The 115,343-nt window shown below is 41.8% G+C and carries 105 protein-coding genes (1 of these 105 running past the window's edge); 53 read left to right on the plus strand and 52 right to left on the minus strand.

The genetic code is table 11. The features are described 5' to 3' along the window. Positions 1–81 precede the first annotated feature (81 nt). The 4 genes from UYC_RS0115530 to UYC_RS0115545 form a co-directional block, all read right to left on the minus strand. Positions 82–2,505 (minus strand): two-partner secretion domain-containing protein, encoded by a 2,424-nt coding sequence (locus UYC_RS0115530; protein ID WP_016872688.1) that lies wholly within the window; start codon positions 2,503–2,505, stop codon positions 82–84. A 138-nt stretch (positions 2,506–2,643) separates the two neighbouring features. Further along, entirely contained in the window at positions 2,644–2,886 is a 243-nt protein-coding gene (locus tag UYC_RS0115535; protein ID WP_016872687.1) for a hypothetical protein, read from the minus strand. 448 nt (positions 2,887–3,334) lie between these two features. Beyond that, positions 3,335–3,631 (minus strand): hypothetical protein, encoded by a 297-nt coding sequence (locus tag UYC_RS0115540; protein ID WP_016872686.1) that lies wholly within the window; start codon positions 3,629–3,631, stop codon positions 3,335–3,337. A gap of 231 nt (positions 3,632–3,862) precedes the next feature. Further along, positions 3,863–4,861 (minus strand): hypothetical protein, encoded by a 999-nt coding sequence (locus UYC_RS0115545; protein WP_016872685.1) that lies wholly within the window; start codon positions 4,859–4,861, stop codon positions 3,863–3,865. 532 nt (positions 4,862–5,393) lie between these two features. On the opposite strand from UYC_RS0115545, the gene UYC_RS0115550 reads away from it, so the two are divergent. Then, positions 5,394–7,745, plus strand: coding sequence for a tetratricopeptide repeat protein (locus UYC_RS0115550; protein WP_016872684.1), 2,352 nt, complete (start codon positions 5,394–5,396; stop codon positions 7,743–7,745). Positions 7,746–7,750: 5 nt separating this feature from the next. Here UYC_RS0115550 and UYC_RS38595 read toward each other — a convergent pair whose 3' ends face one another. Further along, positions 7,751–7,897 (minus strand): hypothetical protein, encoded by a 147-nt coding sequence (locus UYC_RS38595; protein ID WP_162139006.1) that lies wholly within the window; start codon positions 7,895–7,897, stop codon positions 7,751–7,753. Positions 7,898–7,954: 57 nt separating this feature from the next. Between UYC_RS38595 and UYC_RS0115560 the strand changes: the two genes are divergently transcribed. The 4 genes from UYC_RS0115560 (at position 7,955) to UYC_RS0115575 (ending at position 12,388) form a co-directional block, all read left to right on the plus strand. Then, entirely contained in the window at positions 7,955–8,815 is an 861-nt protein-coding gene (locus UYC_RS0115560; RefSeq protein WP_200862378.1) for a uroporphyrinogen-III synthase, read from the plus strand. A gap of 523 nt (positions 8,816–9,338) precedes the next feature. Next, on the plus strand, positions 9,339–9,623 hold the full coding sequence (locus UYC_RS0115565) for an HU family DNA-binding protein (RefSeq protein WP_009457351.1): 285 nt from the start codon (positions 9,339–9,341) through the stop codon (positions 9,621–9,623). A gap of 43 nt (positions 9,624–9,666) precedes the next feature. Next, positions 9,667–10,851, plus strand: coding sequence for a threonine-phosphate decarboxylase CobD (gene cobD / locus UYC_RS0115570; RefSeq protein WP_016872682.1), 1,185 nt, complete (start codon positions 9,667–9,669; stop codon positions 10,849–10,851). 82 nt (positions 10,852–10,933) lie between these two features. Continuing rightward, positions 10,934–12,388, plus strand: coding sequence for a dihydrolipoyl dehydrogenase family protein (locus UYC_RS0115575; protein ID WP_016872681.1), 1,455 nt, complete (start codon positions 10,934–10,936; stop codon positions 12,386–12,388). 472 nt (positions 12,389–12,860) lie between these two features. Here UYC_RS0115575 and UYC_RS0115580 read toward each other — a convergent pair whose 3' ends face one another. Then, entirely contained in the window at positions 12,861–14,648 is a 1,788-nt protein-coding gene (locus UYC_RS0115580) for a DUF3685 domain-containing protein (protein WP_016872680.1), read from the minus strand. Positions 14,649–14,878: 230 nt separating this feature from the next. Further along, positions 14,879–15,325 carry a Fur family transcriptional regulator gene (locus UYC_RS0115585; RefSeq protein ID WP_016872679.1) on the minus strand — a complete coding sequence of 149 codons (447 nt, stop codon included), beginning with the start codon at positions 15,323–15,325 and terminating at the stop codon, positions 14,879–14,881. A 676-nt stretch (positions 15,326–16,001) separates the two neighbouring features. Here UYC_RS0115585 and UYC_RS0115590 point away from each other — a divergent pair. Continuing rightward, positions 16,002–16,475 (plus strand): CRR6 family NdhI maturation factor, encoded by a 474-nt coding sequence (locus UYC_RS0115590; protein WP_016872678.1) that lies wholly within the window; start codon positions 16,002–16,004, stop codon positions 16,473–16,475. Positions 16,476–16,497: 22 nt separating this feature from the next. Here the strand turns inward: UYC_RS0115590 and UYC_RS0115595 are convergent, their stop codons facing one another. Both UYC_RS0115595 and UYC_RS0115600 read right to left on the minus strand, forming a co-directional pair. Further along, entirely contained in the window at positions 16,498–17,268 is a 771-nt protein-coding gene (locus UYC_RS0115595) for a hypothetical protein (RefSeq protein ID WP_016872677.1), read from the minus strand. 800 nt (positions 17,269–18,068) lie between these two features. Next, the gene (locus UYC_RS0115600) at positions 18,069–19,013 is read right to left on the minus strand and encodes a glycosyltransferase family 9 protein (RefSeq protein WP_016872676.1); all 945 of its coding nucleotides are present in this window, start codon (positions 19,011–19,013) and stop codon (positions 18,069–18,071) included. Between the two features lie 152 nt (positions 19,014–19,165). On the opposite strand from UYC_RS0115600, the gene ispD reads away from it, so the two are divergent. The 3 genes from ispD to UYC_RS0115620 all read left to right on the plus strand — a co-directional run bounded on the left by ispD (position 19,166) and on the right by UYC_RS0115620 (position 21,188). Beyond that, positions 19,166–19,855 (plus strand): 2-C-methyl-D-erythritol 4-phosphate cytidylyltransferase, encoded by a 690-nt coding sequence (gene ispD, locus UYC_RS0115605; protein WP_016872675.1) that lies wholly within the window; start codon positions 19,166–19,168, stop codon positions 19,853–19,855. Between the two features lie 350 nt (positions 19,856–20,205). Further along, a complete protein-coding gene (scpB, locus tag UYC_RS0115615) occupies positions 20,206–20,736 on the plus strand; it encodes an SMC-Scp complex subunit ScpB (RefSeq protein ID WP_016872673.1) in 531 nt (176 codons plus the stop codon). 104 nt (positions 20,737–20,840) lie between these two features. Further along, on the plus strand, positions 20,841–21,188 hold the full coding sequence (locus UYC_RS0115620) for a DUF760 domain-containing protein (RefSeq protein WP_016872672.1): 348 nt from the start codon (positions 20,841–20,843) through the stop codon (positions 21,186–21,188). Between the two features lie 233 nt (positions 21,189–21,421). On the opposite strand, the gene UYC_RS0115625 is transcribed toward UYC_RS0115620, so the two are convergent. Then, entirely contained in the window at positions 21,422–22,642 is a 1,221-nt protein-coding gene (locus UYC_RS0115625) for an HhoA/HhoB/HtrA family serine endopeptidase (RefSeq protein ID WP_016872671.1), read from the minus strand. Between the two features lie 248 nt (positions 22,643–22,890). Between UYC_RS0115625 and UYC_RS0115630 the strand changes: the two genes are divergently transcribed. Both UYC_RS0115630 and ispG read left to right on the plus strand, forming a co-directional pair. Continuing rightward, on the plus strand, positions 22,891–23,769 hold the full coding sequence (locus tag UYC_RS0115630) for a LysM peptidoglycan-binding domain-containing M23 family metallopeptidase (RefSeq protein WP_016872670.1): 879 nt from the start codon (positions 22,891–22,893) through the stop codon (positions 23,767–23,769). Between the two features lie 633 nt (positions 23,770–24,402). Beyond that, positions 24,403–25,629, plus strand: coding sequence for a (E)-4-hydroxy-3-methylbut-2-enyl-diphosphate synthase (ispG, locus tag UYC_RS0115635; RefSeq protein WP_016872669.1), 1,227 nt, complete (start codon positions 24,403–24,405; stop codon positions 25,627–25,629). A gap of 166 nt (positions 25,630–25,795) precedes the next feature. Here ispG and UYC_RS37860 read toward each other — a convergent pair whose 3' ends face one another. Further along, entirely contained in the window at positions 25,796–26,002 is a 207-nt protein-coding gene (locus tag UYC_RS37860; RefSeq protein ID WP_127011286.1) for a hypothetical protein, read from the minus strand. A 29-nt stretch (positions 26,003–26,031) separates the two neighbouring features. On the opposite strand from UYC_RS37860, the gene ctpC reads away from it, so the two are divergent. Beyond that, on the plus strand, positions 26,032–27,327 hold the full coding sequence (gene ctpC / locus UYC_RS0115640; RefSeq protein ID WP_016872668.1) for a carboxyl-terminal processing protease CtpC: 1,296 nt from the start codon (positions 26,032–26,034) through the stop codon (positions 27,325–27,327). A gap of 26 nt (positions 27,328–27,353) precedes the next feature. Here ctpC and UYC_RS35580 read toward each other — a convergent pair whose 3' ends face one another. From UYC_RS35580 to UYC_RS0115655, 3 genes are all read right to left on the minus strand, one after another. Continuing rightward, positions 27,354–27,542: a DDE transposase family protein gene (locus tag UYC_RS35580; protein WP_026087312.1), complete on the minus strand. Its 189-nt coding sequence runs from the start codon at positions 27,540–27,542 to the stop codon at positions 27,354–27,356. Positions 27,543–27,647: 105 nt separating this feature from the next. Continuing rightward, positions 27,648–28,526: a prohibitin family protein gene (locus UYC_RS0115650; protein ID WP_016872666.1), complete on the minus strand. Its 879-nt coding sequence runs from the start codon at positions 28,524–28,526 to the stop codon at positions 27,648–27,650. Between the two features lie 42 nt (positions 28,527–28,568). Continuing rightward, on the minus strand, positions 28,569–29,216 hold the full coding sequence (locus tag UYC_RS0115655; RefSeq protein WP_016872665.1) for a Uma2 family endonuclease: 648 nt from the start codon (positions 29,214–29,216) through the stop codon (positions 28,569–28,571). 116 nt (positions 29,217–29,332) lie between these two features. Here UYC_RS0115655 and UYC_RS0115660 point away from each other — a divergent pair, with 116 nt between their 5' ends. Continuing rightward, positions 29,333–29,614, plus strand: a complete 282-nt coding sequence (locus UYC_RS0115660) for a DUF433 domain-containing protein (RefSeq protein WP_016872664.1) — start codon at positions 29,333–29,335, stop codon at positions 29,612–29,614. Positions 29,615–29,720: 106 nt separating this feature from the next. Here the strand turns inward: UYC_RS0115660 and UYC_RS0115665 are convergent, their stop codons facing one another. Further along, on the minus strand, positions 29,721–31,769 hold the full coding sequence (locus UYC_RS0115665; protein WP_016872663.1) for an elongation factor G: 2,049 nt from the start codon (positions 31,767–31,769) through the stop codon (positions 29,721–29,723). Between the two features lie 540 nt (positions 31,770–32,309). On the opposite strand from UYC_RS0115665, the gene UYC_RS0115670 reads away from it, so the two are divergent. From UYC_RS0115670 to UYC_RS0115685, 4 genes are all read left to right on the plus strand, one after another. Next, positions 32,310–33,317 (plus strand): tetratricopeptide repeat protein, encoded by a 1,008-nt coding sequence (locus UYC_RS0115670; protein WP_016872662.1) that lies wholly within the window; start codon positions 32,310–32,312, stop codon positions 33,315–33,317. Positions 33,318–33,407: 90 nt separating this feature from the next. Then, entirely contained in the window at positions 33,408–33,947 is a 540-nt protein-coding gene (locus UYC_RS0115675; protein ID WP_039750743.1) for a phosphate-starvation-inducible PsiE family protein, read from the plus strand. 176 nt (positions 33,948–34,123) lie between these two features. Then, entirely contained in the window at positions 34,124–34,366 is a 243-nt protein-coding gene (locus UYC_RS0115680; RefSeq protein ID WP_016872660.1) for a hypothetical protein, read from the plus strand. A gap of 557 nt (positions 34,367–34,923) precedes the next feature. Next, the gene (locus UYC_RS0115685; RefSeq protein ID WP_016872659.1) at positions 34,924–35,364 is read left to right on the plus strand and encodes a hypothetical protein; all 441 of its coding nucleotides are present in this window, start codon (positions 34,924–34,926) and stop codon (positions 35,362–35,364) included. 68 nt (positions 35,365–35,432) lie between these two features. Here UYC_RS0115685 and UYC_RS0115690 read toward each other — a convergent pair whose 3' ends face one another. Together UYC_RS0115690 and UYC_RS0115695 are read right to left on the minus strand one after the other, a co-directional pair. Continuing rightward, positions 35,433–35,858 carry a YybH family protein gene (locus UYC_RS0115690; RefSeq protein ID WP_016872658.1) on the minus strand — a complete coding sequence of 142 codons (426 nt, stop codon included), beginning with the start codon at positions 35,856–35,858 and terminating at the stop codon, positions 35,433–35,435. Positions 35,859–36,076: 218 nt separating this feature from the next. Continuing rightward, complete coding sequence (locus UYC_RS0115695) at positions 36,077–36,595, minus strand: orange carotenoid protein N-terminal domain-containing protein (protein WP_016872657.1); 519 nt, start codon at positions 36,593–36,595, stop codon at positions 36,077–36,079. A gap of 204 nt (positions 36,596–36,799) precedes the next feature. On the opposite strand from UYC_RS0115695, the gene queG reads away from it, so the two are divergent. Then, complete coding sequence (gene queG, locus UYC_RS0115700; RefSeq protein WP_016872656.1) at positions 36,800–37,753, plus strand: tRNA epoxyqueuosine(34) reductase QueG; 954 nt, start codon at positions 36,800–36,802, stop codon at positions 37,751–37,753. Next, on the plus strand, positions 37,750–38,385 hold the full coding sequence (locus UYC_RS0115705) for an HAD-IA family hydrolase (RefSeq protein ID WP_016872655.1): 636 nt from the start codon (positions 37,750–37,752) through the stop codon (positions 38,383–38,385). Before queG ends, UYC_RS0115705 begins: the two co-directional genes overlap by 4 nt. Positions 38,386–38,542: 157 nt before the next feature. Here the strand turns inward: UYC_RS0115705 and UYC_RS0115710 are convergent, their stop codons facing one another. Next, a complete protein-coding gene (locus tag UYC_RS0115710) occupies positions 38,543–38,914 on the minus strand; it encodes a hypothetical protein (RefSeq protein ID WP_016872654.1) in 372 nt (123 codons plus the stop codon). A gap of 218 nt (positions 38,915–39,132) precedes the next feature. On the opposite strand from UYC_RS0115710, the gene UYC_RS0115715 reads away from it, so the two are divergent. Beyond that, a complete protein-coding gene (locus tag UYC_RS0115715) occupies positions 39,133–39,663 on the plus strand; it encodes an orange carotenoid protein N-terminal domain-containing protein (RefSeq protein WP_016872653.1) in 531 nt (176 codons plus the stop codon). Positions 39,664–39,725: 62 nt separating this feature from the next. Here the strand turns inward: UYC_RS0115715 and UYC_RS0115720 are convergent, their stop codons facing one another. From UYC_RS0115720 to UYC_RS0115730, 3 genes are all read right to left on the minus strand, one after another. Continuing rightward, entirely contained in the window at positions 39,726–40,484 is a 759-nt protein-coding gene (locus UYC_RS0115720; protein WP_016872652.1) for an ABC transporter ATP-binding protein, read from the minus strand. Positions 40,485–40,674: 190 nt separating this feature from the next. Beyond that, a complete protein-coding gene (locus tag UYC_RS0115725) occupies positions 40,675–41,892 on the minus strand; it encodes an ABC transporter permease (protein WP_016872651.1) in 1,218 nt (405 codons plus the stop codon). Further along, positions 41,889–43,394, minus strand: coding sequence for an efflux RND transporter periplasmic adaptor subunit (locus UYC_RS0115730; protein WP_016872650.1), 1,506 nt, complete (start codon positions 43,392–43,394; stop codon positions 41,889–41,891). Before UYC_RS0115730 ends, UYC_RS0115725 begins: the two co-directional genes overlap by 4 nt. 362 nt (positions 43,395–43,756) lie before the next feature. Here UYC_RS0115730 and UYC_RS0115735 point away from each other — a divergent pair, with 362 nt between their 5' ends. Continuing rightward, positions 43,757–44,647, plus strand: a complete 891-nt coding sequence (locus tag UYC_RS0115735; RefSeq protein WP_016872649.1) for a tetratricopeptide repeat protein — start codon at positions 43,757–43,759, stop codon at positions 44,645–44,647. Between the two features lie 318 nt (positions 44,648–44,965). On the opposite strand, the gene UYC_RS0115740 is transcribed toward UYC_RS0115735, so the two are convergent. Further along, on the minus strand, positions 44,966–45,364 hold the full coding sequence (locus UYC_RS0115740; RefSeq protein ID WP_016872648.1) for a response regulator: 399 nt from the start codon (positions 45,362–45,364) through the stop codon (positions 44,966–44,968). A 232-nt stretch (positions 45,365–45,596) separates the two neighbouring features. Between UYC_RS0115740 and gyrA the strand changes: the two genes are divergently transcribed. Continuing rightward, entirely contained in the window at positions 45,597–48,113 is a 2,517-nt protein-coding gene (gyrA, locus tag UYC_RS0115745) for a DNA gyrase subunit A (RefSeq protein ID WP_016872647.1), read from the plus strand. Positions 48,114–48,286: 173 nt separating this feature from the next. Here gyrA and UYC_RS0115750 read toward each other — a convergent pair whose 3' ends face one another. Then, complete coding sequence (locus tag UYC_RS0115750) at positions 48,287–48,991, minus strand: hypothetical protein (RefSeq protein WP_016872646.1); 705 nt, start codon at positions 48,989–48,991, stop codon at positions 48,287–48,289. 327 nt (positions 48,992–49,318) lie between these two features. Between UYC_RS0115750 and UYC_RS0115755 the strand changes: the two genes are divergently transcribed. Together UYC_RS0115755 and UYC_RS0115760 are read left to right on the plus strand one after the other, a co-directional pair. After that, complete coding sequence (locus UYC_RS0115755; protein ID WP_016872645.1) at positions 49,319–49,591, plus strand: hypothetical protein; 273 nt, start codon at positions 49,319–49,321, stop codon at positions 49,589–49,591. A 133-nt stretch (positions 49,592–49,724) separates the two neighbouring features. After that, a complete protein-coding gene (locus UYC_RS0115760; protein WP_016872644.1) occupies positions 49,725–49,904 on the plus strand; it encodes a chlorophyll a/b-binding protein in 180 nt (59 codons plus the stop codon). A 135-nt stretch (positions 49,905–50,039) separates the two neighbouring features. Here UYC_RS0115760 and rpoD read toward each other — a convergent pair whose 3' ends face one another. Both rpoD and gyrB read right to left on the minus strand, forming a co-directional pair. Continuing rightward, positions 50,040–51,221, minus strand: a complete 1,182-nt coding sequence (gene rpoD, locus UYC_RS0115765; protein ID WP_016872643.1) for an RNA polymerase sigma factor RpoD — start codon at positions 51,219–51,221, stop codon at positions 50,040–50,042. 2,105 nt (positions 51,222–53,326) lie between these two features. Next, a complete protein-coding gene (gene gyrB, locus UYC_RS0115775) occupies positions 53,327–55,267 on the minus strand; it encodes a DNA topoisomerase (ATP-hydrolyzing) subunit B (RefSeq protein WP_016872641.1) in 1,941 nt (646 codons plus the stop codon). A 340-nt stretch (positions 55,268–55,607) separates the two neighbouring features. Here gyrB and miaA point away from each other — a divergent pair, with 340 nt between their 5' ends. Both miaA and UYC_RS0115785 read left to right on the plus strand, forming a co-directional pair. Next, a complete protein-coding gene (gene miaA, locus UYC_RS0115780) occupies positions 55,608–56,567 on the plus strand; it encodes a tRNA (adenosine(37)-N6)-dimethylallyltransferase MiaA (protein WP_016872640.1) in 960 nt (319 codons plus the stop codon). A 152-nt stretch (positions 56,568–56,719) separates the two neighbouring features. Then, entirely contained in the window at positions 56,720–57,481 is a 762-nt protein-coding gene (locus tag UYC_RS0115785; RefSeq protein ID WP_016872639.1) for a GDSL-type esterase/lipase family protein, read from the plus strand. 55 nt (positions 57,482–57,536) lie between these two features. On the opposite strand, the gene UYC_RS0115790 is transcribed toward UYC_RS0115785, so the two are convergent. The 8 genes from UYC_RS0115790 to UYC_RS0115825 form a co-directional block, all read right to left on the minus strand. After that, positions 57,537–58,286 (minus strand): Uma2 family endonuclease, encoded by a 750-nt coding sequence (locus tag UYC_RS0115790; RefSeq protein WP_016872638.1) that lies wholly within the window; start codon positions 58,284–58,286, stop codon positions 57,537–57,539. Positions 58,287–58,321: 35 nt separating this feature from the next. Continuing rightward, positions 58,322–59,032 carry a DevA family ABC transporter ATP-binding protein gene (locus UYC_RS0115795; protein WP_016872637.1) on the minus strand — a complete coding sequence of 237 codons (711 nt, stop codon included), beginning with the start codon at positions 59,030–59,032 and terminating at the stop codon, positions 58,322–58,324. A gap of 176 nt (positions 59,033–59,208) precedes the next feature. Continuing rightward, on the minus strand, positions 59,209–60,372 hold the full coding sequence (gene devC, locus UYC_RS0115800) for an ABC transporter permease DevC (RefSeq protein ID WP_016872636.1): 1,164 nt from the start codon (positions 60,370–60,372) through the stop codon (positions 59,209–59,211). A gap of 74 nt (positions 60,373–60,446) precedes the next feature. Then, positions 60,447–61,070 (minus strand): GNAT family N-acetyltransferase, encoded by a 624-nt coding sequence (locus tag UYC_RS0115805; protein WP_235082854.1) that lies wholly within the window; start codon positions 61,068–61,070, stop codon positions 60,447–60,449. A 4-nt stretch (positions 61,071–61,074) separates the two neighbouring features. Then, positions 61,075–61,281 carry a hypothetical protein gene (locus UYC_RS0115810; RefSeq protein ID WP_016872634.1) on the minus strand — a complete coding sequence of 69 codons (207 nt, stop codon included), beginning with the start codon at positions 61,279–61,281 and terminating at the stop codon, positions 61,075–61,077. A gap of 73 nt (positions 61,282–61,354) precedes the next feature. Beyond that, entirely contained in the window at positions 61,355–61,693 is a 339-nt protein-coding gene (locus UYC_RS0115815) for a DUF2834 domain-containing protein (RefSeq protein WP_016872633.1), read from the minus strand. Between the two features lie 67 nt (positions 61,694–61,760). Continuing rightward, the gene (locus tag UYC_RS0115820) at positions 61,761–63,047 is read right to left on the minus strand and encodes an ABC exporter membrane fusion protein (protein ID WP_016872632.1); all 1,287 of its coding nucleotides are present in this window, start codon (positions 63,045–63,047) and stop codon (positions 61,761–61,763) included. Between the two features lie 30 nt (positions 63,048–63,077). After that, a complete protein-coding gene (locus tag UYC_RS0115825; RefSeq protein ID WP_016872631.1) occupies positions 63,078–63,704 on the minus strand; it encodes a TetR/AcrR family transcriptional regulator in 627 nt (208 codons plus the stop codon). 445 nt (positions 63,705–64,149) lie between these two features. Here UYC_RS0115825 and UYC_RS0115830 point away from each other — a divergent pair, with 445 nt between their 5' ends. The 7 genes from UYC_RS0115830 (at position 64,150) to UYC_RS0115860 (ending at position 72,864) form a co-directional block, all read left to right on the plus strand. Continuing rightward, the gene (locus UYC_RS0115830; RefSeq protein ID WP_026087310.1) at positions 64,150–64,854 is read left to right on the plus strand and encodes a DUF4286 family protein; all 705 of its coding nucleotides are present in this window, start codon (positions 64,150–64,152) and stop codon (positions 64,852–64,854) included. A 9-nt stretch (positions 64,855–64,863) separates the two neighbouring features. Continuing rightward, positions 64,864–65,178 (plus strand): TetR/AcrR family transcriptional regulator C-terminal domain-containing protein, encoded by a 315-nt coding sequence (locus UYC_RS0115835; RefSeq protein WP_016872629.1) that lies wholly within the window; start codon positions 64,864–64,866, stop codon positions 65,176–65,178. Between the two features lie 110 nt (positions 65,179–65,288). Next, a complete protein-coding gene (glcD, locus tag UYC_RS0115840; RefSeq protein WP_016872628.1) occupies positions 65,289–66,776 on the plus strand; it encodes a glycolate oxidase subunit GlcD in 1,488 nt (495 codons plus the stop codon). 600 nt (positions 66,777–67,376) lie between these two features. After that, positions 67,377–69,614: a sensor histidine kinase gene (locus UYC_RS0115845; RefSeq protein ID WP_016872627.1), complete on the plus strand. Its 2,238-nt coding sequence runs from the start codon at positions 67,377–67,379 to the stop codon at positions 69,612–69,614. Positions 69,615–70,039: 425 nt separating this feature from the next. After that, on the plus strand, positions 70,040–71,074 hold the full coding sequence (locus tag UYC_RS0115850; RefSeq protein WP_235082853.1) for a peptidoglycan-binding domain-containing protein: 1,035 nt from the start codon (positions 70,040–70,042) through the stop codon (positions 71,072–71,074). Positions 71,075–71,258: 184 nt separating this feature from the next. Continuing rightward, entirely contained in the window at positions 71,259–71,813 is a 555-nt protein-coding gene (locus UYC_RS0115855) for a DUF1349 domain-containing protein (protein WP_016872625.1), read from the plus strand. A gap of 178 nt (positions 71,814–71,991) precedes the next feature. Continuing rightward, positions 71,992–72,864, plus strand: a complete 873-nt coding sequence (locus UYC_RS0115860) for an S-methyl-5'-thioadenosine phosphorylase (RefSeq protein ID WP_016872624.1) — start codon at positions 71,992–71,994, stop codon at positions 72,862–72,864. 270 nt (positions 72,865–73,134) lie between these two features. On the opposite strand, the gene UYC_RS0115865 is transcribed toward UYC_RS0115860, so the two are convergent. Next, entirely contained in the window at positions 73,135–75,663 is a 2,529-nt protein-coding gene (locus tag UYC_RS0115865; RefSeq protein ID WP_016872623.1) for a mannose-1-phosphate guanyltransferase, read from the minus strand. A 486-nt stretch (positions 75,664–76,149) separates the two neighbouring features. On the opposite strand from UYC_RS0115865, the gene UYC_RS0115870 reads away from it, so the two are divergent. Continuing rightward, a complete protein-coding gene (locus UYC_RS0115870; RefSeq protein WP_016879568.1) occupies positions 76,150–76,377 on the plus strand; it encodes a hypothetical protein in 228 nt (75 codons plus the stop codon). A 38-nt stretch (positions 76,378–76,415) separates the two neighbouring features. Continuing rightward, a complete protein-coding gene (locus UYC_RS0115875) occupies positions 76,416–77,189 on the plus strand; it encodes a cobalt-precorrin-6A reductase (protein WP_016872621.1) in 774 nt (257 codons plus the stop codon). 14 nt (positions 77,190–77,203) lie between these two features. Here UYC_RS0115875 and UYC_RS0115880 read toward each other — a convergent pair whose 3' ends face one another. The 4 genes from UYC_RS0115880 to mnmA all read right to left on the minus strand — a co-directional run bounded on the left by UYC_RS0115880 (position 77,204) and on the right by mnmA (position 81,954). Beyond that, complete coding sequence (locus UYC_RS0115880; protein ID WP_016872620.1) at positions 77,204–77,617, minus strand: hypothetical protein; 414 nt, start codon at positions 77,615–77,617, stop codon at positions 77,204–77,206. Between the two features lie 273 nt (positions 77,618–77,890). Then, a complete protein-coding gene (locus UYC_RS0115885; RefSeq protein WP_026087307.1) occupies positions 77,891–78,160 on the minus strand; it encodes a YciI family protein in 270 nt (89 codons plus the stop codon). Between the two features lie 94 nt (positions 78,161–78,254). Beyond that, the gene (pheT, locus tag UYC_RS0115890) at positions 78,255–80,690 is read right to left on the minus strand and encodes a phenylalanine--tRNA ligase subunit beta (RefSeq protein ID WP_016872618.1); all 2,436 of its coding nucleotides are present in this window, start codon (positions 80,688–80,690) and stop codon (positions 78,255–78,257) included. Between the two features lie 202 nt (positions 80,691–80,892). Beyond that, entirely contained in the window at positions 80,893–81,954 is a 1,062-nt protein-coding gene (gene mnmA / locus UYC_RS0115900; protein ID WP_016872616.1) for a tRNA 2-thiouridine(34) synthase MnmA, read from the minus strand. Positions 81,955–82,183: 229 nt separating this feature from the next. On the opposite strand from mnmA, the gene UYC_RS0115905 reads away from it, so the two are divergent. The 5 genes from UYC_RS0115905 (at position 82,184) to UYC_RS0115925 (ending at position 89,219) form a co-directional block, all read left to right on the plus strand. Then, positions 82,184–83,035, plus strand: a complete 852-nt coding sequence (locus tag UYC_RS0115905) for a hypothetical protein (protein ID WP_016872615.1) — start codon at positions 82,184–82,186, stop codon at positions 83,033–83,035. A 77-nt stretch (positions 83,036–83,112) separates the two neighbouring features. Then, positions 83,113–84,759, plus strand: coding sequence for a bifunctional ADP-dependent NAD(P)H-hydrate dehydratase/NAD(P)H-hydrate epimerase (locus tag UYC_RS0115910; protein WP_016872614.1), 1,647 nt, complete (start codon positions 83,113–83,115; stop codon positions 84,757–84,759). A gap of 565 nt (positions 84,760–85,324) precedes the next feature. Then, positions 85,325–85,753, plus strand: coding sequence for an FKBP-type peptidyl-prolyl cis-trans isomerase (locus tag UYC_RS0115915; RefSeq protein WP_016872613.1), 429 nt, complete (start codon positions 85,325–85,327; stop codon positions 85,751–85,753). A 394-nt stretch (positions 85,754–86,147) separates the two neighbouring features. Beyond that, the gene (locus UYC_RS0115920) at positions 86,148–88,292 is read left to right on the plus strand and encodes a GAF domain-containing sensor histidine kinase (protein ID WP_016872612.1); all 2,145 of its coding nucleotides are present in this window, start codon (positions 86,148–86,150) and stop codon (positions 88,290–88,292) included. Between the two features lie 120 nt (positions 88,293–88,412). Next, on the plus strand, positions 88,413–89,219 hold the full coding sequence (locus UYC_RS0115925; RefSeq protein WP_016872611.1) for a DUF3800 domain-containing protein: 807 nt from the start codon (positions 88,413–88,415) through the stop codon (positions 89,217–89,219). Between the two features lie 285 nt (positions 89,220–89,504). Here UYC_RS0115925 and UYC_RS0115930 read toward each other — a convergent pair whose 3' ends face one another. From UYC_RS0115930 to UYC_RS0115940, 3 genes are all read right to left on the minus strand, one after another. Further along, positions 89,505–90,908, minus strand: coding sequence for an NAD(P)(+) transhydrogenase (Re/Si-specific) subunit beta (locus UYC_RS0115930; protein ID WP_016872610.1), 1,404 nt, complete (start codon positions 90,906–90,908; stop codon positions 89,505–89,507). 75 nt (positions 90,909–90,983) lie between these two features. Further along, complete coding sequence (locus UYC_RS0115935) at positions 90,984–91,274, minus strand: NAD(P) transhydrogenase subunit alpha part 2 (RefSeq protein WP_016872609.1); 291 nt, start codon at positions 91,272–91,274, stop codon at positions 90,984–90,986. A gap of 81 nt (positions 91,275–91,355) precedes the next feature. Continuing rightward, positions 91,356–92,528, minus strand: a complete 1,173-nt coding sequence (locus UYC_RS0115940; protein ID WP_016872608.1) for a Re/Si-specific NAD(P)(+) transhydrogenase subunit alpha — start codon at positions 92,526–92,528, stop codon at positions 91,356–91,358. Between the two features lie 776 nt (positions 92,529–93,304). Here UYC_RS0115940 and UYC_RS0115950 point away from each other — a divergent pair. The 13 genes from UYC_RS0115950 (at position 93,305) to UYC_RS0116010 (ending at position 102,540) form a co-directional block, all read left to right on the plus strand. Continuing rightward, positions 93,305–93,817, plus strand: coding sequence for a DUF2808 domain-containing protein (locus UYC_RS0115950; RefSeq protein WP_016872607.1), 513 nt, complete (start codon positions 93,305–93,307; stop codon positions 93,815–93,817). A gap of 179 nt (positions 93,818–93,996) precedes the next feature. Beyond that, a complete protein-coding gene (gene rpmH / locus UYC_RS36585) occupies positions 93,997–94,131 on the plus strand; it encodes a 50S ribosomal protein L34 (protein WP_071588406.1) in 135 nt (44 codons plus the stop codon). A gap of 25 nt (positions 94,132–94,156) precedes the next feature. Next, positions 94,157–94,525 carry a ribonuclease P protein component gene (rnpA, locus tag UYC_RS0115955; RefSeq protein ID WP_016872606.1) on the plus strand — a complete coding sequence of 123 codons (369 nt, stop codon included), beginning with the start codon at positions 94,157–94,159 and terminating at the stop codon, positions 94,523–94,525. Beyond that, positions 94,512–94,904, plus strand: coding sequence for a PH domain-containing protein (locus tag UYC_RS0115960; RefSeq protein ID WP_016872605.1), 393 nt, complete (start codon positions 94,512–94,514; stop codon positions 94,902–94,904). The genes rnpA and UYC_RS0115960 overlap by 14 nt, the downstream gene beginning before the upstream one ends. A gap of 319 nt (positions 94,905–95,223) precedes the next feature. Beyond that, complete coding sequence (yidC, locus tag UYC_RS0115970; protein ID WP_016872603.1) at positions 95,224–96,366, plus strand: membrane protein insertase YidC; 1,143 nt, start codon at positions 95,224–95,226, stop codon at positions 96,364–96,366. Beyond that, positions 96,366–96,884 carry a Jag family protein gene (locus UYC_RS0115975; RefSeq protein ID WP_016872602.1) on the plus strand — a complete coding sequence of 173 codons (519 nt, stop codon included), beginning with the start codon at positions 96,366–96,368 and terminating at the stop codon, positions 96,882–96,884. The genes yidC and UYC_RS0115975 overlap by 1 nt, the downstream gene beginning before the upstream one ends. A gap of 205 nt (positions 96,885–97,089) precedes the next feature. Continuing rightward, positions 97,090–97,596: a YceD family protein gene (locus UYC_RS0115980; RefSeq protein ID WP_016872601.1), complete on the plus strand. Its 507-nt coding sequence runs from the start codon at positions 97,090–97,092 to the stop codon at positions 97,594–97,596. 311 nt (positions 97,597–97,907) lie between these two features. Next, positions 97,908–98,636: an ABC transporter ATP-binding protein gene (locus UYC_RS0115985; RefSeq protein WP_016872600.1), complete on the plus strand. Its 729-nt coding sequence runs from the start codon at positions 97,908–97,910 to the stop codon at positions 98,634–98,636. 153 nt (positions 98,637–98,789) lie between these two features. Further along, the gene (locus UYC_RS0115990) at positions 98,790–99,359 is read left to right on the plus strand and encodes a Uma2 family endonuclease (protein WP_016872599.1); all 570 of its coding nucleotides are present in this window, start codon (positions 98,790–98,792) and stop codon (positions 99,357–99,359) included. 195 nt (positions 99,360–99,554) lie between these two features. After that, positions 99,555–99,992, plus strand: coding sequence for a GNAT family N-acetyltransferase (locus tag UYC_RS0115995; protein ID WP_016872598.1), 438 nt, complete (start codon positions 99,555–99,557; stop codon positions 99,990–99,992). Between the two features lie 65 nt (positions 99,993–100,057). Next, positions 100,058–100,705 (plus strand): histidine phosphatase family protein, encoded by a 648-nt coding sequence (locus tag UYC_RS0116000; protein WP_016872597.1) that lies wholly within the window; start codon positions 100,058–100,060, stop codon positions 100,703–100,705. A gap of 87 nt (positions 100,706–100,792) precedes the next feature. Beyond that, positions 100,793–101,818 (plus strand): glucokinase, encoded by a 1,026-nt coding sequence (locus tag UYC_RS0116005; protein WP_026087305.1) that lies wholly within the window; start codon positions 100,793–100,795, stop codon positions 101,816–101,818. A 119-nt stretch (positions 101,819–101,937) separates the two neighbouring features. Continuing rightward, on the plus strand, positions 101,938–102,540 hold the full coding sequence (locus tag UYC_RS0116010; protein WP_016872595.1) for a hypothetical protein: 603 nt from the start codon (positions 101,938–101,940) through the stop codon (positions 102,538–102,540). A 243-nt stretch (positions 102,541–102,783) separates the two neighbouring features. On the opposite strand, the gene UYC_RS0116015 is transcribed toward UYC_RS0116010, so the two are convergent. The 11 genes from UYC_RS0116015 to hepA all read right to left on the minus strand — a co-directional run. Then, on the minus strand, positions 102,784–104,229 hold the full coding sequence (locus UYC_RS0116015; RefSeq protein ID WP_016872594.1) for an O-antigen ligase family protein: 1,446 nt from the start codon (positions 104,227–104,229) through the stop codon (positions 102,784–102,786). A gap of 43 nt (positions 104,230–104,272) precedes the next feature. Next, positions 104,273–105,223 carry a glycosyltransferase family 2 protein gene (locus UYC_RS0116020; RefSeq protein ID WP_016872593.1) on the minus strand — a complete coding sequence of 317 codons (951 nt, stop codon included), beginning with the start codon at positions 105,221–105,223 and terminating at the stop codon, positions 104,273–104,275. A 14-nt stretch (positions 105,224–105,237) separates the two neighbouring features. Beyond that, a complete protein-coding gene (locus UYC_RS0116025; RefSeq protein ID WP_016872592.1) occupies positions 105,238–106,395 on the minus strand; it encodes a glycosyltransferase in 1,158 nt (385 codons plus the stop codon). 80 nt (positions 106,396–106,475) lie between these two features. Continuing rightward, positions 106,476–107,537, minus strand: a complete 1,062-nt coding sequence (locus UYC_RS0116030; RefSeq protein ID WP_016872591.1) for an NAD-dependent epimerase/dehydratase family protein — start codon at positions 107,535–107,537, stop codon at positions 106,476–106,478. 67 nt (positions 107,538–107,604) lie between these two features. After that, positions 107,605–108,753 (minus strand): glycosyltransferase family 4 protein, encoded by a 1,149-nt coding sequence (locus UYC_RS0116035; protein WP_016872590.1) that lies wholly within the window; start codon positions 108,751–108,753, stop codon positions 107,605–107,607. Between the two features lie 33 nt (positions 108,754–108,786). Continuing rightward, positions 108,787–109,668 carry a glycosyltransferase family 2 protein gene (locus UYC_RS0116040; protein ID WP_016872589.1) on the minus strand — a complete coding sequence of 294 codons (882 nt, stop codon included), beginning with the start codon at positions 109,666–109,668 and terminating at the stop codon, positions 108,787–108,789. 78 nt (positions 109,669–109,746) lie between these two features. After that, entirely contained in the window at positions 109,747–110,706 is a 960-nt protein-coding gene (locus UYC_RS0116045; RefSeq protein WP_016872588.1) for a glycosyltransferase family 2 protein, read from the minus strand. Between the two features lie 104 nt (positions 110,707–110,810). Next, positions 110,811–111,989 (minus strand): glycosyltransferase family 4 protein, encoded by a 1,179-nt coding sequence (locus UYC_RS0116050; protein ID WP_016872587.1) that lies wholly within the window; start codon positions 111,987–111,989, stop codon positions 110,811–110,813. Positions 111,990–112,133: 144 nt separating this feature from the next. Beyond that, entirely contained in the window at positions 112,134–113,099 is a 966-nt protein-coding gene (locus UYC_RS0116055) for a glycosyltransferase family 2 protein (RefSeq protein WP_016872586.1), read from the minus strand. A gap of 184 nt (positions 113,100–113,283) precedes the next feature. Continuing rightward, complete coding sequence (locus UYC_RS0116060; RefSeq protein ID WP_016872585.1) at positions 113,284–114,276, minus strand: glycosyltransferase family 8 protein; 993 nt, start codon at positions 114,274–114,276, stop codon at positions 113,284–113,286. Positions 114,277–114,388: 112 nt separating this feature from the next. Next, positions 114,389–115,343: the 3' portion of a heterocyst formation ABC transporter subunit HepA gene (gene hepA / locus UYC_RS0116065; RefSeq protein WP_016872584.1), read on the minus strand. It continues 884 nt past the right edge of the window; the window shows 955 of its 1,839 coding nt (coding positions 885–1,839); its start codon lies off the right edge, out of view; its stop codon occupies positions 114,389–114,391.

The following is a 115,343-nucleotide window of genomic DNA, read 5'->3' on the forward strand; positions in this document are numbered from 1 at the left end:
GTGTTCAGTTAAATGTAGATGTCTTGCGAAGCCTGCCTTCGCAGGCTTTGTTCGTTTAGCTTCAGGCTTGAGCCTGTGAGCTTACTTTACAAGGGATACAGTATTACAAGATGCAGGAGAAAGCAAAGGAGTATATGGCGTCACAGTCGATGTATCAGCAACCAGAGCTATTTCACCCTTGGCATCAACAACCCAACCTTGAGCTTCAATAATTTTATGAGTCTGCGAAGATTCTATATTCCTTGGTTCTTCTTGTCTATTACTGTGCACACCTCCAACAGATTTTTCGTCTTCCAAGTTTATCCAATCTGCTAATACCCCATCGCCAAGCAACGGCTCTGTAGGACTAGGAGTGATACCTCCGCGCCCCGTAGCAACAAAGGAACTTCTGCTTTGTTGCCCATTGGGATTACAGCCAGTAGCAATCAACTGTGAAGCATCTACCAAATTCATAGGTAGTTCTATTAATCCCTGACTAGGGTCAATATCTGGTATGTTGACATTTACCTGACCGCTAAGATTTGGATTGGTTTGAGAAATTGCTGTGATGTCGTTAGTTGGTAGCCTTTGCGGATCTAGTTGGCTTGGATCGTTAGTGGCGAGAAGCCTTACCAAGTCTTCGCGGCTACGCTGTTCCATATTAAAAATACCAGAAGACTGAATATGAACTTTGCCACCAGCATCTGTGAAAGCATTAGCAGTGATATCGCTGTTTTCGCTGGGTGTCGCAACAATAAAGCCATTAAGAACATCAATTATGATATTACCCCCATCTCCGGCAGCCTGGGCTTGGCCTGCATTAGTAGATATTTGACTGTTACGGCGCATCAATAATAAGTCTCGTAGTTGCAGCCTGATATTTCCACCATTTCCCAAATCGGTTTCAGATGTGAGTTTTGCTTTATTGTCTAAAAGTATAGAGCGAGCATTTATATTTAGTTCGCCTGCTTCCCCTAGCTTATTTGGATCTCCTAGATAGATATATTCTTTAAGCACTCCACTACCTACAGTTATTGTTGCCCCATCGCGGACAATCAATTGCTCTGTTTTAAGTGTCACATTGCCAGCAGAACCAGAACCTTGAGTTGAAGCAAACAAGCTGCTAGTAGAGCCAGTTGGTGAAGTTCCAGTGAGTTCTACAGATTTGGAGGCATTAATAGTCAAATTACCTCCTTTTCCTGTAGCTGGAATAAATTCGTTAGAAAAAGGTAGGAACAGTCCATTAGATTGTGTTGTTACCGTTGCCCCGCCCTGAACATATAACTTTTGAGTGTTGATTGTTATGCTACCAGCATTTCCAGCAGCGGAAGTTGAACTAAATAATCCACTGCGATTAAAAATGCTCAAACCTTGTAGCGGTAATGAAAACAGGTAGCCACCAATCAGCTCCACAGAGTCTGAGGCATTGACAGTCAATTGTCCGCCCGAACCCGAACCTACACTATTAACTGATACTTGTGCTCCATTCCGGACAACCAATTTCCCAGTGTTAATTATTAAATTTCCTGCGTCACCATCACCGAAACTAAAACTCGTTAAAGGTGTTCCAGGGCCAATTAATTCTACGGACTCTGTGGCATTCACCGTCAAGCTTCCTCCTGATAGCGAACCCAGAGTATTAGCAAAAATTCCTGAACTCCCATTGATCAATAGGTGCTTGCCCTGCACCTGAACATTGCCTCCACCCTCGCCACTGACATCTACGAAAGATGGAAATTGAATTCGCGGAATTAGCTGAATATTCTGGAAATTCTGGACACCTTCATATCCCAAAGCCCAACCTTGGTTTGTTGGGTTCATACTGACAAAACTATTGCTAGCAACACTTCCTAGCTCAATTCTTCCCTCTTGTGCTGTTAAATTTCCACCCTCTAAAGTTACATCTCCACCCACAAGCGCCAAGGTTTTGCCTGACGGCACTTGTAACCCAACAGAAATGCCGAAATTATCAGTCACTTGTGATTGATTAATAATGGGAGCCGCAGTTGCTCCAAATTGTAAACCAATGGGAACATTGACTGTCAGCAGAGGCATAGTTTGAGTATCTACGGCGCTAAATCTAGTACCGTCGGCAAAGTTCAAACTACTGGCAGTACTTGCTAGAAAAGAGCCGCCTATATTTAAAGAAGCATTGGGGCCAAAAATAATACCATTGGGATTTATCAAAAACAGGTTAGCTGTGCCGTTTGCTTTAAGTGTGCCATCAATATTAGAAACAGACTTACCAGTTACCCGATTAATAATATTTTGAATATCCAGAGCATTATTAAAGTAAGCCGTACTCCCAGTGGATACGGAAAATTGCTCAAAACTATGGAACAGGTTGCTTCCTGCTTGAGTTCCACCTTCAATAATTCTGATATTGTCTTGTGTGATGACGCGGGAATGATTAGGTAGAGTAGCATCTTGAATGATTTGGGCAATAGCACAGTTTGCAGAGAAAACTATTGCACTACCTATTGCTACTCCTAAAGCTTGAAACCTACCCCACAAAGTACTACTCATACTGGATATTGCACCCCTCTAAATCAGTAACTGTTGTTTAACAACAGTGATGCTGCACCTATATTAAGTAGACTACATGAGGTTTGTATCTGTGATGCGCTCTTGGTTAGTGAAAAAATCTAACTATGTCTGCCTAACTTAGCATAGCCAGCAGCCTTTAGGATAACCAGGTATTGGACAGGGATAAGCCCATCTGCAAGCTGCTATCTTAAATTCTCGATCTGAATCTGCTGGCAGAAATTCCTTATTTCTCGTTTCTAGAGTACCGTTGCTTCTAATTAGGGCAAAGGAGTAAGTTCCAGAAAAAGTAACTGTTCCAATAATTGCTAAAGCACTTGCTAGCCCTAACTTACAGTAACTACTACTTCGACTTTGAAACATTTTTGTTCATCCTAAAAAACAATAGTTAAGTCAAAGACTTCCTATTATTAATTTAGAATAAAAGATAAAAATAACTCAAGTAATTTTTGCCAAATAACGACTTTTTTATCTTTATTGAAAGGAAAATGAAAAGGAAAGGCCATTGGCTAATTTAGCATTTTGTTGCCGCTAAGAAATAGAATTTGAATGTGGTGAAGACAGCGTAAAAGGCTGCTGACCTTCACCAGCATACAATCTTAGATTACAGTGAAGTTGTAGTTGTCCTTTTAATCAAGCATTATCTACAAAACTGGAAAAGCTACACAGTTGTGAGCAATTTCCAGCTTCAGAATGTTGATTTTAGTACAGCTAAAATACATTGTCTACCGTTAACTCTTAGTACCTAAGGTTATTGTTTCAAAATTCTATGAAACCCTTCCCTAAGAATATGTTCAAGTTTTGCCCTGTACTAATTGCAGTTACAACCAAGAGGATAGCCGGGTACTGGACAAGGGTAACACCATGCTAGCTTCCCAAGTTTGATTTCCGGCTTAGGGATTTCGCTTAACAATCCCATAGGTTGTAGTTCTTTGGCAGTGCTATTAAATCGAATTGGATGTAGGTCAATTGAACATTGAATTTTGATGAATTGGTCTTCTGGAATACTGTATTTTTCACGTAACTTGGCGAGATCTACTTGCTTCAAGCATTCACGAACTTCTTGGTTAATTTCATCTTTTAACTGCTGTATACTTTCTTCGTTCATGATTTTTAATCTCCTTGTATTCTGGGTAATTGTTAACCCATACTGAACTACAAAAAGATATGGCAGTTTTCCAAAATTTTTCTCAAATTTAAAAATATTTTTGTTATTGTTTCTTGATGAAAAAGAAGTGCAGAAGGAAAGAGGGGGACAAGGGTACAGGGAACAGGGGGCAGGGGACAGGTGACAGGGAAAACAACTAATGACAAATGACTAATGACTAATGACAAATGACTAACTAATTAACTCTACAATTTCCTCTGGTATTAGTTGGGAGGGGGTGTTCCAACCAGAACCGCCGACTGTGCGTCGTCCTCCCCAACCTTCAGCATGGGGATTTTTGATGAGTTCTGCTTGGGTGAGGCGTTCAAAAATACCAGAAGTGTAATCAAGCTTGGGGGTTTGGGGATGAGCAGGCAGGCAACCGAGAGTGTATTGAGTACCGCCATTTTTGTGTTCTCGGATGACGAGTGTTTCGGGGCGGAGAGACTGGATATCTGCAATACTTGTAAGACCTTGATAGAAGGCTCTCGGATCGATATAGCGCCCGATTCCTTTGAGATTGCATACACCTACGAAACCGCGAGATGTAAGAATGAGGCGAATTCGCTCTTGTGCTATCAACTGCTGGGCATCGCTTTCTAATCCTTTTAAGTAAGCATCTGCTTCTCCTTGCTCACCAGGCCAAGTACGATCGCCTGCAGCAGCTGCTATCAACCATTCTGTACTTCGTTGGAAAGATATAGACATATAGCGTTCCCAATCTTCTGGCGTCCAAGTTTGCCGATCTGGGGAAAGTTGTAGTTCAGTGGCGATCGCACTGCCGATGGTTTTCATTCCAGCCACTGCTTTGAGAGCAAATTCTGCCAAATGATTCAGTTCCTCAGGCACCATGAGATGATCGCAATCCCAAGCGATCGCTCGCAGTCGATCCACAACTTGCGATCGCACTAGAACCTCGCGAGGCAGTTGTACCCAAGCGCCAGCACAGCAAGCATCTGCATCCACTTGCGGAGTGACAATACAAGTCGGTTGCGTGGTGGCGAAATCCTCAACTAACTTCGTTTTTGGCATGGGCATTTCGTCAATCTGAATGTCAGCACCACCCGAACGATGGTGATCCCAATGCAGATCGTCGGAACGAGGTTGCCAACCAGGAACAGTACCATCGACCATAATAATTTGATGGTCTTTGGGAATGTGGCTGAGATTTGTGGTGACAAGGTAGCGCATGGAAGAACAGATTTTGCTGTGCGAGAGTCTAAACTCAGACTAGCTTTTTCAAGTAGCAGTCAACTCTGCACTTAGGAGGTTCAGGGGGCGACAAGTGAGCTAAAGTGCTTGCTGTATAAGCTTCATAGCTCTTAAATTCCTTTGATACAAGCTCAACAGCCCTAAGCAAAGCGTAGCGAAACTTAGGGTACTTCACTATCTTCACTATATATAGTACTAACTTATTATTACTTTAGTTTAAATCTTTTTACGCCTATGAGTTTCCCACACTGACGCACTACACAATCTATAGATGGGGGCATACTCAAGACTTCGCCGAAAATATCCATCATGGCAGAGCGACGAGAGCAGCCATAGATCCTTGATAAGAATAGGCAGCGAAATTTAAGTTTGCAGAAAACGCCACAGATTAGGTAATGTTTCTTAAGTATATATACAGAGATTTTGTACAAGAATTTACATTACGATAGTTTTGCGCGTGTCTTGTCTTTACCTCCTAAAGTGCGAAAACTAAATGGGAGTAGACAAGTAAATGTTGTTCGGCTTAGACATTCAAACCACTAGAAAGACGATCGAGCAATTCAGTAGAGACAACCAAGGAATAATTAACCTCCTTGTGGGATTAGCAGCATTAGTGACAATCGCCACCCTAGCTTGGGCGATCTGGCAAGGCATCCGGTGGTACAAAACAAAGATCCGGAAGCTTACTATTCCCCCTTCTACTTTCCCTTTTGAGGTCATTAAGCCTCATGGGAATGTGCTGTCATTAGCTTTCGGTGCCCATAACAACGATCCCTTGGCAGATGAGCGCATCCCTTATCAAGGGCGACGGGTTGAGCGAAATATCCGGCGGGAATTAGAGAAAAAGTTAGAACAGCGGAATTGGCTTTTAATTGTTGGACGAACAGGACTGGGGAAGACGCGAGAAGCAGCAGAATTAGCCCAGCTTTACAACCGAGAAGGTTGGACAGTTCTCTGGTTGAAATTAGCCGAATGGGTAGACGAACCAACCCAAGAACAGCTCGACAAGATTGGCACTAATCACAAGTTGCTGTTTTTCCTCGATAACCTCAATCAGAGGATGCACTATCGCCATTACGATGTGTTCCCCAAAATGGAAACATCGGAGTTAGCACCCGCGATCGTTCCGTTGCAAGAGCGACTACGGCGAACTTTAGAGGCTTACGAACGGCTCTACGGTCAGGCAGAAATGCGAGTCATTGCCACAGCTAGGAATGAAAGACAGTCACTCAACCCTGGAGAACCGAGTGAATGGGAAAAGCTGCAATGGGAGAAATACCCGCAGTTGTGGCAGCGCTTTGAGGTTTATGAATTACCAGCACCAGAAGATGAGGCAATTGTTCAGTTGTTGAGGGATATTGTCCCCCAAGCCCAAATCTCAGCTAGGGAAGAGAACTATGGAGCGATCGCAAGGGAAAACGACTCTACTTTCAGGAATGTGGTTGAGAATCTCCGCCACTTGAAAAATAGAAGATTGCCTTTGACTCCTAATAATTACCAAAATACTCTCACAGAGAACTGGATAAATCGCTATCAAAATGCTGTCAGACGATATCCTGCTGCTAAATACATTTACGACGCAGTGGACTTACTGCAACAATTCGGCATTTCACTGGAGCGGTTCACGGTAGAACCAACAGCCCTATTGATGGTACAAGGGAATTTTTGGCAGTGGTTATGGTATCGCTGGTCAATTCTCAGGGCACTGAATAATCTGATTGAAGCCGAACGCATCCTTAGCCCCCGCGATGGGCAGATTGAAGCCAAAGGAAGATGGGTAGAGGTGGGTAAATACGTCCGTCCCTTATCCCACAAAGTTTTGAAATTGACAGATAAATATCCCCAAAAAATGCTGAGTTCGCTCTTTAATTTTGGCCGCCAACTGTCAATCTTAAACCACCCTAAGGAAGCTTTAGCCTGCTTCAACAAGATTATCTCTTTCGTCCCTCAAATCGAAATCTCTGAATTCTGGGGAATACGGGGCGAAGTGCTGTATAAGTTGAGGCGCTATGAGGATGCAATTGAATCCGACAATAAAGCCCTGGAATTACAGCCTAATGACGCCCTAACCTGGTACAATCGGGGCGTAGCGCTGGGGAAGTTGGGGCGCTATGAAGATGCAATTGACTCCTACAATAAAGCTCTGGAATTACGGCCCAATCTTTTCTGGATCAGGAGCAATCGGGGTGTAGCGCTGGATGAGTTAGGGCGCTATGAGGATGCAATTGCCTCCTACGATGAAGCCCTGGAATTACAGCCTAATGATGCCCTAACCTGGTACAATCGGGGCGTAGCGCTGGATAGATTGGAGCGCTATGAGGATGCAGTTGTCTCCTACAATAAAACCCTGGAATTATCGCCCCACGATCGCCTAGCCTGGTACAAACGGGGCGTAGCGCTGGATAAGTTAGGGCGCTACGTGGATGCAATTGCCTCCTACGATAAAGTCCTAGAATTAAAGCTCGATCATTACAAAGCCTGGAGCAACCGGGGCGCAGCGCTGAATGCGTTGGGGCACTACGTGGATGCACTTGCCTCCTACGATGAAGCCCTAAAATTACAGCCCGATGATTACCAAGCCTGGAGCAATCGGGGTGTAGCGCTGAATAAGTTGGGGCGCTACGAGGATGCACTTGCCTCCTACGATGAAGCCCTAAAATTACAGCCCGATGATTACCAAGCCTGGTATAACAAAGCTTGCTGCTATGCTTTGCAGAAAAATGTCAATTTGGCAGTTGAAAACTTGGAACGAGCTATCAGTTTCAACCCTAAATGCCGAGAGGTGGCAAAAACTGACTCGGATTTTGGCAGCATTCGAGAAGATGAGCAATTTCAAAAGTTGATTCAAGGAAGAAGTGATTGATTTCTCTATACTGCAAGTGAAAGCTTAAGCTGGGGAGCTGCTTCTCTGGCTAGGCTTTCATCTATGCGGATGTTTTCAGGAAGCTCAATCATCGTCCTTAGTTGGTTCTTCCGCAACAGCGCGATAGTATGCAGCGAGGCTATGAAGCTCATACAGCAAGCACTTTAGCTCACTTGTCGCTCCCTGAACTTAGGAGGTCAATCAATTTGCTGATTTCATCTGTTCAACTACCCCTACACAGTAAACGAATTCTTGTTACCGCACCTCGAAACTATGCCGCTAGGCTATCGGAACAACTCATCAATCAAGGTGCTCTACCTATATTGATGCCAACTATAGAAACCTGTGTGCTAGAAAATTTTGCACAGTTGGATATTGCACTTCAAAAAATTGACACTTTTGATTGGATTGCTTTTACCAGTAGAAATGGAATTGATGCCTTTTTTCAACGTTTAGAGTCTTTGGGGTTAAATCATCGGGTGCTGAAAAATTGTCGGTTGTCTGCCATTGGTAAGGATGCAGAAAGATTAGCAGCTTTTGGAGTTGAAGTAGATTTAATTCCTCAACAACCCAGCCCGCAAGGAATAATTGCTGAATTAGCTCAAATTCCAAATATCCAAGGGAAAAAAATTTTAGTGCCAGTTCCGGAAGTTGTTGGCGTACCAGAACCGGATGTAGTTCCTAACTTTGTTGCTGGTTTAAAAAACTTGGGCATGAGTGTGACTCGCGTACCAACTTATCTGACGCGGTGTTTAGACAAAAGTTTTTATGAGGTGGAGTTAAACCTGATTCGTCAAGGCAAGGTAGATGTAATAGCCTTTAGCAGCACTGCCGAAGTAGCAAGTTTTTTGCAAATGTTCACTGCAAAAGCAGATTATCAACAGTGTGTTATTGCTTGTTTTGGCCCTTACACAGCAGCTAATGCCAACAAATTGGGTGTAAATGTCTCCATCATTGCCCAAGATTACAGTTCTTTTGCTGGGTTTGCAGAAGCTATAGCCTCATTTTTTGCCACGATTAAAAGGGAACAGGGTACAGGGGACAGGGAACAGGAAGTTCATAATTCATAATTCATAATTCATAATTCAGAGTTGTGAGTCCTCCAAAAACCCTTGAAATTGTCATTTTTAATGTAAAGAATCGTAAATAACAGCTAAATCTTAACTATTGACGTTCACTATTGGGTTCTCAAAAGCTTGAAACCCTTGTAACAAAAGGGAAACAGCGTCAAAATAGGCGATCGGTTCTGAAGTAAATCTTCGTGAATACCCCTCTCTCTACCTTCCTGTTATCCCGATCGCAGGGGATTTTTCTAGGTATTTTTTCCTACTTTAAGCGTGGTTTTTAGTGAAACAACGCTCTTTTTCCGACAAAAAATCCTGAAATCTATATAAATTAATGGTTTCATCTATCCACTTCTGGCTTGGACAATTTAGAATGATTCATTGAAAAGTCGCACTGATGAGAGTTACAGAGATTTTAAGTATAAATACTCTCAAAAACGGCTTTGTAAATCTCCAAACAGTGATTTAGGTAAAGATGCGTCAAGCCGCATCTGGACACAATCTCAAGTAAACCTTCAAGGAGTTTGACATGAATAAAGGTGAATTAGTTGATGCCGTAGCTGAGAAAGCTAGTGTAACCAAAAAACAAGCTGATGCAGTTTTAACTGCTGCTTTGGAAACCATCATCGAAGCTGTTTCCTCTGGTGATAAAGTCACCTTAGTAGGATTTGGTTCTTTTGAATCACGGGAACGCAAAGCCCGCGAAGGGCGCAACCCGAAAACTAACGAAAAGATGGAGATTCCTGCAACTAAGGTTCCTGCCTTCTCAGCAGGCAAACTCTTCAGAGAAAAGGTTGCACCCCCAAAATCTTAGTAAGTTCTTAGTAAGTTCTGTTTTTTCAAGGAACACTGTTTCAATGCGGCAAAGAGCACACGGGGGAAATTTAGCTTGGGCATCAGCATTGGCTGGCTGTCCCCCTAGTGCTATTGTTGATTTTTCTGCCAGTATTAGTCCACTTGGCCCGCCCCGTAGCGTTCTAGCTGCAATCGAGTCCGAATTGGCGAATCTGAGGCACTATCCAGATCCAGATTATCGTGAACTGAGGTTGGCTCTGTGTCACTTTCATCAACTGCCCCTTGAGTGGATTCTGCCGGGTAACGGTTCGGCAGAATTATTAACACTGGCAGGTAGAGAATTAGCTGGATTAGCCGCGACAGTTTTAATCACTCCAGCCTTTGGCGACTACTACCGCTCGTTGTCGGCATACAACGCTAAAGTACTGGAGTTTCCTATTTCTTTAGAAAGACAAGGAAAAATTTCGACGCCAATACACGGGGAAAATTCTCCCCTCTTTCCATTTCCCCTCAACCCCATTACTGAGAAGTTTCCAACTCCAAAGCTAGCTGACATTCCACAGGAAGCCACCGATAGGGGTGGCTCTCCTGCTTCTGTGTATCCCTCCAAAAGGCATGGCTTACTCTTAAATAACCCCCACAACCCAACGGGCAAGTTATTTTCGCGGGAAGCCATTCTGCCTTACCTTGATGAATTTGGCTTGGTGGTGGTGGATGAAGCGTTTATGGATTTTCTGCCTGCGTGCGAGGAACAAAGCTTAATTGGGGTAGTGCAGAAATATCCAAATTTAGTAATTTTACGATCGCTAACTAAGTTTTACAGCCTTCCCGGATTACGATTGGGTTATGCGATCGCTCACCCTGATCGGTTGCAGCGCTGGCAGTCTTGGCGCGATCCTTGGCCTGTTAATACTCTTGCCCAGGCGGCAGCAATTGCAGCAGTTAGCGATCGCGAATTTCAACAGCAAACTTGGGCATGGCTACCACCAGCAAGAAAACAATTGTTTGAAGGTTTAGCTCAGATAACAGGTTTGCAACCTTGCAAGAGTGCTGCTAATTTTTTGTTGGTGAGTTCGCAACAGTCAAGTTGCAAGTTGCAGGAGGAGCTACTCAAGCATCACCAGATTTTGATTCGCGATTGTCTGAGTTTTAGGGAGCTTGGCGATCGCTATTTTCGTGTTGCTGTCCGCTTATCTTCAGAGAACCAACGTTTATTAAATGCGATCGCTTTAGTCAATAATTTATAGCAGTCCTATTTTAGATGTAAAAATTTTATCAAGGTGACTAATGACCAATGACTAATGACCAATGACCAATGACTAATAACTAATGACTGTTGACTACGATGTTGTAATTATTGGTGGTACTCAGGCTGGGCGTTATGCTGCTCAGATAGCAACCCAATTTAGAGCCAAAGTCGCTTTGGTGGAACCAAAATCTAGTTATAAGTTTATTCATCAGTATGTTTTTAGCGAAATCAGCAAACTCGCCCAGCACTTAAGCAATACTGCCCAATTCGGAATCAAAGCCTTACACTCCGATACCGCAGAAGAATACCAAATATCTTTAACATGGCCAGATGCGATGCTATATGCTCAGGGCGTCGCCTCTAATTTAGAAGAATTACATTCACCTGCAATCTTAGCTGCCCAAGGTGTTGATGTTATTGTTGGCGAGGGCGAATTTCAATCTTCTCCCCATCTAGCATTTGTTGTTGGCGATCGCCTGCTGCGCGCACGTACCTATTTACTAGCCAATGGTTCAGTTCCTGCAATTCCAGAGATTGAAGGATTACAAAAAACAGGCTTTTTGCGCCTATCTCAAATCTGGCAGTCTCTCAGTAGCGATACACCACCCAAAAATTGGGTTATTCTTGGCGGTGTTCCCCAAAGCATCCAGGTAGCGCAAACGTTAGCAAGATTGGGTTGTAGTGTAACGCTCATCGTTAACAGCCCTTGGATAATTCGTCATGTCGATCCAGAAATAGCCCAACTCCTACAAGCACATCTAGAAGCGGAAGGTGTGCGCATCCTCACGCAAACACCAGTTACTCAAGTAAGGCTAATTGAGGACAAAAAGTGGCTTCAGGCAGGAGATAAAGCGATTGAAACTGATGAAATTGTTGTAGCAACTGCGCAGCGCCCAAATATTGAATCCCTGAATCTAGCAGCAGTGGGTGTAAAGTGGTACCACCGCCGTTTGGTAGTGAATGAAAAGCTGCAAACGACTAATCACCGTATTTATGCTTGTGGTGATGTCATCGGTGGATATGATTGTCCTCAGATTGCTAATTATGAAGCGAGAATTGCTTTGAAAAATGCTCTGTTTTTTCCCAGGTATAAAGTTAATTATCAATGCATTCCTTGGGGAGTATTTTCTCAGCCGATACTAGCGCAGGTTGGTGTAGGAGAGGCACAAGCAAAACGTCAATATCATCAAGATGAAATTTTAGTTTTAAAGCAATATTTCAAAACATTGGCAGCTGCTCATATTCAAGAAGAAATTACAGGTATATGTAAATTAGTTGTTCGACAGAATGGAGAAATTCTCGGTGCTTCGATACTGGGAGCACAAGCTAATGAATTCATTAATATCATTGCTCTAGCTATTGCCCAAAAAATTAAAATCTATCAAATAGCTAATTTAGCTTCTATTTTTCCCAGTTACTCGGAAATTTTAGAACAAACTGCGCAAGAGTGGGACAAGCAAAGGTTACAAAGCAATATACTCAAGCAAGAATTTTTGGAAGGTTTCTTTCACTTGCGGCGAAATTGGAATATTTAAGTAAATTGATAATTTTAAAATGCGGTACGTTACGCGCTGCTGGCGTGGCAAGGCTAAAATGAAGTGATAGAAAAGGCTTGTAGTAGTGCTGTCTGAGCAGAAGTTGACTACCAATATCATAGACTTCTCGCAACAATCACGATCTAGGTTAATTACAACCACAGATAAACACAGATGGACACCGATGGTATCTGTGTTTATCTGTGTCCATCCGTGGTCGATTTATTTGAAAATAGAATGAGTACAAAAGGTTTAATACACAAATTTATCCTTGCCACACCACTACATTTTTTTACTAAGCCACTGTACGGGAGGCAGCGCGTTGCGGAGCCAGTGCGGTGGACGGGTTCCCGGCATAAAGCACCTGGCGTCGGGTTCCCCGCGTTGTAGCGACTGCCGTGCGAGTTTAAAAGATAAATTGTCGGTTTTAACCCAAAAATAATAAACAAAACCCGCCACTACTAACCACTAACTATAACTTTTTATTCTTCCCTTCCAATAGCGAGACACTACCAATACCTTGCAGAATTCCACGAACAATTAAACCTAAACCTCGACCAACTATTTGCGTGAGAACAAAGACAACTCCACTACCTAAGAAAGATAATAAAGATTGCAATCGAGGTGCGATCGCATCACCAAATTCTAATCCTAAAGTTATAAACAGAGGAATTCCTGAAAGTTCTCTTAACTCCTGAGTACGGGGAGCATAAATGGAAACTTTAGCAATACCGCGTGGAGCAAATACAAATAGTTCATAGCGACTTTCAAAAATTGCCTTTGGTTCTGTGACATAGTTTCTGAGTCGATATTTCCAAGACAAATCATTTCTGAAACGCTCAATTTGCCGACTGGAAATTAATTTGCGATCATAAAAATTGTGTTTAATATCTTCTACATCAGCTAAGTAGTTTAGTAGCGGTTGTACTACACTATTTGCTACTTGAATCAACAAATTTTCTAACAATATTTCTGCTTGTTCTTTAGCTTCAAAGCTTCCCGCAATATAACTTTTATTATCAACAATTAAATCTGTTTGAAATAATAAATAAGCAAATAACTCTCTAACTAAAGGTATTTTATTGAGAATTTCTACTTGTACTACTCCAGCATTTTGTAGTAATACATTTACAATTTCTACAAAAGTATTGCCTACTTTTACCCTAGAAAATTTCCCAAAAAATTCTATTGTTGCTTCTCGCCATAAATCATACAATATCTTATTTTTGATTTCAGATAATTGCTGCATTTCGATTTGAGAACTACGCAGTTCATCTAAAGCATCAGCAACTTTTTGCAAAATTATATAAAGTAATTCTCGTTTTTTATCTGGACGTAAAATATCAATTTCTAAGGCAACATCTGTGATATTTTGCAAAGGATATTGAAGTTTATTAATGCAAGATGCAAATAATGTGGCTTGCAGCGCTCTTGGGCTAAGTAAGGAGGGAGCGTTCTGCATTTGTGTTAAGTCTGATGGAGCGATCGCGCTGCTGGTAGAAAAGTTTGCAGGAGGAGGAGAGGGTAACTCCTCAAAAAGCCTAGATTGGCTCTGTTCATTTAGTTGTGCTCTGGAAGGTGTAGCTAATAAATGATTAACTAGCCAACGAGATGCGAGCAATTCTCGTCGCTGCCCGGCTAAAACTGCTCGCTCTAACACTGTCAGTCCGGGAGTTTGCAACTGTGCCGTCACTGCTGCTAAGTTAGCATCAATTTGAGCAATTCCTGACGAACGTAAGTTTTCTACATATTTAGTAAGGCGTTGAGTGAAAACAAACCCAGAGAATTTGTCAGCGTCTTTACGTCTGGTTATCTCCGTGTCTTTTTGTCCACTCTCGTGCCAATGGGAATAACCCGCTGCCACTTCTTGAATCGCAGTGACTAACTCTGAAATGGGCGTGCCTTTTGGGCAGTATCCGCCTACACCAGTTGCTTTGGCTGCCATTAGCAACCCTCGATCTTGAAGAGAACTGAGAAGCAAAATAGGCAGGTTAGGGTACTGGGTTTTCAATTGCCGACAAAGTTGTAAACCTAGCTGCTGACTTTGAATGGAGCGACTGTTGCCCAACTCTAAAATAACTATATCTACACTTGTAGGGTCTTGCGAGGCAAGTTCTGCTAAAGTCTGCAAAACAGCAGTGTCTGTTTCCGCTTCCGACACCACTTGTAAATAAGGAAATTCTTCTAGAGCCACCCGTAATCCCAGCCGAAAGATAGGATCTTGGTCAACTAGCAATAATTTTAAAGGGCGATCGCTCATATTCACCAAAACCCTGTGACGCTGTATTTGACAAGTTTGCGGTCACAGCAGCCAGACATCAATATCTCTGATACCTTTAAAAACACAGCCGATTGTGAAAGTGTAAAAGCTGAATCTAATTTTGCCAGAAAATGTATACAAAAATGATCCTAACAATCGAAATGCTTCGGCAGGAATTTATTGGGAAGAGCAGGCAAGGGAGTATGAGAGTTGGAGATACTTCATTGTATTTATTCAGGATTTTTGTCCCGATAGCCATAAAAATTGATGCTGTAGTCAGTAATCCGCACTCCTGTTTGTTCTTCAACTTGACGAATTATATCTTCTGGCAATGTCACGTGTACATCTAAAATTTGGTTAGTATCCACACAGTTGATATGACTGTGAGAATCGCTGATATTGCCGTATAAACGTCCATCACAGTGTTCTATACACTCAATGATGCCACTCGAAGATAAGGCTTCTAGATTTTGATATACAGAGGTATGACCGATCGCTTTTCCTTGTTGATTGAGGCGATCATAAATTTCTCTGGCAGACAGGTGCTCTTTTGCTTGCCACAGCAACTCTAAAATAAAACGACGCTGGCGGCTTACACGCATCCCCAAAGCTTGGCACTGATCTAGAGCATCTTCCAAAGAACGAATTGGTTTTTTAGAAATAGTGGGTTTTTGCATATCTATGTTTGTTAACTGTTTGGGTAATTAGGTAATTTTTTCTTGTTAATGTTTATTTGTTATTTTATAAATCTAAAGCTGATGTACCTACTAAGTTCGTCTTGCACTGTGTGATGATTTCTGCCTGCTGTGGAAATCACACTTTGACGGTAGGAATTTTGTGAATTTTGTGATTTTTGAAAGTTTTGCGATCGCACCTTAATCTAAAACAAACTCATTACAACTTTAGCTTAAAATTACAGCAAACGTCCACTTGTGGGTAGATGTATTGGCTTTTTAGTCATTAGTCATTGGTCATTAGTAGGGGAGGCAGCGCGTTGCCGGGGTTCCCCCGGTTGTAGCGACTGCCGTGCGGGTTTATTTAGATATTTTTTCATTCTAGAGAGATTGTTGTTAAAACCCGCCCATACAGTGGTTAGTAGGGGAGGCAGCGCGCCCTTGCGGAGCCAGTGCGCCCTTGGGGGTTCCCCCCGTTGTAGCACCTGGCGTCGGGTTAAGCGCGTCGAGTGCGACTGCCGTGCGGGTTTTACTGATTATCTTTCGCTTCAAACCGAGGATTTATCTTTTAAACCCGCCCGTACAGTGGTTAGTAGTTCTCCTTGTCCCCTTGTCCTCTTCATTCCCCTTTGACGCGAGAAGAGAGTAGTATTAATTGTCGAGGTTACATTCTAAGCCAATGACAATTACAATCACTCTAAATTCTGACTCCATTAACAGCTTGGATTTGTCCCCGGCGACAACGGTAATAGAGCAATTACTCCAAGAAGGGGCGATCGCAACCTATGAACAACAGTTACGCTTTGATATTAACTACGCCCTAGAACCCAACGATCCACGGGAACTCTCAGAAGTTCCAGAATTACGACTGTGGTTTATTCGCCTTGATACTCGGTATCCTTGGTTGCCATTTTTGCTGGATTGGAAAGCTGGAGAGCTTGCCCGTTACGCTGCTATGCTCGTACCACATCAATTTTCCTCTAAGGAAGGTATACAGTACAATCCCGAAGCTTTAGAAATATTTTTAATGCACAAAATTTTTATGTTGAGCGACTGGTTAAAGCAGCAGAATATTCCTGGTAAATCACGTCTTCAATCTATGGCTCAAATGCTTGGTTATGAGTTAGATGATGCTCTATTTGAAATATTTTAGTCAGAGTTTGAGATTCAAGTTACTATTCCTGAATGCGGCAGAGCAAATTTAGGGCAGCATGAAAAGCATATTCAACTGCTTTAGATTTACTGGGTAGTGCTGCCTGCCAAAGCCGATAATCGTTGTATGCAATAATTAAATTAGCAATATCATCAATTTTAATTTTTTTAAGTATATCGTGTTGACAACATTCAAAGTCCTTGGATGTACCTCCGTTTTCCAGAACTTCCCACCCAATTTGAATAAATTTATTTATAACAATTCTTGTATATTTTTTGCCTGCATCTTCTGCAAATAGAGATAAAGAGTTCAATGCCTTAAATTCTTCTAACAGTAAGTTCGCTATTTCTTTTCCTTGTGGAGTATCCCAATCACGAGGAAGACGAACATCCAAATACTCGCTTTCATACAGTTGATATTTAAGATATTCATAAATATCGGTAGTATTTTGTACTAAACTTTGACCGGCGAGTAATTCTTGTAAAGATTTTGTACTTGTATCAATAGATAAATCTCGAAATACTTTCTCCTCATTTTCTTTACAATCATATATAAGATAAGTCCAAATTCCTGAGGTAGCTGCATCACTACCTTTAGCTTCGTAATAAGTAATTGTCCCTTCTTCTTCACACTCAAAATATGCACTATCTGCAACTTCAAGCAATGGTTTCTTGTATTTATTGTGACTATAATTGGTGATTTTTCTCAAAATACCTGTAATATGATGAGCTTGATTTTCTACTTGGATGTAACATTTACCAATACCAATAAAGCTGTGTAAATGGATTGTCATTTTTTATCCTGTTTAATTTTTCACCACATTCTTAGTTGATTATTCTGCTTAATAGCAGGATGTAAAATGTCAGGCAGAAGATGACACGTAAAATCCACTCCAAAGCTATTACATCAGCAGTTATGGCAACTACTTTTTCTACAACCGAGTATCTTCTTACGGCACAGAAACTAATATTTTTTCTTGAATTAATCCCTGCTTGTAATTTATTTGTTTTTTGGACAACACTTTTCAGTTTCGATGTAACTGAAACAGTAAGGTGGGCACTGTCCACAACGTAAAAATCAGGGCTTGAGGAAAATTAGGTAGTGCCTACCCTAGAAAAATTGCTGAAATTGGTTTTGCGTGTTTTAAATTGCATTTTTTAACGGAAAAAAGACAAAATATACCTTTTACAACTAAGCCTAATTGCCTAGTTGCTATTGTTACTTCTTACTGGAAACAGAGTGACTCGGTTACTCGGATAATTAATCTGAACAAACTGTGGTAGATGCACGTGAACTTAAGCTTTTGAGCCTAAACATATCATTCCCGGCCATTTTTCCAGCATAACAGGTTGTTGAATAAAAATAAGTTGTCCAGAAAACTTTCAACAACTCTACTGGAAATTTCAAGCTTAATACTTAATACTTTAATTTTTGCTACAAATAATTCTCTTGTCCAGTTGATTTGTAGCACTCATTTAAATAGGGAACGGGCAGCAAAAAAAACGGATGGGGATTAGCCCCACCCAATCGAAAATGCTTCGGATACTCTATCTTGAAGCCGTAAAAGTGCGTCTGCACAGTTGGGAAAACTAGCTACCCACCCCAAATTTTCTGTAGAACTGTTTTAGGCGAAATATCAGCCATTTTTCCTGTGGGGGATTTAATAGCAAGGAAGCGATCGCTCTTGGGCAACAACTTTGCTGGTTCTGTGGGGCCAAATAGGGCAATAGTATAGGTTTGCACGGCTACAGCGAGGTGCATGGGTGGGCTATCAGTACACAGCATCAAATTGGCTCCAGCAATCATTGCTGTCAACTTCCCGATGTCATTTCCAGGGGTTACCTTGATGTTGGATGCATATTCCTTGAGATGACGAACAAAATCTTCTTCACCTTCTCCTTGAACAACCACCACAGGCATATCAGGCTGCTTGCTTTGGAAGTCTTGAATAATTGTCTGCCAATGCTCGGTTGGGTAAATTGTATCCAAACCTCTTCCAGCACCGCCATAAATCAAAATGTAGCCAGTTTCTTTGACTCCCAACCTGATTTGTTCCTTGTCTGCCCATTCAATGTCTGGTTTTGGTACATTAACGGCTAATTCTGGACAAGGGGACTTGATGCCTAGCCCTTCCAGAAGATCGTGATACATACAAGCAACATATTGCTCTTTTTTCAGGGGTACTAGGTTAGTTAGAAAAGCTGCTCCTTTTCCTTTGTAGCCAACACGTATGGGAATACCAGTTAACCACAGTATCAAACCTAATAACCAGCTTTGTCCCGAAACAATAGCAACTTCGTATTCGCGATCGCGAAGTATGCCGACTAAATTCGCCCAATCTGCCAAACTGTTACGATCTTTGTAATCGAATGTCAGTACTTCATGAACTGACTTGCTCACCCTGTAAGCAGCCTTTGAGCGGGGTTCAACAAAAACATCTATCTGAGCGTCAGGATAATAACGTTTCAGATCGTCTAATGTGGGAAAGAATAGAATTTGGTCGGCAATTCCACCAGGGACAAGGGCCGCTACTCGCATAATATTTATTTATTATTTACGCTTACTCGCTCCCTATTTTAGGGGAATATAGGGACTAAGGATTAGGGGACAGGAGACAGGGGACAGGGAATAGGAAAAACTGTAACCTATAACCTGTAACCTATCCCCTATACGAAAAGTTGAGGAATTCTGTGCATTTACTAATTCCAGCAGCTGGAAGTGGACGAAGAATGGGAAGTGACCGTAATAAACTTCTTTTAGAAGTGCGATCGCGCTCAATTATTAGTTGGACGCTTTTAGCAGCAGAAGCGGCAAACCAAATTAGTTGGATTGGAATTATTTATCAACCCACTGATTGGCAAGACCTTAAGACAATTATTGCTGATTTGCGGCTGAGTAAACCTGTGGAATTGATTAAGGGCGGTTCTACACGCCAAGAATCTGTGCACAATGGCTTGCAGGCGTTACCAGATACAGCCAGGAAAGTATTGATTCACGACGGAGCCAGATGCCTTGCCACACCTGATTTACTCAACAGATGTGCCCAAGCAATTCACAATTGCTCTGGTTTAATCGCGGCTGTGCCTGTAAAAGATACCATTAAAGTCGTAGATGAAAATGGCATCATTCAAAGTACACCCGATCGCCGCCAACTTTGGGCAGCACAAACTCCTCAAGGATTTGATGTTAAGCTACTCAAACAATGCCACATCGAGGGTGTAAATCAGGGTTGGGAAGTCACCGACGATGCTGCTTTGTTTGAAAAATGCGGCTACCAAGTCCAAATAGTCGAGGGAGAAGAGACAAATTTAAAAGTGACTACTCCCCAAGATTTGGCGATCGCTGAATTTATCCTCAGAAGTAGGTTTGGTGAAAGTTAAAAGAGGAGGGGGAGAGTGGGAGATGGGGAGGGACAAGGGGACAAGGAGACAAGGGGACAAGGAGAGGAAGAGAGGGGAGAGGTGGGGACAAGCAGGGGAGTAGAGGAGCTTCAGGGGCACCAGGAGAACAACCAGCTACTAACCACTAACTACTAACCACTAACTACTAACCATTAACCAATGACCAATGACCAATAGCTATTGATTTTTTTGTATATTTATGCTAAGAGAGTCCTTACATTTGTGATTTGTCATTTGTCCTGCTCTAGAGGCAGCCGTCTTACAGGCATTTAATGTCATTTGTACGAATGACCAATGACTAATGACTAATGACCAATGAACAACGACTAATGAGTGCAGCAACTAAGATAGAAGCGATTCTTTATTTGAAAGGTAAACCCCTGTCAATTGGCGAAATTGCAGAGTATGCCGCCTGCGATCGCACTACCGTTGAGGAGGGGATTATCGAATTAATTGATGAGTATGCCCGTCGAGATAGTGCTCTAGAAGTTGTTGAAACGCCTAATGGCTACAGTCTACAACTGCGGTCTGATTTTCATGAGTTGGTGCAAACTCTCATCCCTGTAGAATTGGGGTTGGGGGCATTGCGAACTTTGGCCGCGATCGCTCTCAACGGCCCAATGCTGCAAAGTGATTTAATAAATCTACGGGGTTCTGGAGCCTATCAACACGTTCAAGAACTTGTCGAGCTTGGTTTTGTTAAGAAACGTCGAAATAGTGATTCTCGTTCTTATTCGCTACAGGTGACACCCAAATTTCATCAGTATTTCCAAATCGAGCAACTCCCCCAACCATTTTCCAGCAGCCAACAAGAGCGACAACTAGAACTTAAATTAGAATCAGTTTCAGAATCAGAATGACAGTTGCTACTTTGGTTGTAGGTGACTCATAGCTGAGGAAATATGTCTCAACCTTATACTATGGTTTAGAGTAGAATTAGCAACTCCGCTAAACTAAATTGCCAATGGTGTTTGATCCTGATTTTTTGAATGACAACTTTGAGCAACACCCGCATCAGCATCTGAGTGACAACTTTGAGGAAAACCCCAACCAGTTACTCAAATATCTGCAGCATCAGTCTCCAGAAGTTTTAGCCAGCGTCGCTCAGTCCGTCAGCCCCGAAATTAAACAAATTATTTCGCAAAACGTCCAAGGGTTGGTTGGGATGCTGCCTGCTGAAAATTTCAACGTCCAAATTACAACGGATCGCGACAACCTTGCCGGGCTTCTTGCATCGGCAATGATGACAGGGTATTTTCTACGCCAGATGGAACAACGGATGCAGTTAGATCATTTGGCAAATAATCATTAACCAGTAGCCCATAGCCAAAAGTCATTAGTCAAAAGAGATTAGGCAGACTAGCCTTCAAATAGACGGCAACACTCTGACGCAAAGACGCGGGGAATTAGATTTTCATGTTTGGTGTTGAAACTTCTTTTATAGGGACTGCCCTTTGCCTACCAACGGATATGCCGCTAGCTAACGCAATGCCTGATGGCGAACGCGTCTACTGCCTTCTGCCCTCTGCCTTCTTGTACTAATGACTACTTTTGAGGATAAGCTCCTGACTGCACCTTAAATAATTGATTTTTTCCATCACGTACAATTTCGATGGGGAGTATATCTCCCACACTGCTGGATTCCACTAACTTTTGGACTTGGGCAGCAGTTTTGACTGGTTTGCCATTAACTTTATAAATTACATCTCCGGGGCGCAGCCCTGCCCGCTGTGCCGGCGATTTTTCTAGAACCCCTTTGATAGCAACACCAGTATTTTGCTTGATGTTAAGATTGTTTTCTTGATTGATTTGCTGTTTTTTGGCAGGAGAGAGATCTACCATTTCAATTCCTAAAAAGGGATGTTTGACATACCCTTTAGTAAACAGTTCTTGGGCAATACGGGCGGCAGTTTCAATGGGGATGGCAAAACCCAATCCTTGGGCATCGGCACGGATGGCGGTGTTGACGCCAATTACCTCTCCTTCAGCATTCAACAAAGGGCCACCAGAATTGCCAGGGTTAATAGCGGCATCGGTTTGGATAAAGCTAACTCGCTTCTCTGGTACGCCTACTTGAGCGCTAGTGCGATCGGTTGCGCTGATAATGCCGATAGTCACTGTATTGTCTAAACCCAAGGGATTGCCAATAGCGATCGCCCACTCTCCGGGTATTAAGTTTTGTGAATTTCCTAATTTAACTGTAGGCAAACTCTTGGCAGGAATTTTCACCACTGCCAAATCAGTCATAGCGTCAACTCCTACAACCTTGCCCTCAAAAGTTCGACCATCTTTGAGGGTAACTTGTACTGTATCTGTACTTGCTACTACATGAGCGTTGGTGAGAATCTCTCCATTTGCACTTAAAAGAAATCCAGAGCCTGTACCGCGCTCAATCTTTTCTTGGGGAATTGGTTCTTCATTTTCTCCAAAAAATCGACGTAATAGCGGATTTTTAAAAGCTTCAGAAATTGGATTTGCTACTTTGCGCGTCGCATTAATCCGTACTACTGCTGGCCCAGTTTTTTGTACTGCGCTAGCAATAAAATTGACCTTATCACTTCCAATCGGAGGAAGAATACTGCCTTTGATAGAATTGGACACCACGGTATTTGAGGGCAAAGCTGTTGTTACATTTCTTAACTCCTGAAATGCAGGCTTTTTTGTCAGGAGATAAGTACTAGCTAACAACACTGCACTACCGCCAAATACACCACCGCTCACGACTAAGGAAAAATACACTGCCAGTTGTTTCCGAGATAACTTCATAATCTTTACACTCAAGGACAGCAATGCAGTTGCTAATTTCTAAGTGTAATCAAGCCAAAGCCGAGTGGATAGATTATTTTGATATAAAATGCGATAGAGTTTAAGATTTTTGATTTGATCTGGGAACTTTGGGGTTGAGATCGCAAATCAGGAATAGAGAATCGAGAGAAATCGCCTGAGCCACAGACGTGTTGTCTGTTGTCACTAGTTCCCCAAATCCAAACATTACTCTCACTCTTTTGATATACATGAATGTTCGCGATCGCCTACTTGTTTTGTTGTGTAGCTTTATCAGTGCCTTAGGGCTAGTATCCACACACCATAACCCCGTACTAGCACAGGCATCCAGCAAAACTTGTCCAACTCCAGCCCTAGAACGATTTCAGCGCTATAAAGCGTCTCGTGGCGATACTTTAGAGAGTATTGCCCAGCGCTACAATTTGAGTCCAGAAACTATTATTGCCATGAACCCAGCGTTGAAAAACGGTAGGGTTGCCGTCGGTAGCGAAATTCTCATTCCCCCCCTTGATGGCATTGTTGTGGAAGTGCCGAAGGGAAATAACTGGCAACAACTAGCAGAAATATACAAAGTCCGTGCGGATGCACTGTTCGAGTTGAATGGTTGTAAAGCACCTTCTCGATTTGCATTTATTCCAACACCAAATAAGTCTCCTAGTCGTGCTACTGCATCATTGCCCACTTCCTCTAATCCTCCTCAGACAATTGGCTATCCTTTACCGCAAGTTGCCCAGGTAGGTTTTCCCTATGGTTGGCAAATTAATCCTAGAAATGGCCAAGTTTTCTTCCACAGTGGGATAGATTTGCTAGCTGCCAAGGGAACAGCAGTGAGTGCGATCGCGCCAGGTGCGGTAGTGTTTGCGGGCGAGCAAGGGACTTATGGCAACTTGGTAATTGTTAATCATGAGGGTGGGTTACAAAGCCGTTACGCCCAGCTTGACAGTATCAAAGTCAAAGTCGGTCAAAAAGTCAAACAGGGAGATTTGCTGGGTACTGTCGGTACAAGTGGACAACCAACAATCAATCAACCCCATCTGCATTTTGAAGTGCGTTCTAGCTCATCCTTGGGTTGGGTGGCGAAAGATCCCAAGGGATATTTGAGGCGATGAACTTGCTGTATTTCTAGCCTCTATTGATTTCAATAATTAACTAGCCCCCCATCTCACAGAGATGGGGGCAAATTTTTATCTTAATTAAGTTACGCACAAGTCACGGAAAAATGAGTACCAACGTCTTCCTTAGTGTTCTTAGTGTCCTTTGTGGTTCGTTTTCTGATATTAAATATATCTTTAAGGAGAATTAGCATGAGATGCTTTCAATCAATTGGGTGCAGAGTGGGTATCAATTAACTTTAACAAGGGGATGGAGAAATTGTTTCCACTACACCCTACTTTCGGCAAGTATTAAAAATTGATTTTTGCGACAAGAACAGTTCAAGCAAGAAGTTGTGAGTGAATTTCTAGTACTTTAATTTTGACTTTATAAGTTGCTTTTAACCAGTTACCTTCCAACGAGAAGAAAATATTTTTGCTCCTATTCTATCTAGAGAGCGATCGCTCTCTAAGTAAAAAGCATTGAAAATGTATATCTTGTCAATCAAGACAAATCAAAAATATCTCTTTAATGTCTTCAGTTCTTTTTTCGTTACTGAGTTACCCAAAGGCGCACCAAGTATGGCAATCTGGGAAACAGAACATTTTCAAATCAAATATTTTTGCTACAGCAATTTTACCTAAAAGGTTATGCAAACTCTGCCCACGCCCACAACATCAAATACCGTATCTAGTCAACCGACTTTTGATACAACAATCAAACGGCGCAAAACTCGCCCTGTAAAAGTTGGAAATGTCATCATTGGCGGAGGCTATCCCGTAGTGGTGCAGTCAATGATTAACGAAGACACCCTTGATATTGATGGATCTGTAGCTGCAATTCGTCGCCTACACGAGATTGGCTGCGAAATCGTCCGTGTGACTGTACCTAGCATGGCTCATGCCAAAGCTTTAGCAGAAATTAAACAAAAATTAATAAAAACTTATTATGATGTGCCGATTGTGGCTGACGTACATCACAATGGCATGAAAATAGCCTTAGAAGTTGCCAAACATATAGAGAAAGTACGGATTAATCCGGGATTGTATGTATTTGAAAAACCAAACTCCAGCAGAACTGAATACACTCAAGCTGAATTTGAAGAAATCGGTGAGAAAATTCGGGAAACTCTGGAACCTTTGGTGATTTCTTTACGAGATCAAGGTAAAGCCATGCGTATTGGAGTTAATCATGGTTCCCTTGCCGAAAGGATGTTGTTCACCTACGGCGACACTCCAGAAGGAATGGTGCAATCTGCCCTAGAGTTTATTCGTATTTGTGAATCTTTAGACTTCCGCAACATAGTAATTTCTATGAAAGCCTCGCGCGTGCCAGTGATGGTAGCTGCCTATCGCTTGATGGCACAGCGAATGGATGAATTTGGTATGGATTATCCCCTGCATTTGGGTGTTACAGAAGCTGGTGATGGCGAATACGGACGAATTAAATCTACTGCGGGCATTGCTACCTTGTTAGCTGATGGTATTGGCGATACAATTCGAGTATCCCTAACTGAATCTCCAGAAAAAGAAATTCCCGTCTGCTACAGTATTCTGCAAGCCTTGGGATTGCGGAAAACTATGGTTGAGTACGTTGCATGTCCTTCCTGCGGGCGTACTTTGTTTAACCTAGAAGAAGTACTGCACAAAGTCCGGGAAGCTACCAAACATTTAACCGGACTAGATATAGCAGTCATGGGTTGCATTGTGAATGGCCCCGGAGAAATGGCTGATGCTGACTATGGTTATGTAGGCAAAACCCCTGGTTATATTTCTCTCTATCGTGGTAGAGAAGAAATTAAAAAAGTACCTGAGGATAAAGGTGTAGAGGAGCTAATTAACCTAATCAAGGCAGACGGGCGCTGGATTGATCCTTAAAAAATAGGGACTGGGGACTAGGGGAGCCAGCGCGCCCTTGCGGCTACCCTCCGGGAAGCCGCTAGCTAACGCAACGCCTGACGGCGAACGCGTCTAGTGCCGACTTGTAGGCGCGAAGCGACTTCCGAAGGTAGCGACTGGCGTGCTAGGGGCTAGAAATTATCGGTTAGGTGTGAAGAGATAAGCTGACACGGAAGGAGCAACGTAATTCACGTCTCCCCTTGTCTCCCCCTCCTCTTCCCAGTCCCCAATCTCTAGTTTTTGTATAGGCGAATACCACGATCGCCGGATCATCAAGCAATTTTTTGGAAATTACAAAATCTGCTCCATCTCTACAGTGGTAGCCTGTGTTAGATTGAGCATACTTATACAAATTTTTGTCCCTCTGGCGCAGCTCTCATCATGGCGATTGCAAGAAAGACCATAAGTACTGGGCTTACTTTGGGTGCTACGGTTGTGACTTTATCCACAATCGCGGTTACTAGTCTTGGTATTCATTCGCGAGGACAGGCTTTATTTGAAGAAAGTCCCAAAGAATTAATAGATGAAGTTTGGCAAGTTATTAACCGCCAATACGTAGACGGCACCTTTAATCAGGTGGATTGGCAAGCTGTACGTCGTGAGTACTTGAACAAGTCTTACACCAACAAGCAGGAAGCTTATAAGTCCATCCGCGAAATGCTCAAGAAACTTGAAGATCCATACACCCGATTTATGGATCCACAAGAGTTCAAAAGTATGCAAGTGGATACTTCTGGCGAATTGACTGGTATTGGTATCCAAATTGGTTTGGACGAAAAAACCAAAAAACTGACTGTAATTGCCCCAATTGATGACACACCAGCTTCTAGAGCTGGCCTTTTGGCAAAAGATATTATCCTCAAGATTAACGGTAAAAGCACAGAAGGCATGGATACGAATGCAGCTGTAGCCCTAATCCGAGGTGAGCCAGGGACTCAAGTTAAACTCACAATTCTGCGCAACAATCAGCAAAAAGAATTCACAATTACACGGGCACGGATTGAAATTCATCCTGTGGAATATTCTTTAAAAGAATCTCCAGCAGGTAAGATTGGCTACATTCGCCTCAAGCAATTCAGCGCTAATGCGTCAAAAGAAATGCGAGACGCAATTAAAAATTTAGAAAACAAACAGGTAACTGGATATATTCTAGATTTACGAAGTAATCCTGGTGGCTTGTTGTTCTCCAGTGTGGAAATTGCCAGAATGTGGATGGATAAAGGCGGGATTGTTTCCACGATTGACCGCAGGGGTGAGGTAGAAAAGGAAGTTGCGAATGGACGCGCTTTGACAAATAAACCCCTAGTGGTATTGGTAGATAAGGGTAGTGCCAGTGCTAGTGAAATTCTCTCTGGTGCTTTACAAGACAATAAGCGTGCTGTTGTAGTAGGCAGTCAAACCTTCGGCAAGGGTTTAGTACAATCAGTACGTCCTCTGGGCGATGGTTCTGGTTTAGCAGTGACAATTGCTAAGTATCATACTCCTAGTGGTAAAGATATTAACAAGCACGGTATTAACCCGGATATCATTGTAGATTTGAATGATAAACAAAGACAGGATTTGTGGCTGAACGAGCGTGATAAAATCGGTACCTTAGCAGATCCCCAATTTGCTAAAGCGGTGGAAGTGTTAGGCAAGGAAATTGCTGCTCAAGATTCAAGAGCAGACAAGAATTAAAAATGGAGAATTTCTGATTATTTAGTCTATACGGGTTGGCATTTGCCCGCTCTGATTAGTCCAACACGACGGGCGATCGCTTCCCCTTGAGAATCAAAAGGCCCCCACTTCTCTACAATTTCTGAATTTTCATCCCCAGTAGCTTCGGTGCTGGGGATAATTTCACAGTTGCCAGCAGGACACTTGACAATTAGCCAGGTTTGTGGATATTCCATAATTGTGAGTAAAAAATCAATATATGGCAATCCTAAAACACAGATCCCCAACTTTTCTAAAAAGTCGGGGATCTTGGGGTATTGCAAGGCGCATTTTACTAGCTATTACGGTTGCTGCAAGAGTATCGGTAGTGTACCTTTTTCACCACCGAGGACAATTACTTTGGAGTTGGAAGATTGTGCCAGTTTCTCAGTGGCTTCTATTGTTCGCAATTGCAGCACAGAATTAGTTAATCCACTAGAAATAATTTTTTGAGAGTCAGCAATTCCTCTAGCTTCTATGCGCTTGCGTTCTGCTTCTTGACGCTCTTTTTCTAAAACAAATTTCATTCGCTGGCTTTCTTGCTCTGCTTTGAGTCTCTCTTGAATCGCAGCTTGGAGAGTATCCGGCATTCTGATATCTCTTAACAGTGCTTCCTCCACCACAAAACCCAAGGGAAGTAACTGTTGAGTGAGTTGCTCGTCAAGTTGTTGAGCTACTTCTTGGCGCTTGGTAGAATAAACAGCGACTGCTGGGTAATTGGCTGTAATTGCGCGCACCGTTGAGCGAAATCGAGAAATTACAAGTTCTTTCTCATCCACACCAATATTTTTATATACTGTTGCTGCTTTTTGCGGATCGAGCTTGTACTGAAGGCTAACATCCATATTTAAACTCAATCCTTCTTGTGATGTGGCGTTTACGTTTTCCTTGATATCCTTCAGCCGTGTGGAAAAATTGAGGACATTGGCAAAGGGAGTAACGAAATGTACACCTGGGCTAAGTGTATTATCACTAACTCGACCAAATAAGTTAATGACTCCGACATTACCAGGTGGTACGATTACCAAGACTTTGGAAATAGAAGCGAGGATGGCGATCGCACCAATTAATATACTAATCCCGCGAACCGCCCAACGAGATTTTTCACTAGGAATCTTTCCTGAGTTGAGAAAGACGAGAATTGCAATCAAGCTTGTCAGGAGAGAAAATATAAAATTCATAATTATTTCCTGTATAGTTAAGACGCAATAAGTACTTAACCACTACAGTATAATTTGCTCTCTCACCCACTGCCTAAATGTCCTCAGTGTAGGACTTCTGCCTATAGTTCGGCTCTGTTCAAGAAACTGGGGAATTACTTGCAAAATAGGCAAATTGGGAAAAGTAGGGCTAATTTCTGACTCTATATATTTTCCATCCTGAAGAATATTTATTTTGAGCTTGTTATCTTCATAGAGCCAAACTTCAGGAACTCCCAGCGCTTCATAAGCATCTAGTTGAGTTTTAGAGGTAACATCAACTTCTATCACTAAGTCAGGGGGTGGATCAAATCTCAAATCTATTCGCTCTTTACCAATCATCCGAACATGATTTTGAATGTAAAAAGAGTCATCAGGCTCTACACCACAAGCCATATCTTCACGTTTAAAGGTGGTTGAGCCAAAAGGCTCGCAGTCAATTTCTAACTCTTCCAGCAGAATTTTTACCAAATCCCCAATAATAACTTTGGCTACCTCATGCTTCGATAATGGCATTCTAATTTCCAATGTTCCCTGACTGTAAGCCAGCCGAGTAGCCCGATGCTCGCCAAGCTCTTCTAAAATAGCCTCAAATTCTTGCCAGCTAATATCATGGAGAATAACTCTATGTCCCGGCGGAACACTTAATTGCCGCAATTGAAGTGTTACCATCAATAACCACCGAAATCTTAGGTTGAGCTTGCGAAAGCCAGTATGGAACTATCATAGCAGTCAAAAGGTATTAGCTAATCTATACTAAAAACAGCTATTAGTGCTTATACAACTCTATGACGCCAATACCAGTCATTCATAAGCAGTATGTTGAATGGCGAAAGAACGGTTACTGGATTAAAGAAAGCCGTGTTTCTCTGGATTCGGTTGTTTACGCTTTCTTAAATGGCACATCGCCGGAAGCGATTGTTCAAAGTTTTCCGGTATTAACCCTTGAGCAGGTTTATGGGGCGATCGCATTTTATTTAGCAAACAGAGAAGCGATAGATGCCTATTTGAGAGAAGGTGAAGCTGAGTTCGAGAAATTGCGTCAAGCTGCACGCGATCGCAAAAACTAACAGCTCGTATAAAATCAAGGACACCCACAATATTCAGATCCCCGACTTTTCAAAAAAGTCGGGGATCTAAAACTTGGAAAATGGTGAATTCTGGATTTATCCAAAATTATTTGCTGTTGCCGTTACCACCATTACCACTATTAGCGGCAAGGATGCGTTCGGCAAGTTTATCTGGCACTTCTTGGAGATGATCAAATTCCCAGTGGAAAGAACCGACGCCGAGTGTTTGCGATCGCAATTCCACGATAAAGTTTTGCATCTCTGCTTGGGGCAAGTAACCTGTGATATTGTCCCAGCCTTGCCAATCATGGATTGCTTCGTAACCCAAGATTTGTCCCCGTCTGCCAGTTAAAAGTTGCATTACCTTAGAGGTAAATTCACTAGGTGTTGTCACTTGCACGCGGATAATTGGCTCTAGAAGAGTGGGTTGACACTGGGGCAATCCTGTTTGCATTGCCAAGCGGGCAGCTTGTTTAAATGCCTGTTCGGAACTATCAACGCTGTGGTAAGAACCATTAGTCAGTGTAACCGCCACATCTACTACAGGGAAACCCAAAGGCCCATGTGCTAAAAATTCCCGCACGCCTGTTTCTACACCGGGAATATACTGTCTGGGAACGACGCCGCCAACAATGGTTTCACTGAAATTAAAACCTTCACCACGTCCTAAGGGTTTGATGTCGAGATAAACATCACCAAACTGTCCGTGCCCGCCGCTTTGGTGCTTGTAGCGCCCGTGAACCGATGAAGTTGCTTTGCGGATGGTTTCTTTGTAAGGTACTTGTGGTAAGTGAGTCGTCATCGGCAAATTATACTTGCGACGCAGGCGATCTAGTGCCACTTGTAGGTGAATCTCGCCTTGTCCCCAGAGAATAACTTCGTGAGTGTCGCCGTGTTGTTCCCAAGCCAAAGATGGATCTTCTTCTAACAGCTTAGTGATAGCACCACTCAACTTCACCTCATCGTTGCGTTTTTCGGGAATAATGGCAAGGGCATAAACTGGTTCTAGTTGTTCGACTTTGGGTAATTGCACTGCTTGCGAGTTTGTCGAAAGTGTATCTCCAGTCTTGATGCCTTCCATTCGGCTTAAAGCAACAATTTCTCCAGCCCCAACTTGATTAACTTGCTGCAATTGTTGCCCCATGAGGCGATAAATACCACCAGCACGAATGCCATTGAGGACTATACCATCGGTTAATTTACCCTGCCAAACACGTACTAAGGAGAGTTTGCCGCCTTGGGGTGTGTAGTAAGTTTTTAACACCTGGGCTAAAGTGGCATTGTCTTTGATTTTACTTAAACGACGCTCTGCTGTAGTTTCGGGTTCGGGAGCTTCTCGTAATAAGGCTTCTAGTAGGGGCCTAACACCATAATCTTGTTCGGCAACACCAAAGAATACTGGCACTACCAAATCTGCCCCTAATTCCATTTTTAAATCTTTGAGGATTTCCTCTTGGGGTGGTTCGATGTCTTCTAAAAGTTCTTCTAGTAAGTGATCGTCAAAGTTTGCTAAAGCTTCGAGCATTTCTGCTCTAGCAGCGTGTTCTTCTGCTTTAAGTTCTTCGGGAAACGGTACGGGATCGGCAGCCGCGCCTAAATGATAATGATATGCCTGCTCGGTGACTAAATCGATAAAGCCAATTAGCTGCTCCCCTCCCATAATTGGGTATTGGTGCGCTACTAAAGGACGGCTAGAAACAGCTTTGAGGGCGTGTAGTGTTTCTAAGACATGGATGTTTGCCCGATCCATTTTGTTGACAAAGACGAGGTGGGGAATTTCCCAATCGTCGAGGAATTTAAATAGAGGGGCAAGGGTGAGGACGCGATCGTTGATGGGTTCGCAAACAACAATTGCCGCATCGACTCCTATGAGGGCGTTGTAAGTTTCTTGAGCAAATTCTACACTTCCGGGACAGTCAATAAAGGTGAAGCGAGTGCCGTTATACTCGGCACTAGCAGCGCTAACTTCCACACTCATTTGGCGATCGCGTGCTTCTTGAGCACTATCTCCTACGGTGTTAGCATCTTTGACACTGCCCTTGCGGGAAATAGCTCCTGTTACAAATAACAAACTTTCTAGTAAAGTCGTTTTCCCACTTAAATATGGGCCGACAATTGCAACATTTCGCGAACCCGAATTTACTTTTTCGTTCATAAAACCTCCCTTGCGGTTAGCCACATCTAGCCGCGTTATCCTTAATTGATGCAGGGATCAAAACGGTTATTTAACGAATTATCCCGTCTTTAATTTGACATTAACTCGCCTTTAACCAAGCCGCAAAAAATCGTATATTGTTGTAAGATTAAACTCGATAAAATTAAACTTTTACAAACTTTTATAGAATAAATTTAAGTTTAATGAATAGATTTTAACTACAATCAAATATTTGTAAAGAGATTGTAATCTAAACTGTTGCAAAACAATAAATCTATGCAAGCATCACTATCAAGAAACAAGGCAGAAGGCACAGAGAAGAAGGAAAGAGGATTTGACTCATTCGTAGCGAGTGGTGATTGGCAACACCGGGGTTGCTCTTAAGGAAAAGGTAGAAGGAAAATAAACAAGTGTTGTTTGCATTCATTACAGTTCAGTTTGACTATTCAAATAAGATGCTCGATTAAAAATATCGTATTTTTGAACTGTTAAGTTTGATATTAGTAAGTAGCCCTTGCTGAACTGCGTACACCAGAACGGATGAAAAAAACTTTCTTTACCTACCTACGGAAGCCGCTACGCGTCTACTGCCTTCTGCCTCTCCGAAGTTTGGATCGGAGGAAGCCTCCGCTCCAACTTCTCTCTGCCCTCTGCCTTCTGCCTTATTTTCAAATCAGCAGTATTTTCTATTCATCTTCATCTTTCGCTTCTTCCCCTGCTCCACATCCCCCTTTGTTGGCGCAAAATACTTCTAAAAACGCTGTAGACTATTTAAATCAAGGCTTGCAGTCTGTGCAAAGCGGGAAAGTACAAGATGCGATCGCAGCTTTTGGGAAAGCAGCCCAGCTAGATCCCACTTTAGCCCCAGCCCACTACAATTTGGGATTAGCACTGCGACAAGCAGGGCAATTACAACCAGCGGCAGATGCATTTTATCGAGCTACTCAAGCCGATCCTAAGTTTGCTCTTGCCTACGCAAATTTAGGAGGAGCGCTGTTAGAAGGAAGAAATCTCCAACAAGCAAATGATTACTTGCAAAGAGCTTTAGAAATCGATCCTCAACTTGGAGTTGCTCATTACAACTTAGGCTTGGTAAAACAGGAGCAACGAGATTGGGAAAAAGCGATCGCATCCTTTAAAAAAGCAATTGAATATAGCAAAAATGCACCTGAGCCAGCTTACCATCTGGGAATGTGTTACCTTCAGCAAGGCAAAATTGATAAAGCCAAGGATGCCTTCTCCAAGGCAGTGAAAATTAATCCCAAATATCCAGAAGCTCACTACAGTCTTGGCTCAGTTTTGTATAACCAAGGTAAATTACAAGAAGCCTTAGAAGCCTTCAGAAAATCAGCCCAAGCAAATTCTAGCTATCCCAACGCCTATTATGGTGCAGGGTTAGTGTTTATACAATTAAAGCAATATGCAGATGCAACAAAAGTTTTACAGTCTGCCAGAGATTTATATAAAGCTCAGAATCATCTTGAATGGGTAAGCAAAACCGAGCAATTATTACAACAGATACAAAAAATGAATTACCAACCTCGCTGAGGCACGATAATTCAGAATCCATCAAAATAGAAGGTGTTGGGTGAACTGGCTGGTGTGTTCAAAAGTTGTCCCAGTACCAATGAAAAATTCATGAGAAAGCGTTCTAAAAGCCAATACTTGTTATGCGATCGCTGGCTGAACCGACATTGGCTTGTCCGCAATATGGAGGCTTTCCAAGATTTAATTGTGATTGTCCTCTGTTTGAGTTTGTTCGCTGTGATGTTGATGCAATTGTGGGGAATATTTATCGCCCTCACGCAAGCACTTGACTATAAACTTGTGACTGCCAAAATCCTGTTCATCTTAATTTTGGTTGAGCTTTTTCGATTGTTAATGGTTTATTTGCAAGAACACAGCATAGCTGTCGGCGTAGCAGTCGAGATTACGATTGTGTCTGTGCTCCGAGAGGTAGTTGTTCACGGAGCATTAGAAATTTCTTGGATTAAAGCCGCATCAATTTGCGGCTTATTATTTATTTTGGGTGCGTTATTGATTGTATGTGCTAAAACACCGCACATGGATTGCATGAGCGCAAACACTAAATTCTGTCCGATTGTGTATCTTGAGGAAAACCAAAAGCCAAAAGAGTTTGAATTGGGGCATTCTCACCAATCTGAGGAGTTTGGTTGAATGCCTTAAGATAGGCAAAATATTACCTTTACACTACAAAGTATCGCATCAATACCAAGCGTAGTTTTTTGAAGGCTTGAACTTTAGTTGTATTCTTGCATACGCTTTTGGACAGATGAATGCCTCTTTTAGGACGGGTAGAAGAGTAATAGAAAGCTTAAAGGAGGGTAAAATCTATGACTCAAACTGCAGATAAACAGTCTCAAAATCCCATTAGCAACTTAGAGTACGACTTTCTCACCGTGTTGCACAATAAAGGCGAAGCAATTAAAGCTTACGAACGTTATATCCAAGATGCACAGGAAGTTGGTTCTCAGCCTTGTGTAGAGTTGTTCCAAAAATTGCGCCAGTCTGATATTGAGCAAGCACAAGAGATTCGCCACCATCTTCAAGAAGTAATGCAGAAAGGTAAGATGTAACGCTGCGAATAATCACTGGTTAGTCTAAGCCTGGGGTTTAAATCCCAGGCTTATTGTGTTAGAAATTACTAACAACAATCTGAAGTGGGAGTGATTGCCTAAAATTGAATATTCTTCTCTATTTCTATGCTACAGCGATTTATTTGGAAGTTTATAAACAGAAATTAACTATTAGTTAGGTAAATTACTTGTGTAAAATAAAACCCAAAAAATACATTTTAGATTTAGTTATGTTTTGTATTTTTGGTGTTATTAAGAACTGTTAAGCAAAATAATAATATTTGCTAAATTGATTTGATTTATAGCTGAGAGTTATCAGATATTAAATACTGTGATTATCTCGTGCCGATTTTGGGAGGCCTAGCTTCTAAAACAATTTATACGGGAGTCCACTTCTGTGTAATAAGACTTGGTATAGACATTACAGCAAGCTAAAAAAGTAAGCTTGTCTATCTCTCTACTAGTGTTAATTGTCGCAATTTAGACAATACACACTAGAAAAAATTTCCGGCATTGAATGTTACTCAAGCATTACATAATAAATTTAGTTATTGCTTATGGAAGCCTTATTTTGTTTGTCACCACGCTATCGTCTTGATGATGAACTACCTTGGCTAGAAGGAATAGATCCCAGCCGTCATTACTGGATTACGGTAAATGGAGACAAAAATCTAACAGTATCGCTTCCTGGGTTAACAGTTTCCTCGAAAAACGAATTGAAGCAAGCAATCCAGCAATTTCGCTCACTACAGCCAGGAGAACAAATGTCCTTGGCTAGAATTGCTAAAACTTGCACTATTCACTGTATCAGTTCTAATTGCTACGCGATAGAAGCCGAAATTGATAATGCTCCTGTCTGGCATTTGTTCGATCAAGAAACTCTAGATAGTCTTTTAATGACCGCACATCCTGATTGGCAATGTGCTCCTAAAGACATTGAGTTAGGACGGAGATTACTAATGCAATCCTTCCAACAAGTGGCAGCTAGTAAGAGTTAAGAATTGTTGGTGGTTAGTGGTAGTGGTTAGTGGTTAATAGTTAAATGAATTAACTACTAGTTTGTTTCTCATCGTCGCAAATTCAGTAACTCTTGCGGAGAGGCTAAGAGTTTAATTTTGATGTAAAGAATTTGCTTTTGTTGGTTGAGGATAAACTGCCACAAAACATTGACACCACACCAAGAAGTTTGTGCTTTACCCGTCACCTGAAATTGAATCTCTCCATTTTCCAGAGTTTCGGCTATTCCTTGGCGGGGATAAGCTTTAATGTCTTGTGCTTCTTGCTTGAGGTAAGTAGCGATCGCATCTCGTCCAACAATTTCAGATTCAAAGGGTGGATGCATAACACCATCTTCTGCAAATAAAGCAGCCGTAGCATCAAAATCCCCTGCATTTAAGGATTGAAAATATTGCAGTATGGTTGCTTCGCTAATTCCCTCAATCGTGAAATCTCCTAAATCATCTACAGATTTTGAAGATTGTGATGAAAGCATAATATAACTCCAGATTATTATATTTTTATCAACTTACACGCAATAGCAGGTTGGGAACTTGCTGCTGAGGATGTATTTTTGTTGGTTAGTGGTTAGTAGCTGGTTGTTCTCCTCTGCGCCTCTGCGTGAGATAAAAAAAGCTCTTTATATTCTTCCCAGGAAGTAGAAAAATATAAAGAGCAATTAGTGTTGGAAATAAGTGGGATTCTACAAACTCATTAGTCAGCCAGGGGATCAACACCCATATCAGTGACAACCTTACGAAGAACAGTAATTTGTTGACCGAAATCTAGTTGCTTAAGTGTTTCTAGTACCTGTGCGCCATCACGAGAGAGTTGATAGTTTGGTGGCATGGGTACAACAAAACCTTTAACCATTAACTCAGATAATTCATACCAGAAAGCCAGCTTGGTGTTAGCACTCAGAACACCGTAAGAACGGGTAAACTGTGTGTTTCTCTTAGCAGCCAAGTCGCGCATTACCTGTAACTGCTCTGCATGAGACATCTGCTTAATTTGATTTAACAAACCTTCGGCTAATTGCAAACGGGCGGCACCAGTGGCAGCGGGTGTAATCGAACGTCCCATTTCTGTGTAAGCATACCAAAGCACAGCCAGTTGATCGTCTACGCTCAAGTTGGTAAAAACAGCTACAGTAGCTGCAACAGCGTCACCTTGGGTGCTGTAATTGAAAGCGCCAGAAAAAAAGCTTTGAGTTGAATCAGCGGTGAATGTCATAATCTTGTCTCCACAGTCGATCTAGTTCAGTACGCTGGGAGTTACTGAGAGGATGATTTTCACTCCCGATTACATCTTGCATTACTTCTTTACAAATTGCAAATAAAATTTACAAATACAATGGCTAAAAAAGAGCAAATGTATGTATTGAGGGGATAGTGTATAATTTAGGTGCCGCTTTTCTGGCAAATTTCGATAAGATAAATGAATCAATTTTTGGGAACAAGCAGCAATGAGGTAAAGCAAAAAGCCCTAGAACTGGGGTTTCATAAGGTGGGAATAGCTGCTGTAAATGAAGACGACACAGAAAAACAGCGGTTGCAAGCATGGATAGCGCTAGGTTATCACGCTGATATGGAATGGATGACTTCCCCCAAGCGTCAAGATCTGAAGTTGGTGATGAGTGAAGCGCGATCGCTAATTTGTGTTGCTCTCAACTACTACACACCCCACGAACGTCCGGAAGGCAAAGAATATGGTAAAATCTCGCGTTATGCCTGGGGGCGGGATTATCACAAAGTCATGCACAAAAAACTAAAAGCGTTTTCTGCTTGGTTACAAGGACTAGGTGAAGACATTCAAGCTCGTTATTATGCAGATACAGGCCCGATCCAGGATAAAGCATGGGCGCAACGAGCGGGTATTGGTTGGATTGCCAAAAATGGAAATGTGATTACGCGGGAATATGGCTCTTGGGTGTTTTTGGGAGAAGTGTTGACAAATTTAGAATTAAATCCAGATACTCCCCATACAGAGCACTGCGGTACCTGTACTCGCTGCATAGAAGCTTGCCCTACAGGTGCAATTACCCAGCCATTTGTTGTAGATGCAAATCGCTGCATTGCCTATCACACAATTGAAAATCGGCATGAAAAATTGCCAGAAACAGTTACGCCCCACTTGCAAGGTTGGGTTGCTGGTTGTGACATCTGCCAAGACGTTTGTCCTTGGAATCAGCGTTTTGCGCGCATCACTGATGTGACAGAATTTCAACCGTATCCTGGGAATATTGCGCCCAAACTGGTAGAATTAGCGCAAATCTCAGATCGGGAGTGGGATAAAAGATTTCCGGCATCAGCGTTGCGGCGAATTAAGCCAGAAATGTTACGACGGAATGCCCGCGCTAATCTAGACGCATTCTACTTAGTACAAGAATGATCCAAAAAGTAATTATTTTTGATTTTGATGGTACGATTGCTGACACAGTAGATGCGCTTGTAAATATTGCGAACCGTTTAGCTAAAGAGTTTGGTTATGTACAAATCACTCCACAAGAACTAGCTCTGTTGAGAAATTTAACCTCTAGAGAAATTATAAATTATTCAGGTATTTCTCTTTTTAAAATACCTTTTCTAGTCAAAAGAGTCAAAGGAGAATTAAAAGATAAAATTCCGGAATTAAAGCCAATTCCGGGAATCAAAGATGCATTGACAGCACTTAAAACTGAAGGTCATCGTTTAGGAATTATCACATCTAATTCCAAAGATAATGTGACAGAGTTCCTAAAAATAAATGATTTAGAAGAGCTATTTGAATTTATTTATTCAGGAGTGACTATTTTTGGTAAAACAACTATTATTAATAATCTTCTTAGACAAAAACAAATAAAATCCGAAGAAGTTATTTATGTAGGAGATGAAACCAGAGATATAGAAGCATCAAAAAAAGCTAATATCAAAGTGATTGCAGTCACTTGGGGATTTAATTCGCCAGAAGTATTAGCCAAGCAGAACCCCTATTTCTTAATTCATCATCCCAGTGAACTGCTAGAAGTGATTAATAGTTGTTAATTTCTTCTAGTTTATTGATTCAGAATTAGCCAAGCGCTATATACTGCTTCTCTACTAAAACAATCCGAAAAAAGAACTCAGGCAAGAGAAGTCAGAAGTCAGAAGTCAGAAGATTCTGAGTTCTGCATTCTGAGTTCTCCTTAATTATTCTCCCAACCTATTTAGATTGGCCTTTGTCTAAAGCTTGTTTTAATAAATCATCATCAACGCTAGTTACACCTTGATCTCTTGAACCGCCAACCTCCTTAGCCATTTCTTGATAATCATCGGGATCGCCAGTTGATTGTGCTTCTGTTTTCGTCTCTTGCGCTTCAGGCATTTGATATTCAGGTGCAGTTGCTGCTTCGGCTGCTTTTGCACCTTCGCTTGTGCGATCGATTTCACTAACACTGAATTGTTGTGCAGCTTGATAATCTGCTTCCATATCAACACTTGGAGCTTTTTCTTCACCACTAGCCATATTTTCAGCGGCTAATCTTGCATCTTCGGTAGGAGCTTGAGAAACGTTAGGCTTAATTTCTTCTGTCATAATAAACCTCTCTAGTAATTTTTCTATCACTGCCGAGATTCTATCAGAGTGAACCTATACGTCCTTGATACCCCTAGATAGATTCTTCACCTCTATTAACGGACAGATAAAAGCACCAAGATTAAATTTGCAAACCTCTTTCTAGAGGAGGGCGATTCATCTTCTTCAACTTTGTTACGCCTTAATGGGGACTGTAAAATTACTCAGGAAAAAAATTTATGACTACAGGTTACAATAAGTCTGCACCTCAAGCCCTAAGCGAAGAAACTCAAAAAGCCGTAGAATCTTTTAACACATTGGATACTGATGCCAAACTAGCTTGGCTATATTTTGTTTATGAAAAAATGGGAGACTCTATCACTCCTGCTGCTCCGTCTGCGGCAGAACCAGAATTAGCGCCAACATTACTTGCCGACTATTACAAATTATCTGATGAACAGCAATTACAGATTATGCGAGAAATTGTGAACTGTGAAAATACAGAACATTCTCGTGCTTATGGTGCTCTCAAAGAAAACAACCAGCTATTTATTTGGTATGCTTGGGCGGAAGCGATGGGAGACGATGTAGTTGATATGCCAGATGATTACAATGCTTCTGATGCAATTAACAATCTCCTGTCGCAAATAGAAAAAATGGATTTTGAAGAGCAAATGTCTGTATTGCGGACAGTGGTAGGTCAAATGGGCTACAGTGATGTAAAGCCAATTGAAACGCAAGCAGAAACTGGTAAAACATCAAGTCTTTAGATAGGTAACAGGTAACAGGGAACAGGTTACAGGTTACAGTTCTTCCCTGTTCCCTATCCCTTTTATGATGCTGCCATTTGGCTCAAGTCAGCCGGAGTCAAGTCAGAGTGTATGACTTCACCATCGCGAAACCAGATAATGCGTTGAGTTTGGCGCGCAACATCCGGTTCGTGAGTTACCATTACCACTGTGATACCAGTAGCATTGAGTTCGCCAAAGATTTTTAATACTTCTTGGGTAGTACGCGAATCAAGAGCACCAGTAGGTTCATCCGCTAAGAGCAGCACGGGATTGTTGACAATGGCACGGGCGATCGCTACTCTTTGTTGTTGTCCGCCAGAAAGTTGAGTAGGTTTGTTGTGGAGGCGCTTTTCTAAACCCACCCGCTTTAATGCTTCAGTTGCGCGATCGTTTCTTTCTGAAGCTTTAACACCAGCGTATACCATGGGCAACATCACATTTTCTAGTGCTGTGAGTTGGGGCAAAAGGTGGAATTGCTGAAAGACAAACCCAATTTTTTTGTTGCGGATGTGAGCCAAATCAGAATCATCCATTTGTGCCACATCAACGTTATCCAGGTAGTAATGTCCTGATGTGGGGCGATCCAGACAGCCAATGATATTCATGGCTGTAGATTTACCAGAACCAGATGCTCCCATAATCGAGCAATATTCACCCTGGTTGATAAGGAGACTAACATCATTGAGTGCTTTTACTTCTGTTTCGCCACTGCCGTAAATTTTGAAGATATTTTCTAGGCGAATAATTTCTGTTTTCTGAATTTTGGATGGAAATTTTTGGATTTTCGCTTGAGTGTCCATTCTACCTACCAACGGATACGCCGTACCTACGGAAGCGTCTACGCGTCTACTGCCTCCTGTCTTCTAGTTATGCACCAATACAGTTCACTTAAGGCTAAAACTCTTTGTTAAAGTCAATTTTTTTAACGAACCACAAAGGCGCAAAGGACGCAAAGAGAAAAAATGCTTAACTTAACTAAACCGTATTGAGTTATGCACTTCTGAGAGCTACAATCGGATCGAGTTTGGCAGCACGACGAGCAGGAACAACGCCAAAGAATAAACCAATAGCGCCAGAAACACCAACTGTCAGAGTAATTGCCATTACAGAAATGCCCGCTTCTAATGGTGTTAAGGCTCCTACCAACAAAATACCACCTACGCCAATCACCGTACCAACTAAGCCACCCGCAGCAGAGAGAATAATAGCTTCAATCATGAACTGAACCAGAATATCTTGCTCGGTTGCACCAATTGCCTTACGTAATCCAATTTCTTGGGTGCGTTCGGTAACGGAGACAAGCATGATATTCATAATGCCAATGCCACCGACAATCAAAGAAATAGCAGCGATCGCTGCCAGCATAATTGTCAATGCACCAGTGATTTGTCCGACAGTTTGCAAGGCATCTTTTTGAGAACGGATGCTAAAGTCATCTTCACCGGTGATTTTGTGTCGTAAGCGCAGCAAATTGGTAATTTGAAACTCTGCTGCATCTACACTATTAGAATCACGTGCGGAAGCAACGATGTAATCTAAAGCGATGCCATAAGGAGAATTGCGCCCTACAAGTCGATTGGCTGATGTTGTGATCGGGATTAATGCTGCTTCATCATAGTTAGCACCCAAACTAGAGCCTTTGGCTTCTAGTACACCGATAACTTGAAAGCTACTATTTTTAATCCGCAACTGTTCTCCTACGGGATTTTGAGTACCAAACAGTCTTTGTGCCAAGTCCGCACCTAACACGGTAACCTGATTGTTGCGCTTGATGTCTATATCTGTAAAAAAGCGCCCTTTACCAGTTTCAAATTCCCTTACCCTTGGAAAACTAGGAGTTGTGCCAATGATGCTGACATCGGTGTTGCGGTTACGGTAGGTTACTACCTGTCTTGTATTCAATTCTGGAGCGACTCCCACCACCGTTGGTACTTGAGTAGCAATTGCCTCAGCATCTGCTAATACTAAATTTTTTGGTACATCTCTGGTAATGCGTTGAGTTTCCTGATTACCTGGAATAATAAATAGGACATTTGGCCCTAAAGATTCTAACTGCTTATTTACAAACTTTTGCCCTGCTTCGCCAACGCCAATCATGGCAATCACCGAGGCATTACCAATGACAATACCGAGCATCGTGAGGGAGCTTCGTAACTTATTTGACAGCAGGGTTTTACCTGCCATTTGCAGACTTTCTAGTAAGTTCATTGTTGTGATTGTGCTTGTTCTCGCTTATAGTCTGGAGGTGGATTGAGAAATATGCGATCGCCTGCGTTTACTCCTTCTAAAATCTGAGTTTGGTCTTTAATTTGCGCTCCTACTACGACTGAGCGAAACAGAGGTTTATTGTTGGCATCCGGCACCAAAACTCCGGTATTTCCTTTTTCAGTCACAATAGCTACAGTCGGTACTAATAAAGCATCGTTGACGCGATCGCCCAAAAACGTCAAATCCAAATTCAAGCCAGAACGTAATTCTTGTTGACCTGTATCTATAGCTACCCGCACTTGAAATAAAGTTACACCGTCTTCCTTAACAGCTTCAGGAGCAATGAGGCGTACACGTCCTTTAAAGGTGCGATCGGGATAGGCATCTGTAGTAATTTCTACAGGCTGTCCGACTTTAATTCTACCAATATCAGCTTCTGGAACTTGAGCTAGCACTTCTAAACCCTTGGCTAGGGCAACAATTGAACTAGAAGTAGCAGAGGCGCTCGAAGAAGCAGAAGTCGTAGGTGCTACATACGCGCCATCGTTGGCATACTTTTGCGTCACAATTCCAGTAAAGGGAGCGCGAATCAGTGTATCTTCTAACCTAACCTGGGTAGCTTTTAACTGTGCCTGTGCTGCAGCTACAGCAGCTTGACGTTGAGCAATGACTTCAGAACGAGTGCCATTTTCTAGAAGCCGCAGTGCTGCCCGTGCCTCTGCAACAGCAGCTTCACGTTGAGCGATTTCTTCCGGGCGCAAACCATTACGTAACCTTGCTAGTTCTTGTCTTGCAGCTTGCAGGCTTGCTTGAACTTGTTGAAGGTTATCTTTCGCGTTACGCTCTTCAGTTAGAGCTTCATCAAGATAATCGCGAGATACCGCGCCTTGGGATGCAGGATATTGTCTGCGCTGCACTCGTTGAGTTGCTAATTCCAAGCGAGATCTGGCTTGTTGCAATTGTGCCTGATACTGATTTACCTGAGCTTCGGCTTTAGCAATTTCTTCTTGACGACTTCCCGCCCGTGCTTCAGCAAGTTGTGCTTGGGCTTGAGCCAGTCGCGCTCTGGCTTGGGCAATTTCTTGGGGACGACTGCCAGCTTGAGCTTCAGCCAGTTGTGCTTGGGCTTGCTCCAGGTTAGCGCGGTATTGGAGGATTTGTGCCTGAATCTCTGCACTATCCATCACAGCAATAACTTGTCCTTGCTGCACGCGATCGCCTTGTTCAACTCTTAAGGAGGCGACAATTCCCGGCTGTTTAGGACTAATATTCACACTTTGAACTGGCACTACCCTACCACTAGCAGTAATCCGCAAGGTAATATCGTTTGCTTCTACAGGAACAGTAAGTGCCGCAATATCTTCTTTGCTTGCCCCCCGATTCACGAGTGTATAAGTCGTAGTTGTACCAGCAACTAAAACACCAGCTGCCACCAGCCCAATTAACCACCGAGAGGGATGCTTAATTTTACCAATTCCAGGAATTTCTAAATACGTAGTCATAACAGCAGCCTGTCAAAAATGTTTTGTTAGGTAAAGTGAAGGTGAAATAGACGGGGGACAAATAAAAATTGCCAGCGACAAGTTATTGATTGTTTGCAAATGTTTACACTTAAGCAATAACACTTAGCTTGCTTGTGGAACTTTATTTAGTTGTGTGAGTTCAATATTGCTAGGGAAAGATTATAAATAGTTAACTTATATTTTCTTAACTTTTTTTCATAGTAGCCTTTCCAACTAGTAATTTACTTCACCTAAATGGGTGACTTTGGTTGTCAGTTGCACAATCATTTCCTTTCCCACCAGAGCGCAGATCGTTTAAGCTAGCTGGAAGATTATTGAATTTGTGGTAGAGAGGCGATAGTGTGCCCAAACGAATTGGTTTGATTTCTCTTGTTGTTGTCTGTAGTTTGTGGAGTCTCCCCAAAACTACTCATGCACAGGCATTAGTACCTCATACATTACAACTGGATACAGCCAAGTTGGAGCAACAGGGGTTGAGCCTAGCACAGGAGGCAGCGCAACTGGCACAGTTTCAACAGTATGAAATGGCAATGCCTAGAGCGCGCCTGGCAGTTCAACTAGCTCCCAAGAGTGATAAAGTCTGGTTTCTCTTAGGCGGCTTATATTTGCAAACCAAAAAGATAGATGATGCGATCGCTGCCCTCAAAAAAGCACAATCTCTCAATCCCAAAAATGGCGATGTTCTCTTCGCTTTGGGTTCGGCTCACTTTCAGCAGCAAAAGTACCCAACTGCTGCTAATTACTTCCAAGAAGGTTTAAAGTTAAAACCCAACGATCCAGAGGGATTGTTTGATTTGGGCAATGCTTACTATATGTTGGGTAAATTACCAGATGCGATCGCCCAATACAATAAAGCAGTCTCCCAGGATAAAAAATTCTGGCCTGCCATTAACAACATTGGTTTGATCAAGTACGAACAGGGTGATGTCGAAGCAGCAATTAAGCAATGGCAAGCTGCCCTCGCAATCGACAAGCAAGCGGCAGAACCTTTATTGGCTTTAGCAGTGGCACTGTACACTAAAGGCGATCAAAAACAAGGGCTGGCAATGGGTGAAACAGCACTCCGCATCGACGATCGCTACGCTGATTTGGAATTTCTCAAGCAAAATCTTTGGGGTAAACGTCTGCTATCTGATACCCAGAAATTTCTCCAATTACCCCGCATTCAAGCAGCCCTACAGCAACGGGGAGCCAATCAATCAGCCCCCACGGCGCCGCAACCTGCTCAGTAATTGGGGATTGGGTATTGGGTACTGGTGACTGGGTACTGGGAAGAAGAGGACACTGGGAGGGGGAGAAGGGGAGCCAGCGCCGTGGGCGGGTTTCCCGACTTAGGGCGACTGGCGTGGAGACAAGAGGAAAATCTTTCTCCTTGTCCCCAATTCCCCTTGTCCCTTGTCCCTAGCCTCTAGCCCCTAATCCCTAGCCCCTAACTTGCCACTTGCTCAAATATGCTATCTAGTAGTACATATATATTATTTAGTACCAGAATTGGTAGCCCATCATCCTGGCGGGCAACCATATCTGGTTTGGGTTATGAATTATTTCTGTTAGTCTTTAGGTAGCAATGCCACAATCTGTTCAACAAACTGTTGATGATCAATCACAGGTTTTGAGATGTAGCCATCAGCGCCGCTCTGTTTCAAAAAATTCTCGCGATCGCCCTCCATCGCGTGTGCTGTCACGAGAATAATCGGCAAAGTGGCAGTTTGAGGATCGGATTTCAACATTTGTGTAATTTTGATACCGTCAACTGACTTACCTTGATAAACACTTCTTGAAAGAGAAACATCCATTAAAATAATGTCTGCTTCCCCCGCTTGGGCAATTCTCATAACCTCTTCTACATTTTCAGTGTGTTTTACTTCCAGACCACCACGTTTGGTCAATATTTTGGAAAAAACGCGAGCATTAATCAGATCGTCTTCGACAATCAAAACAGTTTTCATGAGAATTTGACTTATAGGGGTGAGGGGGATAACCACCTGATCTAATCCAATACAGTTATATGCCTCCTTTTAGACAATCAATGTGTATCCCCGACATCAAGGATAATACTACTGCTTCTTATCCTATGACTATCAAGATTTTGTAAGGAGAGGCATTTCATCCGCTATGCTGTGGTTGCTGTAGTGTTCAGTAACGGCAAATTTTGTGTAGTGAAAATTTAGGGAAAAACTCATGGCAAAACAGTTAAACCTTCTCCCTACGGGACAGGTAATCTCCACAGCCTTGCATACTGAGATGCAACGGTCTTATCTCGAATATGCCATGAGTGTAATTGTCGGGCGGGCGTTACCTGATGTGCGTGATGGATTAAAGCCTGTGCATCGGCGAATTTTATACGCTATGCACGAATTAGGACTCACACCCGATCGCCCTTATCGGAAGTGCGCCCGTGTTGTGGGAGACGTGCTGGGTAAATATCATCCTCACGGTGACCAAGCAGTTTATGATGCTTTGGTAAGACTGGTGCAGGAATTTTCTAGCCGTTATCCCTTACTGGCAGGACATGGCAATTTCGGTAGTGTGGATAACGATCCACCAGCGGCAATGCGCTATACGGAAACGCGCCTTGCACCCATCACTCATGAGGGAATGCTGGCAGAAATCGGCGAAGAAACGGTGGAATTTATTGGTAACTTTGATAATTCCCAGCAAGAACCTACCGTACTGCCAGCGCAATTACCATTTTTGTTGCTGAATGGTTGTGCTGGTATTGCTGTGGGTATGGCGACAAATATCCCACCGCATAATCTGGGAGAAGTTGTAGATGGATTAATTGCTTTAATCGATCAACCTGACTTACCCGATGAAAAGTTAATGAAGTTAATTCCAGGCCCTGATTTTCCCACAGGTGGCGAGATTGTCGGTGATGCTGGAATTCGTGAAGCTTACACAACGGGAAAAGGCAGTATTGTTCTGCGGGGAGTTGCCCAAGCTGAGGAAGTTTTGGGCGGCAAAGGTAGCAAGCGGCGGACAGCGATTGTAGTCACGGAATTGCCTTTTCAAGTTAATAAGGCTGGCTGGATTGAAAAAGTAGCGGATTTAGTGAATCAAGGGCGCTTGCAGGGAATTGCTGATATCCGTGATGAGAGCGATCGCCAGGGAATGCGTGTAGTCATAGAACTCAAACGCGATGCTAACCCTCAAGATGTTCTCCAGCAACTCTATCATCAAACTGCTTTACAAACGAATTTTGGGGCAATCCTCTTGGCGTTGGTGAATGGGCTACCAGTTCAACTAAGCTTACGCCAATTGTTGCAAGAGTTCTTGAGCTTTCGAGAGCAGACGCTTTCACGCCGCTATTCCTATGAGTTGGGTAAGACAGAAAATCGGCTGCACTTGGTGGAAGGTTTATTGAAAGCTTTGTCTAACCTTGATGAGGTAATTGAGATTTTGCGGCGAGCTAGTGATGGCAGTGCGGCAAAAATTAATTTACAAAGTCGTTTGGATTTGAGTGAAGTACAAGCAGATGCAATTCTGGCAATGCCACTGCGACGCCTTACAAGTTTAGAGCAACAAAATTTACAGCAAGAGTACGAGCAATTGCGGGAGCAAATTGCTACTCTGCGACGTTTGCTAAGTGATAGAAAAGAATTATTGAAAGCTTTGAAAAAAGACTTGCGTACCCAAAAGCGCAAGTATGGTGATGAACGTCGCACTAAGATAATAGTTGCCACTCAGGAGACAAAAGCACAAACAGACAAGGGAAGAGGGAGACAAGGCGACAAAGAGCAAGAGAATCCAAAAATCCAAATCCAAAGTCCAATACCGGAAACGCCTCCAGAAGAAGTGATATTGGAATTTACTCAACGAGGCTACGTGCGCCGCACTCAGCCTAATGGCAGAAAGTCGAAGACTGATAACGGTTTGTCCGATAATGACTTTGTCCTTCAGACGACGTTGACGGATACAGAAAAAGATTTATTGATACTCACTAGTGCTGGCAAAGTGTATCCGGTGAAAGTTGGAGATATTCCTCCCACAACTGGGCGATCGCCACGGGGAACACCACTGATCACATTGCTGACAAACACTGCCCAAGAAGCCACAGAAGCAGTAGTCAGCCGCTTTTTGCTTCCAGACAATCCAGAAACTGCTGACATGATTCTGCTTACCAAACAAGGAAGAATTAAACGTTTATCTCTGATGGAATTTATTAATTTAAGTCGTCGTGGAATTACAATTTTGAAACTGAAAGAAGACGACGAGTTGTTGTTAAGCCAATTCACATCTACAGGTAAGCAGGTAATTTTAGCTAGTTCTGGTGGACGACTGTTGCGATTTGAGGTGAATGATGAGCAATTACCAATTATGGGTCGCACCGCGATGGGACTACAAGCTTTACGCCTGCGTCAGCAAGAAGAGATGGTTGGCGGCGTGACTTTTGGTGTTGAAGAAAATTTATTACTAGTGACACAATTAGGATACGCCAAACGTTTCCCTATAAAGTCTTTGCGTTTAGCTAACCGGGGTGATATCGGTACTCAGACTTTAAAATTTGCTAGTAAAACTGACTATCTAGCTGGAATGGTGTTGGCAAAACCAGGCACCGAGGTGGCGTTAGTAACCAATCATCAACGAGTACTGCGCCTTCCAGTAGATACAGTGCCCAACTTAAGCAGAGATAGTGTGGGTGAAAATCTGCTTCAACTTAACCGTGACGAAAAAATTATCACTGTTGCTGAAGTGTGAAGAAAAAATTACTGATGTTGAAGCTCAGGCAAAAAACTCTAGATGAGTAGAGGCGCTTGTTCAATAGCGCCTTAATTTGCGAAGTGAATTTGACAACTAGCAAGATACTGATATTGCCGCTTTTGTTAAAGCCGCAGCATTCACAATGTCTGAGGTAAAACCAACCTCTGAGTCTAGAATCTACTATGTTTGATAGTTTCAAGTATCAGTATTCGTTTAAACCGCTCTGCACAAGTTATCGCGAAGTAAATAAGCCAACTTAAGATTCCCAAAAACTTCAAACCATCTTCCAGTAAGAATTGATCTTCATTTCCAAGCCAAGCTTCAAATGGAAGCAAATCAATAACTACTGAGCATCCAAAAAAGCCAAAAGCAAGAACAATCAAGATAAAGTTTGTCTTCAAGATGATTTTCCCAAACTTGATTAGGTAAAACAAAATCATCATCCCATATACAAGAAAGACGAGCTTTTCAGGAATATTGAGATATTTTGGAAACACTTCTTCATGAAGCAGAAAAAGATCATCTAGCAACAAGATAGATGAGAGACCGCCAGAAAATAGAAAAAAAAGATTAAATTCTTTGTTATTTTTTACCTGTTCGAGTAACCTAAAGCTGAACCAAGGAATAACTACAGCAGCACACCACATTAATACACCAAAGTTGGAAATTGCCCCCCAATAAAATGGTGCTTCGATGATCGCCAATGGATCTCGTGTAAGAAGCGATACAGGTATTTTTGTTTGTAATTTTAAGATTGCAAAGAGAATAAGTACTGGTGCGTATATCAACAAAATAATTGGCAGTAATGCTTTTAATTGAGCTAATCTAAATCCTGTAGCGTGGATTTCGTCCTGCTGCTCCCTGCTTTTTAACATAAACTCTTGCCTTCATTTGCTTTTTTTAGACAGCAACTTAAAGATGTTGTGTCGAGTTAGCACAATCATTCTCTGAGCCGTCCTGAGTTAACCCTTTGTAATTGACGAATGTATAGAATTAAAAAACTCAGTTAATCAGAGATTAACGGAAAATTATGTTGAGATTAATTTTAAGTTAATAAAATTCTAATAAATATATCGAGAAGTAGATATTTTTGTGCATATAAATTTCATCTTCTCGCTTATATGTAGTAATTAATACATATTATTAGACAATTTATAATCAATAATTGATAAATATTTGCATATTTGTGACTAGAAGTCTGGATGACAGTTGCTAAAACGAGGGACTTTGGGGTTCCCACGGTAGATGGAGCTAGTGCCCTTTGTAAGAGCATTGTAGCGACTGACGCTATGTGGCTTCACCTGGCGCACAACTTCTTTTTATTCCAAAATATCAACAAGCTTGATGATTGCGCTTTCTTGAAATCGCTTGCAGCAATCAATTTTGGAAATATTATGAATGATTTCCATACTCAACCTAAGATTAATGCAAATATCTTTCAATTGCTAGATAATAGAGATGAGTTTAGCCCTTGATTAGTCTCTACATACAAACCATAAGTGAATCTTATACAAAAAACTCAAATAAAAGTTGCACTTCTTAAAATACTTGTTATATTAATTAACAAAAGCTTGCAAAACTTAGTAAATTTATTTTGGAGTGCCACCCATGCAAGACACAACAAAAATTACTGCCCCTGTAACAGATGATCGCAATGCTTGGCGTTGGGGCTTTACCCCACAAGCAGAAATCTGGAATGGCCGTTTGGCGATGATCGGCTTTTTAGCTGCTGCTTTGATTGAATTATTTTCTGGTCAAGGCTTTTTACACTTCTGGGGTATCCTGTAAATTGACAACAGCCGATCCTTAAAGATAAACATAAATAGATAAATAAGAAAACCTGGGGTGAATTAACACTCCCAGGTTTTTAACTATCTTTGGTCATTAGTCATACACAAACGGCTAATGACTGAGAACTAATGACTAGCGGATGTATTCTTTCAGAACGCTGTTGCGATTGGGGTGACGTAATTTACGCAGCGCTTTCGCTTCAATTTGACGAATGCGTTCGCGGGTGACATTGAAAATCTGTCCGATTTCTTCTAAAGTCTTCATCCGCCCGTCATCTAAACCGTAACGCAGTCGCAGAACATCGCGTTCGCGGGGGCTGAGGCTGTCGAGGACTTTTTCCAAATCTTCCCGTAATAGATTTTTGGAAACTTGATCTTCTGGGGTTTCACCATCAGACTCAATAAAATCGCCCAGTCGAGAATCTTCTTCTTTCCCAATGGGCGTTTCCAAAGAAATTGGTAACTGGGCTGATTTAGCAATAAACCTCAGTTTTTCGATAGTCATCTCCATTCTTGTCGCAATTTCTTCCTCAGTGGGTTTACGTCCCATTTCTTGAGAAAGCAGCTTAGTAGTCTTTTTAATTCTGGAGATGGTTTCGTAAAGGTGGACGGGAAGGCGAATAGTACGGGACTGATCGGCGATCGCTCTGGTAATTGCCTGACGAATCCACCATGTAGCGTATGTAGAAAACTTATAGCCTTTCTCGTGGTCAAACTTTTCAGCGGCACGAATCAAACCGAGGCTACCTTCTTGAATCAAATCTTGGAAAGATAAGCCACGATTCATGTACTTCTTGGCAATTGAAACTACAAGACGCAGGTTCGATTGCACCATTTTGTCTTTTGCCCGGCGACCGATGTGCAGACGATGGCGAAATTGCGGCAGCGGCATTTTTGCTGCTTCAGCCCATTCGCTGTATTGAGGTTCGCGTTCTAGCTGCTGGTGCAGGCGATCGCGCACTCGCTCTAATTCCAATAAATCTGCAATTTTTCTTGCCAGTTCAATCTCTTCGTCAGCTCGAAGCAGGCGAATCCGACCGATTTCCTGCAAGTAAAGACGAATCGAATCTTCGGTATAATGCTTTTTCTTGCTTTGTGACCGACGACGCGATTTTGCGGCTTTCCCAGACTTAGCGTCGTCCTCATCAGACTGAGGTTCTAAAAATTCTTCGTCGAGCTCGCCTTCATCGCTGATCAGCAAGTCCTCTTCTACATCATCATCCAGCAAGAGTTCTTCTAACAATTCAGGCTGATTCATCTCAATTTCTAGGTCAGGCTGATAAATGTTGTCGAGTACGTTGTTAGCCTGGTTCATGCCGCGTTCCTCATGCTCCTTGCAGAATCAATTACTCAAGATATTTCTGTTGCTCTTAAATTAAGCGAGCTATTTGCCTTTTTTATAAAAGGCTTTTTAGCTAATTTAGCTAAAAATTTTCCGGAAGGTTTACTCCTTTTTTGGAAGGACACTGATATATACCCCCGGTAAAAGACTTAAAAATGAGTGCTTGGTAAGTAATAAATGTTTAGTCTGTGTTTTCTTCTGCCACAGCAGTACCCACCAAGGTAAATTCTCATCTTAGTAAATGCTATTGTGTCGCCGATCAACACAATTTTTAACTGACTTGTCTAAAGAAGACTCATCTTGCTAAAAAAATTTACCACTCCATAAGAATAAATCTGACTGTTGGAAGATTTTTGTGTAAAGACTGTTCCGATTGTAGCCTGTTTCACAAAAATTGCACTGCTTTTGTGTCTTTTCCATAAACTAATTAGGTAAGGTGAAAATTAAGTAAGGTAAAAGCTGTTGTAGCAAAAACATACTGAGAACGGTACTCATACGCTTGAATTTTCTCCAAATCTTGTTGTAACTCTCGTTGCATTATCATTAATTTGAAAAATAAGTAAAGTTACTTGTATTAGATTTTATGTACTAACTACAACATTTTAAAGTAACGCATTTAATGTCAGTTGTAGCGGACAGATATAGCGTACTAATTTTTACATTTACTTCATAAAATACTGACTTGTTCTTTAGTTTTATTTGTAGTTAACCGTTACTTTCATATTATTTGGAGTAGCGTCTGTTAAACATTAATTTCCCGATCTGCGAATTTTAGTGCTTTTGTAAAGGCACTCTGGTCTTATGAAGGTCAATTGCCTAGACTGAAAGTAGAAGTTTTGGCAAGGGCAGTGATGAAGACCAACATTTCTCTTGATTCCGATGAATGGGTTTTAATCGCTAGTTAGAGTTTTACCGAAAATTCCACCCTTTGCAACTTGACAAACTGTTTTTATTGTATACACCGATATTTTAATCAATTCAGATAGGATTTGACAGCCAAGACTATCGATATTAGCCTACTATAGGCAAAATTGCATACGTTCAATGCAAAATATACACTCGCCTGAGTCAGGGATCAGATAAATAAGATTTATAGAAGCAACTCAACCGAATAATTTGACATGAAACAAGAGTGTATGCGCAAGCCACTTGAGCTTGACAAAGGGTGTGAGGCAAAAATCGACTTTGACCAAGCCTGGTGAACATACACTATATAAATAAATGTGCTTTTTTAAGCTTAATGTAGTTTATCAGTCTAAAGCTTCAATGAAATGGAATTAATGGCAGGCGATCGCGGTGTTAGCAAGCACAATTAGAAGTGGGGTTGGGGGGAGACCCCCGCACGCGGCTGCACTCACCGTCCACCCTTCGGGCGTCTACAGCAGTCCCCCTACCCTGATGGGAAGCCGAGAAAAGTGCGTCTACGCCGGAAACCGCCTTTCTGGGGGCTGCTTCACCGCAGTGGCTCCCCTTCCCGTCACGTAGACGCCGGAGGGCTTCTCGTCAGGGTGCGGTGGTTTCCTCCGAAAGCGTTGCTCCTCCACAAGGAGGCTCAGAAGTTCGGAGGAACGGGAAACAGGGAACCGCAAAAAAATATGTAATTAATTTTGTTTAGGTACTTATTGATAATCGCAAAGATAAGCAGAGTGTAAATATACATATCAACTAAGTACAAAAAGATTAGTGCCTAATTACTGAATTCTATATTTATTAGATATTTTCCCTAAACCTTCATAATAAATTTCATAAAAACATAGTTAAAAAAATAACATTAACAAAAAACATATATTGATAACTTATCTCAAGCTTAATGTAATATCTAATACTACTAATATTTTGTAGTGGTCTTGCTTTTTTGATAAGAAATCATAAACATATCTAAATAGCCTTATTTGTCAGATAATGTTGAATTTTGGTCTTGAAATTTTACAAAAACAACAAAATCTCGGTGATTTGTCTACTGTTTTCTAATTGGGCGTGCTACCAGTTTTGAAAATTCTTGGTAATGGGCAATAGATGAAAACCTATTACCCATTTAGTTTTGTCCACTACTAACTTGGTGGAGAATTGAGGATGTATTAAATGTCTAGCTCCGTGAGATCGAGTTTAGAACCATAGGTTTCAATAAATTCACGACGGGGTGCCACACGATCGCCCATCAAAATTGTGAAAATGCGATCGGCTTCGGCTGCATCTTCAATTTCCACTTGCTTGAGGGTACGGCTTTCTGGGTTCATCGTGGTTGTCCAAAGTTGTTCGGGCATCATTTCACCCAAACCTTTGAACCGCTGGATGGTATAGTTGGCGTTTTCGGGAAACTCGTGTCGAATCAGGTTATCTTTTTCGCGATCGCTATAGCAATAGTAATGACTGCGTCCTCGCTCTATTTTATAGAGGGGTGGGCAAGCGATATAGACGTAGCCTTGTTCAATTAACGCCCGTTGATAACGATAAAAGAAAGTCAACAACAAAGTGCGGATGTGGGCACCATCTACATCAGCGTCAGTCATGATCACAATTCGGTGATAGCGCAGTTGGGAAGCATCGAATTCTTCGCCTTTGACACCCAAACCCAGGGCAGTGATTAAAGACTGGATTTCATTGTTTTTATAGATTTTAGCGTCGTCAGTTTTTTCAATGTTGAGGATTTTACCGCGTAGGGGAAGGATAGCTTGGAAGCGGCGATCGCGCCCTTGTTTGGCACTTCCACCTGCGGAGTCGCCTTCCACAAGAAAAATTTCTGATTCTCTTGGATCTCTGGTACTGCAATCCGCTAATTTCCCAGGTAGTGGCGAAGATTCCAAAACTGACTTGCGGCGCACCAATTCCCGTGCGTGACGGGCAGCTTCTGCCGCTTTAAAGGCTTGGATGGCTTTATCTAAAATGGCATCGGCGATACTGGGGCGAAATTCTAGGTATTCGGTGAGAGATTCTCCCACTAACGAATCAACAATGCCGCGAACTTCGGTATTACCAAGTTTAGTTTTAGTTTGCCCTTCAAATTCGGGATCTGGAACTTTCACAGAAATGACGCCAGTCAAACCTTCGCGGACGTGTTCGCCACTGAGGTTGGGTTCATTTTCTTTAATTTTGTTACGCTTGCGGGCGATCGCATTTAGAGTGCGCGTCAGAACTGCCTTTAAACCTTCTAAGTGCGTACCGCCATCCACCGTGCGAATATTATTAGCAAAACCCAATACATTATCTGTATAGGCGTCAGTACACCACTGCAATGACACTTCGACTTGAACGTTGTTACGTTCTCCTTGGACGTAAATGATTTCTTCATGCAGTGGTTGCTTATCAGCATTCATATAAGCAATGTATTCGCGAATGCCGCCCTTATACTCGTAGGTTTCTACTTTGGGCTGATCGCTTTTTAGTAGTTGCAAGCGATAGTCAGTAAACGTAATTTTGACACCGGCATTGAGATATGCTAACTCTCGCAAACGACTTGCTAAAGTAATATAGTCAAACTCAGTGTCAGTAGTAAAGATTTGGGGATCTGGTTTGAAATTGACAGAAGTGCCGGTGCGATTCTCTTTGTAAGGTTTTGCTGTCAGTTCGGTAACGGGAACACCTCGTTCATAACGCTGGGCATAAACCTTTTTATCTCGCCAAACCTTCACTTCCACCCACTCAGATAAGGCGTTAACGACAGAAATACCAACCCCGTGCAGTCCTCCAGAAACTTTATAGCCACCGCCGCCAAACTTACCCCCAGCGTGCAGTACGGTTAATACAGTTTCCAATGCCGACTTTCCTGTTTGTGGGTGGATATCGGTAGGAATACCTCGACCATCATCTGTTACAGTAACAGAACCATCGGCGTTGAGATCCACCTCCACATGGGTACAGTATCCCGCCAAAGCCTCATCAATCGAGTTGTCCACCACCTCGTACACCAAATGGTGAAGTCCTCGCGGCCCTGTGGAACCAATATACATCCCCGGTCGTTTGCGGACGGGTTCCAGACCTTCCAGAACTTGAATCTGTTCGGCACTGTAACTGCTCGTCATGAAAATTCTCCTGATAAGTGGGGGTGAAAATCGCCTAAAGGCGAAAAAGTCTAAAACACTCCAAAATTTTAACACAAAAGCCTTATAGGCGACTTTAGACCAGTTTGACGAGAAAATCAAATAGGGGTTGCAACCCCCATGTGAAGTGGGGGTGGAAGGGGACACGGGGCAGGGGAGCAGAGGAGAACTACTAACTACTGTACGGGCGGGTTTAGAAGATAAATTATCAGCTTGAACGGCAAGATTATCCATAAAACCCGCACGGCAGTCGCTACAAGGCGCTTAACCCGCAAGGGCGCGCTGCCTCCCCTACTAACAAATGACAAATGACCAATGACTAATGACTAAATTAATTGTGATTTGTGGCGCAACGGCAACGGGTAAGTCGGGTTTAGCATTAACTATAGCAATGCAATTAGGTACTGTAATTCTGAGTGCAGATTCTCGTCAAGTATACAGAGAATTTGATATTGGCACAGCTAAACCAACCGCAGCCGAACAAAAATTAGTACCCCACTATTTGATTAATATATGCGATCCCAAAGAAACTATGACGGTAGCAGATTATCAGGAGCGGGCGCAAGCATTAATATCAGGACAAGGGGACAGGGAGACGCGGGGACAGCGAGACAATGAGAATAATTCTCTCCCCCTCTCCCCCTCTCCCCCTCCCCCCCTCCTTGTGGGTGGTACTGGCTTGTATATACGCTCGATCGCCCAAGGTATGAAAATTCCGAGGGTAGCACCTCAAAAAGATTTGCGATCGCAACTTGAATCTCTCTCCCAAGTTCAGCTTTACGCCATGCTACAACAAGTTGACTCTGTTGCAGCCCAAAAAATTCATCCCCACGATTCAGTACGAACTTTGAGAGCATTAGAAGTCTATTATGTTACTGGTCGTCCAATTTCTGAGCAACAAGGTGAAAATCCTCCCAATTATCCTATTTTGCAAATAGGTTTAGATTGTGACTCTGCTCATCTCACCCGTCGCATAGCCCAGCGTACCGAACAAATGATCGCAGATGGTTTGGTAGCTGAAGTTGAGCGTCTGTGTCAAAAATATGGTACCGACTTGCCTTTGCTCAACACTTTAGGATATCAAGAGATAAAACAATATTTGGCAGGGGATATTTCTTTGGAGAAAGCAAAAGAATTGACAGTTTTGCACACGCGCCAATTTGCTAAACGACAGCGTACTTGGTTTCGCGCTTATTCGCAAATTGAGTGGTTTGATGTAGAAAGCCCAGATTTATTAAACAAAGTGTGGCTGCGAGTTCAGGAATTTATTGCTAACTCTTAAAAAGTCGGATTGTAACTATGAATAATCAAGTAGGATGGGCATTGCCTGTCAAGTCTATCTGGTAAGCATTGAATATATTGGCGAGTAATACCACCTTACAGTAAACGGCTGTAATTAGTTAAGTATTTATAGCTTAATCTTAAATTTTTACTATGAATAATCAAGTCATATTTTTACTGTGGATTTCTGTCGGTATTAATATTTTATGTTTTTTTATTGGTGGTTTTATTTTTCTTAAAAAAGCTCGATATTACTATTTATTTTTGAAGACACTAAAATTTTTGAATCTTCAAAAAAGTCTTCATCTTGATTATCCTCCTTATTATTGGCATAAGAAGAGTCAATATGAATTATTGCCTCAAACTGAATCTGAAATTATTATGTTAGGAGATAGTATAACTGATGAAGGTGAATGGATAGAGTTATTAGGAAATATCAAGGTTAAAAACAGAGGTATTTCTGGTGATACAACAGAAAGAATATTATATCGTCTTAGTACAATTATAGCATCGCAGCCTAAACAAATATTTTTAATGATAGGTATCAATGATTTAATAAATAGTAAGAAATCAGTTATAGAAATTTTAGAAAGTTATCAGGAAATTTTACAAGAGTTTCAAGAGAAAACACCACACACAGAAATTTTTATTCAAAGTGTATTGCCTGTTCATAATAAAATTTATATATATTGGCACGACAATAAAAATATCATCAATCTTAATTTAGGCTTACAAAAGCTTGCCCAAAAATTTAACTATAAATATATAGATTTATTTTCTAAATTAATAGATTCGGAAAACCAATTGGATGTTAAATATACAGTAGATGGTCTACATCTAAATGGTCACGCATACTTAGTTTGGAAATCAGTAATTGAAAAATATTTAGCTACTTCCGAAATACAAAAAAGCTGAGAAATTATATTTGTAAAGGTATACCAATCTCATAAGCATTTCATCTTAGGATTTTCTACAGTGCATCTGGATCTATTCCCATAGCACGCAATTGTTCTGCTAATAATTGAGCGCGTTGTTCTGCAATCTCAGCGCGTTGTTTTTGCTGTTCTTTTTCTAAGCGTTCCTGTTCAGCACGTTGTTCAGCCACTTCGGCACGTTCATCCCCTGTCGGAAGAACGGTACCATCTTGATAACACCAGCGCAACCAAATATCCTGTCTGCTTTCAAATTCTCCCTGCCAGAGAGTTAACCCTAAACCAACTTGCTCTAACCAAGTTTCTGATGTTTCAAAGTACCTCGCCCCCCGAAGTTCATAAATACGTAACTGCTGCTCTCCTAACTGTCGAGTAGGATCGTAGACTACGTAGTAACTCACCCGCATTTGTTCATAAATTTTCAGTTTGCTTCCTAGTTCATCGCCTTCTCTGTTAGAGACAATTTCGATCGCAACTTCTGGGGTTTTGCCAAATTCCCAAAGCATATAGCAACGATTTTGCTTCTCCCACCAGTTCTCAGGCACTTGCACATTCAGGCTGAGGAAGACGTCTGGCATGATGGGGGATTGTTTGTAAATGTAGTAAATGCCGACATTTGCTTCAGCTAAAAAAATCTGATTTTGTAAAGAGCTGTAAAGAGAACTTACTAAAAGGCGTTGTTGTTTAGCAGAAGCAAAATTATCCACAGGCGTGTCGTCTTCAGTTACTAGCTGATTGGCATCAGGTACATAGAAATTATCATCATTGATTAGAAGTTGCTCAACCATGAGTTTATCTACCTCTTGAGAGCTTTATTTTTACGTTAGTTGATTGGAGTTAAAACGTCTGCATCTACACTATCATTTTTAAGATGACCGTCTTCCATGTAGATAATACGATCGCCTATATCTAAAATGCGGTTATCGTGCGTCACCATTAAGATAGTACAACCCTGTTCTTTTGCTAATTTGTGCATCAATTCCACTACATCTCGCCCAGATTTTTTATCTAGGGCAGCAGTCGGTTCATCTGCTAAAACGATTTTAGGATGACTTACTAAAGCACGAGCTATTGCTACGCGTTGTTTCTGTCCACCTGATAAGTTTTCGGCATAATAATTGACGCGATCGCCTAAACCAACGTGTTCTAAAATAGCTGTTGCTTTGGCATCTAAATCTTCATCTAAAATCTCTTCATGAAGTTCTAACGACATTCGGACATTTTGCTTTGCTGTCAAAAAAGTCATCAGATTATGCGCCTGAAAAATATAACCAATCTGACGGCGAATTTCTGTTAATTGTCTCTTGTTTGCTCCACACATTTGTTGCCCTAGTATCTTCAAACTACCTTCTTGTGCAGAACGTAAGCCACCCATTAAAGTTAATAATGTAGTTTTACCAGAGCCAGAAGGGCCAGTTAAAATGACAATTTCCCCTCGATAAATATCTAAGTTAATATCAATTAACACTTGCTTGCGAAGTGAGCCTTGCCCAAAATAATGATTGAGGTTTTGGATAGAAATAATTGGTTCCATATTGATTGTTAATTGTTAATTGTTGATAGCTATTAACTATTAAATAGGTGGTTTTCCTTCTGCCTCCTGTCTTGAAAATAGGGGCTAGGGGCTAGAGACTAGGGACTAGGGAAAAGAGGTTTTCACCAATTCGTTGTGCGACTTGTTTCATAACGACTGCCTTCTGCTACTTAGCCTCAAAACATATCTGCTGGATCGGCGGCTCTGAGTTTTCGCAGGGCGATCGCTCCTGAACCACTGCACATGATAATCGTCAATAGCAACACAAAAATCGCACGATTGAGTTTCATGCCAATCGGTATCAAAGTCGCAGCATAGGTGATTTGATAAAGCCCGATAGATAAAAGCACTCCAGGAATAAAGCCTAATGCCGCTAGTAATAAAGCTTCTTGCATGAGCATTGTCATAAGATAGCGATCGCTATATCCCATCGCTTTTAATGTGGCGTATTCTGGCAGGTGATCGGAAACGTCGGCATAGAGAATCTGGTAAACAATCACAATCCCAACGATAAATCCTACTGCCGCTCCCATTCCGAAGATAAAGCCAATTCCCTGATTACTCCAGTAATCTATTTCTGTTTGAGCAAATTCTTGGGGAGTCAATACTTTGACATCATTGGGCAAAGCTCTTATGAGTTGCGATCGCACAGCTTGCACGTTTGTGCCTGGCTCTAGGTTAATTAGCCCAACTTCAATTTGATTTGGCTTGCGTTCTGGAAATAATTTAAGAAAAGTAGAATCGCTGCTGATAATGTTACCGTCAGCACCAAAAGACACGCCAAGCTGAAATAACCCTACCGTTTGTACAGTTTGGCTATTTACCTCGGCTTCCACACTGCCATGCTGCTTTACTAAATCGGGGATGGGGCCGTATTCTGGTCGAGAAGCAAGATCAAATAGTACCCGATCTAGTAACTTAAGTTGCCCTAAATGTTTATTTACCTCTGGGTTATCAAATGGTGGGTTTGCCGGATCTATCCCCCACACTAAAATACTCCGGGTAATGCGAGTTTCAGGATTGCGCCATTGGGCAACGTTGATGTACAAAGGACGAACTGATTTGACGCGATCGTAAGCTAAGGTTTGCTGCAATCTCTCTCTAGGAAAGCTTTTGACAGAAATCAGAGATTGAAACTGCGGATTAATTAAAACTAAATCTGCTTGTAGATTTTGATGAGCTTGGGTTGCACTATCTAGGAGCGCATCTAGTAATCCCATTTGCACAAACATCAGCATATCCGCAAAAGCGATTCCCGCTAATGCTACTGCCAAGCGTGTTTTTTCTTTCTTTAGCTGGAGCCATGCTAGGGGTGTACGGCGAAATAGTTTACGAAGCATAATGACAGTTCTTTAAAAAGAGAAAGTAAAATTTATATCGGACGTTCGTTATGTATTAAGTTAAATTCAAATTGCTACTTGATACTTAGAGGCTCTCGTTTCATCGTCCAAATCAGAGAGCTTCCTTCGAGTAAATCAAGGGTTTTCAGCACTTCAAAACCATTTTTTTGATAAAAGCGAACAGCTTTTGGAGTAGAAGTTTCTAGATAGCAAGGTAAACGTTGACTATCTGCCTGTTGAAGAATTGGCTGTAGCAATAAACTACCAATTCCTTGCCCTTGATGGGCAGGTGAAACACCAAGAAGGTTGAGATACCAGTGTGGTTGGGGTAGATCGCCTTTATGATATTCCTCTAATACAGAGAGTATTGATATCAATCGCCCTACTTTGGATAAACCCAATTTGAAAGTTAAGGAAAATACTGTCGGCAAAAAATGAAAAATATTCAGGTGAGAATGATTTGGAGGTAACCAAGCAGCAACACCTTTGATGCTACCTACGGTTGTGTAGATATGGTTGTAAGGCAAGCTAGCAAGCAAAATTCCTTTAAATAGGCTGTTGAGGGCATTTACTTTCATGCGATCGCTTGGTGAAATCAGACAGTTTAATACCGGATCGTCATCAAATGCCTTTACTAAGATTTCACTTGCCGGATTAATTTGCGATCGCTCAAGTCGTACAAGATTAGAAGTCATCATGATTTCACCACAGCAAATCATTGAGAAATTGATAAACACGTACAAAATCAATCTTTGTCATTGCCAGCATGAAGCGTACTTTTTCTCTATCCTGTTGAATTCCATTGGAGTAAATTATTTTGCAACCAGTAATAAACAAAGTTATCCAAGGATAGGTTCTGCGGAGCAACCGAAACCAAACGAGGGAAGTTCTACAAGACTGAATTTTCATATTTTGTGAATGTGTCAGTCTAGAGCTAACTCTTGATGATGTAATAGTTTGAGTTAACTTCAAAGGAAACAATTTAAGTAGAAAAAAGCGAGTTAGATTGCTTTTCTAACTGACGCTGTCGCATGAGTAAAAATAAGGGAAGCCCAAATGAAACTCCAACTGTAAGAGTGCTAACAATATAAACCCAAAGAAATTTCATCTTTAGGCGTGTTCCTTCCCAAAACACGAACATTAACAGAACTAGAGCTGAGATAAATACATCCATGCCAAAGAAGGCAGAAATTCGATTGGCAAACAGATGTTCTAAAAACAACTTGATGTCAAAACCGTGTTCTAACAGAAATGAAATGAATTGGGAGTAAGGTAGGGTTAAACCGAGAATGCTAAGTATCAAGTAGATACCTTGAAGCATATTGACAACCTCCTTTGATAGATTGCAGATATATCAAACATTCGTTATAAATTACAGCAAAAAAACTTTACAACTCAATTGCTGTTTGCACCTGCAAGTTGGTGAGAGCAGTAACTTGCTTGCTATCTTCAGGGTTGAGGCGAATTCTCACTTCTACGACACGGCGATCCAGATTTTCTCCTGGTTGATTGCTGAAGACATTCTGTCTATTCACCTGCAAGCCAATTTGGGAAACTTTGCCACGCAATTCTCCTGAAAATGCTTGACTCGTAATTACCGCTTGCTGCCCTAGCTTAATTTTGCCGATGTCAGTTTGATAAACTTCTGCAACTACCGCCATCTGCTGAGTTTGCCCCAAATCCGCAATGCCTGCATCAGCAATTTTTTCTCCGGCTCGTGTGTGAATTTTGAGAATCTGCCCGGCGATGGGTGCGCGGATGTAAGCTTGTTCGAGGTTAGTTTGTGCTTGTTGCAGTGCCGCTTTAGCATTGTCTACTTCTGCCTGGGCTGCCTGCACATCTACCGGGCGAACTTCAGCAATTTGGTTCAGAGTCGCTCTCGCAGAGTTTAATTCTTCTTGGCGAGATGTTTGAATGCGTCTCAAGTTTGCTCTGGCTTCGGCAAGTTGTTGCTGTCGCGATGATTGGATACGTTTGAGGTTTGCTTGTGCTTCGTTGAATTGTTCCTGTGCAGTTTGTAAACTCAGGCGCTTACTATCTCTTAATGATGCTGAAAGTGCGCCCTCTTGATACAGCTTTTCGTGGCGTTGATATTCCATCGTCGCATTTCGCAATTCTGCTGCTAACCGGGCGATCGCTGCTTGTTGGGCTTGAATTTCTGTCTTTTGTTCTGCTGCTAACCGGGCGATCGCTGCTTGTTGTGCCTCTATTTCCGTTTGTCTTTCGGCTTGCAAGCGGCTAATGTTTGCCTGTTGTGCCTGAATTTCTCCAGTTTTGGCTCCAGCTTTTACCTGTGCCAATTTTGCTTGAGCCATCTTCACCTGCTCTTTTGCCTGCAATACAGCATCTTGCAAGCGTTTTTGCGAATCCAAAATTGCTACTACCTGCCCCGCTTGTACATTATCGCCCTGTTTGACGAGTATTTTAGCCACGCGATCGCCATCTAAAGCCAGAGGTGCAGACAAGCGAATTACTTCCCCTTCTGGCTCCAAACGCCCAAGAGCAGCAACTTTTTTGACTGGGGGCAGTGTTTCTGGGGTGGGAGACTCAGACTTACCTGCTAAGTCAAATTGGGAAATTCCATATAAAGCGATCGCTCCAGTAATCGCCGCAGCAGTCAATATCAAGCTAATCAGTCGCCGAGTTAAAGGTTTTGAGATAGATTGTTCAGCCATATGTCTTATTCATTTAAATTAGAAATAGACTTATTTAGGAAAATGGGGGTATATATTCTTAGTCTTCCCATTAGCAGAACTTGCTTTATCTTGAGTATTGAAATAAGCAGTTAACATTTGTGCTAGTAGTTCTCCTTGTTCGGCAAGAGAAACGGCTTCACCCTCGAACATTCGCCGATAAATAATTCCATTCAGGAAATTACAAATGAAATCAATAACTGCTTGATCTTGAATTTGCAAGTAATCCGAAAGCGCCTGCATAGTATCTTCCGAGGCTTTTCTGAGGGTTTTGTTGTTCCATATGTCAGTTCGTTGCTGCTGCTGATAGAAATCAAATCCCAGCAAAATTTGTTTGGCAAAGTAGTCTTCATTTTTGGCAAGAAAATTCATTAAGGCTTCGATGCGTTCTGGTAAAGTTTTGGCATCTCCGGCGTCAGCAATAAAATTCAAGATATCTTGCCGTGTTTGCTCTTCAACCAACTGCAAAAATAAAGCCTCTTTATTGGGAAAATAATGATACAGCGTACCAGTAGAAACATTGAGTTCCTTAGCTATCTCTCGCATGGTGATTGCGGCATAGCCTTTTTGGGCGAACAAGTCAAAGCATTTCATCAATAACTCTTTGCGGTATTGTTCATGATCGACTATTTTGGGCATTACAAAATTTATTTATATCGAACGTTAGTTATATTATGTACTAATATTACGAATTAAGCATCAGCGTCGTGGATGGTAATGTCGTTAATTTTATACTGCTCCCCACCAAACTCAAATTCCTGTAGGGTATGTGTTCGTCTTGATGACGTGCAGGCTTTCCTACAGGTTAATCCCATTGGCAAAAGAAGTGGGATGAGCTTAATTATTGTTTCTAAACGAGGCGAACCACACGCAAATCGCGTACATCAAGAGATCAGCGCTTGTTGAGACTCACCTGAAAAGTCTAGTACTGATGCAGAATTCACGGTTTAGTAAGCGCCATAAGATATTGTTAATTTCTCATCCTCAAGAGAAACTTTATAGTTTGTCTTAGATAAGATAGTGAACATGGATGTGGGAAGCGTTAACTTTATATTTGCTCAAGTCCATTTGTGATGGAGATTTTATGGTCGGGAAACCACTCATGACAGTTAGTCTCAGAGTCGATCCTGAAGCAGAGGCTGGGTTCAACGAATTTTACCACCACGTCTACATTCCCAGGTTACTTGAGGTGATACCAGAACTTATTTCAGCCCGTAGGTATGAAGAGTATGGTGTTGAAGGAAGCCTCAAGTGGTTTACTAAACAGTTTCTCACCATCTATGAGTTTGGATCTGAAGCATTAATTGATACCGGAATCAAGGCACTTAACCGAGCTGGGCGGGAGGCAGAAAAAGAAACCTGGAAGCGCTGGGGAACCAATCACCTGCATGATGTGCGTAATATTACTTATAGAGAGACTTACGCTCACGAGCGTGTATCTTGGGATGGTGCCTTCGGAAGCCGAATACTGTTCATTGTTACCGTTGAGGTAAAGCCTGAGCAGGAGCCTGAGTTCCGGAGATGGTACGAAGAAGAATATCTATCGAAGATTATGGCGGATGTGCCAACCTGGGCTGCTTGCCGGCGCTATACCAGTGTAAATGCTGTTCCAACAAGATACCTGACGATTTACGAAGCCGCTAGCCAAACGGAGCTAGAGCGTAGTTTTGCCCTGATGCGTAGTCCACATCGGTTTGGATCAAATGCAGATTGGAATAGTTGGGTAGGACGAGCTATCACCTATCAGGATGCAAGCAGTTTCCGCCCTATTTTCCGCCGCCCAGGCTAGCGTCAAGCTATGGCAACGTGTTCGGCGAACAAAGTCCTCTACACAGTACTTGCCAAAGCCGGATTATCTCCACGGGCGATCGCCCAAACAGCAGATTTGGTTGTAGATTATTTGAACGGATTTGCACTAGCTGCGAGTTCCGGGCGGTTAGGAAAGCCTGGTGAGCGACAAAATTTATTGACGCGGCTTGACGAACAACTAGAGCAATTTCCCACCCAGTCTTGGGTTTTTAGTAGTATCACACAAGAAGAGACACTAGCTGATATTAAGGTCGAACTAAATATTATCCTTAAAGGTATAGAGGCGATCGCTGTGGGATGTTAAATTAAACAGCACATCTCCAAGAAGCTTGGGTGTAAGAAAAATATTCTTCATACACCCCTACTACCGCTACAAGCAATCAGAATATCTTCTTGCAACTATAAAAATTACCTATGCTTACCCAAGATAAAAAACAACGTAACTGGCAACCCGTCATTAAAGAATTCGAGGCTGTACTTGGCAAAAATGGTGTAGTACAACGTCGTGAGGAACTCATCACCTATGAATGCGACGGATTAACCAGCTATCGCCAGCGCCCAGCAGTGGTGGTATTACCCAGAACGACAGAACAAGTGGCGGCGGTAGTAAAGATATGCAATAAATACTCTGTTCCCTTCATTGCTCGCGGTTCTGGTACTGGTTTATCGGGTGGAGCTTTGCCGATTGAAAATAGCGTTTTGATTGTTACTTCTTTGATGCGGCAAATACTAAACATAGATTTAGAAAATCAGCGTGTAATTGTTCAACCAGGGGTGATTAATAGTTGGGTAACTCAAACAGTAAGTGGTGCCGGATTTTACTACGCTCCTGACCCTTCCAGTCAAATTATCTGCTCTGTTGGTGGTAATGTTGCCGAAAACTCTGGGGGAGTGCATTGTTTGAAGTATGGTGTTACGACAAACCACGTTTTGGGATTAAAAATAGTCACTCCTGAAGGTGAAATTCTAGATTTGGGCGCAGAGATTCCCGAAATGCCTGGTTATGATTTAACGGGTATTTTTGTAGGTTCGGAAGGAACCTTAGGTATTGCCACAGAAATTACGCTGCGAATTCTCAAAAGTGCAGAATCAATCTGTGTTTTACTAGCAGATTTTACAAATATTGAAGCAGCAGGAGCGAGTGTTTCTGACATCATCAGCGCGGGAATTATTCCTGGTGGGATGGAAATCATGGATAACCTCAGCATCAACGCCGTGGAAGATGTCACAGCCTTAAATTGTTATCCTCGCGATGCCGTGGCAATTCTTTTAGTAGAAATTGATGGTTTGGAAGTGGAAGTTGCAGCAAATAAGCAAAGAGTAGCAGAGATTTGTAAACAAAATGGTGCGCGTAACATCACATCTGCGAAAGATCCAGAACAACGGCTGAAATTGTGGAAAGGACGTAAAGCAGCTTTTGCCGCTGCCGGACATTTAAGTCCAGATTATTATGTACAAGATGGAGTAATTCCTCGTACTCAGTTGCCTTATGTACTACAAGAAATTGAGGCATTAAGTCAGAAATATGGTTATCGCATCGCCAATGTGTTTCACGCTGGCGATGGCAACCTTCACCCGTTAGTTCTTTATGATAATTCTGTTCCGGGTGCATTAGAAACAGTAGAAGAATTAGGTGGAGAAATTCTCAAGTTGTGTGTGAAAGTTGGTGGCAGTATTTCTGGTGAGCATGGCATTGGTGCAGATAAAAAATGCTATATGCCAGAGATGTTTACCACTGCGGATTTAGAAACAATGCAATGGGTACGGCAAGTTTTCAATCCCAAGGGTTTAGCTAATCCCGAAAAGATTTTCCCGACTCCGCGCACTTGTGGGGAAGCCGCAAGAGCTATGGGTGAGACTACCAAGAAGTTTGAAGCTATGGAAGGAGTGGAGCGTTTTTAATCGAAAGAGGGGTATGGGGTGTAGGGAAAGAAACCTTTTTGATGCTTGGTGATGAAATGTTTTCTTTGAATTGCTTTCTCTAGCATCTAAAGGTAATTGCTTTACTGCACCTAGTTCTGTACTCTAAGAAAAGTAGCCTACTTTTCCTTGAAGCTGCACTCCGGACATCTACGCATCTACACGATAGTGGTGACAATTTCTACGTTTAATTCCTTGACTGGGAATGCTATGTAGGAAAACAGTCTCACATCAACTCTTTAGTGTCCTAAATTCATTCAAATTATGAAGATTTATAAATTTTATCTACGTTATCAGATTTTTATAATTTTTTGTGCAAAGATTTTAGGAAAATATTAAAAATCACTGACATAGTATTTTTACCTAGCTGCAAATATATGTTAGTTTCCAACTAGCAGGACTGATTAAGCTTAATCCTATGGGCTTTTCTAGCTTTTCAAACTAGAAGTAGCACATTATTCAAATAAGCATCAATAAACGCTCAAAATACTTTGCCATAGGCGCTGAAAAGTATCTACCACAACTTATATATGTATGAGAGAGCGCCTAGTAGACTCAGCTACCATAACCAGGGACTCTCGCATGAATATCAATCCATCTGAATCTATCTTAGATTTGGCACAGCCGTCTTGTCACTATTTTCAAGTCAATACGGATATAGAAAATCAGAATAATCAACAGTTTTTTTGCAGCATCTACAATTTTGTGCAGGCATCTATATTTGTGGTTGATGTTCTAGAGGATGGTAACTTTCGGTATCTAGGAATCAATCCAATTCATGAGCGCTGGATCGGTATGAGTTCAGAGGAGCTACAAGGTAAAACACCAGAAGAGGTGTTTTCACCAGCAGATGCAGCGAAGGTGCGTCAGCATTATGCAGAGTGTATACGTTTTGGTAAAACTATTTCCTATGAAGAATGCTTAAAATTTCAAGGAATTTCCACATGGTGGAGTACAACTTTAACTCCATTATCGGATGGAAGTTCACGTATTTACCGCTTGATTGGCACTAGTACTAATATTAGCGATCGCAAGCGGGCAGAAGAAGCACTCAACCGTCAAGCCGAAAGAGAAAAGCTATTAGGAAACATTGCCCAAAGAATTCGCGCATCTTTGGATTTGGATGCGATCCTCAATCAGACAGTTGTGGAACTGCGACGATTTTTGATTAGCGATCGCGTGTTAATTTATCGCTTCCAGACTAATGGTAATGGAGTCATAGTTGCAGAATCAACTATTGCCCTTGGTAGTCCACTGTTGGGAACAAATATTCCAGCCAGCTGCTTTACCGAAAGACACTTAGAACGTTACAAGCGTGGTTGTATTCAAATTGTGGAAGACATTCATGCAGCAGGATTACACCCCTGTCAAATAGATATTTTGGCTTCTTTGCAGGTGAGAGCTAATTTGGTAGTGCCAATTGTGTTTCAGCAAGATTTATGGGGGCTATTAATTGCCCAGCACTGCTGGGAGCCACGACAATGGCAGCAAACAGAAATCGATTTGCTAGAGCAATTAGCGACTCAAATTGGAATTGCCACCCAACAAGCAAAACTACATCAGCAGGTACAAACTCTGCAAGCCCAACTGAGATTGCAACAGCAAACTCTCCAAGTGCAAAGCTTAATGCAACGTCTGAGCGAACAAATCCGTGACAATCTAGACATAGACAGAATTTTAAAAACAGCGACTGAGGAATTGGGACGAATATTACAAGTTGAGCGATGCCAAATCGAACTGTACAACACCACCTACACCCTTACTACTGTTGCTTACGAATACACAACTACTCCTCCTCTTTGCCAGGGAGCAATTAGAGTAATTGAAGACTTTCCAGAACTGTATCAGCCACTCTTGCAAAAACAACCCTTGCAATTCGAGAAAATTATCCGGGATTGGAATCCCAGGTTAGTTGTAGTCACACAGCTGGCTTGTCCAATTTTTGATGGGCAAGGAGTGATGGGAAATATCTGGCTGACTAGGGCAACAGAAAAAGAGTTTGCGGAATGGGAAGTCAATCTAGTGCAGCAGATCGCAAATCAATGTGCGATCGCTATTTGTCAATCTCGTCTTTGCCAACAAGCCACGACACGGGTAACAGAAGTAGAAAAACTCGAAAACCTCAAACACGAATTCCTGAGAACTCTTTCTCATGAACTGCGAACACCAATTACAAGTATTTGCCTTGCTGTTCAGACACTTGATAGTGTCATTAAACAAGAAAAAATATTGGACATAGAGCTAGTATCACAGCTTTTGCAGATTCTCCAGAGTGAATGCGGGCGCGAAAGCAAATTAATTAATGATCTGCTAACGCTTACGTATCTAGAAGCCGAAATCGAACCTCTAACTTTAATAGCGATCGACTTGCAATCTTGGCTTCCTCCGATTGTTGAATCTTTTCGAGAACTCACCGCCTGTCGCGAACAGCACTTAATTTTAGATATAGCTAGTGAACTTCCTTGTCTAGAAACAGATATTACCGATCTAGAACGTATTATCACAGAACTTATAAATAACGCCTGTAAATATACACCTGCTGGTGGTTCCATAACTATTGCTGCTTCTGCCACAGCAGAAAGTGTGCAGATTAGGGTCACTAATTATGGCATTGAAATCGCAACCAATCAACTCTCACGGATTTTCGATCCGTTTTATCGCATTCCTCACAACGATCCGTGGCAACACACAGGTACAGGGATGGGATTGGCATTAGTACAGAAGTTAGTCAAACATTTAAAAGCCTCAATTTGTGTAGAAAGTAAAGCAGCTTTTACTACCTTCACCCTGATTTTACCCAGAGAAATTTCAGGATCATAAATAATTATTAGCAAGTTTTTATATCAAGTTCGCCTCATCAATTCTAATTCAGTGCATCTGTGCAAACACTGCAAAATCTTCTTTCCCCCCTGCTCCCCTGCCGCCTTTAAGTTTTTCACCGAACACGACTTAAGTGGCTCAAGTTCTAAACATAATTTAATTATTTAACTTTACCTCTAATTAATATTTCGTAAATATACTGTTAACTGCGGTGTAATTTCTAGACTTGACTGTAAGTAGGCAACTAGAATTAAGATTAAATATGTATTTATACATAGGATAATGTAATTTGACAGTCAGATCTCAGACTGAAAACAACCAAAGCAACTAGTAATTAGCTATTTATGGGAAATATTAGTTCTTTACATTTTAATTTTGTATACCAAACATCTAAAACCCAATTTAACTGTAAATTTATAACCAAAGTGCCTAAAAATAAATATTTTAACGGTGGAATGGCACAGCTTTTATCTTTGGCAGTCACCTTAACAGTTTTAAACACCGGACAAGTATTAGCACTGCAACGAGGAGATAGCAGTTCTGACGTTACTAATCTTCAAAGATGTTTACAAAGATTAGGATACTTTCAAGGGCCGATCAACGGTAAATTTGGTGGGTTGACTGAAGAAGCTGTCAAAGAATTTCAGCGAGCTAATAACATAGGCACAACCGGCAAAGTAGGCTCGCAAACTCAACAAGCCTTACAAATTGCGTGTCAGAATGAACAGTCATATCAAAGCTATGATTTCAGTAGTAATGGCGATCGCTTTCCCTATAATCTCAATGAAGGGGATGCCGGGCCAGAGGTGTCAGAATTACAGAGAAAATTACAACAATTAGGCTATTTTCGGGGAAATCCCACTGGTTATTTTGGTACTGTAACTACAGAAGCTGTAGTTCTTTTCCAACGAGATAACCAACTCACACCTAGTGGCATTGCCGACGCTCAAACCTTAGCAAAACTATCTGGAGCCACGGGAAGTTCAAACCCTCGTTGTTCGAGAAATAGCGGTTATATCTGTTTGGGCGAGAACAGTTCGCGAGTGTCAACTGTGCAGCAACGTTTGCGCGAACTAGGATTTTTTACAGATCAGATCACAGGTTATTACGGTGCCACAACCAGAAATGCTGTAGCGCAATTCCAACGAGATGCTGGGATGTATCCAACTGGAAATGTAGATTTTTCAACTTGGCAAAGATTGGGATTGAGCACAGACAATCTTACTGCAATTCAAAATCCTGCGAAGCCCGCGGCGGTAAATCGCTATGTCGTAGTTGTTCCAATTCGTCGAGCTGATACTCTTCCTAGAGTGCGTAATTACCTCCCCAAAGCTTTTGCAGCTAAATCTAGATTAGGAAATTACGTAAATGCCGGAGCATTTCGCGATCGCTCTGAAGCAGAACAGCATTCTCAATATTTACGTGAACTCGGTTTTGATGCCCGCGTAGAACGGTTTTAGTAAAAGCCTGAGTTTAAGACTCGTTTATGTAGAGAACATAAACGAGATTTCGCTTTTGTAACAGAAACATCCCAATCACCCAGTTGGGTGAAGTTTTATCACTGCTACTTTTTCTAAATGAATATACTACTTGTAAAGTAAAAATAAAGAGTCAATTTTGCGCAATTTAACCGAGGATCTGATTATGCTGATGCGATGGTATAATGAGCCGCCTAATTGGGAGCATCAAGAAGACTTGATTGTTGTAACGTCTGGAGCTAAAACAGATTTTTGGCGTAGAGTTGATTGTGGCTATATTCGCGACAATGGCAACTTCTACTATCAAGAAGTCAAGGGAGATTTTACTGCGCGAGTCAAAATTATCAATCAGTATGAGAATATCTACGGACAAGCAGGACTCATGATTCGAGTCGATGAGAGAACTTGGTTTAAATCTAGCATTGAATTTGTAGACGGGATGCATTTTGTGAGTACAGTGATCACAAATGAGCAATCCGACTGGACAGTTGTGCCATTATTAGACAAGCCTCCTTCGTTGTGGTTGTGTTTACAGCGCGGAGGTAGCAGCATAGAAGTGCAATATTCTATTGATGGTGAAAGTTACACCACTCTCACGACTGCATACCTAACTGAGAAAGAAACAGTGCAGGTAGGGCTGGTGTGCGCATCTCCAGAAAACGAAGGCTGTCAGATAACGTTTCAAAATTTTCAGATTGAAGCAATGAAAGGGGATAGGTAAAGAGATTTTCATGTTTTGGTGTGGGATTTTCCCGCTTTTTTGTTTGAGGAAATCACATAGGTGTCTGAATCGCACTTTATTTTCAATAAAAACGCCAACAAACCTGCCAGCAATTTAGTTATGCACGCATTTACCAGTACAATAACTTGGCATTGCAGGAAGCTAGAGGTTACAAATAATGGCTGAAGCTCAAATTGGAATCATTGGTGGCAGCGGCTTATATAAGATGGATGCCCTCAAAGATGTAGAAGAGGTGCAAATTCAGACACCTTTTGGTTACCCGTCTGATGCTTTAATTATGGGAACTTTGGAGGGAACACGTGTAGCTTTTTTAGCACGTCATAACCGCAATCATACGCTTTTGCCTTCGGAGTTGCCATTTCGCGCTAATATCTATGCGATGAAGCAATTGGGTGTGGAGTATTTAATATCGGCGAGTGCGGTTGGTTCCTTGAAAGAAGAAGTAAAACCTCTGGATATGGTGGTTCCCGATCAATTTATTGATAGAACTAAAAATCGGGTATCTACATTTTTTGGAGAAGGAATTGTTGCTCACATCGCTTTTGGCGATCCAATTTGCCGGAATTTGGCAGGGGTGTTAGCAGATGCGATCGCTTCCCTCAACTTACCAAATGTTAGTCTACATCAAGGCGGTACCTATGTGTGCATGGAAGGGCCAGCATTTTCTACTAAGGCAGAATCAAATCTTTACCGCAGTTGGGGTGCAACGGTAATCGGGATGACGAATTTACCAGAGGCAAAACTAGCACGGGAGGCAGAAATTGCCTATGCAACCTTAGCCCTAGCAACAGATTATGATTGCTGGCATTCCGATCATGACAGTGTGACAGTAGATATGGTAGTAAGTAATTTACAGCGTAATGCCGTAAATGCACAAAAAGTAATTCAAGAAACCGTGCGGCGTCTGAGTGAAAATCCACCCCCTAGTACAGCTCATTCAGCTTTGAAGTATGCAATTTTGACGCCGTTAGATAAAGTTCCGGCGGCAACAAAGGAGAAGTTAGGGCTGATATTGAAGAAGTATATTTAATTAGTAGCGTGTCGTCAAAGGCAATCCGCCAAGATACGCCACTTCAGGTATTTTTGATATGCGTAATCGTGCCAATGAGTTATTAAAGTCCTTAGTATACTCAAGCACATTACTAAACCGAAGAAAGCGAGCATTGATAGGGAAAAGGTTATAGGTTACACAACAGGAGTGGGAGAGCGGGGGAGGAAGAAATAGGGAAGATGGGGAAGAATTTACTCTTACACTTCCTCGCCTCCCTCACCTCCTTGTCCCCTTTTCCCTTTTCCCTACTTACACTTCTGCCACCAACTCTTCCTGTTCTTTTTCCACAAACACTTGAACACGGGTACGATACTGTCTCAAAGTCTCATCCACCCAATCGCGATCGTGACTGTTGGCGTACAAATGTACGAGTGGTTCGCTAGCATCTGGTAAGACTAGCACCCAACTGTCATCGTGAGGTTGACAGATTTTTACCCCATCTATTAATTCTAGGCTTTGGGCGGGATGAGTTTCCACTAAGTAGCGCATCAGTGCTCCTTTGGCTGTCCAAGGGCAACGAATTGTGTGAGATTTGTGAATCACACGTGGTAACTCCGATCGCACAGAAGCAAGCGATCGCTCTTGAATTGTCAGCATTTCAATAATCTTGGCAATGCAGAACATTGAGTCAAACCCTGGATGCAGTTGCGGGAAAATGAAACCTGTGTCTGCACTACCTCCCAAAACTACATTCGTAGTTTTATAACTGGTTTCCATCAATGCTGTAGGGTTGGCTTTGGTGCGAATCACTCTGCCATCGTGGCGACGGGCAATTTGTTCTACAGCACTAGATGCGTGTACGGGTACAACTACTGTTCCTCTGGGATTAGAGGTTAACATCATGTCTACCATTAGTGCTGTTAGCATTTCGCCGCGAATCGGGATGCCAGATTCATCAACTAAAATCAGTTGTTCGCCGTTTGCCGATACTTGAACACCAAAGTTAGCCTTTAATGCCTCCACCACTTGACCCAATTGTGCTAGTAGTGCTTCGCGATCTGTAGTAGAGACTGCAGTTTTATTGAGACTAGCATTGAGTACCACCGCATCTGCCCCATACTTATCTAACATTTGCGGTAGCACGGCACCAGAGACGGCGTAAACGTAGTCTATTACTACTTTTGCTCGGCTATTACGAAGTGTATCTATGTGTAACAGCTTTTCAAAGGCAGTGCAATAAATGTCAACGACTTGGCTGGGATAGGCAACATCACCAATTTCATGAATTAGCGATCGCCGCATATCTTCTTTGAAGTAAGCTCCTTCAATTTTCTTTTCTTGGGCTTTGGAAATATTAATGCCCTTAGCATCCAAAAATTCGATCAAAATGTAATCTGGGCGATCGGGATGTACTCGCACGTGGATACCGCCAGCTACTCCCATCGTTGGTATAACTGTACGTGCTATGGGGATAGCTGTAGCATCCAGGTTTTGGATATTAACACCCACAGACATCAAACCGGCAATTAGCGATCGGGTAACCATCCGAGAGATATTTCGTTGATCGCGCGAAACTGTGACTTTAGAACCGGGTTTCAAAGTGGAACCATAAGCAGCGCCCAACTTCACCGCAAATTCTGGGGTAATATCAATATTTGCCAACCCTTGTACACCCCGTTGTCCAAACAAGTTGCGTTGAGCGGTGTTACCCCAAATTAAGTTAATATTTAGAATCGCCCCCGATTCAATCTTTTTACTTGGCCAAACCCTTACGCCGGGACTAATTTGGGCTTCTTCTCCTACGGTTGAAAGTGAACCGACTACAGCAGCTTCTAATACATGAGCGCGACGATCTACACGGGTACCACGAGAAATCACACAAGCCGACAAATGTGCCTCATCGCCTATAATTGCTCCATTCCAAACAATCGGGCGTTTGAGATTAGCATCAGCGCCGATGGTGACATTATCTCCAATTACGGTTCCTGCTTCAATATTAACTCTGGCACCGATGCGACAATTGTCGCCAATAATGGTAGGAGTTTCAATTACAGCAGAGGGATCTATGTAAGTATTTTGACCAACCCATAAACCTGGAGAAATTTCCTGATAAGGAAAGTCAAGCTTTACTTTGCGATCTAATGCATCATATTGAGCATCTCGATAGGCATCTAAATGACCAACATCGCACCAGTAGCCTTTAGCGATGTAACCATACATTGGCTCGCCTTTTTCTAGCAGTAACGGAAATAAATCTTTAGAGAAGTCAGATTCTTGATTAGCTGGTAAGTACTCTAAAACTTCTGGTTCTAGAATATAAGCGCCGGTGTTAACAGTATCAGAAAATATTTCGCTAGTAGAAGGCTTTTCCAAAAATCGACCAATTCTATCTTCCTCATCAGTAATCACGACCCCAAATTCAATTGGATTGGGAACGCGGGTTAAAATCAGAGTTGCTTTTGATTTTTTTTGTTTGTGAAATTCAATTGCTGCACTCAGATCAAAATCTGTGATGCTATCTCCACTAATTACTAAAAATGTTTCATCCAAAAGTTCGGCAATATTTTTTACGCAGCCAGCAGTACCCAAAGGCTGATCTTCTTCTACAGCGTAAGTAATTTGTACGCCAAAATCATTACCGTCTTGAAAATAATCCCGCAAAGCATCAGGTAAATAATGCAGTGTGGCAATTACTTCTGTAATTTCATGTCGTTTGAGAAGATTGATAATATGTTCGGCAATCGGTCGGTTTAGAATGGGTACCATCGGTTTCGGGAGATCGCAAGTTAGCGGACGAAGTCGCGTTCCCGATCCTCCTGCCATCAGTACTGCTCGCATACAATCCTCCTTAAGCTATTTGCTCCACTTGCTGCGTTAAGACAAATTCAGATAAATTTTTTCTCCTTTCTTTAGTCTCCTACGGATGTTGAAATTTGAGGAACTTCCACAAGAAGCATCTAGGAAGACGTAAGTAAAACTACTCTCCACAGTAGCTTGTCTGGTAGGGGATAAGGGGACAGATCAATTAAAAATTAAAAAGTAAAAATTAAAAATTTTGCTCGGTTGCATTTTTAATTTTCTAACTCCCACTCCCCCACTCACCCACTCTCTAGGGCACTCCCAAGGCACTGCACGGCAGTCCGCACAAGTCGGTAAACCCGCCCCATGCGGCTGCCTCCCCTACTTCTCCCTCTCCCCTCGCTACTCCAGGGAAGGCTGATTTAAACTGGGGTATAGAGGTTTATAAATTCACTGAAATGCCAAACTACGGTGTTCGGCTATGTCTTGTTTATTTTGGTGATGGAATACCACAGTAGTGTGGGAATGCTTAACTCAAATTTTTTTGTGGAGTTAATTGGAATGGGAGATTTAATAGGTATCGTATTGATAGTGGGTTACGCAGCTGGCGTGTGGAAGTTCTGGAGTGGATTTAGAAAAACTAATTTCAACCAAAGCCTTAGCAATCGCCTGAGTTTATCCTTACTGTGGCCTGCTTTGTATATTAGTAATAAATCCTATCGTCAAAACTTTAGAAAGGCTCTCAAAGGTTAAAAGGTTAATTGACAACTTTTAATTATGAGAGTGGAACAGTGAGGCGAGTTTGGTTAATTGGTGGGACTGCCGAAAGTGCTGTATTGGCAAAAGCGATCGCCCACTCTCAAATTCACTGTGTTGTTTCTGTCACCACAGAAGCAGCACGTTTGCTCTACCCAAATGTAGCGACTTTGCAAGTTTGGGTAGGGCATTTAAATTTTACAAACTTTGATGAATTTTTGTATCAACAACAAATTACCGCTGTTTTGGATGCATCCCATCCTTATGCGGTAGAAATATCTCAAGGTGCGATCGCTGTTTGTCAAAAATTACAAATCCCCTACTTACGCTACGAACGCCCGGTTTTGGAAGAGGGGGAGGGAAGGGGAAATATTTATTTAGATAGCTTTAATACTTTAATATGTGGAAATTACTTAGAAAATCAACGAGTGTTATTGACTGTAGGCTATAGGCAATTGCATCTATTTCAACCTTGGCAGGGCAAAGCAGCTTTGTTTGCAAGGCTACTTCCTTCTGGGACAGCCTTAGAAGCAGCTTTCAAGGCAGGATTTACACCAGATCGAATAATTTGCTTGCGTCCTCCCATCTCAATAGATTTAGAAAAGGCACTATGGCGACAGTGGAACATTTCTCTAGTTGTCACTAAATCGTCAGGAAAAGCAGGAGGAGAGGACGTCAAGCAAAAAGTTGCAGCAGAGTTAGGTGTGTCGTTAGTAGTGATTAATCGCCCGGAGATTACTTATCCGCAGCAAACTAGCGATTTAGCAGTGGCATTAGAGTTTTGCTGTAAGCACGTACTTTGTACTTGAGACAGTAATCGTAATTACCTTCTTTTTCCATTGGTAAGGATATTGATAGCTGCACCAGCTGCTGCACCATCTACTGCACTACCAGCAGTGTCTCTACCTCCGTTAAGAATTGCACCAGCAGCAGCACCAGCAGCCGCCCCTACACCGATATCTTGACCAATATTACGGTATTGGCGGTTTTTAGGTTGGCGTCTAGTACCATGAACTGCATTGACAGCAGCACCAGCAGCCGCGCCTTTGGCGGCATTTCTGATTACATTACCACGCCCTCTAATCGCACCAGATACAATACCAGCACCGGCTCCGATCGCGGTATCTTGTAGGATGTATTCATCAGCAGATGCAGGTTGAGCGGGAAATAAGCTAACACCCATTAAGCTGGCAGCCATCAGGTTAGGTATGAGTGCGCGTTTGAAAATCTTATTCATAGATGTACGTTCCTCAACTAATTTACCCAATCAGAGGACAGTCAATGTTGAAACTATGTTGCTTTGTCCTACGGTTTTACAAAGGTAACAGCAAAGTTTCCTGAGTGATACTACTCTATATTACTTGTAGTATGCTATTATGCCATCACCCATTTGGGCTAAACACATAGCCTGATTTTTAGAATCTGGAATCGCTCAAAAGTTCCAATTATGTCTAATGGATGAGCAAAAGTGCATTCCCTCTATTGCTTTGGTGTTTAGGTTTCAGACTCATCAAAAAGCCTGAATCCACTCTTTGATTGTGTATTCAGTCCAAACACCGTTTTTCCAGTAGGGATCATTTTCTACTAATTGGCGCACTGTATCTTCGTCTGGAGCTTCGTAAATGCCAAAAACTTTAGTTAAATCTTGGGTGGGGCCAATAGTAATTAATACACCAGATTCTTTCTGTTTTGCCAATCCATCTAAATGTGCTTGGCGATAAGGAGCACGTTTTTCAACTACATCTGCGCAGTAAGTTCCCCACATTATGTATTTTGGCATGGTTAATGGTTAATGGTTAATGGTTAATGGCTAATGGCTAATGATTAATAGCAACGAACAATTAACTATTAACTATTAGCTATTAGCATTCTGATTAACTTCTCAAAGAAACGCCAAATTTCTCGACTAGCGTATCGCGGACTTTTTGATGCACGGGTTCTACTTCTGCATCAGTGAGAGTGCGATCGCTTGCTCGATAGATTAAGCGGAATGCTAAACTTCGTTGCCCTTGAGGAACGTGCTCGCCGCGATATTCATCAAACAATTCCACAGACTCTAGCAAACCTTTAGCAACTTTGGTAATAACTTTTTCAATCTCTGCTACTGTCACTTTCACTGGTGCGAAAAAGGCAATGTCTCTGTCAGTAGCGGGATAAGTGGAATAAGGCTTGAAAGTGGGAACAAGAATATCATCTTGATCCAGTGCATCCAACAACACATTTATATCCAACTGGAAGATATAAATTGCTTCTGGTAAGTTTTTTTCTCGCTGTAATTGAGGATGCAGTTGTCCAAACACACCGAGTCTAGAGCCTCTAAGCCATAGGGAAGCGGTACGCCCTGGGTGTAAGCGGCGATCGCGGCAATCGGGTTGATATTCCACCTGCAAGCCCATGAGTTGAAATACGCTTTCGAGTATGCCTTTGGCTTCAAACCATGTCATGGGTTGTTCGCGCCCGCTTCTAATCCATTTGCTGGATGCAGGATCACCTCCCATAATTCCGGCTATGGCGTCTGCCTCTTGCAACCCATTTTCTTCTTGCCAAAAAATACGCCCAATTTCAAAACCATTTAGAGAACCGTTTCCTTGCTCTAAATTGTATTGAAAAGCATCTATCAACCCGGAAATTAAATCGGTTCTTAACGCTGAATATTCAACAAATAAAGGGTTTGCTAGCACTATTTGTCTATCTTCTCCCGGTTTTACCAAGGAGTAGTGCATTAATTCTGTCAAACCTTTGGCTCGAAAGGCAGCGCGTAATTTGCGCAACATTTCTTGTTCAAAAGGTAAATATCCTGCTTCTGACTTTTCTGGCAGAGTATCACAGAAGCGATCGTAACCGTAGAGGCGGGCGATTTCTTCAATCAAATCAATTTCCCGTTCTAAATCCCGATAACGATAGGGCGGTACTGTTACCATCCAAGTGCGCTCTTCCATAGGAGTGAGCTGGCACGAGAGTGCAGTGAGGATGCGCTCCACATCCTCGCTTTGTAATTCTCCGTTTTTTTCTCCTAAATCAATAGGCCCCAACACCTGATTCACTCGATCTAAACGCAATTCTATCGAACGTGTCCAAGTCGATGGATCGGGGCGGGTATCGGCTATTTCCTGAGTCACAAGCTTTCCAAAAGCCAGTTCCGTCATCAGAAATAAGGCGCGGCGTGTAGCTATTTCTAATCCAGCGCTATTTACACCACGTTCGTATCGAGATGAAGACTCGCTTCTTAATCCTGCACTCCGGGAAGAACGGCGAATGGCTACGGAATCAAATAGTGCAGCTTCTAATACTAGGTTTTGCGTACCTTCATGGACTTCAGTTTCTTCTCCGCCCATTACTCCTGCCAAAGCAACGGGTTTATCGTTGGCAGTAATTAATAAATTTTGGGTGGAGAGGGTGCGAGTTTGTCCGTCTAGGGTTTTCAGGGATTCTCCTGCATTGGCAAAGCGGACACCAATAGTTAATTTTTCGCCTCCAGCGATTGATTGTAAGCGATCGCTATCAAAGGCGTGCAGTGGTTGTCCCCATTCCAATAGTACGTAGTTAGTAATATCTACTACATTGTTAATCGGTCGTACTCCCGCAGCCCGTAACCGCTGTTGCAGCCACTCCGGAGAAGGAGCAATTTTGACTTGTTCAATTACTGTACCAATATAAGCAGGGCAAGCTTGCGTATCAGCTATTTTAATTGCTAAATTTCCCGCCCCTTGGGGAACCGATACTTCACCAGGTTCGGGAATAGTCAGTTTTGCACCTGTGAGGGCTGCTACTTCTCGTGCAATGCCCACCATACTCAAAGCATCAGCGCGGTTAGCAGTAGCAGTCACATCTAAAATCACATCATCTAAACCCAACAGCGATCGCACATCACTACCCAGTTGTAAATTTTCCTGGGTAAAAATATGAATTCCGTCTACATCGCTAGGCAAACCCAGTTCTTTTAAAGAACAAATCATGCCATTCGACGGCACACCACGCAGTTTTGCAGGTTTAATTTTTAAATCGATGTTTGGTAGGTAAGTGCCTACAGTTGCCACTGGTACATAAATATCTGCCCGAACGTTGGGAGCACCGCAGACTATATTTAAAGTCTCGCCTGTACCGATATCAACTTGGCAAACACTTAATTTATCAGCATTGGGGTGGGGTTGGCGCTCAAGCACTCTTCCCACAACAACACCATCTGCCCAAGTGCGGCGATCTTCAATATCTTCTACTTCAAACCCCGCCATTGTCAGAGTTTCTGCTAAATCTTCCGGGCTAAGTTTTACCTCGACTAGTTCCCGCAGCCATTTAATAGAAATACGCATGGAATGTGTGCTTGTGCGAAATCAGAGCTGAAATCAAATGCAATGACTATTCTAGAACTAATCGCTGAAGTTCCTCATCAAATACAACAAGCAATATCATCCATTCTCCCCCTCGCTAGTGGATTAGTTGAAAATGCCACCAATTTAGAGTAATTCACATTTGACTTCTTAGAAAAGTCGGGGTTATACTTCAACCGCCAATTCAAGAATCGCTAAACTGCTCAATTATCCCGCCACCTAAAACTTTTTCCCCTTCATACCACACCGCCGCTTGTCCGGGGGTGATGCTAAATTGAGGTTCATCGAATACAATCCGCACGCGGGAGTTCTCTAAAGGAATTACCGTTACTGGTACGGGATGGGAACGATAACGAATTTGGACTTCCGCACGAATCGGGCTTGTGGGTTCAGCCATAGATACCCAATTCACCCGATGCACCGTACATTCTGGCTGCGTTGCCTTGGTGCGATCGCCCACAATCACCTTGTTGTTAACTGCATCTAAAGCAATCACATACAACGGTTCGGCAGCAGCGATCCCCAAACCTTTACGCTGTCCAATCGTGTAATGGTGGACACCATCATGCTGTCCCAAAACTTTGCCATCGGTGTCAACGATATCACCAGTTTTGGGAGCCAGATATTTATCCAAGAATTGTCGCATTGAGCCATTAGCTTCAACTAAACATAAATCTTGGCTTTCGGGTTTATCAGCAGTCTTGAGATTGTATTCACTAGCTATGCGGCGAGTCTCGCTTTTTTGCATCTCACCCAGAGGAAATACAGAACCAGCTAGTAAATCCTGAGACAAGTCATAGAGAAAATAAGACTGGTCTTTATTGCGATCAACAGCCCGCAACAGTTCGTAACGTTTGGTTTCTTCGCTATAACGAATTCGGGCATAATGACCAGTAGCAATGCGATCGCACCCTAAATTTTCGCGGGCATATTGCAACATCGGCCCGAATTTCACAGTTTTATTGCACTGCGAGCAAGGTAAAGGCGTGATGCCAGCACTGTAACCGCTAACGAGATAATCAACGATATTTGTTTGAAAGACTTCTCGAATATCAACAACGTGATGGGAAATGCCTAGCTGCTCACAAATAAAAGCTGCATCAATCATACCTTCAGAGCAACACTGACCCTTGCCTTTCATCAGCCAAAGGGTCAAACCAATCACTTCATAGCCTTGATTGTGCAAAATTGCGGCAGCGGTGGAACTGTCAACGCCGCCAGAAAGTCCAACAACGACTTTTTTCATCTCAGTAAATATTGCTAGGCGACTAGTTTATAAGTTAACACTGTGTAATTACTATGACAGGTAATTTACTGACTACGTACAAAAGTGTCTGTGCTATTACCAGCAATTAAAATTCCCGACTGATAAAAGACTTCAGCCTTTAGCCTGAAATTGATTTCAGGTTCAAGGGGGGATTTTGACAACAACTTGGTTTCTGTAAAAAATTTTCTATCAACTTTTGCTTGCTAATATGTCGAATGTATCACTAATTCAACTTATAGCATTTGATCGCTTTGCCCAACCATCTTTAATTCTCCATGCTGTGTTGGGATCTTTTTTAGCAAACATATTCCATTCTCTCCCTACAGCAGCGCAAATTCCGATGAGAAGAGAATTATTGGCGCAACAGCCAGCAGTTTATGATGGATTACCACCACAACCGCCTCTGCCATTTGTTCCAGCAACTAACCAAGCATTACCGCCACCGCAGATAAACAATGGAAATTATTCTATTTTCCAACAAAACGCTTCTCCTCCAGTGTATATACACGGTCAAGAATATCCGCAGTACCAAGTTGTGCCCTCTCCTTTAAGTAGACAGAATAGCCAAAATTTCGAGCGCTACTTAGTTTACGTAGATAGCAATAATCCTCAAACCCTCCAACAAATACGTCTGATTGAACCCGCAGCCTATATGCGGAACTTTCAAGGACGCTCCGTAATTCAAGTCGGTATATTTAACAAAGCATCTAACGCTCAACAGCGCGTCCAGCAACTAGCAGCTTCTGGTATAAATCAAGGACGAATTGCTAGCTTTGCTAACGGACAGGAGACTCCGAGTAACTTGAATATCAAAAATTCTCAAACAGCAAATTCTAAATATTACTACGTAGCCATTCCCGCCAGTGCACAAGATATACCTTCTATTACCAATCAAATTCGCAGTAATATTGTACAAAGACCAACCATTAGTACTAGAAACCAACCGCGTGGTTCGCACGTAGCAGTTGGCCCTTTTAAAGACAGAACGCAGGCGGAACAATGGAGCCGCTATTTGCAAAGTTTAGGATTTGGTAATGCCAGGGTTTACTACGGAAGATAGAAAATTGAGATTTTGGCTTTGGGGTTTGGGATTTTAGATTAATCTAAAATTTGAACTCCCAAATCCAAAACTGACTGATGAACAGGCAAGAACAAATTTCGCAAATTGTAGTCACAGCACAACAGATGCGTGACATCGAAGCGCGTATCTTTGCAGCAGGAATGCCTGTAGCGGCTTTGATGGAAAAAGTGGCAGGACTTATTGCCAGTCGCATTCAGACACTGTATCTTTCAGAAGACACAATCTTAGGAGACGCGGAGAGAGAAAAATTCCCCGCGTCACCGCGTCACCGCGTCACTGCGTCCTCTTCATTTCCGCGTTTAAATAAAATTGGAATTCTCGTCGGCCCCGGTCATAATGGGGGAGATGCTTTAGTAGTTGCTCGTGAATTGCACTTTCAAGGGCTGGAAGTGTGCATCTGGTGCCCATTCTCTAAGCTCAAGGAACTAACTTCACAACATTTACAGTATGCTCAAAGTTTGGGCATTCCATGTTATCAATCAATAGAAGATTTACCAGATTGTGATTTATTGGTCGATGGCTTGTTTGGATTTGGGTTAGAAAGAGAATTAAAAGATTCTGTAGCGAGTGCCATCAATCATTTAAATGATAAATCTGTGCCAATTATCAGTATTGATGTGCCTTCCGGTTTGCATACAGACACTGGCGAAGTCTTGGGAACTGCCATCCGTGCTAGCTACACATTTTGTCTGGGTTTGTGGAAGCTAGGTTTATTGCAAGATCAAGCTTTAGAATACGTTGGTAAAGCCGAGTTAATCGATTTTGATATCCCTTGGGCGGATGTAGAAGCAGTACTGGGAAATCCTCAAGTCAAACGTATTATCAGAGCAACTGCACTTTCCACTTTGCCCTTACCCCGTCCTCCCGTTACTCATAAGTATAAAGAAGGACATTTACTACTCATTTGTGGTTCGCGTCGCTATTCTGGAGGAGCAATTTTAACAGGTTTGGGAGCCAGGGCGAGTGGAGTGGGAATGCTGTCAATTGCCGTGCCAGAGTCTATTAAATCGATCATGGTAAGTCACTTACCAGAAGCTTTGATTGTCGGATGTCCAGAAACCAAAACAGGTGCGATCGCTCAACTGCAATTACCAGAAAACACTGACTTAAGTTCCTTTAGTGCGATCGCTTGTGGCCCTGGATTAACCAAAGATGCCGTCCCTATTGTGCAACAAGTGTTAGAAAGTGCAAATCCTTTAGTTCTCGATGCCGATGGTTTGAATATTCTAGCGGAAATGGGAACTAGTCAAACATTACAAAAAAGAAACGCATTAACAGTACTTACACCCCATACAGGTGAATTCAAGCGATTGTTTCCTGAATTGCCAGATGCCAAGCAAGACAGAATCAAAGCTGTAAGAGCGGCAGCCAAGGAAAGTGGGGCAGTAGTGCTACTAAAAGGAGCAAGAACTGCCATTGCCGATCCCCAAGGCTCAATTTGGATTAATCCCGAAAGTACACCAGCCTTGGCACGAGGTGGTAGTGGTGACGTTTTAACTGGGTTAATGAGTGGATTAATCGCCCAAGCAGTCACACGTCAATTACCAATAGAAAAGATGGTAGCAACTGCTGCTTGGTGGCACGCTCAAGCGGGAATCTTAGCAGCCCAAGAACGGACAGAGTTAGGAGTTGATGCGTTTACACTGACAGAGTATTTAATTAGAGTAATAAGTACTACATTAGAGATTAGCGATCGCTGTTGAGAGCGTGGTACAGTGACTCGATTGTCCACAAGTACCGAAACCGCTAGAATCGTTTTCGCATCTAATGAAAGAAAGAAGGAGATTCTGGTTCAAATTACTAAAATAGAAATATTAATAAATAACAAAATAAGGATGACTTTGTTCATAGCAGTACTACGGTGGGAAAGTATAGTGAACAGAGATGAAATAAGGAGCTATATCTGTTTTTAACCTTTAGCTGGTCTGATTTAAGCAAACCTGGATTAATCACTACTTGAACTAGAGAGGACAAAGGAAATCAAAAGTTAAAAACAAACGATTTACCAAACACGAGCGAAGCTTTGTCAAATAAATTTTTGTGACTAAGCTTCTAGATAGGTAAGCATATAATCTTAAGGTGAATGCATTTCAAGTAATGAAGCCTTTGAGCTTACTAGCTTACGCCCTGAAGTAATGGAGAAGTATCTCTACAATTAAGTAGGACACAGTAGTAATTGATTTCAGATTGCAGAAATTACGATCGGTTGCTCAACTATAAAAAGAAGGTTGCTAATTAGCTCCATGTACAAAAAGAAAGGAGATAAAAATGTTACAAGCCAAACCTGGTGATACTGTGAAAGTTCACTATACAGGCAAATTAGATGATGGTACTGTATTTGATTCCTCTAGTGGTCGAGATCCTTTACAGTTCTCTATTGGTGAAGGGATAGTCATTCCCGGCTTTGAAGAGGCTGTGGTTGGTATGAGTCCGGGAGAATCCAAAACTACAAACATTTCAGCCGAACAAGCTTATGGCCCCTATCGTCCAGAATTGGTGATGATAGTAGAACGGCAACGCATACCAACAGATGTATCCCTTGAGGTTGGACAGCTGCTGCAAATTTCTCAAAGTAGTGGTCAAGCAATTCCAGTTGTTGTCACTAATGTATCAGAAGCTGAAGTGACTCTGGATGCAAATCATCCCCTGGCAGGACAAGAACTGATTTTCGATATCCAGCTAGTTGAGATTAACTGAGTGCGATCGCATTTCCCATCGTACAGACTTAGCGCATAAATAGTAGTAAATACGAGGGTGTGTTATTGTAAGGTGACGCACCCTAATTTTATAGTTTATAATATTACCTAAAAAAGGAAAAAGTTACTTTGATCAATAAAATTTTTTGCGTAAATTCTCTCAATTAATTTCTGTCTTTAATAATATTTAAATATTTTTACAGTATATATATCCAATTGAATTTAAGCAGATAGTATAATTCTGATTTAACCCTCTCTAAAAATATTTTTTAAAATTTAATAATTTTGCCTTTTAACTATTATGTATTTTTAGTTTGTGTAAATAACAGTTATTTAGCTTAATTTTATGGGAAGCATTAAATATAAGAAGTTTTATATTAATATTCCCAGTTGCAATGGAAGACACATTCATCATCAAACCAATACAATCAAGCTCAAATAATTTAGAATCTCAAGCTCAATTAGAGCAACAAAAAGCCATAGCTAGAGTTATAGCTGGCATTCGTAAGTCCCTAGATATAGAAACCATTTTCAAAACGAGTATTACCGATGTTCGCCAACTGCTCAATGCCGATCGCGTTGTAGTATTTCGATTTTTCCCTAATTTAGGATGGGAAGGAGAATTTCTCTTTGAAGACGTAGCCCCAGAATGGAAATCTATCATCGCTGAAGGAGCTCACGCTCATTGCTTCGGTGTGCGGTTTGCCGAACTTTATCAGCAAGGGCGTATCAATGTCATTTCTGACATTTATCAACAAGATTTTAGCGATTGTTATGTTCAAATATTACAAAGATTTCAAGTCCGCGCCTATATAATTGTACCCTTACTCAAAGGAGAACAACTTTGGGGATTGTTATGCATTCATCAATGCAGCAGCCCTCGTCACTGGCAGAATGCTGAAATAGAATTTGCCAGTCAAATTGCCGAGTATTTAGAAGTCGCATTACAAAAAGCAGATTATCTAGAACAGATAAAAGCACAATCAGCCCAATTAGCACAAGTTGCAGCACGAGAAAGAACAGCACAATGGCAAAAAATTGCAGCCATAACCATTGAGAAAATTCGTCAGTCTCTTGATTTAGAAACCATTTTTCGCACAACTACCCAAGAACTTAGGCAACTGCTAACTGCCGATCGCGTTGGTATCTATCGCTTTAATCCAGACTGGAGTGGTGAATTCGTATTTGAATCAGCGGCTGAAGGTTGGATTCCATTAATACAAGCACAGTTACAGCAACCAGAAATACGGAGAAACATTAGCGAATGTAGCGCCAAAGATTTAGCTCGTCCCCCAGTTGTAGATACTTACTTGCAAGATACACAAGGAGGACGCTTCACCAAAGGTGAATTATACCGCATTTGTGATAATATCCATAACGCTGGCTTTAACGACTGTTACCTTCAAGTATTAGAAGCTTATCAAGCAAAAGCTTATGTAATTATCGCCATATATCACCATCAAAAACTCTGGGGCTTGCTAGCAGTCTATCAAAACTCCAAACCTCGAAAGTGGGAAGAAGACGAGATATATTTACTTCTTCAAATCAGTACCCAATTAGGTGTGGCTTTACAGCACGCGGAATTACTAGAGCAAACTCAGCGCCAAAAAGAAGAACTTGCCCACACCCTCAAAGAGTTACAGCAGACTCAGGCACAGTTGATTCAAAGTGAAAAAATGGCAGGTTTAGGACAGTTAGTGGCTGGGGTAGCTCATGAAATTAACAATCCTGTGAATTTTATCGTTGGTAACATTAGCTACGTTGCGGAATACACCGAAAATTTGCTGAAAATGCTGCATCTCTACCAGCAACACTATCCCAACCCCATACCAGAAATTCAAGAACAAGGGGCAGCAATGGAAATAGACTACATCGCAGAAGACTTGCCAACCACTCTTAACTCAATGATGTTAGGTGCAGAGCGCATCTGTGAATTAGTGCTGTCTTTACGCACTTTCTCGCGCCTCGATCATGCGGAGATCAAATCAGTTGACATCCATGAAGGCATCGACAGTACCTTGTTGATTTTGCAACATCGACTGAAAAATCATGCAGATACTGCTGATATTGAGATCTTGAAGGAATATGGTGAATTACCTTTGGTAGAGTGTCACGCCGCGCAACTCAATCAGGTATTTATGAACATTCTTAGTAATGCCATTGATGCCTTAGAAGAGGGACTAGGGACTAGGGACTGGGGACTAGGAAGAGCTTTTCCCGATACCCAATCACCAGTACCCAATCACCAGTACCCAACCCCACAAATCCAGATTCGCACAGAACTTACATCAGATAATTCTATTGTGATTCGCATTCAAGACAATGGGCCGGGCATTCCCGAACAAGTGCGATCGCGCATTTTTGATCCCTTCTTCACCACCAAAGAACCCGGTAAAGGTACAGGTTTAGGACTATCAATTAGCTACCAAATTATCGTCGAAAAACACGGCGGACAAATTAAATGTTTTTCTGAACCTGGTAAAGGCAGCGAATTTTGGATTGAAATTCCGATCGCGCGATCGTTTTGTGCGCTCATTTAGTTAGCGATCAGTTATCAGCGAAAAGTAATAGGGTTGGCATTGCCTACTAATAGCAAGATATAGTAGGCAATGTTACTTTTATTTGTGCTCTTTAGGTCATTTACGTAAGGGAGATACAGTATGAATGAGGAAGACGAGCAGGAATTTGCTCTATACCTTGATGATTCTGGAAGTGCAAAACCAGATCCGAACGATCAATATCCTTTCTTTGCTATGGGCGGTGTTTTAATTAAGAGAGGTGACGAGAATCTCATTAAAACATTATTAACAGACTTGAAAAACCGTTGGAATATTCCTCAAGAAATACCTTTACATGGCAATGAAATACGTTCTCGAAAAAAGCGCTTTGCCTGGATAGGAAAACTTCCACAAGAAGAGCAAAATCGCTTTATGGAAGACCTTACAATCACCATTATTAGTTGTCCTATCATTGTTCACGCTTGCGTTGTCTCTCGCCATGGATATCTTAAACGCTACTTGGAACTTTACGGCGAGAATACTTGGGAGATGATGAAAAGTGCTTTCACAATTTTGGTGGAACGAGCAGCTAAGTATGCAGCCCTCAAAAACGGGACATTAATGGTCTATTTTGAGTCAGCAGGGAAAACTGAAGACAAACTGATTAAGCAATACTTTTATGATTTGCGCTCAGTAGGACATCCTTTTGATGCCAACCGTGCTGATAAATACTTTCCTTTGTCAGCTGCTGATTTGTCTGGACTACTACGCGGTATCGATAGCAAGACAAAAAATAATCCTGTAATGCAAATAGCTGACCTATGCTTGTACCCTGTCGTCCGAAGCAAAGACAGCACCAACAATCAAGCTTTTCTATCCCTGAGGAAAGCCAATTTACTTGTAGATTGTTGTTTAGCTTGTAATCAGATTAGTACTATTGGAATTAAATACTACTGTTTCGATGACTAATACAAACAACAAAACCGCTTTGCAGCGGTTTATGATGCGGCGGTCATACGACCACCCCTAGGCCTTGCCTGACCTTATACTATCTCATGTTTGGCTATAATGTCAATTTTAAGCAAGTAAGTAATTGTATTAGAAATAGAAGAGCCAGCATAGCTATGAAAATGATATTCAAACAAAAAAAGCTTGCTTGGCGGAACATCATATACCCAAAGCAAGCTCATGTCATTTAGCTGCCAAAGTAATTTCGGATTAGCAATAAATTAAAAATCTGAAACCCAAAAACCCTTACAAATGCTTCACCTCAGCAACTAACTTCGCCACCATTTCTTTAGCACTACCAAAGAGCATCGTGGTTTTCTCCTTGTAGAACAACTCGTTATCTACACCAGCAAAACCCGTACTCATCCCGCGCTTAATCACAATTGTCTGCTTCGCCCGATCCACCTCTAAAATCGGCATCCCGTAAATTGGGCTATTGGCATCACTCCGCGCTGCCGGGTTGACAACATCATTTGCCCCAATCACTAACGCTACATCCGTTTGCTCAAATTGGGGATTAATATCTTCCATATCGTGTAGTTGCTCGTAAGGCACATTCGCCTCTGCTAGCAACACATTCATGTGCCCCGGCATTCTTCCAGCTACGGGGTGAATAGCATACTTAACATCAACACCCATACGCTCAAGCTGATCTGCCAATTCGCGCACGCTATGTTGTGCTTGCGCTACCGCCATTCCATAACCAGGTACAATCACCACAGAACGAGCATAACCCAACATCATCGCGCCTTCTTCGGGATCGATGCTACGGACAGTTTGATCTGTTGTAACAGTACCACCAGCGGCACTTGCACTTCCACCAGTACCAAAAGCACCAAACAGAACACTAACCAGAGAACGGTTCATCGCCTTACACATAATCTCGGTGAGGATGATACCTGATGCTCCCACCAACGCTCCAGCGATGATCAGCATATTGTTCATCACCACAAAACCAGCAGCTGCCGCAGCTAAACCAGAAAATGAGTTCAACAGCGAAATTACTACTGGCATATCACCGCCGCCGATGGGAATGACGAACATCACGCCCAAAACTAAAGAAACTGTTACGATCGCTAAAAAGATAGGCAGGTTATGCGGCGCTACGATTAAAAAGGCACTACCTACCACATAGGAACCTAACAGTAAAACGTTGATGGGTTGCTGTAAGGTAAATGTAATTGGAGCACCGCTCATGATCCCTTGCAGTTTGGCAAATGCCACCATACTGCCTGTGAAAGTAACACCACCAATTAACACATCCAAAAGCATGGAAATGTTGGCATCTATGGATATGGCTTCCCCATGTTGCAGCAGCCGCCAAAACTCAGCCACAGCAACGAGTGCAGAAGCAGCACCACCAAGTCCATTTAGCAAGCCTACCATTTGGGGCATATCCGTCATTTGGACTTTATAGGCAGCGATCGCACCCAAAACCGATCCAATTGCCAACCCCAACAAAATCATCTCAAAATTCAATACGTGCTGATCCAAAAGTGTTGCTGCGATCGCCAACAGCATTCCCACAGCTGCAACAACATTACCTTGACGTGCTGTGGCGGGTGAACCCAGCTTTTTCAAACCCAAAATAAACAGAGATGCAGCGACTAAGTACGTCAGTTGAATTCCAGTTGGTAAAAAGTCAGTCATAATTTAGCGGTAATTGGTAATTATTGATTGCTAGTGGTTAGTTGTTAATAGTTAATTGTTGATTGCCATTAACCATTAACTACTTGCTTTCTTCTTGAACATTTGCAACATCCGATCGGTGACGAGGAAACCACCCACCACGTTGATAGTTGCCAGCACAATAGCAATCAAACCGAGAATGACTGACAAATTCCACTCTTTCGCACCGGAAGCTACAATTGCCCCCAAAACAGCAATGCCAGAAATAGCATTAGAACCTGACATTAAAGGTGTATGCAAAGTCGGTGGTACTTTGTTAATAACTTCAAATCCGGTAAATGATGCCAAAACAAATACAAACAAAGCAGCGATTAATGCTTCTGTCATGTTGAGTAAATCCTTTATTAGGGGCTAGAGGCTAGAGGCTAGGGGCTAGAGAGCTAAAATTCCCTAGCCCCTAGTCCCTATTTAACTAACTGCTGACTGTTGAACATCAAGAGCTTGCAGCGCCTCTTTGATGCGTGAGGAGCGAATTTCACCAGCATGGGTGATACAAGCCGCATCAATGATGTCATCAGCAAAATCTAGATGCACAGCTTTATCTTTAATCAGCAGTTGCATTAAAGATGTCAAATTCTTGGCATACAATTGGCTAGCATGGACTGGCATTGAAGATGGTAAATTAATTGGGCCGATGATGGTGATTCCATTCCAGACAATATCTTTGCCGGGATCGGTGCAAGCACAGTTACCACCTTGTTCTGCAGCAATATCTACAATTACAGAACCCGGTTTCATCTGCGCTACCATCTCCTGAGTTACCAATAGCGGTGCTTTTTTACCCGGAACTTGAGCAGTAGTAATAACAACGTCTGCATTCTTGATATGTTGCGCAACAACTTCTTGGGTGCGCTGCTTGCTAGCTTCGGAAATTTCCTTAGCGTAACCACCAGATGTAGTAGTTTCTTCGTCTAATTTGACTTCCACAAATTTTGCCCCAAGGCTTTGCACTTCTTCTTTCACAGCGGGGCGAATATCAAAAGCTTCTACCACCGATCCCAGCCTTCTAGCAGTGGCTATTGCTTGCAAACCAGCAACACCAGCACCCATTATAAATACCTTTGCAGGAGCGATCGTGCCAGCCGCTGTTGTCAGCATCGGAAAGTATTTAGGCAATGCTGCAGTGGCAATTAATACTGCTTTATAACCCGCGATCGAAGCTTGAGACGACAAAGCATCCATACTTTGCGCTCTTGTAGTGCGGGGAATCATCTCCATAGCGACCGCACTTACCTGACGCTCTGCCAATCGCTTTGCCACAACTGGATTTCCTAAAGGATTGAGAAAGCTAATCAGTACTGATCCTGCTTTGAGCAAATCAATTTCTGAACGCCCATCTTCCCGCTCTTGTGGTGGACTGACTTTAAGCAGAATATCTGCTTCACCCCATAATTTACTATTGTCAGCAATAATTGTTGCTCCTGCTGCTTCATAAGCAGCATCGCTAAAGAAAGCTCGCTCCCCCGCTCCTGCTTCCACCCACACTTCTAAGCCTTGTTTTACCAAGCGCGCTACAGTGTCGGGAATCAGAGCCACACGACGTTCACAAACTTCAATTTCTCTAGCAACCGCTATTTTCATGCAATCTCCTTGAGATTAATATTTATTTCTGTGCAAGCTTTGAAATGTTTCTGCTGAGTCAATCTACTCAGTTCTAATGTCTTGGGCAGAGCTATCAATTATTAGCTTTCCCAGTTGCTGGCAACGCAGGATTTACCGCTCTACTTATCCAGGCAAAACCTAACCGTATCACTCGCGGATGTCACAATTTAAAGTAAAGATACTTGCATTCATGGATTACTCATTGCACATCCTATGCCGATCCCCAAACTTTGCATCGTTGTCTTCAAGTTCTTTTAGGGATTGAAAAATATTGTTGTGTGTTCTTTACATCGTGCAATATCAATTAATTTCTGACAAACTAGAGCCTCAAATCACTGGAATTAAGTTTGCTGGGAATAACGTTTGTTGTAACCAATCTAGCCCAATTCAAAGCGCGATCGCTGTATTGATTCGCTTAATTTTTATAACAAAAACCTGATTTTTAGATACACTTATACATATTCTGCAACATAATCTTTTCTCCACTGTGTTTTGCACCTGGTGAAAATGTCACCAAGCTAGCAATAATAAAAACGTTTACTCTTCAAAAGAGAATGAGGTGAATAAATACAATAAAATGTAACTTATAAAACACTTTTGTAAGTAATATTTCTGAGGAAGAAAAGAAGTCGGCACCTTTCACCAGAATTTTACGTCCAGATCCCAAATAGCCATGAGTCAAGTTTGGTTACGAAGTCCCCACCCCCAACCACTGAGATAACACACCACAATATTTCTGCAACAGGAGCTTAACTATGCGACGTCTACTTTCTGCTTTAGCGGTAACTAGTTTTTTACTAACAAGCTTACCTGCGATTAGTTTGGCAAATTCCTTACCTGGATTCACACTTTTTAGCGGAGTCAAAGGTGAAAACCAGCTACCCTTTCGTTTAGATTTTGGCGGTAACGTTAATGCCTGGGATAGATACCGCTTAAGAATTCCTGCTAAAAAGATGAACGTAGCTGCTGCTCAATTTGTTGTAACTTACCCCAAATACTACAAGGGAACTTTTGATCCTAAAAACATAGAAGTACGGGTGAAAAACAAAAAAGTACCCCTATCTGAAGTCAGGTGGGATCGAGAAAATCGTGTGATTGAAATTTATCCTCAAGAAGCGGTGCCAGCAGGTAGCAATGTTGAGTTGGTATTCTCTAACGTGAAAAACCCTGCTTTCGGCGGTATTTATTATTTCAATTGCTCGATTCAATCCCCTGGTGATGTACCACTATCCCGTTACTTGGGAACTTGGTTACTTAGCATCGGGTAATTAGCACTCAAATGTCAAAGGTCGATAGTCAAAAAATTTTTGGTGAGAAACTAGACTTTAAACTCTAAACTATCGGCTTTTGACTATTGTACAAGTTTCTTAGAGTTTTTGCATCAATATAGTGATATAATAATAGATTGTGACATTTTATATCAAAATTTGTTGGAGAGGATAAGACTATGCGCAGAACTCTAGAAGGAACTTGTCGCAAGAGAAAAAGAACCTCTGGTTTTCGTGCCAGAATGCGGACGCCAGATGGAAGAAATGTACTCAGAGCAAGAAGAAGAAAAGGACGTCATCGTCTTAGCGTCTAAACTTAAGTAAGCAGAAATAGCGGCTGTGGCTTTGCCCAAAGCATATCGGCTTAAATCTCGCCACGATTTCCAAGCGGTTTTCCGGGGGGGCATTCGCCGTCATGGTTCTTACCTAACTTTGAGAGCCTTGCAATTGTCATCAGCACTTATTGCTCCAACTCAAATTGGGATTTCGGTTAGTACCAAAGTCAGCAAACGGGCGGTGGTTCGCAACCGCCTCAAGCGTCAAATAGCAGCAGCTTTGCATCAATTGTTGCCCAAAATCTCACCAGGGTGGCGGCTAGTGGTGATTGTAAAACCAGGCGCAGCAGAATCTAAGTGCGTAACCCAACAATTTCTGCAAGAATTAGAGCAGTTGTTGGCACAAGCTGAGGTATTAAATGGGCATTCGTGAAGAAGTTTATTTTGAAGGTGGCCCCCATATCGGGGATTTGATAATAAACATACTAATTGGGTTTACTGTTGTAGGCTTGCCATTGACTGTTGGGGCAATTGTCAGAGCTTTGTGGCTGCGTTTCCGCATTAGCGATCGCCGAGTGTCTGTCACTGGAGGTTGGATGGGACGTGAGCGCAGCGATGTAATTTACTCAGAGATTGTCAAAATCGTTAAAGTACCCCGTGGGATTGGCTTATGGGGAGACATGGTGCTAACCCTAAAAGATGGTAGTCGTCTAGAATTACGGGCTGTTCCCAAGTTTAGGGAACTTTATGATTACATCAGTGAAAAAGTAGCTGCCAAAAATCCCAATTTTAGTAGCGCTGTTAATAAATGATAGGGTGTAGGGACTAGGGGCTAGGGACTAGGGGCTAGGGACTAGGGGCTAGGAATAAAGAAATCTTAATACCTAATCCCCAACACCCAATACCCATTCCCCGATACCTAATACCCAATCCCCAATATAGTGCGGCTATCCGTAGTAGAACTGTAGTCGCAGGCAAATCCTGATTTAGATAAATTAGATTCAGTTGGCCAATTTTGGAAATTGGACAAGCAATAACTGATAGCCAAATGCTATTAGCCATTAGCCATGAGCTAATTTCCAATCTAAAATCGGTAGTTAATTTACATAACCTCAGGTTGAATTCAGAATAATGGATTTTGGTATCGGGTTCCTCTCGAACAACGTAATGTTGCCAATCATAGACTTGTTCTACAGCATAGTACCAAGCTATGGATTGGCGATAGTTGCCTTAACATTGATAATTCGTTTTGCACTGTATCCTCTCAGTGCAGGTTCGATTCGCAATATGCGAAGAATGCGAATTGTGCAACCTTTGATGCAAAAGCGGATGCAAGAAATCAAAGAACGTTATAAGGACGATCCGCAAAAACAGCAAGAGGAAATGCTCAACGTTCAGAAAGAATTTGGCAATCCTTTAGCTGGGTGTTTGCCGCTCTTGTTGCAAATGCCCGTTTTGTTAGCGCTATTTGCCACCTTGCGAGGTTCGCCTTTTGCCAGCGTAAACTACACCGTGAACCTGCAAATCTTTCCTGCTGAACAAATTGAAAGAATTCAACCCCAGGCTTTTGCTACTCCTGCTCAAAACATTTACGTTGCTGATGGAGAACACGTTAAGGTTACAGCTATTCTCCCTAGCGGCAACAAATTAGCTGTAGGAGAAACAACTAAAATTCAATATCAAACTCCTGAGGGCAAACCATTTCCAGCAGTTTTGGCTGAACACCCAGATGTAAATCTCATTCCCCAATGGAAAGTCACCAAAGGGGAAGAAAGGGTGAGAATTGATGCTGAAGGAAACATAGAAGCCTTGCAGCCAGGAGATGTGACTATTCAGGGGACAATTCCCGGATTGGCAGCAGATAAAGGATTTTTATTCATTGACGCCTTGGGTAGAGTTGGCGCGATCGATCCTGATGGCACAATCCATTGGGATATTGTGGCAATGGTAGTGATGTTTGGTATTACCCTTTACATCAGCCAAGTACTGTCTGGGCAAAATTCAAGTGGTGGTAACCCACAGCAAGATACAGTTAACAAAATTACTCCCGTTATTTTTTCCGGGATGTTTTTGTTCTTCCCTCTGCCTGCTGGGGTGCTGATGTATATGGTGATTGGTAATATTTTCCAAACTTTGCAAACCTATATTCTCTCTCGCGAACCCCTGCCAGAAGAGCTACAAAAAATCGTAGAGTCTCAGGAGAAAGAGGCAGAAGTACAACAAAAAACCCTGCCGTTTGAACCAAAAAGTTCTAAGAAAAAGGCTACAGGTTAATGATGACCGATAGTCGTATGCAAAGAGGGCAGCAGTGGTTAAAAACTCTGCTGCAACTAACTGGGATCAATACTAATATCAAGGCTGAGTTAGAATCACTTGCCACTGGTGAGGGTGAATCTCAAGAACCTGATAGTTTCTGGTTGACGATTGACGAAGTCAATTTGGCTCCAGAGCATATTCAGGTGTTAATCGGCCCCGATGGTACAGTTTTAGATGCTATTCAATATTTAGCGAATTCTATTCTCAACTTGAACCAACCTCATGAGGAACAAGCCTCATACACAGTTGAACTAAATGGCTACCGCGTCAGGAGACAAGCGGAAATTCGAGCGATCGCTGTGGGAGCAGCCGAACAAGTACGTACAACAGGTAGAGAAGTGGAAATTAAATCTCTTAGTTCAGCTGAACGCCGTCAAGTTCACACCTTTTTAAAGGATTTTAGTGACTTGGAAACTTTTAGCCGAGGTAAAGAGCCACATCGCAATCTAGTTGTACGTATGGCATCACCCGAATAACTAAGTAGTTGGTGGTTGGTGGTTGGTAGTTAACAACTAACAACTAGCAACTAACAACTCATTAATTTTCTAGAATCTAGAATATACGGATTTCCGTATTTATCAGCTATAAAATTAGATCCCAAAAAAGTTAGACTAAAGAAGTACTATCGGCATTTTTGCCGATAATAGGCATAATTTTTCGTGAAGATGTCTCATAAATCCTATGGACGCAATTTATATTCCGCAGCTAACTAAAGCACCGGAGCGGACAGAGGAGATTCAGGTGCAAGAGTTTCTTCCTGGTTTGGAAACTTTGACACCAGTTCGCGGACGCATTCGAGTACGGCATTGTGGTAATTATTTAGAGGTGTTTAGTAAAGCAGAAACCATTATTACTTGCACCTGCAACCGCTGTTTGCAAAGTTACAATCATCGCCTAGTGGTAGATACTTCTGAAATCATCTGGTTAGACGAAGCCGTTGAGGAAGAAGAAGCCTTTGTCTTAGAGCGGGAAATTGCAGTAGAAGATTTAGTGGAAACTCTATCACCATACGGGTATTTTGACCCTAGTGAATGGCTATACGAGCAAATGTGCCTGGCAATTCCCCAACGCCAACTGTGTGATCAAAATTGTCAAGGTATTCAACAAATTAATAATAGCAATTCTGAACAGGGTCTAGACCGCCGTTGGTCTTCTCTAGAAGCCTTGAGAAAGCAATTTCCTTCTTAGTTTTTATGCTTGCGTAATTCTGTCAAGGGTGCGTTAATGTAGTGTAACGCACCTTTGATTGCTTTATATTGTTATTTAGCTTAATAACTTTGCCAAAATCCAACATCCGAGAAGGGTGTTGCTATACGTACATAGACGCCGGATCTGCTTCCCGGAGGGTAGGCTACCTCTGCAGCCTGTAAGGATTTAGTCCATGGATGTAGGCTTTGTTTGTATAGCGCTAGGCTTTCAGCCTGTGGGCGTTTATTTAGGCGTCAATAATATTCCAAACTTGAAATAATAAAAAGATTAACTATATATCAACATACAGAATGAACACAGATATTGAGAAATATCCTATTTTAGAAATAAAAAATTTATGCGTTAATTATGGGGGCATTCAAGCTCTCAAAAAAATTAATTTAGTTATAAATAATGGCGAAGTAGTTACCTTAATTGGTGCAAACGGTGCTGGTAAAAGCACCACTCTTCGTGCTATCTCTAAGATAGTAAATCCCCGTAGCGGTGAAATTATTTACAGTGGCAGGAATATTATTCGTCGCCAACCACATGAAATTGTGCAATTGGGTATTGCCCATTGCCCGGAAGGACGAAGAGTATTAGCACGGCAAACGGTTTATGATAATTTGCTCCTCGGTGCCTATATTCGTTCTCATCAAGCAGAAGTAAAAGCTGATATTCAGCGCCAATTTGAGCTATTTCCACGTTTAGCACAAAGACGCAATCAACTAGCAGGAACTCTGAGTGGTGGCGAACAACAAATGTTAGCGATCGCCCGTTCGTTGATGAGTAAACCTAAACTTTTGCTTTTAGATGAACCGAGCTTGGGTTTAGCACCAGCGATCGTTCGAGAAATCTTTACCATCATTGAAAATTTACGCGCTACAGGCGTTACTATTTTGCTCGTGGAACAAAATGCTAACCTTGCCCTACAAATTGCAGATCGAGGATACGTTTTGGAAGCGGGTAGCATCACCTTAAGGGGTACAGCATCAGAATTAATTACTGATGAGCGAGTTAAAAAAGCTTATTTAGGATAATTATGTTTATATTTATACTTGAGATGCCTTTGTACTTGGTTGGGAATATCTCTATATGTTTTGGTTATCCTCAGTTTTGGAAGTTTACCTATTTTGATTAACTCTATCTATATATAACCTCATCATACATAAACTATTGAGAGGCAAACATATATGGTACAGCTACCAACGAAAACCCTAACTTTAGAAGAGTTTCTCAAGCTACCAGAAACGAAACCAGCCAGCGAATACATCAACGGACAAGTAATTCAAAAACCAATGCCTCAAGGTAAGCACAGTATTATTCAGGGCGAACTCGTCAGTACTATTAATGCTGTAGTGAAGCCAAATAAAATTGCTCTTGCTTTTCCAGAATTGCGGTGTACTTTTGCTGGGCGTTCGATTGTACCAGATGTAGCAGTTTTTGCTTGGGAGCGAATTCCCATAGATGAAAATGGAGATGTAGCGAACGTTTTTAAAGCTGCTCCTGATTGGACAATTGAAATTTTATCGCCAGAACAAAGTCTGACAAAAGTGACTGGCAATATTCTACATTGTCTAAAAAATGGCTGTCGTATGGGTTGGCTACTCGATCCAGATGAGCGATCGCTTTTAGTTTTTCCAACAGGGCAGCAACCAGAAATTTTCCAAGCAGAACAAGAGATATTACCAGTTCCGGATTTAGTTAGTGACTTGAAATTGACGGTAGGGCAGTTATTTGGATGGTTGAAGTTGAAGTTGTAAATTAGTGGGACACAAAATCTATTCCTATACCCTGTTTTTCGTAAGGAGCAAAAATAGAACTTACGCACGAGTCACGGAAGAATAAAACCACTCCAGGCACAGAGGGCACGGAGGAATAAGAGTTAGAGAGGTATTTTGCATAAGTCCTGAAAAACTATGTCTCTGTCTTGGCAAGAATAATGATGAATGAGAAAGATGGCGATAGAAATTACAGAACTATATATTACAGACTACGAGGATGTAATTTCTCTCTGGGAGAATACAGAGGGCATCAAGTTACGCGATGCAGATTCAAAAGAAAATATTCAGCGCTATTTGGAGCGAAACTCAGGTTTGAGTTTCGCTGCCCGAAAGGATGGACAAATTGTTGGTGCAATTTTGTGTGGACATGATGGGCGTCGTGGCTATTTACATCATCTAGCAGTGTTACCAATTTATCGTCGGCAAGGTATCGGTACAAAACTTGTAGAAAGTAGCCTTGCTCGGTTAAGAAATTGGGGAATCGAGAAGTGCCACCTGTTTATACTGACAGAAAATGTTCAGGCAAAACAGTTTTGGGAAAAGTTAGGCTGGTGTGAACGTACAGATATTCAAATGATGTCTCTAAACTTATCGAACTCTTCAAATCCCTAAATTTCCCAACATGAGATGATATTTACTTTGTAGCCCGCAAAGTTTATCCGCTTGGGAATCAATCCATGAGTCAAATCATCTGGATCGCAAGACACGCCAATCGCCTTGATTTTGTCAACCCAGAGTGGTTTCTAACAGCAGAACGACGCTACGATCCACCCTTATCTGAAGATGGTTTTTTACAAGCACAGCAGTTAGCTAATCGCCTGAAGCGAGAAAAAATTTCTCACATTTTCGCTTCTCCCTTCCTGCGAACAGTGCAAACGGCTAACGCAGTCGCAGAAGTTCTGGATTTACCGATTAAGTTGGAAACAGGTTTAAGTGAATGGTTAAATCCTGCTTGGATGGCAGAGGAACCCAAAAGATTGTCAACTAGAGAATTAGCAGAACTCTTTCCCAGAATTGACACTAGCTATACGCCACGCATAGCCGCCCAATATCCGGAAACTCATGAACAAGCACAGACACGTTCCGGACAAACTGCCAGGTGCCTAGCTGTAGAATTCTCTCCAGAACATATTCTGCTAGTGGGACATGGTGCATCGGTACAAGGTGCAGCAATGGGGCTTGTAGGAGAAATCGCCTTAACAGAAGTTAAAGCTTCTCTGTGCAGCTTAGTGAAAGTTGTGCGCCAACACCCAGAATGGTTTTTAGAACTGAAGGGAGATACATCCCACTTAACACAGGTAGAGGAAGTTGTTCGGTTTAATTAATAAAGATGGTAGCTAGTGGCTAAATCGCAATTAGCCATTAGCCATGATTAACCATCACAAAAAAGTAAGTTAATTTTGATACACATTATGACATTAATATTAGCAGGAGACATCGGCGGAACAAAAACTATTCTGCGACTGATGGAGGAGTCAGAAGGACAGCTTGTACGTACAATTTACGAGGAACGTTACCCTAGTAGAGATTATCCCGATTTAGTGCCAATAGTACAAAAGTTTTTGACAGCAAGTAACACCCACAAACCCCAAAAAGCTTGCTTTGCGATCGCAGGGCCTGTAGTAAACAATACTGCTAAGTTGACTAATTTGGCTTGGTTTTTGGATGCCGAACGCTTGCAAAAACAACTAGACATTGCCCCTATCTCTTTGATTAACGATTTTGCCGCCGTTGCCTATGGCATTTTAGGTTTAAAAACAGAAGATTTACACACTCTCCAATCTGGCAAATCAAACCCGGATGCCCCAATTGCTGTTATTGGTGCTGGCACTGGGCTAGGGCAAGGATTCTTAATCAAACAAGGGAACTACTATCAAGCCTTTCCTTCCGAAGGTGGGCATACTGACTTTGCTCCCCGTACAGAGCTAGAGTTTCAACTGCTGAAATATCTGTTGGATAAGCACGATATCCAGCGCGTTTCTGTGGAACGTGTAGTTTCGGGTTTAGGAATAGTTTCGATTTACGAATTTATGCGCGATCGCAAAATTACCGAGGAATCACCAGATATTGCCGCTATTGTCAGAACCTGGGAACAAGAAGCAGGAAAACAAGAAAAAAGCGTCGATCCAGGTGCAGCAATTGGTACAGCTGCCGTGCAAGGAAGCGATCGCCTTTGTGAAGAAACGATGCAACTATTTGTAGAAGCTTATGGTGCCGAAGCGGGAAATCTTGCTCTTAAACTTCTACCTTATGGCGGTTTATACGTTGCTGGCGGCATTGCTCCCAAAATTCTGCCTTTAATCACAAAAGGAGATTTTCTTCTCAATTTCACCTATAAAGGCAGAATGCGTCCTCTTCTAGAAGAGATACCAGTGTATGTTGTACTCAATCAGCAGGTGGGGCTGATTGGTGCTGCTATTTACGCCGCTAGACTATAACAGATAATTTGGGTGAGCAATGCTCCCCCTAGACAATATTACTGGTGCTACTCTGCATACCGCTAGGTTATAAAAAACTAGCAACATACGTGATGTCAATATATATACAAGCAAAAACTATGACAAAAAGAGTGTTTTTGCCCTTAATCATCGCCACTTTGGTATGCAGTGGATTTCACAATGTCGAAGCACGCCCACCCAAACGTCGTATTTCTACAATCAAACCAATTATCACTCAACCAATCAAGTCAGAATGGAATCTATTCACTGCTCCAGATGGTAGTTTTTCTGTTTTAATGCCGGGAACGCCAGAAATTATCACTCAAACCCAAAAAACTTTTATGGGAGAAATTGACTTACAATTATTTGTCGGTAAGTCAGCTAACCAAGAAGTGGCATACATAGTAACTTACAATGAATTTCCCTATAGTTACGGTGAGTTGACTAATCCTCAAGCAATACTTAGCAATGCTAGGGATATGGCTTTAAAAACTACTAAGAGTAAATTAATCCGCCAACGTCCAATTCGTAGTTCCAACGGTCATCCAGGTAAAGAAATAGAGTATATAAATGCTGGTGGTAAAATTACTAAAAACCGAATGTATGTTGCTGAAGGGCGCTTGTATCAAGTCATGGTTATTACTACTAAAAAACAGCGCCATACTTTATCTAAAACTCTGAATGGGTATTTAAATTCTTTCCAAGTAGTATTGAAAAGGTAATTATATTTTTAGGGACATTGTTGCTTTTTGCCGTGTCCCTTTTTCTTGAAAATAGGGGCTAGGGGCTAGAGGCTAGGGGGACTAGGGAAAAGAGGTTTTCACCGATTAGTTGCTTGAAAAAGGGTGTGGGGGAGCCAGTGCGCCCTTGCGGGTTAAGAGCGTTGTAGCAAGTGGCGTTGTAGGGGAAATACCTTTTTTCATGCTTTCTGGTGTACGGAGTTCATGACGGCTACTTAGGTGAATCTAGTTAAATCTAGAATTCCTTTGCTGCACATAATTTTGCTGCACATAATATTTATGCCCTGCGACAGTAATAGCTAAGAATCCCCAAAGAATCATGCCAGCAACTCCTAACATCCCGCTCCCGCCTGGTAGAGTTGCGAAACAAGCAATACCAATGGCACGCGCCACAGCCATAAATTGATCGAAGCGAGGCTCAATATATTGAAGCACTTGAAACATTAGCAAAATTAATCCACCCAGGTAAAAGACAGCCCCAAACCAACCTAATGTGAAAAACATATCCAAAATTCCGCTGTCAATTACAATCGGTTCTAGGAGTCCTTTTTCATTAACAATAAAAGTATTTCCGATGCCGTTACCCAAGCCATTAGTCAAGGCTTTTGTGAGTCCATTTTTATAAATTTCTTGCCTAATCTGGGCACTGTTATCTTTCTCTAGATTAGAAAAAGTTTCCAATCTTTTGGTAATTACCCCAGAAAATGGCTCCATATTAGCTAATGGCACAACACAAACTGCCATAACCAAAATAGTTACCATCAAACGCATTTGAATTTTCGGTTTGAGCGAAGAAAGTAGGGTAAGTACTCCTACTAACCAGGCTCCCCACAGAGTTCGCACCATCGTTAGTAGGAAGGTTAAATAGCCAGCTGCCGCAGCCGGAATAGTTAAAAATTCTTTGCTATGAAATAACACCAGCAAACCTGCCATGATCACAGTCGCAAAAGGCCCTGGTGATGCCATAGTACTCCAAATACGCAGCCCAAAAGGTTCGGGGTTTCCAAAGCTTGTGAGTTTTGTGCTAATTAGCCAAAATCTATCCCATTCTGGAGCAATCAGGAATTGCACTATTCCATATACTCCTGTCACCAATACCCCCCAGAGAAATATGCGGGTGATATTTTGGCGATATTGAGGATAATCTCGCCAGCGTACAAATATGTATAAAGCGAAGCTAATAGGTGTTAACCAATCTAAAAGCCCTCTAAATGCAGTAAAAGGTGTGGTTTTAACTAATCCAATCAAATAACCATAAAATACACCGACAAAAGCTAATACAAAAGGCAAACCACCTTGACGATAAGAGCGAGGAAGTTCTTTCAAGGCGGTATACATGGTGATTAGGGTTACCAAGTATTGTGATATGAGTATAAAACGAGTGGCATCAAAGCCACTGCGATAATCAATTAAGCGAGAAAGCAGGGGTGTAATAAACCACATCCACCAAAGGAAACCCATGTAAAGCAAAGGGTATCGAAAATAAAGGAAAACCCCTACAGCAAAAGAGATCGCTACATATCCTGGGCGAAAAAGGGAGCCAGCGCCCGCGATAATGGAAACTGCCGAAAAAAGCACTAGTCCCAGGATTGCTAACCAACCAAAAAGAGGTGGGTTTTCTGGAACGCTTCCTGCAAAAGAACTATTGGTAGTTATCTGCCTGTGAATCACTTAGTATCTCCAAAATTAAAGACTATATCCAAGCAAATATTTACTAGTTACTAGTGTTCACTTTTACCGACTGCTGCCAAGTCCGCAAACCTTGCCAGCGTCCCCGCAGCGATGCCAGCCACTTTCTTTGAGCCAATTTTCCTTCTTTGGGAAAAAATCGCAACCACTGGATTAAACCCAAAGATTCTTGAGTGCCCACTAGTACAGCCCACAGCATAAATACGACACGACGCACAGGTGGCAAGTTTTCCAGCAATACTAGGGTTTCATTGTGTACTGCATTCACCAAAGCTACTTCATTCAACCGATCTCGCTTATCCTCGTCAAAACGTTTGGCTGGATAGTGATCTACTGCGATCGCCGGATCGTAGACAAGCTTCCAACCCTTTCGTTTGAGCGCCAAACATAACGCCATCTCGAAGTTAACTTGCGCTCCTGTACCCCACATCCGCTCATCAAAGCCAATTTCTGCGATCGCGCTCCGGCGATAACTCATGTTTACACCCTTGAGAATATCCACCTCGCGGGCTTGTCCAACACCTCGATGATGGTTACCAATCACACGTCCGAACCACTGGACTTGACCTACAGTTTCGGTATCATCATGGTCGAGTAATTTGTTTTCCCAGTACACCCAGTCTCGTCCACCTACACCACCCAAACGCTCATCTGACAGATAATAAGTTTCGATGCGTTTTAGCCAATCAGTATGAGGTGCAGCATCATCGTCAGTAACAGTAATGATATCCCCTGTGGCTACATCTAGTGCAGCGTTAAGAGCAGCAACAACCCCTGGAACCTCGACTGTTACAGTCTTGATTGGCAAGGGATCAAAGTTTGATTCTTTGAATAATGCCCAAGTCTCGTTATCGCTGTCGCGTACTACCACCAGCACTTCATCAGCAGGACGAGTTTGCTGCTTCAGCGCTTCTAAACAGCGAGTTAAGTCTTTTGGGCGCAGGTAGGTGGGAATGATAACGCTAATTGCGATCATATATGAATACCTCGCTAACCTTGTCTGGCTGGCTGATATGAATTTTTATTCAGGCAAGTCGCCATGCGATTGACGTTTTCCATCCCAAACAAAGCGGTATGTGCCACTTCAAAAGCGTTCTCGCTTAATTGATATTCACAAATTTGCGCGATCGCTTGATTGAGATTAGCTGTTGTTAAAGCATCAGTATTTATTCCTAGCTTATAAGTGCTAATAATTTCTGCCAGAGTACTGTCACTGGGTGTATGTGCCAAAATTGGTCTTTGCACTTGTATATAGGTAGTTACCTTTGTAGGCAAACTAGTCTGGCGAAAGATAGCAAATGCGTTATCAAAAGGATACATCGCATACAAAAAATGACATTGAGCTAATTCGGCGATCGCTTCATTTTCACTCAGGTGAGGAATATCTACAATTAGCCGAGAAAAATCTGTTGGCAAAAATCTCCGATCTGCACCAATAACAATAAACTTTACAGATAACCCTTGCTGTTGTCCGTAACTCTCTAAAGCTTCACAAAACAAGCGAAATTCATGAGCAGAATAAATAGAACCAATATGTCCAACAATCAATGTATTTTGTTCTATCGGTTTTGAATCTAGCTTGGGTAAATTAGGCAAATAACGATGGACAACAACAGAGTCAACACCTAACATTTTCTGATAATAGCGACGCATACTTTCGCTGACTACATCCACTGAACTAACAGCGTGCATCGCTTCAGCAAACATTTTGCTTGCCTGATTTAACAGCCACCGATAACGACGGGTTCTACCAAACCATCCACCAACCAAATCGTCGTGTATTGTCAAATGCACAGGGGTGTTAGTTTTCTGAGCCAGTTCTTTAGCAATTAAAATCCCATCACTGTGTCCAATCACCCAGTAAGCATCAGCTTTGAGGGAAAGAATTTTGTCTATTGTGCTTTTGAGTAGAGAAGTTTTTATCCCATACCAAAGTAATCCACTATTAACAAAATCCTTGAGCAAATTTCCTCCCATCAAGCCTTCCCCTAATCGTTTGGCTTCTGGAAAATCTACTTCTTTCTCAGTTAAATAAAACCATTCAATATCAATATCTTTATCTTTTAATGCCGGAATCAAACTCCTTAAAATTACCGAACCACCTCCTATATTTGGTAAAAATGTTGTGATGAGTAAAACTTTTTTCATAAGAAATACCAAAATTTATATACAGCTTATATATTTTTGCCACCTGCACGAGGCAAGTGGCTAAGGCTTTGATTGCTCGATTAATCTTTCTGGCGCTTTAACCAGCCTTGATGAATCTCGCTAAAGATGTCAGTGAGACTTTTAGTCAGGCTCCAATTTGGGTAGTGAGTTTTCATTTTAGTTAAATCACTGATGTAGCAAATGTGGTCACCTTCTCGATTTTTATCCACGTATTCCCACACCATTTTTTTACCCGAAACTGCTTCAGCAAGAGCAAACGCTTCTAGAATAGAACAGCTATTTTCCCTTCCTCCACCTAAGTTATAAACCTCCGCTACTCTCGGATTTTCAATGAAGGCTTCGATAAATCTAGCTACATCTAATGAATGAATATTGTCCCGTACTTGTTTGCCTTTGTATCCGTAAACAAAATACTTTTTACCTTCTAAATTACACTTAGTCAAATAGCTAAGAAATCCATGCAATTCTACACCAGAGTGATTTGGCCCGGTCAAGCAACCACCGCGCAAGCAACAGCTTCTGATGTCAAAGTACCGCCCATATTCTTGCACCATAATATCTGCGGCAACTTTGGAGGCTCCAAACAGAGAATGTTTAGATTGATCTATGCGAAAATTTTCCGCAATGCCATTAAAATCTTCTTGATTTGCGTATTCCCAACGAGTTTCCAATTCCTTTAACGGTAATTCGTTGGGAGCGTCTCCATATACTTTGTTAGTTGACATATGAACGAATACGGCTTCTGGAGCACAGCGCCGCGTCGCCTCTAGCAAATTCATCGTCCCAACAGCATTGGTATCGAAATCATCAAAGGGTATTTGTGCAGCCCGGTCGTGAGATGGTTGAGCAGCAGTGTGTACAATAGCTGTTGGTTGTAATTCTTCAATGAGTTTTAGCACCCCCGCCCGATCGCGGATATCAAGTTCATGATGCCGAAAGTTGCTCAGTTCAGTTTCCAGTCTTTTTTGATTCCAACGGGTATCACCATTAGGGCCGAAAAAAGCAGCTCTGCTATTGTTGTCAACACCATGAACTGCCCAACCTTGGGCTGAAAAATAGGTGCAAACTTCTGAACCAATTAAACCTGATGAACCTGTAACCAGAAGAGACTTAAAATTCATAGTTTATATTTTCTGAAATGGTTTGTTGAACTGCGAACTTATTAAGTTTAGGTAAAAACTTTTGTGTTTAACTATTCAAATTCTCAAATAAATCCACATAGCTTTTAGCCATTCGCTCCCAGCTGTGTTTTTCGGCGATATGGCGAGCAACCTTACCCATTTGGGTACGCAAAGCGCGATCGCTTGCCAAAGATAACAGCGCCTGTGCCAATGCTTCGGCGTCATCCGGATCTGGTATGACTATCCCAGATTCTGGTGTTACTAGTTCAGCAGCGCCTGTTGTCTGAGCTGTAATTACAGGTAAGCCACAAGCCATCGCTTCAATCACCACTAAGCCAAAAGGCTCGTAGCGGGAGGGGAAAACGAGGAAATCTACTGCTTTCATTAACTGGGGAACATCATGGCGGAGTCCTAAAAAATGCACGCGATCGCTTAACCCCAGTGAGTCTGCAAGTTGAAGATATGGGCTGCCTTCAGTAATTCCTGCCACTGCCAAATGCAATTCGGGAACTTTCACTAAAGCTTGCAACACCGTATCCAAGTTTTTGCGAGGAATTCTGATATCTCCTGCAAACAGTGCCAAGGGTACTCCATCAGGAAGTCCCCAGATTTTGCGATCGGTAGTACCAGGTGAAAATTCTTGTAAATCAACACCATTTAAAATTACCTGCAATCGTTCTGGTGCTACACCAATTTCTAATAGATCCTTGGCAATCTGATTAGAAATTGCCACAACTATTTTTGCCTGACTGAAAGCCTTTTTTTCCCAACGCGCATTAGCGGCTGTGTATAGCCATTGGTAAAAATCATATAAAACTCCGCGTGGATTAAGCACATTCTTAAATGATTTGGACGTAGCCTTAAAAGCAGAGAATTTTAGCCAAGAACTATGGACAAAATGAACTGCATTTACATCTGCTGGGATCGCTGTAATTGCACCGTTAGCCTTTACTAGATCAAATTCAGACTGATGTTGATGCAACCAAATTGCACTCCGCCAAGAAAATATGATATTACGGATAATTTCTGCAGGCCACCCTTTTACTGGAATACCAATCCATTGAACTTGGCTATTTTCCCGTAATTCTGGAGCTACTTGACTTGCTAATAAAGTAACATAGTGACCTCGACGAATAGCCTCCCAGGTAATTTCATAATTTACCCGCCCTTGACCATCACCTTTAATAACATTGTGGGTAACGATACAAAGCTTCACGCTTAATAATCCTGAATAATTATTAGTAAGTTTTCAAACACTGGATGGCAATAACAACCGTTGGATGCGAGAACGACGCAGAATTTCTGGCCAAGCTCGGATTGCTTTTCGTTGTAATAGATATCTTGTCATCTGCACAAAATATAAAAGTATAAAGCCTAGTAGGTTCAAGGGATTAGGAAATAAGTCTTTATATCGCTTAATCCCAATGTATAGCCTAGCCGCTTCTACATATAATTCATAATTACTCAAGCCACCTACACCAGATATACCCACCTCAAGTGTGCTATCCTCGGCAATACACTTTACTCTCAATTCCGAGCAATATAAAATTTTGTAGCCACGCTTAATCGCTCGCAAACAAAGTTCTGCATCTTCATAGCCAAAAAAGATATTTTCATCCCATTGTTCTTGACTAAAAAAATGTCTGGGAAACAAAGCGGCGTGAATAACTACAGTTTGAGGAATGCCATCAGTAGGAAAGAAGTGCCCTTGAAATGTAAGTTTAGCTGGTAAAAGCTGAAAGCCATCTAGAGTGTGGCTGGTGCCTGTTAAGATAGTATTTTTTCTCTCTTCAAGAGGCATTTGAGTATATCTATCAATGGCTAAAGCAATAAAGTCTGGCTGAACGCAAATATCATCATCAACGAAAGCGACAAAGTCGGTTTCAGACTCTGGAATTGCATTCACAGCATTATTGCGGTTACCACAAACGCCAGAACGAGGCCCTAAGATATAACGAGTTCCCGGATATTTTTGGACTATTTGCAAATTTGCCTGCTGTGTTTCCAACTCAGATGAATCATCAGAAACTACTACAATATGGGGTTTAACTTTAGAATTCCATAAAGCTTCTAAACAAGCATCGAGTTTTTTTGTGCGATTTCTTGTTGTAATACAAGCTGATACTCGCATTGATTGTACCTATATATAAATTGGAATAAATTAATCTTCTAAATATAGGGAGCAAACCTGGATATTTTCCGTAGATATTTAAAATTTTGCTGCTACTTTTGCAGGAGCAAAACTTAGCAACAGTGCAGCCATTGACCTTAAATTTAACTTTTGACGCAAAGAACGCCAAAGATAAGGACGTGCTTGTTTAACTTGTTCAGCTCGCATTAAGCCAATTCCTAAAGTTGTACTTACCTTTACCCACTGTTGTTGAAAATAGGGTTTAAACTCCTTTAGTTTCTCATCTTCCATAAAACACTGGAAACAAAACATTTCCGCTTGAGCTTTACGGATTTTTGCTTGATAGTTTCGCCTACCACTAAGCATTGTTTCTGTTTCGTCATGCCTCCGGTATCTAGTTAATTTTTCTGGATAATAATAAGCTCCCATACCTGTAGAGCAACACAGATATGTCAAGTAAATATCCCATGAACCGCCTACTTCTTCAGGGATGTTATCCCAATCTATAACTTCTCTACGAATGACAGCCGCCATTGCTGTAGCTACTGCTTGATCCACTAAGCCAAGTTTATAGAAGGGTTGATAAATGCCTTCTTGAAGATCCGCTCTTTGAAATAACTGTGAACAATGCTCTGTGATCTCATGATTGATTTCACCATCAGCATTGATCACGTAATGATCACAAAAAGATAAAACTAAATCAGGATTAGCTTCAAGGGGAGGAACAAGCTTTTCTAAAAAGTCTTCTTCCCACAGATCGTCATCAAGCAGAGTCGCTACGTATTTTCCACGCGCCATTTTAAAGGCTTTCATAGTGTTGCCGAACATACCTATGTTCGTTTCATTGCGCGAAAAACGAATTCGCGGATCTTTAAAAGAATCCACAATTGCTTGTGGATTTTCCGGACTACAATTATCAGAAACAATAATTTCTATATTTTCGTATGTCTGGCGAACGGCACTAGTCAGAGCTTGCTTGAGATACTCTGGACGGTTATAAGTTGGGGTGATAATACTAACTAGGGGTTGAGGATTCATATCAATCTGAGCATTTACCTACAATTAATTAAATAAAATAGCCTTATTAAGGTACAAAAATAAAAATTAATCATGAAGATAAACTGTGTTAGTTGCTTAATTTTTTATTTATCAACACATTTTTTAATCATATCGATGTATGCTGGCTTGAGTTTTTCCCAACTAAAATTTTCGTAAGCAAGGCGATGAAAAGATTCGCGCTCAGAGATAACCTCAGATGCGGCTAGGGCTTTAGGTATTAAGCTTGTTAAGCTACCTGCCTTGGTAAAATCTGCTAAATATTCTTTATTTCCAAATATGAAATGAGAAATTTCATAGTCGTGTGCCATACAGGGTAAACCGTAAGATAATGCTTCTACAAAAACTCGTCCAAATCCTTCTGCAACAGAAGCGAGAACGAAAGCATCTGCGGCTTGATAATAATCTGCGATCGCACTGTAGGGAACAGTTCTAACTTGGAAATTTTCAGCCCCTAACAATGTTTTTCCAAGTTGAATTACTTCGGTAGATTCCTCATCTTCTTGACCGAGTAATAAAAGAAAAGGACGTGGTTCAGGTAGTTGAGCAAGTTCCCGAATCACATAATCCATGCGCTTGTGAGATTTATTAATAACTCCCACAGAAATAATCAATCTCTGGTTTTCCGGAAGCCCTAGCTTTTGTCGTAATGCTTTTTGCTCATCAACTGTCAGAAATTTGGGTTGGGATTCTATTTGGAATCCGTAAGGAATTAAGCTTTGCTTGTAAGCGGGTATTCCTGCATTTAAAGCTGCTTCTAGATGCATGGGGGCTAATTGTTGTACACGATCCCAACGACTCAGCCGCTCTACTGGAAACACAGGTGCTCCGTTAGAAAATAAAAGCTTATAGCTTTGTTTTGTCAAACGTCGCCAATGCCAAAGAAAAATCCCCAATTGTTCATCGCTGAGAAAAATTACATCTGGTTTATACTGATTAAGGTAGGGCAATAAACTTAAAAAAAACGATAATTGTTCAGTGTTGTAAGAACCTTTAATACCAGTTATTTTCCCTACCACTCTGCTGATTTGAATAGTTGTCCACTTCTCGCGTGGTAAGTTCCACAAAATAATTTCGTTTTTAGATGATTCTCCGCCCCCTTTAAAGAGAGTTACATCAAGTGAATTGTCATGTGATATGGCTTCAAAGCATTCGCGAGTAAAAGATTCAAAACCGCGATTAATATTACCAAGACCAGGACAAGTCAAAAACACTTTAATTGCTTGATTATTGTAAAAATGGCTATCCCTACTATTTGTTTTCATTATTTTTATGATAAATTTTGTCACATTTTTAATTAGCTAAATCCTAGATTTAGCCTGCAAGCAGTGTAGTTTGTGGCATTAACGTGCGAGCCAAATTCTACTTAATTAAATTCCTGCAGGCTGCCCGCTCATAATTCATTTTTACTAGGCAGCTGTCTCGTTCACGCTAACGTCGGGATGAGCCAGCAATCTAATACTCTTCATCCAAAACCGCATCAGATAATAAATTCTTTCCCACAGACTATAAAATCGCCATCCCAGAATCAAGTTGGAGATGGCTATCACTTCTTTAGTATTCCATTTGCCACGTCTATAGTAGTTTGTACGCCGATATTGGAGATTCCGAGATAAATTTACTCTATAAGGATGACCAATTTGTTCTAAAAATTCGTTGATGTATCGGTTAGTCATCTCAATTCCCGCTAGTGCTTGTGCTTCTTCACTTTTGTTTGTGGAATAATTAATGTAGTGATTAGCACCGTGAATGCGATAACTTCCCAGAACTTCATTCAGTGTTTTAACTTTGCCCAGAAAGGCAGTGCAGTATATCAGACAACCATCTGCACACAAGCGCCATTTGCTACAGTCAATAGGAAATATTTTTTCTAGAGCTTTACGTCGATAAGCTAGTCCAGAGGTAGGCGGAAAACACCAAGCATTACCTGTGTCTACAATTACTTGCGCCAAATTGTCATCAAGTAACTGACCGACGGTAGAACCACCATTGACAACGTTGCCATTACCATCAATGTTGTTCAACAGATGCATAACTCCAATTACATCAGATCTATTGAACTCTTCTACTATTCGCTGCAATTTTTGTGGTTGCCACACATCATCAGCATCCAAAAAGGCAATGACATCTCCACTAGCAGCTTCAAATCCAGTGTTAAAGGCTGCCCCTTGCCCTTGGTTTGGCTGGTAAATCGCTTTAATTTTATCGGGCGCTGTTTGCTGTAACTGGGCAATCACCTCACGACTGTTATCTTTGGAACCATCATCTACTATGATGATTTCAAAGTTCGGATAGGTTTGTGTCAAAACTGAATCGATGGCTGTTGGTAGATAACGAGCGTAGTTATAGTTTGAAATAATGACGCTAACCTTCATTTTGTTTAATTGATTATCGATAGAGACAAAGATACTTTTGCTAATTCTATGATGCTCGTATTATTTATGACTTAGTTGGGAGAAACGACTAAAAAATACGTTGCTATGTATGAAAGTTAGCAAAAGGAATTACGTATATTTTTTAATTTATATCAAGGCTAAAGGCAAAAGGAAATAATTTTACCTAGCTTTTTTGAATTAAAATTTTTATTACGACTTTCTTTATAAGAACTTTAATTTGCCAGAAGTAGTAGCGGATGAACCATTGAGAATGCCACAGGAGACTTTCGATCGGAGTAAACCATCTGCTTTCTTGGAGATAGCGAATCCACACCAACTGTTGCGGGTGTACGCAACCAATCTGCCAAGGTTTGGAGCCTCCTGCAAAATGGAAGATATAAGGCTTACTAATTAATTCTTGTTTAATAGCCCCAATCTCTTCCTTGTACGCTGATTCATCCCAAATATCGTAAAAGTAAATATGTGATATTAGGTTCCATTTGGGATCGAGTCTTCCCCATTCATTAGCCAACACGACATTGAGACCTTCTTGATCCCCCAAACGAACGTCTTGACTGTATTCTTGAAGATATTGGATTACACGTTGGCTAACGCTTTCTGCGCGCCATCTTTTCAAATTGATTACCAGTACTCCAGAATTGAAATAGGGTGCATGAGGCGCAAGACCAAGCTCTCGGTATTTAGCTATACCAAAGGGAGAAGATACGTAGGGAGTTCCCAAATCTTGAACAGCTAGTAATGCATTTTCACCTAATGGTTGATCCCACAAGTTTTTCAGGTTTGCCTCTACTTGCAAGTCACAATCTAAGTAAATAACTTTTTCAAACTGCTCTGGTAAAAGATCGGGAATCAGCAATCTCAAATACGAGGCTACTGTTATCCAGGGAAGAGTATGTAAGTTTTTGAGCGATTCTAGATCTGATGGTGTTATCCATTTGAGATGGATATCAACGTGTTCTAGATCAATTACACGCTCTAGGCGTTCTTTACTTTTTTTACTAATACCGCCGTCGATAATATACAGATAAAGTGTGCAATTGTTTTCTAGATGGATCAGTGCGGTATAAAGAGTTATGGCAAGGGGCATAGCGTAGTTATCATCTGCCCCACAAACTACAACAAGCGGTTCTTGTTGTAATGTCGTAGAAATAACCATAGGTATATTTTTTAAGATTAAGTATATAAAATCGAAATATATGTATATATATTTCCATAGTTCAAAACTGACAAGGAGAGAACTTGCCTATCAAGGTTAAGTTCTCTATTTTCTAGCCTAACTGACCTATTTCATGCTGCATTTGATGGTAATTCCAAAGCTTGCCCCGTTGTTGCAGCAGTTCTTGATAATTCCCCTGTTCGACAATACGCCCCTGCTCTAACACAACGACTTTATCTGCTTTGGCGATTGTGGATAGTCTGTGGGCGATCGCGATCACAGTTCTACCGACAGAAAGCTTTTCAATCGATTCTTGGATTAACCGTTCTGATACAGAATCTAAAGCGCTAGTTGCTTCATCCAAAATTAGAATTTCTGGATCGCGCAGCAAAGCACGAGCGATGGCGATTCGCTGTCTTTGCCCTCCAGATAACCGCACTCCGCGATCGCCTAGTTGCGTATCAAAACCAACAGGCATTTCCTCTATAAATTCCAATGCATTCGCTAGTCGAGCTGCTTCTCTAATTTCAGCTTCAGTAGCTTCCGGTGTACCGTAAGCAATATTATTCCAAACTGAAGTATTAAAAATAAATGTGTCCTGACTGACTACAGCCATCTTACGTCGCAGCGAGTTAACTTCAAACTGCCGCACATCCACTCCATCAATTAAAACCTGTCCTTGTGTTGGATCGTAAAATCGCGGAATTAAATCTACAAGTGTGGTTTTACCAGCACCAGATGCTCCAACCAGTGCTGTCATCTTTCCTCGTTCGATTGTAAGTGTAATATTATGCAGTACTAAATCGTTGGGATCGTAGCCAAAATCCACTGAGATTAAATCAATTGCTCGTTGCAAACTGCTAAAGGCAATATCACCGTTTTTAAAGTAAGTTTTATTATCTGTTCGCAACAGTTCCTTAATGTTTTCTACTGAACCTTTTAATGTGCTGAGGAAAGCAAATGTTCCATTCATATCTTGAATGCTTGGTACGGCTCTCAGCAAGACAAAGAAAAATGTTAGTAAGGAAGCAACTGGTAGTGTTAATTGTGTAAATGAAATAATAATT

Origin of the sequence: Chlorogloeopsis fritschii PCC 6912 (assembly GCF_000317285.1) — a bacterium.
Classification (GTDB): Bacteria; Cyanobacteriota; Cyanobacteriia; order Cyanobacteriales; family Nostocaceae; genus Chlorogloeopsis; species Chlorogloeopsis fritschii.

Coding starts and splice junctions, on each gene's coding strand:
- UYC_RS0116010 (WP_016872595.1), top strand. CDS start 101,938: ATGACAAAAAGAGTGTTTTTGCCCTTAATCATCGCCACTTTGGTATGC.
- UYC_RS0115845 (WP_016872627.1), top strand. CDS start 67,377: ATGAATATCAATCCATCTGAATCTATCTTAGATTTGGCACAGCCGTCT.
- UYC_RS0115925 (WP_016872611.1), top strand. CDS start 88,413: ATGAATGAGGAAGACGAGCAGGAATTTGCTCTATACCTTGATGATTCT.
- UYC_RS0115885 (WP_026087307.1), bottom strand. CDS start 78,160: ATGCCAAAATACATAATGTGGGGAACTTACTGCGCAGATGTAGTTGAA.
- UYC_RS0115630 (WP_016872670.1), top strand. CDS start 22,891: ATGAATGTTCGCGATCGCCTACTTGTTTTGTTGTGTAGCTTTATCAGT.
- ispG (WP_016872669.1), top strand. CDS start 24,403: ATGCAAACTCTGCCCACGCCCACAACATCAAATACCGTATCTAGTCAA.
- UYC_RS0115740 (WP_016872648.1), bottom strand. CDS start 45,364: ATGAAAACTGTTTTGATTGTCGAAGACGATCTGATTAATGCTCGCGTT.
- UYC_RS0115550 (WP_016872684.1), top strand. CDS start 5,394: ATGTTGTTCGGCTTAGACATTCAAACCACTAGAAAGACGATCGAGCAA.
- UYC_RS0115760 (WP_016872644.1), top strand. CDS start 49,725: ATGCAAGACACAACAAAAATTACTGCCCCTGTAACAGATGATCGCAAT.
- UYC_RS0115705 (WP_016872655.1), top strand. CDS start 37,750: ATGATCCAAAAAGTAATTATTTTTGATTTTGATGGTACGATTGCTGAC.
- UYC_RS0115930 (WP_016872610.1), bottom strand. CDS start 90,908: ATGACTGACTTTTTACCAACTGGAATTCAACTGACGTACTTAGTCGCT.
- queG (WP_016872656.1), top strand. CDS start 36,800: ATGAATCAATTTTTGGGAACAAGCAGCAATGAGGTAAAGCAAAAAGCC.
- UYC_RS0115785 (WP_016872639.1), top strand. CDS start 56,720: ATGAATAATCAAGTCATATTTTTACTGTGGATTTCTGTCGGTATTAAT.
- gyrA (WP_016872647.1), top strand. CDS start 45,597: ATGGCAAAACAGTTAAACCTTCTCCCTACGGGACAGGTAATCTCCACA.
- UYC_RS0115950 (WP_016872607.1), top strand. CDS start 93,305: ATGCGACGTCTACTTTCTGCTTTAGCGGTAACTAGTTTTTTACTAACA.
- UYC_RS0115575 (WP_016872681.1), top strand. CDS start 10,934: ATGACTGTTGACTACGATGTTGTAATTATTGGTGGTACTCAGGCTGGG.
- UYC_RS0115990 (WP_016872599.1), top strand. CDS start 98,790: ATGGTACAGCTACCAACGAAAACCCTAACTTTAGAAGAGTTTCTCAAG.
- UYC_RS0115625 (WP_016872671.1), bottom strand. CDS start 22,642: ATGAAGTTATCTCGGAAACAACTGGCAGTGTATTTTTCCTTAGTCGTG.
- UYC_RS0115810 (WP_016872634.1), bottom strand. CDS start 61,281: ATGAAAATTCAGTCTTGTAGAACTTCCCTCGTTTGGTTTCGGTTGCTC.
- pheT (WP_016872618.1), bottom strand. CDS start 80,690: ATGCGTATTTCTATTAAATGGCTGCGGGAACTAGTCGAGGTAAAACTT.
- UYC_RS0116060 (WP_016872585.1), bottom strand. CDS start 114,276: ATGGTTATTTCTACGACATTACAACAAGAACCGCTTGTTGTAGTTTGT.
- UYC_RS0115835 (WP_016872629.1), top strand. CDS start 64,864: ATGGCAACGTGTTCGGCGAACAAAGTCCTCTACACAGTACTTGCCAAA.
- rpoD (WP_016872643.1), bottom strand. CDS start 51,221: ATGAACCAGGCTAACAACGTACTCGACAACATTTATCAGCCTGACCTA.
- UYC_RS0115825 (WP_016872631.1), bottom strand. CDS start 63,704: ATGCCCAAAATAGTCGATCATGAACAATACCGCAAAGAGTTATTGATG.
- UYC_RS0115940 (WP_016872608.1), bottom strand. CDS start 92,528: ATGAAAATAGCGGTTGCTAGAGAAATTGAAGTTTGTGAACGTCGTGTG.
- UYC_RS0115750 (WP_016872646.1), bottom strand. CDS start 48,991: ATGTTAAAAAGCAGGGAGCAGCAGGACGAAATCCACGCTACAGGATTT.
- UYC_RS0115995 (WP_016872598.1), top strand. CDS start 99,555: ATGGCGATAGAAATTACAGAACTATATATTACAGACTACGAGGATGTA.
- glcD (WP_016872628.1), top strand. CDS start 65,289: ATGCTTACCCAAGATAAAAAACAACGTAACTGGCAACCCGTCATTAAA.
- UYC_RS0115755 (WP_016872645.1), top strand. CDS start 49,319: ATGACAGTTGCTAAAACGAGGGACTTTGGGGTTCCCACGGTAGATGGA.
- UYC_RS38595 (WP_162139006.1), bottom strand. CDS start 7,897: ATGAGCTTCATAGCCTCGCTGCATACTATCGCGCTGTTGCGGAAGAAC.
- UYC_RS0115820 (WP_016872632.1), bottom strand. CDS start 63,047: ATGGCTGAACAATCTATCTCAAAACCTTTAACTCGGCGACTGATTAGC.
- UYC_RS0115720 (WP_016872652.1), bottom strand. CDS start 40,484: ATGGACACTCAAGCGAAAATCCAAAAATTTCCATCCAAAATTCAGAAA.
- cobD (WP_016872682.1), top strand. CDS start 9,667: ATGCGGCAAAGAGCACACGGGGGAAATTTAGCTTGGGCATCAGCATTG.
- devC (WP_016872636.1), bottom strand. CDS start 60,372: ATGCTTCGTAAACTATTTCGCCGTACACCCCTAGCATGGCTCCAGCTA.
- UYC_RS0116050 (WP_016872587.1), bottom strand. CDS start 111,989: ATGAAAACAAATAGTAGGGATAGCCATTTTTACAATAATCAAGCAATT.
- mnmA (WP_016872616.1), bottom strand. CDS start 81,954: ATGAAAAAAGTCGTTGTTGGACTTTCTGGCGGCGTTGACAGTTCCACC.
- UYC_RS0116020 (WP_016872593.1), bottom strand. CDS start 105,223: ATGATCGCAATTAGCGTTATCATTCCCACCTACCTGCGCCCAAAAGAC.
- ctpC (WP_016872668.1), top strand. CDS start 26,032: ATGGCGATTGCAAGAAAGACCATAAGTACTGGGCTTACTTTGGGTGCT.
- UYC_RS0115585 (WP_016872679.1), bottom strand. CDS start 15,325: ATGCAAAAACCCACTATTTCTAAAAAACCAATTCGTTCTTTGGAAGAT.
- scpB (WP_016872673.1), top strand. CDS start 20,206: ATGAGTGCAGCAACTAAGATAGAAGCGATTCTTTATTTGAAAGGTAAA.
- UYC_RS0115580 (WP_016872680.1), bottom strand. CDS start 14,648: ATGAGCGATCGCCCTTTAAAATTATTGCTAGTTGACCAAGATCCTATC.
- UYC_RS0115905 (WP_016872615.1), top strand. CDS start 82,184: ATGTCGAATGTATCACTAATTCAACTTATAGCATTTGATCGCTTTGCC.
- UYC_RS0115660 (WP_016872664.1), top strand. CDS start 29,333: ATGACGCCAATACCAGTCATTCATAAGCAGTATGTTGAATGGCGAAAG.
- UYC_RS0115975 (WP_016872602.1), top strand. CDS start 96,366: ATGATGACCGATAGTCGTATGCAAAGAGGGCAGCAGTGGTTAAAAACT.
- UYC_RS0115565 (WP_009457351.1), top strand. CDS start 9,339: ATGAATAAAGGTGAATTAGTTGATGCCGTAGCTGAGAAAGCTAGTGTA.
- UYC_RS0115530 (WP_016872688.1), bottom strand. CDS start 2,505: ATGAGTAGTACTTTGTGGGGTAGGTTTCAAGCTTTAGGAGTAGCAATA.
- UYC_RS0115960 (WP_016872605.1), top strand. CDS start 94,512: ATGGGCATTCGTGAAGAAGTTTATTTTGAAGGTGGCCCCCATATCGGG.
- UYC_RS0115590 (WP_016872678.1), top strand. CDS start 16,002: ATGACAATTACAATCACTCTAAATTCTGACTCCATTAACAGCTTGGAT.
- UYC_RS0115920 (WP_016872612.1), top strand. CDS start 86,148: ATGGAAGACACATTCATCATCAAACCAATACAATCAAGCTCAAATAAT.
- yidC (WP_016872603.1), top strand. CDS start 95,224: ATGGATTTTGGTATCGGGTTCCTCTCGAACAACGTAATGTTGCCAATC.
- UYC_RS0116045 (WP_016872588.1), bottom strand. CDS start 110,706: ATGAATCCTCAACCCCTAGTTAGTATTATCACCCCAACTTATAACCGT.
- UYC_RS0115985 (WP_016872600.1), top strand. CDS start 97,908: ATGAACACAGATATTGAGAAATATCCTATTTTAGAAATAAAAAATTTA.
- UYC_RS0115830 (WP_026087310.1), top strand. CDS start 64,150: ATGGTCGGGAAACCACTCATGACAGTTAGTCTCAGAGTCGATCCTGAA.
- UYC_RS0115535 (WP_016872687.1), bottom strand. CDS start 2,886: ATGTTTCAAAGTCGAAGTAGTAGTTACTGTAAGTTAGGGCTAGCAAGT.
- miaA (WP_016872640.1), top strand. CDS start 55,608: ATGACTAAATTAATTGTGATTTGTGGCGCAACGGCAACGGGTAAGTCG.
- UYC_RS0115600 (WP_016872676.1), bottom strand. CDS start 19,013: ATGCGAGTAGCGGCCCTTGTCCCTGGTGGAATTGCCGACCAAATTCTA.
- UYC_RS0115545 (WP_016872685.1), bottom strand. CDS start 4,861: ATGCGCTACCTTGTCACCACAAATCTCAGCCACATTCCCAAAGACCAT.
- UYC_RS0116055 (WP_016872586.1), bottom strand. CDS start 113,099: ATGAAGGTTAGCGTCATTATTTCAAACTATAACTACGCTCGTTATCTA.
- UYC_RS0115880 (WP_016872620.1), bottom strand. CDS start 77,617: ATGAATAAGATTTTCAAACGCGCACTCATACCTAACCTGATGGCTGCC.
- UYC_RS0116040 (WP_016872589.1), bottom strand. CDS start 109,668: ATGCGAGTATCAGCTTGTATTACAACAAGAAATCGCACAAAAAAACTC.
- UYC_RS0115670 (WP_016872662.1), top strand. CDS start 32,310: ATGAAAAAAACTTTCTTTACCTACCTACGGAAGCCGCTACGCGTCTAC.
- UYC_RS0115650 (WP_016872666.1), bottom strand. CDS start 28,526: ATGAATTTTATATTTTCTCTCCTGACAAGCTTGATTGCAATTCTCGTC.
- UYC_RS0115710 (WP_016872654.1), bottom strand. CDS start 38,914: ATGACAGAAGAAATTAAGCCTAACGTTTCTCAAGCTCCTACCGAAGAT.
- UYC_RS0115805 (WP_235082854.1), bottom strand. CDS start 61,070: ATGATGACTTCTAATCTTGTACGACTTGAGCGATCGCAAATTAATCCG.
- UYC_RS0115815 (WP_016872633.1), bottom strand. CDS start 61,693: ATGCTTCAAGGTATCTACTTGATACTTAGCATTCTCGGTTTAACCCTA.
- UYC_RS0115690 (WP_016872658.1), bottom strand. CDS start 35,858: ATGCTTTCATCACAATCTTCAAAATCTGTAGATGATTTAGGAGATTTC.
- UYC_RS0115595 (WP_016872677.1), bottom strand. CDS start 17,268: ATGACAATCCATTTACACAGCTTTATTGGTATTGGTAAATGTTACATC.
- UYC_RS0115855 (WP_016872625.1), top strand. CDS start 71,259: ATGCTGATGCGATGGTATAATGAGCCGCCTAATTGGGAGCATCAAGAA.
- UYC_RS0115680 (WP_016872660.1), top strand. CDS start 34,124: ATGACTCAAACTGCAGATAAACAGTCTCAAAATCCCATTAGCAACTTA.
- UYC_RS0116025 (WP_016872592.1), bottom strand. CDS start 106,395: ATGAAAAAAGTTTTACTCATCACAACATTTTTACCAAATATAGGAGGT.
- UYC_RS0115790 (WP_016872638.1), bottom strand. CDS start 58,286: ATGGTTGAGCAACTTCTAATCAATGATGATAATTTCTATGTACCTGAT.
- UYC_RS0115540 (WP_016872686.1), bottom strand. CDS start 3,631: ATGAACGAAGAAAGTATACAGCAGTTAAAAGATGAAATTAACCAAGAA.
- UYC_RS0115695 (WP_016872657.1), bottom strand. CDS start 36,595: ATGACATTCACCGCTGATTCAACTCAAAGCTTTTTTTCTGGCGCTTTC.
- UYC_RS0115910 (WP_016872614.1), top strand. CDS start 83,113: ATGAACAGGCAAGAACAAATTTCGCAAATTGTAGTCACAGCACAACAG.
- UYC_RS0116000 (WP_016872597.1), top strand. CDS start 100,058: ATGAGTCAAATCATCTGGATCGCAAGACACGCCAATCGCCTTGATTTT.
- UYC_RS0115980 (WP_016872601.1), top strand. CDS start 97,090: ATGGACGCAATTTATATTCCGCAGCTAACTAAAGCACCGGAGCGGACA.
- UYC_RS0115655 (WP_016872665.1), bottom strand. CDS start 29,216: ATGGTAACACTTCAATTGCGGCAATTAAGTGTTCCGCCGGGACATAGA.
- UYC_RS0115685 (WP_016872659.1), top strand. CDS start 34,924: ATGGAAGCCTTATTTTGTTTGTCACCACGCTATCGTCTTGATGATGAA.
- UYC_RS0115730 (WP_016872650.1), bottom strand. CDS start 43,394: ATGACTACGTATTTAGAAATTCCTGGAATTGGTAAAATTAAGCATCCC.
- gyrB (WP_016872641.1), bottom strand. CDS start 55,267: ATGACGAGCAGTTACAGTGCCGAACAGATTCAAGTTCTGGAAGGTCTG.
- UYC_RS0115620 (WP_016872672.1), top strand. CDS start 20,841: ATGGTGTTTGATCCTGATTTTTTGAATGACAACTTTGAGCAACACCCG.
- UYC_RS0115935 (WP_016872609.1), bottom strand. CDS start 91,274: ATGACAGAAGCATTAATCGCTGCTTTGTTTGTATTTGTTTTGGCATCA.
- UYC_RS0115665 (WP_016872663.1), bottom strand. CDS start 31,769: ATGAACGAAAAAGTAAATTCGGGTTCGCGAAATGTTGCAATTGTCGGC.
- rpmH (WP_071588406.1), top strand. CDS start 93,997: ATGCGCAGAACTCTAGAAGGAACTTGTCGCAAGAGAAAAAGAACCTCT.
- UYC_RS0115865 (WP_016872623.1), bottom strand. CDS start 75,663: ATGCGAGCAGTACTGATGGCAGGAGGATCGGGAACGCGACTTCGTCCG.
- UYC_RS0115675 (WP_039750743.1), top strand. CDS start 33,408: ATGAGAAAGCGTTCTAAAAGCCAATACTTGTTATGCGATCGCTGGCTG.
- UYC_RS0116030 (WP_016872591.1), bottom strand. CDS start 107,537: ATGAATTTTAAGTCTCTTCTGGTTACAGGTTCATCAGGTTTAATTGGT.
- UYC_RS0116005 (WP_026087305.1), top strand. CDS start 100,793: ATGACATTAATATTAGCAGGAGACATCGGCGGAACAAAAACTATTCTG.
- UYC_RS0115715 (WP_016872653.1), top strand. CDS start 39,133: ATGACTACAGGTTACAATAAGTCTGCACCTCAAGCCCTAAGCGAAGAA.
- UYC_RS0115795 (WP_016872637.1), bottom strand. CDS start 59,032: ATGGAACCAATTATTTCTATCCAAAACCTCAATCATTATTTTGGGCAA.
- UYC_RS0115725 (WP_016872651.1), bottom strand. CDS start 41,892: ATGAACTTACTAGAAAGTCTGCAAATGGCAGGTAAAACCCTGCTGTCA.
- UYC_RS35580 (WP_026087312.1), bottom strand. CDS start 27,542: ATGGAATATCCACAAACCTGGCTAATTGTCAAGTGTCCTGCTGGCAAC.
- UYC_RS0115870 (WP_016879568.1), top strand. CDS start 76,150: ATGCTTAACTCAAATTTTTTTGTGGAGTTAATTGGAATGGGAGATTTA.
- UYC_RS0115915 (WP_016872613.1), top strand. CDS start 85,325: ATGTTACAAGCCAAACCTGGTGATACTGTGAAAGTTCACTATACAGGC.
- UYC_RS0115860 (WP_016872624.1), top strand. CDS start 71,992: ATGGCTGAAGCTCAAATTGGAATCATTGGTGGCAGCGGCTTATATAAG.